The 98,151-nt window shown below is 40.4% G+C and carries 108 protein-coding genes, 2 pseudogenes and 1 riboswitch; of the genes and pseudogenes, 23 read left to right on the top strand and 87 right to left on the bottom strand.

Features of this window, described 5'->3' with window-relative positions:
• Positions 1-190: 190 nt before the first annotated feature.
• The 5 genes from QM374_RS04525 to QM374_RS04505 all read right to left on the bottom strand — a co-directional run bounded on the left by QM374_RS04525 (position 191) and on the right by QM374_RS04505 (position 3,225).
• On the bottom strand, positions 191-673 hold the full coding sequence (locus tag QM374_RS04525) for a GNAT family N-acetyltransferase (protein ID WP_414310998.1): 483 nt from the start codon (positions 671-673) through the stop codon (positions 191-193).
• On the bottom strand, positions 648-1,067 hold the full coding sequence (locus QM374_RS04520) for a chromosome partitioning protein ParB (protein WP_414310997.1): 420 nt from the start codon (positions 1,065-1,067) through the stop codon (positions 648-650). Before QM374_RS04520 ends, QM374_RS04525 begins: the two co-directional genes overlap by 26 nt.
• Before the next feature lie 27 nt (positions 1,068-1,094).
• Positions 1,095-1,745 (bottom strand): phosphatase PAP2 family protein, encoded by a 651-nt coding sequence (locus tag QM374_RS04515; RefSeq protein ID WP_049508945.1) that lies wholly within the window; start codon positions 1,743-1,745, stop codon positions 1,095-1,097.
• Positions 1,735-2,298: an ECF transporter S component gene (locus tag QM374_RS04510; protein ID WP_049508944.1), complete on the bottom strand. Its 564-nt coding sequence runs from the start codon at positions 2,296-2,298 to the stop codon at positions 1,735-1,737. The genes QM374_RS04515 and QM374_RS04510 overlap by 11 nt, the downstream gene beginning before the upstream one ends.
• Before the next feature lie 156 nt (positions 2,299-2,454).
• Positions 2,455-2,673, bottom strand: a riboswitch (FMN riboswitch).
• Positions 2,674-2,721: 48 nt separating this feature from the next.
• Positions 2,722-3,225, bottom strand: coding sequence for a tRNA (cytidine(34)-2'-O)-methyltransferase (locus QM374_RS04505; RefSeq protein WP_414310996.1), 504 nt, complete (start codon positions 3,223-3,225; stop codon positions 2,722-2,724).
• Positions 3,226-3,618: 393 nt separating this feature from the next.
• Here QM374_RS04505 and trkA point away from each other — a divergent pair, with 393 nt between their 5' ends.
• From trkA to QM374_RS04460, 9 genes are all read left to right on the top strand, one after another.
• Positions 3,619-4,968 (top strand): Trk system potassium transporter TrkA, encoded by a 1,350-nt coding sequence (gene trkA, locus QM374_RS04500; protein WP_281335142.1) that lies wholly within the window; start codon positions 3,619-3,621, stop codon positions 4,966-4,968.
• 3 nt (positions 4,969-4,971) lie between these two features.
• Positions 4,972-6,411 carry a TrkH family potassium uptake protein gene (locus QM374_RS04495; protein ID WP_414310995.1) on the top strand — a complete coding sequence of 480 codons (1,440 nt, stop codon included), beginning with the start codon at positions 4,972-4,974 and terminating at the stop codon, positions 6,409-6,411.
• A 163-nt stretch (positions 6,412-6,574) separates the two neighbouring features.
• The gene (locus tag QM374_RS04490; protein ID WP_414310994.1) at positions 6,575-7,207 is read left to right on the top strand and encodes a hypothetical protein; all 633 of its coding nucleotides are present in this window, start codon (positions 6,575-6,577) and stop codon (positions 7,205-7,207) included.
• 60 nt (positions 7,208-7,267) lie between these two features.
• The gene (locus QM374_RS04485) at positions 7,268-7,960 is read left to right on the top strand and encodes a lysostaphin resistance A-like protein (RefSeq protein ID WP_414310993.1); all 693 of its coding nucleotides are present in this window, start codon (positions 7,268-7,270) and stop codon (positions 7,958-7,960) included.
• A gap of 355 nt (positions 7,961-8,315) precedes the next feature.
• The gene (arcA, locus tag QM374_RS04480; protein ID WP_414310992.1) at positions 8,316-9,545 is read left to right on the top strand and encodes an arginine deiminase; all 1,230 of its coding nucleotides are present in this window, start codon (positions 8,316-8,318) and stop codon (positions 9,543-9,545) included.
• A gap of 67 nt (positions 9,546-9,612) precedes the next feature.
• Complete coding sequence (argF, locus tag QM374_RS04475; RefSeq protein ID WP_248034733.1) at positions 9,613-10,626, top strand: ornithine carbamoyltransferase; 1,014 nt, start codon at positions 9,613-9,615, stop codon at positions 10,624-10,626.
• A gap of 258 nt (positions 10,627-10,884) precedes the next feature.
• On the top strand, positions 10,885-11,832 hold the full coding sequence (gene arcC / locus QM374_RS04470; RefSeq protein WP_414310991.1) for a carbamate kinase: 948 nt from the start codon (positions 10,885-10,887) through the stop codon (positions 11,830-11,832).
• 93 nt (positions 11,833-11,925) lie between these two features.
• Entirely contained in the window at positions 11,926-13,434 is a 1,509-nt protein-coding gene (locus tag QM374_RS04465; RefSeq protein ID WP_414310990.1) for a YfcC family protein, read from the top strand.
• An 18-nt stretch (positions 13,435-13,452) separates the two neighbouring features.
• Positions 13,453-14,781, top strand: coding sequence for a dipeptidase (locus tag QM374_RS04460; RefSeq protein ID WP_414310989.1), 1,329 nt, complete (start codon positions 13,453-13,455; stop codon positions 14,779-14,781).
• Positions 14,782-15,288: 507 nt separating this feature from the next.
• On the opposite strand, the gene QM374_RS04455 is transcribed toward QM374_RS04460, so the two are convergent.
• Positions 15,289-16,833 carry a peptide chain release factor 3 gene (locus QM374_RS04455; protein WP_414310988.1) on the bottom strand — a complete coding sequence of 515 codons (1,545 nt, stop codon included), beginning with the start codon at positions 16,831-16,833 and terminating at the stop codon, positions 15,289-15,291.
• 212 nt (positions 16,834-17,045) lie between these two features.
• On the opposite strand from QM374_RS04455, the gene gatC reads away from it, so the two are divergent.
• The 6 genes from gatC to nusB all read left to right on the top strand — a co-directional run bounded on the left by gatC (position 17,046) and on the right by nusB (position 21,776).
• Positions 17,046-17,348: an Asp-tRNA(Asn)/Glu-tRNA(Gln) amidotransferase subunit GatC gene (gatC, locus tag QM374_RS04450; RefSeq protein WP_060955336.1), complete on the top strand. Its 303-nt coding sequence runs from the start codon at positions 17,046-17,048 to the stop codon at positions 17,346-17,348.
• Entirely contained in the window at positions 17,348-18,814 is a 1,467-nt protein-coding gene (gene gatA / locus QM374_RS04445) for an Asp-tRNA(Asn)/Glu-tRNA(Gln) amidotransferase subunit GatA (protein ID WP_153225075.1), read from the top strand. The genes gatC and gatA overlap by 1 nt, the downstream gene beginning before the upstream one ends.
• Positions 18,814-20,256, top strand: a complete 1,443-nt coding sequence (gatB, locus tag QM374_RS04440; RefSeq protein ID WP_153225076.1) for an Asp-tRNA(Asn)/Glu-tRNA(Gln) amidotransferase subunit GatB — start codon at positions 18,814-18,816, stop codon at positions 20,254-20,256. Before gatA ends, gatB begins: the two co-directional genes overlap by 1 nt.
• A gap of 126 nt (positions 20,257-20,382) precedes the next feature.
• A complete protein-coding gene (gene efp, locus QM374_RS04435; protein ID WP_000568646.1) occupies positions 20,383-20,943 on the top strand; it encodes an elongation factor P in 561 nt (186 codons plus the stop codon).
• Between the two features lie 28 nt (positions 20,944-20,971).
• Entirely contained in the window at positions 20,972-21,361 is a 390-nt protein-coding gene (locus QM374_RS04430; protein ID WP_000510582.1) for an Asp23/Gls24 family envelope stress response protein, read from the top strand.
• Positions 21,354-21,776: a transcription antitermination factor NusB gene (gene nusB, locus QM374_RS04425; RefSeq protein WP_000203647.1), complete on the top strand. Its 423-nt coding sequence runs from the start codon at positions 21,354-21,356 to the stop codon at positions 21,774-21,776. The genes QM374_RS04430 and nusB overlap by 8 nt, the downstream gene beginning before the upstream one ends.
• Positions 21,777-21,830: 54 nt before the next feature.
• Here the strand turns inward: nusB and QM374_RS04420 are convergent.
• From QM374_RS04420 to QM374_RS04350, 15 genes and pseudogenes are all read right to left on the bottom strand, one after another.
• Positions 21,831-22,546: pseudogene (locus QM374_RS04420) on the bottom strand (lysostaphin resistance A-like protein).
• Between the two features lie 368 nt (positions 22,547-22,914).
• The gene (locus QM374_RS04415) at positions 22,915-23,682 is read right to left on the bottom strand and encodes an acetyl-CoA carboxylase carboxyl transferase subunit alpha (RefSeq protein ID WP_414310987.1); all 768 of its coding nucleotides are present in this window, start codon (positions 23,680-23,682) and stop codon (positions 22,915-22,917) included.
• Entirely contained in the window at positions 23,682-24,545 is an 864-nt protein-coding gene (accD, locus tag QM374_RS04410) for an acetyl-CoA carboxylase, carboxyltransferase subunit beta (protein WP_049503080.1), read from the bottom strand. The genes QM374_RS04415 and accD overlap by 1 nt, the downstream gene beginning before the upstream one ends.
• Before the next feature lie 185 nt (positions 24,546-24,730).
• Entirely contained in the window at positions 24,731-26,098 is a 1,368-nt protein-coding gene (accC, locus tag QM374_RS04405; protein ID WP_414310986.1) for an acetyl-CoA carboxylase biotin carboxylase subunit, read from the bottom strand.
• Positions 26,099-26,109: 11 nt separating this feature from the next.
• Complete coding sequence (gene fabZ, locus QM374_RS04400) at positions 26,110-26,532, bottom strand: 3-hydroxyacyl-ACP dehydratase FabZ (protein WP_000565515.1); 423 nt, start codon at positions 26,530-26,532, stop codon at positions 26,110-26,112.
• Complete coding sequence (accB, locus tag QM374_RS04395; RefSeq protein ID WP_414310985.1) at positions 26,529-26,969, bottom strand: acetyl-CoA carboxylase biotin carboxyl carrier protein; 441 nt, start codon at positions 26,967-26,969, stop codon at positions 26,529-26,531. The genes fabZ and accB overlap by 4 nt, the downstream gene beginning before the upstream one ends.
• Positions 26,970-26,971: 2 nt before the next feature.
• Positions 26,972-28,207 carry a beta-ketoacyl-ACP synthase II gene (gene fabF / locus QM374_RS04390; RefSeq protein ID WP_414310984.1) on the bottom strand — a complete coding sequence of 412 codons (1,236 nt, stop codon included), beginning with the start codon at positions 28,205-28,207 and terminating at the stop codon, positions 26,972-26,974.
• Between the two features lie 22 nt (positions 28,208-28,229).
• Positions 28,230-28,964: a 3-oxoacyl-[acyl-carrier-protein] reductase gene (gene fabG / locus QM374_RS04385; protein ID WP_414310983.1), complete on the bottom strand. Its 735-nt coding sequence runs from the start codon at positions 28,962-28,964 to the stop codon at positions 28,230-28,232.
• Positions 28,965-28,996: 32 nt separating this feature from the next.
• Complete coding sequence (gene fabD / locus QM374_RS04380) at positions 28,997-29,917, bottom strand: ACP S-malonyltransferase (protein WP_414310982.1); 921 nt, start codon at positions 29,915-29,917, stop codon at positions 28,997-28,999.
• Positions 29,910-30,884, bottom strand: a complete 975-nt coding sequence (fabK, locus tag QM374_RS04375; protein WP_045763680.1) for an enoyl-[acyl-carrier-protein] reductase FabK — start codon at positions 30,882-30,884, stop codon at positions 29,910-29,912. Before fabK ends, fabD begins: the two co-directional genes overlap by 8 nt.
• Before the next feature lie 221 nt (positions 30,885-31,105).
• Entirely contained in the window at positions 31,106-31,330 is a 225-nt protein-coding gene (locus QM374_RS04370; protein WP_000257838.1) for an acyl carrier protein, read from the bottom strand.
• Positions 31,331-31,388: 58 nt separating this feature from the next.
• Complete coding sequence (locus QM374_RS04365) at positions 31,389-32,363, bottom strand: beta-ketoacyl-ACP synthase III (protein WP_414310981.1); 975 nt, start codon at positions 32,361-32,363, stop codon at positions 31,389-31,391.
• A complete protein-coding gene (locus tag QM374_RS04360) occupies positions 32,363-32,797 on the bottom strand; it encodes a MarR family winged helix-turn-helix transcriptional regulator (RefSeq protein ID WP_075232026.1) in 435 nt (144 codons plus the stop codon). The genes QM374_RS04365 and QM374_RS04360 overlap by 1 nt, the downstream gene beginning before the upstream one ends.
• A gap of 91 nt (positions 32,798-32,888) precedes the next feature.
• On the bottom strand, positions 32,889-33,674 hold the full coding sequence (locus tag QM374_RS04355) for an enoyl-CoA hydratase (RefSeq protein WP_414310980.1): 786 nt from the start codon (positions 33,672-33,674) through the stop codon (positions 32,889-32,891).
• A gap of 110 nt (positions 33,675-33,784) precedes the next feature.
• Positions 33,785-34,297, bottom strand: coding sequence for a hypothetical protein (locus QM374_RS04350; protein ID WP_414310979.1), 513 nt, complete (start codon positions 34,295-34,297; stop codon positions 33,785-33,787).
• Between the two features lie 206 nt (positions 34,298-34,503).
• Between QM374_RS04350 and QM374_RS04345 the strand changes: the two genes are divergently transcribed.
• The 3 genes from QM374_RS04345 to serS all read left to right on the top strand — a co-directional run bounded on the left by QM374_RS04345 (position 34,504) and on the right by serS (position 37,730).
• Complete coding sequence (locus tag QM374_RS04345; RefSeq protein WP_414310978.1) at positions 34,504-35,868, top strand: aspartate kinase; 1,365 nt, start codon at positions 34,504-34,506, stop codon at positions 35,866-35,868.
• 2 nt (positions 35,869-35,870) lie between these two features.
• A complete protein-coding gene (locus QM374_RS04340) occupies positions 35,871-36,242 on the top strand; it encodes a DUF956 family protein (protein WP_371559048.1) in 372 nt (123 codons plus the stop codon).
• A 213-nt stretch (positions 36,243-36,455) separates the two neighbouring features.
• Positions 36,456-37,730, top strand: a complete 1,275-nt coding sequence (serS, locus tag QM374_RS04335) for a serine--tRNA ligase (protein WP_371559049.1) — start codon at positions 36,456-36,458, stop codon at positions 37,728-37,730.
• 97 nt (positions 37,731-37,827) lie between these two features.
• Here the strand turns inward: serS and groL are convergent, their stop codons facing one another.
• The 16 genes from groL to QM374_RS04255 all read right to left on the bottom strand — a co-directional run bounded on the left by groL (position 37,828) and on the right by QM374_RS04255 (position 50,081).
• Positions 37,828-39,447, bottom strand: a complete 1,620-nt coding sequence (groL, locus tag QM374_RS04330; protein ID WP_061862700.1) for a chaperonin GroEL — start codon at positions 39,445-39,447, stop codon at positions 37,828-37,830.
• A 15-nt stretch (positions 39,448-39,462) separates the two neighbouring features.
• The gene (groES, locus tag QM374_RS04325; RefSeq protein WP_301559770.1) at positions 39,463-39,747 is read right to left on the bottom strand and encodes a co-chaperone GroES; all 285 of its coding nucleotides are present in this window, start codon (positions 39,745-39,747) and stop codon (positions 39,463-39,465) included.
• Between the two features lie 135 nt (positions 39,748-39,882).
• Positions 39,883-40,176: a DUF202 domain-containing protein gene (locus QM374_RS04320; RefSeq protein ID WP_414310977.1), complete on the bottom strand. Its 294-nt coding sequence runs from the start codon at positions 40,174-40,176 to the stop codon at positions 39,883-39,885.
• 102 nt (positions 40,177-40,278) lie between these two features.
• Positions 40,279-41,133 carry a PTS system mannose/fructose/sorbose family transporter subunit IID gene (locus QM374_RS04315; protein ID WP_414310976.1) on the bottom strand — a complete coding sequence of 285 codons (855 nt, stop codon included), beginning with the start codon at positions 41,131-41,133 and terminating at the stop codon, positions 40,279-40,281.
• Positions 41,117-41,959, bottom strand: a complete 843-nt coding sequence (locus tag QM374_RS04310) for a PTS mannose/fructose/sorbose/N-acetylgalactosamine transporter subunit IIC (protein WP_006151610.1) — start codon at positions 41,957-41,959, stop codon at positions 41,117-41,119. Before QM374_RS04310 ends, QM374_RS04315 begins: the two co-directional genes overlap by 17 nt.
• A 56-nt stretch (positions 41,960-42,015) precedes the next feature.
• Complete coding sequence (locus QM374_RS04305; RefSeq protein ID WP_070460178.1) at positions 42,016-42,510, bottom strand: PTS system mannose/fructose/N-acetylgalactosamine-transporter subunit IIB; 495 nt, start codon at positions 42,508-42,510, stop codon at positions 42,016-42,018.
• A gap of 14 nt (positions 42,511-42,524) precedes the next feature.
• A complete protein-coding gene (locus tag QM374_RS04300) occupies positions 42,525-42,962 on the bottom strand; it encodes a PTS sugar transporter subunit IIA (protein WP_371620534.1) in 438 nt (145 codons plus the stop codon).
• Positions 42,963-43,102: 140 nt separating this feature from the next.
• On the bottom strand, positions 43,103-44,401 hold the full coding sequence (locus tag QM374_RS04295; RefSeq protein ID WP_414310975.1) for an ABC transporter substrate-binding protein: 1,299 nt from the start codon (positions 44,399-44,401) through the stop codon (positions 43,103-43,105).
• Entirely contained in the window at positions 44,398-45,081 is a 684-nt protein-coding gene (locus QM374_RS04290; RefSeq protein ID WP_006147185.1) for a response regulator transcription factor, read from the bottom strand. The genes QM374_RS04295 and QM374_RS04290 overlap by 4 nt, the downstream gene beginning before the upstream one ends.
• A gap of 6 nt (positions 45,082-45,087) precedes the next feature.
• Positions 45,088-46,404 carry a sensor histidine kinase gene (locus tag QM374_RS04285; protein WP_001224944.1) on the bottom strand — a complete coding sequence of 439 codons (1,317 nt, stop codon included), beginning with the start codon at positions 46,402-46,404 and terminating at the stop codon, positions 45,088-45,090.
• Entirely contained in the window at positions 46,404-47,387 is a 984-nt protein-coding gene (locus QM374_RS04280) for a substrate-binding domain-containing protein (protein ID WP_414310974.1), read from the bottom strand. Before QM374_RS04280 ends, QM374_RS04285 begins: the two co-directional genes overlap by 1 nt.
• A 188-nt stretch (positions 47,388-47,575) precedes the next feature.
• Positions 47,576-47,971: a single-stranded DNA-binding protein gene (locus QM374_RS04275; RefSeq protein WP_414310973.1), complete on the bottom strand. Its 396-nt coding sequence runs from the start codon at positions 47,969-47,971 to the stop codon at positions 47,576-47,578.
• Between the two features lie 74 nt (positions 47,972-48,045).
• Positions 48,046-48,807: an SDR family NAD(P)-dependent oxidoreductase gene (locus tag QM374_RS04270; RefSeq protein WP_414310972.1), complete on the bottom strand. Its 762-nt coding sequence runs from the start codon at positions 48,805-48,807 to the stop codon at positions 48,046-48,048.
• A 29-nt stretch (positions 48,808-48,836) separates the two neighbouring features.
• The gene (ytpR, locus tag QM374_RS04265) at positions 48,837-49,463 is read right to left on the bottom strand and encodes a YtpR family tRNA-binding protein (RefSeq protein WP_414310971.1); all 627 of its coding nucleotides are present in this window, start codon (positions 49,461-49,463) and stop codon (positions 48,837-48,839) included.
• A 13-nt stretch (positions 49,464-49,476) separates the two neighbouring features.
• Positions 49,477-49,794 (bottom strand): thioredoxin family protein, encoded by a 318-nt coding sequence (locus QM374_RS04260; RefSeq protein WP_301559778.1) that lies wholly within the window; start codon positions 49,792-49,794, stop codon positions 49,477-49,479.
• Complete coding sequence (locus QM374_RS04255) at positions 49,791-50,081, bottom strand: DUF4651 domain-containing protein (RefSeq protein WP_414310970.1); 291 nt, start codon at positions 50,079-50,081, stop codon at positions 49,791-49,793. Before QM374_RS04255 ends, QM374_RS04260 begins: the two co-directional genes overlap by 4 nt.
• Positions 50,082-50,244: 163 nt before the next feature.
• Between QM374_RS04255 and QM374_RS04250 the strand changes: the two genes are divergently transcribed.
• Positions 50,245-50,550, top strand: a complete 306-nt coding sequence (locus QM374_RS04250; RefSeq protein WP_414310969.1) for a DUF898 family protein — start codon at positions 50,245-50,247, stop codon at positions 50,548-50,550.
• Between the two features lie 36 nt (positions 50,551-50,586).
• Here QM374_RS04250 and QM374_RS04245 read toward each other — a convergent pair whose 3' ends face one another.
• From QM374_RS04245 to QM374_RS04130, 24 genes and pseudogenes are all read right to left on the bottom strand, one after another.
• Positions 50,587-50,841 (bottom strand): DUF1912 family protein, encoded by a 255-nt coding sequence (locus QM374_RS04245; protein WP_049527031.1) that lies wholly within the window; start codon positions 50,839-50,841, stop codon positions 50,587-50,589.
• Positions 50,842-50,850: 9 nt separating this feature from the next.
• Positions 50,851-52,185 carry a DUF438 domain-containing protein gene (locus tag QM374_RS04240; RefSeq protein ID WP_414310968.1) on the bottom strand — a complete coding sequence of 445 codons (1,335 nt, stop codon included), beginning with the start codon at positions 52,183-52,185 and terminating at the stop codon, positions 50,851-50,853.
• Positions 52,185-52,418 carry a DUF1858 domain-containing protein gene (locus QM374_RS04235; RefSeq protein ID WP_000368732.1) on the bottom strand — a complete coding sequence of 78 codons (234 nt, stop codon included), beginning with the start codon at positions 52,416-52,418 and terminating at the stop codon, positions 52,185-52,187. Before QM374_RS04235 ends, QM374_RS04240 begins: the two co-directional genes overlap by 1 nt.
• Positions 52,419-52,739: 321 nt before the next feature.
• Positions 52,740-52,922 (bottom strand): hypothetical protein, encoded by a 183-nt coding sequence (locus QM374_RS04230; RefSeq protein WP_414310967.1) that lies wholly within the window; start codon positions 52,920-52,922, stop codon positions 52,740-52,742.
• Position 52,923: 1 nt separating this feature from the next.
• The gene (locus tag QM374_RS04225; RefSeq protein ID WP_414310966.1) at positions 52,924-53,703 is read right to left on the bottom strand and encodes a hypothetical protein; all 780 of its coding nucleotides are present in this window, start codon (positions 53,701-53,703) and stop codon (positions 52,924-52,926) included.
• 128 nt (positions 53,704-53,831) lie between these two features.
• Entirely contained in the window at positions 53,832-54,182 is a 351-nt protein-coding gene (rbfA, locus tag QM374_RS04220) for a 30S ribosome-binding factor RbfA (RefSeq protein WP_001273596.1), read from the bottom strand.
• 251 nt (positions 54,183-54,433) lie between these two features.
• Complete coding sequence (gene infB, locus QM374_RS04215; protein WP_414310965.1) at positions 54,434-57,187, bottom strand: translation initiation factor IF-2; 2,754 nt, start codon at positions 57,185-57,187, stop codon at positions 54,434-54,436.
• A 16-nt stretch (positions 57,188-57,203) separates the two neighbouring features.
• On the bottom strand, positions 57,204-57,503 hold the full coding sequence (locus QM374_RS04210) for a YlxQ-related RNA-binding protein (protein ID WP_001041383.1): 300 nt from the start codon (positions 57,501-57,503) through the stop codon (positions 57,204-57,206).
• Positions 57,496-57,789, bottom strand: a complete 294-nt coding sequence (rnpM, locus tag QM374_RS04205; RefSeq protein WP_000857562.1) for an RNase P modulator RnpM — start codon at positions 57,787-57,789, stop codon at positions 57,496-57,498. The genes QM374_RS04210 and rnpM overlap by 8 nt, the downstream gene beginning before the upstream one ends.
• A gap of 22 nt (positions 57,790-57,811) precedes the next feature.
• The gene (gene nusA, locus QM374_RS04200) at positions 57,812-58,948 is read right to left on the bottom strand and encodes a transcription termination factor NusA (protein ID WP_000032287.1); all 1,137 of its coding nucleotides are present in this window, start codon (positions 58,946-58,948) and stop codon (positions 57,812-57,814) included.
• A 42-nt stretch (positions 58,949-58,990) separates the two neighbouring features.
• Complete coding sequence (gene rimP / locus QM374_RS04195; RefSeq protein WP_049549658.1) at positions 58,991-59,470, bottom strand: ribosome maturation factor RimP; 480 nt, start codon at positions 59,468-59,470, stop codon at positions 58,991-58,993.
• Between the two features lie 126 nt (positions 59,471-59,596).
• Positions 59,597-60,232, bottom strand: a complete 636-nt coding sequence (gene trmB, locus QM374_RS04190; RefSeq protein WP_049549659.1) for a tRNA (guanosine(46)-N7)-methyltransferase TrmB — start codon at positions 60,230-60,232, stop codon at positions 59,597-59,599.
• The gene (ccrZ, locus tag QM374_RS04185) at positions 60,229-61,023 is read right to left on the bottom strand and encodes a cell cycle regulator CcrZ (protein WP_000362994.1); all 795 of its coding nucleotides are present in this window, start codon (positions 61,021-61,023) and stop codon (positions 60,229-60,231) included. Before ccrZ ends, trmB begins: the two co-directional genes overlap by 4 nt.
• A gap of 161 nt (positions 61,024-61,184) precedes the next feature.
• Positions 61,185-61,795 (bottom strand): annotated as a pseudogene (locus QM374_RS04180) (lysostaphin resistance A-like protein).
• Between the two features lie 30 nt (positions 61,796-61,825).
• Complete coding sequence (gene blpZ, locus QM374_RS04175) at positions 61,826-62,074, bottom strand: immunity protein BlpZ (RefSeq protein WP_414310964.1); 249 nt, start codon at positions 62,072-62,074, stop codon at positions 61,826-61,828.
• A gap of 41 nt (positions 62,075-62,115) precedes the next feature.
• Entirely contained in the window at positions 62,116-62,805 is a 690-nt protein-coding gene (locus QM374_RS04170; protein ID WP_414310963.1) for a lysostaphin resistance A-like protein, read from the bottom strand.
• A 225-nt stretch (positions 62,806-63,030) separates the two neighbouring features.
• Positions 63,031-63,342: a role in replication gene (locus QM374_RS04165; RefSeq protein ID WP_414310962.1), complete on the bottom strand. Its 312-nt coding sequence runs from the start codon at positions 63,340-63,342 to the stop codon at positions 63,031-63,033.
• A gap of 355 nt (positions 63,343-63,697) precedes the next feature.
• Positions 63,698-63,871: a hypothetical protein gene (locus QM374_RS04160; RefSeq protein ID WP_414310961.1), complete on the bottom strand. Its 174-nt coding sequence runs from the start codon at positions 63,869-63,871 to the stop codon at positions 63,698-63,700.
• A 184-nt stretch (positions 63,872-64,055) separates the two neighbouring features.
• Positions 64,056-64,460 carry an immunity protein gene (locus QM374_RS04155; RefSeq protein ID WP_414310960.1) on the bottom strand — a complete coding sequence of 135 codons (405 nt, stop codon included), beginning with the start codon at positions 64,458-64,460 and terminating at the stop codon, positions 64,056-64,058.
• The gene (locus QM374_RS04150) at positions 64,457-64,609 is read right to left on the bottom strand and encodes a hypothetical protein (RefSeq protein WP_148131794.1); all 153 of its coding nucleotides are present in this window, start codon (positions 64,607-64,609) and stop codon (positions 64,457-64,459) included. Before QM374_RS04150 ends, QM374_RS04155 begins: the two co-directional genes overlap by 4 nt.
• Positions 64,610-64,808: 199 nt before the next feature.
• Entirely contained in the window at positions 64,809-65,165 is a 357-nt protein-coding gene (locus tag QM374_RS04145) for a hypothetical protein (RefSeq protein WP_414310959.1), read from the bottom strand.
• Between the two features lie 101 nt (positions 65,166-65,266).
• Positions 65,267-66,616 carry a sensor histidine kinase gene (locus QM374_RS04140; protein WP_414310958.1) on the bottom strand — a complete coding sequence of 450 codons (1,350 nt, stop codon included), beginning with the start codon at positions 66,614-66,616 and terminating at the stop codon, positions 65,267-65,269.
• 13 nt (positions 66,617-66,629) lie between these two features.
• Positions 66,630-67,367 (bottom strand): response regulator transcription factor, encoded by a 738-nt coding sequence (locus QM374_RS04135; protein WP_414310957.1) that lies wholly within the window; start codon positions 67,365-67,367, stop codon positions 66,630-66,632.
• Positions 67,368-67,371: 4 nt separating this feature from the next.
• Positions 67,372-67,710, bottom strand: coding sequence for a LytTR family DNA-binding domain-containing protein (locus QM374_RS04130; protein ID WP_248034717.1), 339 nt, complete (start codon positions 67,708-67,710; stop codon positions 67,372-67,374).
• Between the two features lie 278 nt (positions 67,711-67,988).
• On the opposite strand from QM374_RS04130, the gene QM374_RS04125 reads away from it, so the two are divergent.
• The gene (locus tag QM374_RS04125) at positions 67,989-68,318 is read left to right on the top strand and encodes a hypothetical protein (protein WP_049549671.1); all 330 of its coding nucleotides are present in this window, start codon (positions 67,989-67,991) and stop codon (positions 68,316-68,318) included.
• A 177-nt stretch (positions 68,319-68,495) separates the two neighbouring features.
• Here the strand turns inward: QM374_RS04125 and QM374_RS04120 are convergent, their stop codons facing one another.
• Both QM374_RS04120 and QM374_RS04115 read right to left on the bottom strand, forming a co-directional pair.
• A complete protein-coding gene (locus tag QM374_RS04120; protein ID WP_414310956.1) occupies positions 68,496-69,545 on the bottom strand; it encodes an ABC transporter permease in 1,050 nt (349 codons plus the stop codon).
• Entirely contained in the window at positions 69,542-70,273 is a 732-nt protein-coding gene (locus tag QM374_RS04115) for an ABC transporter ATP-binding protein (RefSeq protein ID WP_414310955.1), read from the bottom strand. The genes QM374_RS04120 and QM374_RS04115 overlap by 4 nt, the downstream gene beginning before the upstream one ends.
• A gap of 67 nt (positions 70,274-70,340) precedes the next feature.
• Here QM374_RS04115 and QM374_RS04110 point away from each other — a divergent pair, with 67 nt between their 5' ends.
• The 3 genes from QM374_RS04110 to QM374_RS04100 all read left to right on the top strand — a co-directional run bounded on the left by QM374_RS04110 (position 70,341) and on the right by QM374_RS04100 (position 71,787).
• Positions 70,341-70,751 (top strand): HIT family protein, encoded by a 411-nt coding sequence (locus tag QM374_RS04110; RefSeq protein WP_414310954.1) that lies wholly within the window; start codon positions 70,341-70,343, stop codon positions 70,749-70,751.
• Positions 70,752-70,760: 9 nt separating this feature from the next.
• Entirely contained in the window at positions 70,761-71,048 is a 288-nt protein-coding gene (locus tag QM374_RS04105) for a hypothetical protein (RefSeq protein WP_414310953.1), read from the top strand.
• Positions 71,049-71,127: 79 nt separating this feature from the next.
• Entirely contained in the window at positions 71,128-71,787 is a 660-nt protein-coding gene (locus tag QM374_RS04100; protein WP_414310952.1) for a hypothetical protein, read from the top strand.
• 201 nt (positions 71,788-71,988) lie between these two features.
• Here QM374_RS04100 and dnaJ read toward each other — a convergent pair whose 3' ends face one another.
• From dnaJ to QM374_RS03980, 24 genes are all read right to left on the bottom strand, one after another.
• Complete coding sequence (gene dnaJ, locus QM374_RS04095) at positions 71,989-73,125, bottom strand: molecular chaperone DnaJ (RefSeq protein ID WP_060955286.1); 1,137 nt, start codon at positions 73,123-73,125, stop codon at positions 71,989-71,991.
• 199 nt (positions 73,126-73,324) lie between these two features.
• Entirely contained in the window at positions 73,325-73,957 is a 633-nt protein-coding gene (locus tag QM374_RS04090; RefSeq protein WP_414310951.1) for a DJ-1/PfpI family protein, read from the bottom strand.
• A 208-nt stretch (positions 73,958-74,165) separates the two neighbouring features.
• On the bottom strand, positions 74,166-75,989 hold the full coding sequence (gene dnaK, locus QM374_RS04085; protein ID WP_016466797.1) for a molecular chaperone DnaK: 1,824 nt from the start codon (positions 75,987-75,989) through the stop codon (positions 74,166-74,168).
• Positions 75,990-76,308: 319 nt separating this feature from the next.
• Positions 76,309-76,824, bottom strand: a complete 516-nt coding sequence (grpE, locus tag QM374_RS04080; RefSeq protein WP_045763635.1) for a nucleotide exchange factor GrpE — start codon at positions 76,822-76,824, stop codon at positions 76,309-76,311.
• A gap of 26 nt (positions 76,825-76,850) precedes the next feature.
• The gene (gene hrcA / locus QM374_RS04075) at positions 76,851-77,885 is read right to left on the bottom strand and encodes a heat-inducible transcriptional repressor HrcA (RefSeq protein WP_000255788.1); all 1,035 of its coding nucleotides are present in this window, start codon (positions 77,883-77,885) and stop codon (positions 76,851-76,853) included.
• A 166-nt stretch (positions 77,886-78,051) separates the two neighbouring features.
• A complete protein-coding gene (locus QM374_RS04070; RefSeq protein WP_414310950.1) occupies positions 78,052-78,558 on the bottom strand; it encodes a DUF2812 domain-containing protein in 507 nt (168 codons plus the stop codon).
• 34 nt (positions 78,559-78,592) lie between these two features.
• Complete coding sequence (locus tag QM374_RS04065; protein ID WP_414310949.1) at positions 78,593-79,168, bottom strand: DUF2812 domain-containing protein; 576 nt, start codon at positions 79,166-79,168, stop codon at positions 78,593-78,595.
• The gene (locus QM374_RS04060; RefSeq protein WP_045763631.1) at positions 79,168-79,488 is read right to left on the bottom strand and encodes a PadR family transcriptional regulator; all 321 of its coding nucleotides are present in this window, start codon (positions 79,486-79,488) and stop codon (positions 79,168-79,170) included. The genes QM374_RS04065 and QM374_RS04060 overlap by 1 nt, the downstream gene beginning before the upstream one ends.
• Before the next feature lie 119 nt (positions 79,489-79,607).
• Positions 79,608-80,954, bottom strand: a complete 1,347-nt coding sequence (gene glnA / locus QM374_RS04055; protein WP_045763630.1) for a type I glutamate--ammonia ligase — start codon at positions 80,952-80,954, stop codon at positions 79,608-79,610.
• Between the two features lie 35 nt (positions 80,955-80,989).
• Entirely contained in the window at positions 80,990-81,346 is a 357-nt protein-coding gene (gene glnR, locus QM374_RS04050) for a transcriptional repressor GlnR (RefSeq protein ID WP_000659543.1), read from the bottom strand.
• Between the two features lie 75 nt (positions 81,347-81,421).
• Complete coding sequence (locus tag QM374_RS04045; RefSeq protein WP_414267385.1) at positions 81,422-81,949, bottom strand: FUSC family protein; 528 nt, start codon at positions 81,947-81,949, stop codon at positions 81,422-81,424.
• A gap of 129 nt (positions 81,950-82,078) precedes the next feature.
• Positions 82,079-83,059, bottom strand: coding sequence for a phospho-N-acetylmuramoyl-pentapeptide-transferase (mraY, locus tag QM374_RS04040; RefSeq protein ID WP_414310948.1), 981 nt, complete (start codon positions 83,057-83,059; stop codon positions 82,079-82,081).
• Position 83,060: 1 nt separating this feature from the next.
• A complete protein-coding gene (gene pbp2X / locus QM374_RS04035; RefSeq protein ID WP_414310947.1) occupies positions 83,061-85,316 on the bottom strand; it encodes a penicillin-binding protein PBP2X in 2,256 nt (751 codons plus the stop codon).
• 3 nt (positions 85,317-85,319) lie between these two features.
• Positions 85,320-85,637 (bottom strand): cell division protein FtsL, encoded by a 318-nt coding sequence (ftsL, locus tag QM374_RS04030; RefSeq protein ID WP_075231548.1) that lies wholly within the window; start codon positions 85,635-85,637, stop codon positions 85,320-85,322.
• A gap of 9 nt (positions 85,638-85,646) precedes the next feature.
• The gene (gene rsmH, locus QM374_RS04025; RefSeq protein ID WP_414310946.1) at positions 85,647-86,597 is read right to left on the bottom strand and encodes a 16S rRNA (cytosine(1402)-N(4))-methyltransferase RsmH; all 951 of its coding nucleotides are present in this window, start codon (positions 86,595-86,597) and stop codon (positions 85,647-85,649) included.
• A 71-nt stretch (positions 86,598-86,668) separates the two neighbouring features.
• Positions 86,669-88,492, bottom strand: a complete 1,824-nt coding sequence (gene uvrC / locus QM374_RS04020) for an excinuclease ABC subunit UvrC (protein WP_414310945.1) — start codon at positions 88,490-88,492, stop codon at positions 86,669-86,671.
• A 70-nt stretch (positions 88,493-88,562) separates the two neighbouring features.
• On the bottom strand, positions 88,563-89,264 hold the full coding sequence (locus QM374_RS04015; RefSeq protein WP_414273303.1) for a M57 family metalloprotease: 702 nt from the start codon (positions 89,262-89,264) through the stop codon (positions 88,563-88,565).
• A 78-nt stretch (positions 89,265-89,342) separates the two neighbouring features.
• Positions 89,343-90,509: an aminoacyltransferase gene (locus QM374_RS04010; protein WP_414274061.1), complete on the bottom strand. Its 1,167-nt coding sequence runs from the start codon at positions 90,507-90,509 to the stop codon at positions 89,343-89,345.
• A gap of 4 nt (positions 90,510-90,513) precedes the next feature.
• Positions 90,514-91,743, bottom strand: a complete 1,230-nt coding sequence (locus QM374_RS04005; protein ID WP_371561425.1) for an aminoacyltransferase — start codon at positions 91,741-91,743, stop codon at positions 90,514-90,516.
• Between the two features lie 208 nt (positions 91,744-91,951).
• Positions 91,952-92,731 (bottom strand): alpha/beta hydrolase, encoded by a 780-nt coding sequence (locus tag QM374_RS04000; RefSeq protein WP_414310944.1) that lies wholly within the window; start codon positions 92,729-92,731, stop codon positions 91,952-91,954.
• A gap of 65 nt (positions 92,732-92,796) precedes the next feature.
• The gene (locus QM374_RS03995; RefSeq protein WP_414310943.1) at positions 92,797-94,458 is read right to left on the bottom strand and encodes a ribonuclease J; all 1,662 of its coding nucleotides are present in this window, start codon (positions 94,456-94,458) and stop codon (positions 92,797-92,799) included.
• A gap of 947 nt (positions 94,459-95,405) precedes the next feature.
• Positions 95,406-96,098, bottom strand: a complete 693-nt coding sequence (locus tag QM374_RS03990; protein ID WP_414310942.1) for a phosphoglycerate mutase — start codon at positions 96,096-96,098, stop codon at positions 95,406-95,408.
• A gap of 132 nt (positions 96,099-96,230) precedes the next feature.
• Positions 96,231-96,599: a hypothetical protein gene (locus QM374_RS03985; RefSeq protein WP_075230640.1), complete on the bottom strand. Its 369-nt coding sequence runs from the start codon at positions 96,597-96,599 to the stop codon at positions 96,231-96,233.
• A 530-nt stretch (positions 96,600-97,129) separates the two neighbouring features.
• A partial coding sequence (locus QM374_RS03980; protein WP_414286122.1) for an Ig-like domain-containing protein occupies positions 97,130-98,151 on the bottom strand: 1,022 nt, incomplete at its 5' end.

Genomic DNA, 98,151 nt, shown 5'->3' with positions numbered 1-98,151 from the left:
GCGATGAAATCAAGCATTAGTAAAACCAGTGGAATTTACCCTGACACGGAATTCCACTGGTTTTTAGGATTTTTATCAGACTAACTTCCACTTGGATTAGCAGTGGAACTTAGTTTGGGAATTTAGCTCTTTCTGTTACAATTTTTTGGTAAAATCAATCTTTAGAATCTTCTATCACGATGGAGTGAATTCATTCAATCAAAGTCAGTACAAAACTCACTCCATTTTCAGTAGTACCACTTTTCATAAATCCAAGAGACTCAAAGCATCTTCTAGAAATCCGATTGAAAGTGTAGATTTCTTGAACTTTCAATTGTTCCCAACCCTTTTGCCGAGCTAGATCAATCAAAGTCTTCAATACCTTGCGTCCAAGTCCCTGATGTTGATAAGTTGGATTGCCAATCACAATAGGAAGATTCTCCTGAGATAAGGTTACATCCCCAATTGGAAGCCACTCTCCCTTTTCTCGAAACTCAATCCAGAACAAATCCCCGTGTCTTTCTAAATAGGAATACATGGCATTTAATTTTTCCGGACTATAAGGTATTCTAATACCGTCTACAAGTTCCACCAAATCCACATCTTGATACCAGGCCAAAGCTGCATCATGATGATCTGCTAAAAAATAGGGAACTAGACGCAAGGAATTATCTATCTGAATGATTTTTGTCATCATTTTCTAATCCTAATACTAGCTCCGCTGCTTGGTTAAATCCATCACACCAGTTATACCATTTTGCTTCATACTCATCTTGAGGTAAGATATGATCTTTTAAATCCAGAACAGAGCATATCCTTCTTTTCTCACAAGCTTGCGCATAGAGATGATATAGTTCATCACCACCATCTTTATCCCACTCAGCAGAAATCGTATTCTGGCCTATCAATAAAGCCTGATAGGCCCTGTGATGCCCATCTGTAATCAACAAATAATCTCCAAATGCAAGAACACTGATTGGATTGATATTGTGCTTTTCTACCGATTGATAAAGCATCTGGATATCTTGTAATTTCTTTTCTGATAAGTATAGTTGACTCGGATGAAGATCTTTTATGTTGACTTTCATTTCTTTCTCCTCAATGAGGGACAATGCCTACTTCTGCTTTCCTTTGAAGCGCCATTGAAAACGCAGTTTATCATAGAAAGGAAACTCCATAAACAAAACTCCTAGGCCTACACAAAGGCTGGCAATCACATCTGATGGGTAGTGAACTCCCAGATAAATTCTTGATACCAATACACTGACGATGTATAAACTTAGCAAGATTTGAACGATTTTTCTCCAGACTGTATTCTTAATCCGTTGGCTCAAAATCACAATCAAAGTTCCAACCATAATCGTTACTGCCAGAGAATGTCCGCTTGGAAAAGAAAAACCTTTTTCTTCTACCAAGTGTAGAATTTCTGGTCGTGGTCGTTGGTAAATATTTTTAAAAGTTACGATTAAGATTCCAGCTAAAGTCAAATTCCCCAGCATGAGATAACTTTCCATCTTCCATTGCTTACGATAAAATATAAAAGCTACAATTAAAACCCAGCTAATAATGACTGGGATATCAATTAAGTGCGTAATTGCCCGAAAAAGAAGCGTTAAGGTCTCAGGTAAATCACCTCTAATGGCAGTCTGAATCGGCTGATCAAAACTGACCAGCATTTCTGGATAAAATTTGACAATATAGCCAATAATCATAAAAAGTAAAAGGGCAAAAGAGCCCTTCATCATAAATGTTTGTTTATCTTTCATAGTATTTTAAAGTTGGTTTCAAAAGGACAAACAACAACCAGAAAGAGATGGCAAAGATAATACCTTCAATCAGATTAAAAGGCAAAACCATAGTCATCAGGTAGTTGCTCAATCCTAAGATTTTCTCAATATCAAAATTAGCAAACTTAGCGTACAAAGGAACAGCATAAACATAGTTTAGAACTAGCATAGCTAGAGTCAAACCAAGCGTACCAGCTAGTGAAGCTAGGACGAAACGCATGGTTGTTCGCTCTTTTTTCCAAATCAAACCAAAAGCAAGTACAAAGACTCCCAAGGCAACAATATTCATCGGTAAACCAATATAGGTACTAACCCCTTGATTGTTCAGAAGGATTTTCAACAAGGACCGAAGGAAAAGCACTCCAAAAGCTGCTGGTAAATCCAAGATTACCAAGCCCACAAGGACCGGTAAAATACTGAACTCAATTCTCAAGAATGATGCCGCTGGCAAAAGCGGAAAGTCAAAGTACATCAACACAAATGAAAGTGCTGATAAAATTGCAATGGTCGAAAGTCGACGTGTGTTTGTCATAACAGGTTCCTCCAATTTTCTATAAAATCAGAAGAAGTTGGAAAGGATTCCTCTATCTATCCTTTATTTTTATATTCCAAAAGTTCCCCCTCACTCTTTTTAGCAAGCGGTTGCAATTTACCTATAAAAAATCAATTAGAATAGACAAAGCCATTCTTTCGTCTTCTCCCATCCAGACTATACTGTCGGTTGTGGAATCTCACCACATCAGCTTGCGCTCGCGGACTTATTTGGCTAAGATATTTTAGATTTATCTAGGCGTCGTAGTCGAAGATAATACTTAAAGTATATCGAGACAAGACAACGACGAGAAAGCTAAAATAGCTAGTCAAATTTACCGCCGGTCGGGAATTTCACCCTGCCCTGAAGACCCCTTTATGATAACAAAAAAAGCTTGCAAGCGCAAGCATTTTATCTAAGTGTTTATTTCAACTTATCTGTTTCGTAGGTGTGAATCAATTCGAGGCCCGCAAAGTTTTGTTGACGAAGTGCCTCATAAACAATCATACAAACTGTATTTGAAACATTGAGACTACGAACATGCTCATCATTCATGGGAATGCGGAGAGCTTTTTCTGGATGCTCACGCATAAATTCCTCAGGCAATCCCTTATCTTCTCTCCCAAAAAGAAAATAATGATCTCCTTCTGTCGTGAAATCTGCATCTGAATAGACTTTTTCTGCAAACTTGGAAATCAAGTAGAGCTGACCATCCATTTTTTCCATAAAATCAGCCAAACTATCATAAAAATGAATCTCAAGTTTGTCCCAATAATCTAGACCTGCTCTCTTCATCTTACGGTCATCGATAGGAAAGCCCATCGGTTTAATAATATGAAGGGGCGCATTCGTTGCTGCGCAGGTACGAGCAATATTACCCGTATTTTGTGGAATTTGGGGTTCAAATAATACAATGTGATTTGCCATGCCTTGTTTCCTCTCACTAGTGCAAAAAAATAGCCACACTGCCCGGAGTCTAGCTCAGCAAACAGCGTGGTTAAGGCATCGTTAACTTACCTCACAACAGGTTTGAAGTAAATCAGCGAAACTACTGTTTTAGTATATCACTTTCAGCTTGATTGTCAATAGAAATGACTTGATTTTTTCAATTTTTTTACAAACATATTTACATTAGTTAAAAATGCTTCTATATTCATTAGAATTAGACGAAAATAGCTGATTTATATCTTAAATTTTTAATAAGTAAGATTATCAATAGGACAATTTTCCACCCTAATAATGAAAAGAGTCGGTTGCCGAGTGCATTTTATTCTAAAAAAGAGTATGATAGATACATATTGAAAAAGTAGGTTATATAACATGAAGATTATTCTTGTCGGAGGGGGGAAAGTTGGTTCTGCCCTTTGTCGTTCACTTGTCGCTGACAATCATGATGTTGTCTTAATTGAACAGAACGAAACCGTTCTTAATTACATGACAAGCCGTTTTGATATTATTGGAATTGCAGGTAATGGGGCTGACTTTGCCATGCTAGAAGCTGCCAATGTTCAAGACTGCGATATTTTCATTGCTATGACTCAATATGACGAGGTCAATATGGTCTCTGCTGTCTTAGCTAAAAAGATGGGGGCTAAAGAAACCATCGTCCGTGTCCGCAATCCTGAGTATTCCAACCCTTACTTTAAAGAAAAAAATATTCTCGGATTTTCTCTCATTGTCAATCCAGAACTCCTAGCGGCTCGTGCTATTGCTAACATCATCGACTTCCCAAACGCTCTTTCTGTTGAACGTTTTGCAGGTGGTTTGGTTAGTTTGATGGAATTTGTTGTCCGTAAGGATAGCAATATCTGTCAGATGTCTATCGCAGACTTCCGGAAAAAGTTTGGCAATGTGATTGTCTGTGCTATTGAGAGAGATCATAAGCTCATGATTCCAAGTGGAGACATGGTCCTCCAAGACAAGGATCGGATTTTTGTTACTGGCAATCGTGTAGACATGATGCTTTTTCATAACTATGTCAAATCTCGTGTCGTTAAGAGTTTACTCATTATCGGTGCCGGCAAAATCGCCTACTACCTTGTTGGTATTTTGAAAGATAGCCGTATTGATACCAAGGTCATTGAACTCAATCCAGATCGCGCAGCATTTTTCAGTCAAAAATATCCAAAACTCTACATTGTACAAGGGGATGGGACTGCAAAAGATATTCTCCTAGAAGAAAGTGCCCAACACTACGATGCTGTCGCAACCCTTACTGGAGTTGACGAAGAAAACATTATTACATCTATGTTCTTGGATAGTGTTGGTGTTCAGAAAAACATCACTAAGGTCAATCGAACTAGTCTCCTAGAGATTATCCATGCACCTGAGTTTTCTAGTATCATCACACCAAAAACTATCGCTGTTGATACGATTATGCACTTTATCCATGGTCGTGCCAATGCCCAGTATTCAGACCTTCAAGCGATGCACCACCTAGCAAATGGACAGGTTGAGACTCTTCAATTCCTTATCAAGGAAGCTAACAAGATGACTGGTAAACCTTTGTCTCAATTGAAACTCAAAAAAGATATTTTAATTGCTGCTATTATCCGCAATGGAAAAACAATCTTCCCAACTGGTGAAGATAGCCTTCAAGTCGGTGATAAGTTAGTTGTCATCACACTACTATCAAATATCACCAAGATCTATGATCTGTTAGAGAGGTAAGCTATGAACAGAAGTATGGTACGATTTCTTCTTGCAAAGCTACTCTTGATCGAGGCTGGTCTACTCTTAGTTCCAGTTAGCATTGCTATTTATTATCAAGAATCGAGTCAAGTTTTTACAGCTCTTTTCTCTACCATCGGAATCCTTGTTGTTCTAGGTCTTCTGGGAATTATCAGTAAGCCCCAAAAACAGCGAATCTATGCAAAAGAAGGGGTCTTAATTGTAGCTCTCTGTTGGATTCTCTGGTCATTCTTTGGTGCCCTTCCATTTGTCTTTTCAGGACAAATTCCCAATATGATAGACGCCTTCTTTGAGATTAGTTCTGGCTTCACAACAACGGGAGCAACCATTTTAAATGATGTTTCTGTCTTAAGCCGTTCCCTTCTATTTTGGAGGAGTTTTACTCACCTTATCGGAGGGATGGGGGTGCTGGTTTTTGCCCTAGCTATCATGGACAATGCAAAAAACAGTCACTTAGAGGTTATGAAGGCAGAGGTTCCTGGACCAGTATTTGGTAAGGTTGTATCTAAACTAAAAAATACAGCTCAAATCCTTTATATCCTCTACCTGGCTATGTTTGCCCTCTTTGTGGTTATTTATTACCTTGCTGGGATGCCACTTTACGATAGTTTTGTCATCGCTATGGGTACTGCTGGTACAGGTGGCTTTACTGTTTATAATGATGGAATTGCCCACTATCACAGTTCTCTCATTACCTATCTGACAAGTATCGGGGTTTTGATGTTTGGTGTCAATTTCAACCTCTACTACTACCTCATGCTCCGTCGTATCAAGGAATTCTTTTTTGATGAAGAACTCCGAGCCTATCTCTTGATTGTAGCCATATCAACTGGCTTAATCACGCTTAACACACTCCACCTCTACAGCGGAGTTTCACAAAGCTTTGAGATGGCCTTCTTCCAAGTATCTAACATCATTACCACTACCGGTTTTGGATATGGGGATATCACGAACTGGCCTTTGTTTTCTCAATACATCTTGCTAATGCTGATGGCAATCGGTGGTTCTGCTGGCTCCACTGCAGGTGGTCTCAAGGTTATTCGCGGAGTCATCCTATCTAAAATTGCTAAAAATCAAGTCTTGTCTACCATATCACCTCACCGTGTGTTAACCCTTCAGGTTAATCAAACGGTTATTGATAAGGATACTCAGCACAAGATTCTGAAGTACTTTGTGGTTTACATCATGATTCTACTCAGTTTGATTTTCATCGTCAGTTTAGATACCAATAATTTAATGGTGGTCACGAGTGCTGTTTTCAGTTGCTTTAATAATATCGGTCCTATTTTAGGAACAACTGCAAGTTTCTCAATTTTTAGTCCATTTTCAAAACTTCTACTATCCTTTGCAATGATTGCAGGACGTCTTGAAATTTATCCAATCATACTACTCTTTATGAAGCGAACCTGGTCTAAACGTTAGAACAATCAACTGTACACCCTATCTCCTCTCTTCAAGGAACCCTTGAAGGGGGGTTTTTTAGTTTCAAAAGACAAGACAGCTCTAAAAATCGACAATTGGGAATTTAAGGATTTTTCTCTCCTATATTTTAGCTATAATAAGAAAAAAATATAGGGGATACTTTATGGAAAAAGTCATAAAATCAATTCGACTACTCTTGTTCTTTGCCTTTATCCAACTGGCACTTTGTAGTTGTATCTTTTGGTCTGGAACCTCTCTGGCCCTCAAACAATCCTGTTTTTATTTTCTACTGGCTTTATTGGGCTTATCTGGGTCTTGTGCCTTTATGCATTATTTATCTAGTCACAACCTGAAAAGAGATAGACTGATTGATAGGAGTCGCTTTATCTTTTTATTTTATAGTATGATGATTGTGGTCAATCTCTGTGGAGTTGGGCTGGTTCTATCAGATACTATCGTTACTGTCAACTTACTTCAAAAAGAAGCCGTGGAACTCATCCTACCCTCCTTCTTTTTTCTCTTTGGAGTTGATCTCGTCACCTTTCTCCCCTTGAAAAAATGGAGAAGGTTACAAAGAAATCCCAGTAGCAAGGAAGTGAGATTTTCCATCATCATCATTTCCATTTTAATCTTCCTACGTAATCCAATCACCATTTTATCGATTGCTTTTTATATTGGTCTTGGTGCTCTATTTCTCAGTTTTTTATTCCCAAAAAATTTGAGACAGGAGGTATCATTCTACGGTCATTTGATTCGGGATATTCTATTTGTCGTCTGTACTTTCCTCTTATGGTAACAAATAGAATCCTCTCAGCAATTGTGTTATAATTAGATAAAAATTTTAGGAGACATATCAATGAACTTTTTTAAAGATTTTCGTAAACGACTCGCGTGGTTTGGGATTTTGTTAGTAGCCATCGTTCTCTCTCAAATCCCGATGCAAACTCTAGCTCTGTTAGCAATAAGTCAGATTGATCCTATATGGTCATCACTTATCGTAGCTCTTATTTCGATTCTTGTGCTTGCTATCTTTTTATACGGAGCCCATAAGAGCAAGTTACTAGTATTTAAGCCTAAACTCTTAACGATTAATGATCTTCCTCGTATTGTTTTGAGTTATTTGACAATCTTTGTTGGAAATCTTGTAGGTGGCATCTGGTTACAACTCATAAAACAAACAACAACTTCTAATCAGCAAGTAATTAACAACCTTATTTCTGAAAGCTCTCTGATTAGCAGTTTCTTCCTCATCGTTTTAATCGCACCTATTTGTGAAGAAATCATCTGTCGCGGGATTATTCCTACCAAACTCTTCCAAGGCTACGAAAAGTTTGGCTATGTTATTGGTTGGTTGATCTTCCTCCTTGCGCACAGACCTTCTAATCTCCCTTCCTTCTTGATTTATGGCTGGATGTCTGCTGTCCTCACTTGGACTGCTTATCGTACCAGACGTTTGGAAATGTCTATCTCGGTCCATATGCTACTTAATAGTATCAGCTTCATCTTACTGGCACTCTTCATAATTTTTATGAAGAATTTCGGTATCTAATACCCAACTATTCTTCCCTTAGGCTAGATCAATCGTCCTAGTCTAAGGGAGTTTTTTATTTCAACAAACTTTCCACCTCAGAAAATCCACTTTTTTCTACTATCTCAAAAATTTTTTTAAAAAATTTTAAAAATATTTTTATGCATAAATTTTATAGAATATAAAAATAAGTTAACTTAACATGTATATTTGTGAATATTCTTATAAAAAAATGTAAGAAATCCTTTGAAATAGCCATTTTAAAGCATTTTAGGCCTTATCATATCCCTTGTAATGCATATTAAATTGTGATACTATTAGCTTGTAAGCGATACCAATATCATTTGGTACACACGAGAAAAAAAGGAGGATACACATGTCTTCACATCCAATTCATGTTTTCTCAGAAATTGGGAAACTGAAAAAAGTTATGTTGCACCGTCCGGGTCAAGAATTAGAAAACTTGATGCCAGATCACCTTGAGAGGTTGCTCTTTGATGACATCCCATTTTTAGCAGATGCCCAAAGTGAACACGACGCCTTTGCTCAAGCACTCCGTGACGAAGGAATCGAAGTGCTCTATCTTGAACAATTGGCTGCTGAATCATTAACTTCTCCAGAAATACGCGACCAGTTCATCGAAGAATATCTCAACGAAGCAAATATTCGTGGTCGACAAACTAAAAATGCCATCCGAAAACTGCTTCATGATATTGATGACAACCTTGAACTGATCAAAAAAACAATGGCAGGTGTTCAAAAAGTTGAATTACCTAACATCCCTGAAGAAGGCAAAGGATTAACAGACTTGGTTGAATCTGACTATCCGTTTGCCATCGACCCAATGCCAAACCTTTACTTCACTCGCGACCCATTTGCGACTATCGGGAATGCAGTATCACTTAATCACATGTACGCCGATACACGTAATCGTGAAACACTTTATGGTAAGTACATCTTTAAGTATCATCCAATCTATGGTGGTAAGGTAGAGCTCATCTATAACCGTGAAGAAACTACTCGGATTGAAGGTGGAGATGAACTTGTTCTTTCAAAAGATGTCCTAGCAGTTGGGATCTCTCAACGGACTGATGCCGCTTCTATCGAAAAACTTTTGGTTAATATCTTCAAAAAGAATGTTGGCTTCAAGAAAGTTTTGGCTTTTGAATTTTCAAACAGCCGTAAGTTCATGCACTTGGATACTGTCTTCACCATGGTAGACTATGACAAATTTACAATCCACCCAGAAATCCAAGGCAATCTTCGCGTCTATTCCGTCACTTACGAAAATGAAGAACTCAAGATTGTTGAAGAAAAAGGAGATTTGGCAGAGCTCCTTGCTCAAAACCTTGGTTTAGAAAAAGTTACACTCATCCCTTGTGGTGATGGGAATATCGTTGCAGCTGCTCGTGAACAATGGAATGATGGCTCTAACACACTCGCTATCGCACCAGGTGTCGTAGTCGTTTATGAACGCAACACTGTGACCAATAAGAAACTTGAAGAATATGGACTTCGTCTCATTAAAATTCGCGGCAGGGAGTTGGTACGCGGTCGTGGTGGACCTCGTTGTATGTCAATGCCGTTTGAACGCGAAGACATTTAGATTCTTCCTATTTCTGCCTAGCATCTGCTAGCAGAATCATGCTTGTTAGAAAAGGATATATAGAATGATACATTCAGTATTTCAAGGAAGAAGTTTTCTAGCTGAAAAAGATTTTACCCGTGCAGAGCTCGAATATTTGATTGGACTTTCAGCTCACTTGAAGGATCTTAAAAAACGAAACATCGAACACCGCTATCTAGCTGGTAAAAATATTGCTCTTTTATTTGAAAAAACTTCTACACGTACACGCGCAGCCTTCACCACTGCAGCAATCGATCTTGGTGCACATCCAGAATACCTGGGGGCAAACGATATTCAACTAGGTAAAAAAGAAACTACGGAAGATACCGCAAAAGTTTTGGGACGTATGTTTGATGGTATTGAATTCCGTGGTTTTAGTCAAGATATGGTTGAAGAATTAGCAGAATTCTCTGGTGTTCCTGTTTGGAATGGCTTGACGGATAAATGGCACCCAACTCAAATGCTTGCAGACTACTTGACAGTACTAGAAAATTTCGGACATCTTGAAGGTTTGACATTGGTTTACTGTGGTGACGGTCGTAACAATGTTGCCAATAGCCTTCTAGTAACAGGAGCGATCCTTGGTGTGAACGTTCATGTCTTTTCACCAAAAGAACTCTTCCCAGATCAAGCAGTTGTTGCACTGGCTGAGGGATATGCCAAAGAAAGTGGGGCTCACATCCTCATCACAGAAGATGCTGATCAAGCTGTAAAAGGGGCTGATGTCCTTTACACTGATGTTTGGGTATCTATGGGCGAAGAAGATAAGTTTGCAGAACGTGTCGCTTTGCTAAAACCTTACCAAGTCAATATGGATCTTGTTAAGAAAGCAGGCAATGAAAACTTAATCTTCCTCCACTGCTTACCAGCCTTTCATGATACAAACACAATCTATGGCAGACAAGTAGCTGAGAAATTTGGTGTAAAAGAAATGGAAGTAACTGATGAGGTCTTCCATAGCAAATATGCTCGTCAGTTTGATCAAGCAGAAAATCGTATGCACACCATTAAAGCCGTTATGGCTGCTACACTAGGAAATCTCTACATTCCTAAAGTGTGATACAAACTATAAGAAACAGCTTAGGGGCTGAGACTAGTGTTTTAGTCCGGTCCCTTTTTGTAATAGTTACGAGCTCTGAGTTGGAATTCACCACTAGTCACCATTCAAGCAAAAACCTCATAACAAGTAACTGCCTTCCAGTTATTCGCATTTCGAAATTCCAACTCAACTCGTCCCTACAAAATCTTTCTTCTCAACTTCCAAATCCAAGCCTTTAACCAAAATTGGCTTTTGTTCATCCAAAAGAAAGGAGCGCTCATGTCTCATCGTAAAATCGTTGTCGCTCTTGGAGGAAATGCCATTCTTTCCACAGATCCATCTGCTCAAGCTCAAGAAGCTGCTCTGGCAGAAACAGCACGCCATCTGGTAAAACTCATCCAAAATGGTGATGAATTGATTATCACCCATGGCAATGGACCGCAAGTTGGTAACCTTCTCCTCCAACACCTAGCAGCGAATTCCGAAAAAAATCCTGCCTTTCCTCTCGATTCACTTGTTGCTATGACTGAGGGTAGCATCGGTTTTTGGCTCCAGAATGCTCTGGAAAATGCTTTACAGGATATTCATCTTGATAAAACTGTCGTTTCTGTTGTCACACAAGTTGTCGTGGACAAGGATGACCCTGCCTTTCTCAATCCAAGTAAACCCATTGGTCCATTCTACTCAGAAGAAGAGGCTAAAGCAGAAAGCGAAAAAACTGGAGCTAACTTTAAAGAAGATGCAGGACGTGGCTGGCGTAAGGTAGTGGCTTCTCCAAAACCTGTTTATATCAAAGAAATCGATAGTATACGCGCACTCTTAGATAAGGGACAAATTGTCATCGCAGCAGGCGGTGGAGGTATTCCTGTAATCAAAAATGAGAACGGTTACTTATCAGGAGTAGAAGCTGTCATCGATAAGGATTTTGCATCGCAATGCTTGGCAGAGCTAGTCGAAGCAGATCTCTTCATCATTTTAACTGGCGTCGATTATGCCTATATCAACTATAACAAACCAAATCAAGAAAAATTGGAGCAGGTAACTGTTAACCAGCTTCAAGAATACATCAAAGAGGGGCAATTTGCTCCTGGTAGTATGCTACCAAAAATCCAAGCTGCTATTGATTTTGTGACCAATCGTCCAGCAGGAAAAGCCGTCATCACTTCCCTCAGCAATTTGGGAGCCTTGATTGAATCTGATAGCGGAACAATCATCGTGAAAGAATAATAATTTAGTCATACCTTTCAAGAAAGTTTAGTCAGCACTCGTGCCACATCATTCGTTTTTATACTGTGTGACATAGTTTAGGAGGAAAAACAAATGAGTGAAAATAAAAAAAGGTTTCAAATGCCCTCATCATACACTGTTTTGATTATCATCATTACCATCATGGCAGTTTTAACCTGGATCATTCCAGCAGGTAAGTATGATACCAATGAAGCAGGTAACCTCATCGCAGGTACCTATCAAACTGTTGACTCAAATCCTCAAGGGATTTACGATGTCCTCATGGCACCAATTCGTGCCATGCTCGGTCACGAACCAACTAGCGCAGCCATCGATGTTGCCTTCTTTATCCTTATGGTCGGAGGCTTCCTTGGTGTCGTAAACGCTACTGGTACACTCGATGTAGGGATTGCCTCCATCGTTAAAAAATACAAGGGCCGCGAAAAAATGTTGATTCTCATCCTCATGCCCCTCTTCGCACTTGGAGGAACTACCTATGGTATGGGAGAAGAAACCATGGCCTTCTACCCCCTTCTTATTCCTGTAATGATGGCAGTTGGTTTTGACAGTATCACTGCCGTAGCCATCATCTTACTAGGTTCTCAAGTTGGTTGTTTGGCATCTACATTGAATCCATTTGCTACTGTTATCGCTTCTGATACTGCGGGAATCTCTTCTATGGATGGGGTTATTCTCCGTGTTATCTTCTGGTTTGTAATGACAGGTATCAGCACTTACTTTGTCTATCGTTATGCAGAAAAGATTCAAAAAGATCCTACTAAATCGCTCGTTTACGCTCAACGCGAAGAAGATATCAAACACTTTAATGTTTCAGAAAACGATGATGCACCATCTACCTTGAGCAAGAAACAAAAACATGTCCTCGCTTTATTTGTATTAACCTTTATCATTATGATTGCAAGTTTCATCCCTTGGGTTGATTTGCATGTTACTGTATTTGAAGACTTCAAGAATTGGTTAATCGGCCTTCCTGTAATTGGAGGAGTTATCGGTTCATCTGCTCTACCATTTGGTAGCTGGTACTTCCCTGAAGGCGCTATGCTCTTTGCCGTTATGGGGATTTTGATCGGTGTTGTCTATGGTCTCAAAGAAAGCAAGATTGTCTCAACCTTCCTAACTGGTGCTGCAGATTTGCTTTCAGTTGCCTTGATTTGTGCGGTTGCTCGTGGTATCCAAGTTATCATGAACGATGGTATGATTACTGCAACCATCCTACACTGGGGTGAAATCGGCCTTCAAGGTCTCTCTCCTCAAGTCTTTATCGTATTGACCTATATCTTCTACCTACCTATGTCCTTCCTCATTCCTTCTTCATCTGGTCTTGCTAGTGCAACCATGGGGATCATGGCTCCTCTTGGAGAGTTCGTCAATGTTAAAGCAAGCCTTATCGTCACTGCCTACCAATCTGCATCTGGTGTCCTTAACCTTGTGACTCCTACTTCAGGTATTGTTATGGGTGCTCTTGCTCTTGGTCGTGTCAGCCTTGGAACTTGGTGGAAATTTGTTGGAAAACTCGTCATCGTCATTGTCGTTGCAAGTATTCTACTTCTTATCTTGGGTACCCTAGTGCCATTCTTATAGTCAAAAGGGGAAATACGGATGAAATCCTATATTACAGAATCAATCAAAGAGGATTTTCTTCAAAGTTTGAAAATAATCATCTCTTATCCTTCTGTTCTCAATGAAGGTGAAAATGGCACTCCCTTTGGTCAAGCCATTCAAGATGTCCTGAAAAAAACTCTGGACTTGTGTCAAGAACTTGGTTTTAAAACCTATCTGGATCCTCAAGGATATTATGGTTATGCAGAAGTTGGTGAGGGGGATCTCCTTGCCATCCTCTGCCACCTAGATGTCGTTCCTGCAGGCGATTTGACAGACTGGGAAACTCCTCCATTTGAAGCTAATATCAGAGATGGACGGATTTATGGTCGGGGTGCGCAGGATGATAAAGGACCTTCTCTTGCAGCCCTTTACGCAGTCAAAAGCTTGCTTGACCAAGGAATTCAATTCAAAAAACGGGTTCGGTTCATATTTGGCACTGATGAAGAAACACTTTGGCGTTGTATGGCAAGATATAATGCCATTGAAGAACAGGCCAGCATGGGATTTGCTCCTGACTCATCATTCCCATTAACCTATGCAGAAAAAGGGCTCCTTCAGGTCAAACTTCATGGACCTGGATCAGAACAAGTCGCCTTAGATATAGGTGGAGCCTTTAATGTCGTACCTGATAAGGCAACTTATCAAGGACCACTTATGGAACAACTCCAAGAAGGTCTAGTAGCTGCTTGTTATGATTATCAACAAAATGATCAGTCCCTTACTGTTCTAGGACTATCTAAGCATGCCAAGGATGCCAGCCAGGGGATTAATGCAGTCATTCGACTAGCCACCGTCCTTGATTCCATTCAATCCCATCCTGCACTGACATTTCTTGCCAAAGAAGTTGGTCAAGATGGTCAAGGAAAAGGAATCTTTGGTGATATCAGCGACCAGCCTTCTGGACATTTATCCTTTAATGTGGCCGCCTTAACCATTACTCCCGAAAGTTCTGAGATTCGAATTGATATCCGAATCCCAGTCCTTGCAAACAAGGATGCCCTTGTTCAGCAGCTGATAGAGTGTGCAAAATCTTACCAACTTAGCTACCATGAATTTGACTACCTAGCACCACTTTACGTTGCAAGAGATAGTATGCTCGTCACTACACTCATGCAGATTTATGAAGAAAAAACTGGTGACAAGAGTCCCGCTCTATCATCTGGCGGCGCAACCTTTGCACGTACAATGCCAAACTGTGTCGCTTTTGGTGCCCTATTCCCAGGAAGAGAGCAAACAGAACACCAAGCAAATGAATATGCTATCTTAGATGATCTCTATCATGCTATGGATATCTATGCTGAAGCTGTTTACCGATTAGCGACCTAAAAGACCTCCTAAACTCCGTCCCACATTGGGGCGGAGTTTTAGGAAAATTCTAAATAGCAAGCTACAACAAAAGCCAAGGAAGGGATTTTCTTGGCTTTTTGCAATAGTTTTAAGGTAAGTTACCAACTCAGATACTCTTTTTCACTACGACACTGAGTTTGGCAAATCGATTCTATTTGGCAAACGAAGTTAGTAAGGCAGTTAGCTAGGCCACTTTCTACACGTTACGACACTGAGTTTTACAAATCGATTTTATTTGCCAAACGTAGTTAGTGAGACAGCCAGCTAGACCACTCCTAAATGTTACGACACGAAGAGGCAAAAATGACTATTTTTTGTCGATGAGTTAGTAAAGCAGGTAGCTAGTTCGCTTCCTTTCTGTTACGACGTAAAGTTTTACGAATCGATAATATTCGTAAAACTTTACTAGTGGAGCGCCTAGCCAAGTTCCATAGAAACTTGGCGTTAGTTACTTAGATTGTTACACAATCAAGTAACTTTGGCGATCTACATCTTCTCTTCCAACTCTACGTCTGGATACTTGTCCGCAAACCAGCGGAGGGCAAAGTCATTTTCAAAGAGGAAGACTGGCTGGTCAAAACGGTCTTTAGCCAAGATGTTTCGGCTTGAAGACATGCGCTCGTCTAAATCTTCTGGTTTGATCCAGCGAACCGTCTTTTTACCCATTGGACTCATAACCACTTCGGCATTGTACTCACCTTCCATACGGTGCTTAAAGACTTCAAACTGGAGTTGTCCGACAGCGCCTAGCATGTACTCACCTGTTTGGTAATTCTGATAAAGCTGAATGGCACCTTCTTGCACCAATTGCTCAATCCCCTTGTGGAAGGATTTTTGCTTCATGACATTCTTTGCAGAAACTTTCATGAAAATTTCAGGAGTAAAGGTTGGCAAGGGTTCAAATTCAAACTTGTTCTTTCCAACTGTCAAAGTGTCCCCAACCTGATAAGTACCTGTATCGTAAACCCCGATGATATCTCCTGCCACGGCATTGGTCACATTTTCACGACTTTCTGCCATAAACTGAGTCACATTCGACAGTTTAGCACCCTTACCAGTACGAGGTAGGTTGACACTCATACCACGTTCAAATTCACCTGATACGATACGGACAAAGGCAATACGGTCACGGTGTCGAGGGTCCATGTTGGCTTGAATTTTAAAGACAAATCCTGAGAAATCCTTGTCATAAGGATCCACAATTTCTCCGTCTGTTTTCTTGTGTCCATGAGGTTCTGGAGCAAACTTGAGGAAGGTTTCAAGGAAGGTCTGCACACCAAAGTTTGTCAAAGCTGAACCGAAGAATACCGGAGTCAAATCACCTGCAAGAATGGCTTCCTCTGAGAATTCATTTCCTGCTTCATTCAAAAGCTCAATATCATCTTTAACTTGTTCATAGAATGGGTTGCTGCCGAAAAGCTTGTCTCCATCTTCTAGGCTAGCAAAACGCTCATCCCCCTTGTAAAGTTCCAAGCGTTGGTTATAAAGATCATACAAGCCCTCAAAGGCTTTCCCCATCCCGATTGGCCAGTTCATCGGATAGCTAGCAATGCCCAAGACTTCTTCCAATTCTTGCAAGAGGTCCAGCGGCTCACGTCCATCACGGTCCAGCTTGTTCATAAAGGTAAAGACTGGAATGCCACGATGTTTCACAACCTCAAATAATTTCTTGGTTTGGGCCTCGATACCCTTGGCAGAGTCCACAACCATGACAGCCGCATCCACCGCCATCAAGGTACGGTAAGTATCTTCTGAGAAGTCCTCATGCCCTGGTGTATCTAGGATATTGACACGTTTGCCATCGTAGTCAAATTGCATGACAGATGAAGTTACAGAAATCCCACGTTGTTTCTCGATATCCATCCAGTCAGACTTAGCAAAGTTTCCTGTCTTCTTCCCTTTGACAGTTCCGGCTTCCCGAATCTCTCCCCCAAAGTAAAGTAATTGCTCAGTGATAGTTGTTTTACCAGCGTCCGGGTGGGAGATGATGGCAAAGGTACGACGTTTCTTAATTTCTTCTTGAATATTCATAAGTTCTCTTTCTTTGATTCTCTATTTTTCTTGTTTCAATAGCTAAGAATGATTTCTACATTGGATTTTACCATTCCTTTCAACACTCCATTATATCGAATTTTAGCATTTTTTTCAATTTCTATTTCTTTTCACTTATCCCTCCCTTATTTATAGGAAAATATGGTAAAATAGAACAGATAAATAATCATCATTTCACGAAAGGATGCAAGATGAAAATTACGCAAGAAGAGGTAACACACGTTGCCAATCTTTCAAAATTAAAATTCTCAGAAGAAGAAACTGCTGAGTTTGCGACAACCTTGTCTAAGATTGTTGATATGGTCGAATTGCTCGGCGAAGTCGACACTACTGGTGTTGAACCAACGACTACCATGGCAGATCGCAAGACCGTTCTTCGCCCAGACATAGCCGAAGAAGGAACTGACCGTGATCGCTTATTTAAAAATGTACCTGAAAAAGACAATTACTATATCAAGGTACCAGCTATCCTGGATGATGGAGGAGATGCCTAATGACTTTTAACAATAAAACCATTGAAGAGTTGCACAACCTCCTTGTATCTAAGGAAATTTCTGCAACCGAACTAACGCAAGCAACGCTTGAAGATATCAAGGCGCGTGAAGCGGCTATTAATGCCTTTGTCACTATCGCTGAAGATCAAGCTCTTGCTCAAGCTAAAGCTATTGACGAAACTGGAATTGACGCTGACAATGTCCTTTCAGGAATTCCGCTAGCAGTTAAGGATAACATCTCTACAGACGGCATCCTAACAACTGCAGCTTCAAAAATGCTCTACAACTACGAACCAATCTTTGATGCGACAGCTGTTGCCAATGCAAAATCTAAGGGCATGATCGTTGTTGGGAAAACCAACATGGACGAGTTTGCCATGGGTGGTTCTGGTGAAACATCTTACTACGGTGCAACTAAAAATGCCTGGGACCACAACAAGGTTCCTGGTGGATCATCTAGTGGTTCTGCTGCAGCTGTAGCTTCAGGGCAAGTTCGCTTGTCACTTGGTTCTGATACTGGTGGTTCCATCCGCCAACCTGCTGCCTTCAACGGGATTGTTGGTCTCAAACCAACCTACGGAACAGTTTCTCGTTTCGGTCTCATTGCCTTTGGTAGCTCATTAGACCAGATTGGACCTTTCGCACCAACTGTTAAGGAAAATGCCCTCTTGCTCAACGCTATTGCCAGCGAAGATGCCAAAGACTCTACTTCTGCTCCTGTCCGTATTGCCGACTTTACTTCAAAAATCGGTCAAGACATCAAGGGCATGAAAATCGCTTTGCCTAAAGAATACCTCGGTGAAGGAATTGATCCAGAGGTTAAAGAAACCATCCTTAATGCTGCTAAACACTTTGAAAAACTGGGTGCTATCGTTGAAGAAGTTAGCCTTCCTCACTCAAAATACGGTGTTGCCGTTTACTACATCATCGCTTCATCAGAAGCTTCATCAAACTTGCAACGTTTTGACGGTATTCGTTACGGCTACCGCGCAGAGGATGCAAGCAACCTTGATGAAATCTATGTAAACAGCCGTAGTCAAGGTTTCGGTGAAGAAGTGAAACGCCGCATCATGCTAGGTACTTTCAGCCTTTCATCAGGTTACTACGATGCCTACTATAAGAAGGCTGGTCAGGTCCGTACCCTCATCATCCAAGATTTCGAAAAAGTCTTCGCGGATTACGACTTGATTTTAGGTCCAACTGCTCCAAGCGTTGCTTATGACTTGGATTCTCTCAACCATGATCCAGTTGCTATGTACTTGGCTGACCTCTTGACCATCCCAGTCAACTTGGCTGGTCTCCCAGGAATTTCGATTCCTGCTGGATTCTCTCAAGGACTACCTGTCGGTCTACAATTGATTGGTCCTAAATACTCAGAAGAAACCATTTACCAAGCTGCTGCTGCTTTTGAAGCAACAACAGACTACCACAAACAACAACCCGTGATTTTTGGAGGTGACAACTAATGAACTTTGAAACAGTCATCGGACTTGAAGTCCACGTAGAGCTCAACACCAATTCAAAAATCTTCTCACCTACTTCTGCCCACTTTGGAAATGACCAAAATGCCAACACTAACGTGATTGACTGGTCTTTCCCAGGAGTACTGCCAGTTCTCAATAAAGGTGTTGTCGATGCTGGTATTAAAGCGGCTCTTGCCCTTAACATGGACATCCACAAGAAGATGCACTTTGACCGCAAGAACTACTTCTACCCTGATAATCCCAAAGCCTACCAAATTTCTCAGTTTGATGAACCAATCGGCTACAACGGTTGGATTGAAGTGGAGCTAGAAGACGGTACAACTAAGAAAATCGGTATCGAGCGTGCCCACCTAGAAGAAGACGCTGGTAAAAACACCCACGGTACTGATGGCTACTCTTATGTAGACCTCAACCGCCAAGGGGTGCCCTTGATTGAGATTGTATCTGAAGCCGACATGCGTTCGCCAGAAGAAGCCTATGCTTACCTAACTGCCCTCAAGGAAGTTATCCAGTACGCTGGTATTTCTGACGTTAAGATGGAAGAAGGGTCTATGCGTGTGGATGCCAACATCTCCCTTCGTCCTTACGGTCAAGAAAAATTCGGTACCAAGACTGAGTTGAAAAACCTCAACTCCTTCTCAAACGTTCGCAAGGGTCTTGAATACGAAGTCCAACGCCAGGCTGAAATCCTTCGCTCAGGCGGTCAAATTCGCCAAGAAACACGCCGTTACGATGAAGCGAATAAAGCAACCATCCTCATGCGTGTCAAAGAAGGTGCTGCAGACTACCGCTACTTCCCAGAACCAGACCTACCACTCTTTGAAATTTCTGACGAGTGGATTGAAGAAATGCGTACGGAGTTACCAGAGTTTCCAAAAGAGCGCCGTGCACGCTATGTCTCTGACCTCGGCTTGTCAGACTACGATGCTAGCCAGTTGACAGCTAATAAAGTTACTTCTGACTTCTTTGAGAAAGCTGTTGCCCTCGGTGGTGATACTAAACAAGTTTCTAACTGGCTCCAAGGTGAAGTCGCTCAATTCTTGAACGCCGAAGGTAAGACACTGGAACAAATCGAATTGACACCAGAAAACTTGGTTGAAATGATTGCCATTATCGAAGACGGTACTATTTCGTCTAAGATTGCCAAGAAAGTCTTTGTTCACCTAGCTAAAAATGGTGGTGGCGCTCGTGAATACGTGGAAAAAGCTGGTTTAGTTCAAATCTCAGATCCTGATGTTTTGATTCCAATTATTCATCAAGTCTTTGCGGATAATGAAGCCGCTGTTGCCGACTTCAAGTCAGGAAAACGTAACGCCGACAAGGCCTTCACAGGATTCCTCATGAAAGCAACCAAGGGTCAAGCCAACCCACAAGTCGCCCTTAAACTACTTGCCCAAGAATTGGCTAAGTTGAAAGAAGATTAAGCGGAAGGAAAGCAGCCAGAAGGTTAATGTTACCCTTCTGGTATCTTTCAAAACCATTTTGGCTTTATTTTCAGACCATTTTATGGTAGAATGAAGAGTAATAATATTTATTAAAGAGGTAAAAATATGATTGAAGCAAGTAAACTAAAGGCTGGTATGACTTTTGAAACAGCTGAAGGAAAATTGATCCGCGTTTTGGAAGCTAGCCACCACAAACCAGGTAAAGGAAACACTATCATGCGTATGAAATTGCGTGATGTCCGCACTGGTTCAACTTTTGAAACAAGCTACCGCCCAGAAGAAAAATTTGAGCAAGCGATCATCGAAACAGTTCCAGCTCAATACTTGTACAAAATGGACGACACAGCTTACTTCATGAACACAGAAACTTACGACCAATACGAAATTCCTGTTGTAAATGTTGAAAACGAATTGCTTTACATCCTTGAAAACTCAGATGTAAAAATTCAATTCTACGGAACTGAAGTAATCGGTGTAACTGTACCAACTACTGTTGAATTGACAGTTGCTGAAACACAACCATCTATCAAAGGTGCTACTGTTACAGGTTCTGGTAAACCAGCAACAATGGAAACTGGTCTTGTCGTGAACGTTCCAGATTTCATCGAAGCAGGTCAAAAATTGATTATCAACACTGCAGAAGGAACTTACGTTTCTCGCGCCTAATCTCTAGAAACTAGAAAGAGGTCATTCTATGGGAATTGAAGAACAACTTGGCGAAATCGTCATCGCCCCACGTGTACTAGAAAAAATCATTGCTATTGCAACTGCGAAAGTTGAAGGCGTACACTCTTTTTCAAACAAATCAGTATCTGACACCCTTTCAAAACTTTCTCTTGGTCGTGGCGTATATCTAAAAGAAGCAAACGATGAGCTCACAGCTGATATCTACCTCTACCTAGAGTACGGTGTCAAAGTTCCTAAGGTTGCTATGGCTATCCAGAAAGCTGTTAAGGATGCTGTCCGTAACATGGCTGATGTTGAAATCTCTGCTGTCAACATTCACGTTTCAGGTATCGTTCCAGATAAAACACCAAAACCAGAATTGAAAGACTTATTCGACGAGGACTTCCTCAATGACTAGTCCATTATTAGAATCTAGACGTGAACTACGTAAGTGTGCTTTCCAAGCCTTGATGAGTCTTGAATATGGTTCAGATCTAGAAACTGCTTGTCGCTTTGCCTACACACATGATCGCGAAGATACAGACGTACAACTTCCTAACTTCCTTGTAGAGCTCGTTTCTGGTGTCCAAGCTAAGAAGGATGATCTGGACAAACAAATCACTCAACATTTGAAAACTGGTTGGACCATCGATCGTCTGACTTTGGTAGAAAAGAATTTACTACGCCTAGGAGTTTTTGAAATCACTTCATTTGATACTCCTCAGCTCGTGGCTGTTAACGAAGCTATTGAACTTGCTAAGAGCTTTTCAGATCAAAAGTCAGCCCGTTTCATCAATGGACTCCTCAGTCAATTTGTGACAGAAGAAGATTAAATAATATAGAAAAAGTGTTTGACTCCGATCAAACACTTTTTTCTTTGCCTTCCACTATCTAAAAAAGTGGTAATAGACATAATTATAAACAAATATCCAGATGGGCTTGGCATAAATGAGAAAGTTGAAAAAACTATGGCAAAGGATTGTGAGCTTTAGATTCTTTGTCCAACGGTAGATCAGGGCATAGAAGAGACCGCCTAAACTATAAAACATCAAACTGATAGGATCACGATGCGATAATACCAAGTGACTGAGCCCAAAGATAAGAGCTGATAAGATAACATCCAGATAATACTTGGAATTTGAAAAGAAGGTATTCCTCTCAGAACTATCTCCTCCAATATAGGTGCGACGACTACTATTAAACTAAAACTGAGAACAGTTGATAGAAAAGTTGGTTGCCCATTGGAGTATAAAGTCGAAAGAAGGTCTTGAAAGATATACTTGTTATCAATTAAGTGATGAAACTGTAATTGAAAAGCATCCACTAATTGACGATAAAAATAAGTAGCCACTAGACCAGCTACAAGGAAAAAGAATCTTGACTTCTTTGAACCCTTTTTTTCGAAAATATAGAGCATCTCTTTCTTTTTGAGCCAGTAGATAAATAATAGCAAAAGAGCTATTACTTCAACTGTTAAAAAGATAGAATAGTCATTTATCCTCCATCCTAAAAACTTAGTCAGATGAAGACTACTAAATTCTAGTAGATAAACCGATAGGAATACCAATAATATATAGGTTCCCAAATGCCCTAGTTTTTTCATACTCACTCCTAAAAAATTAAAATTACCTTGATGTAGGAAAAAATAACACCCTCTTATTCAGTTTATCAGTTACATACTGACCTAGCACAGCATAAAATCTATAAAAACTTATGCTAATTCAAACCACGTCAGCTTCACCTTGCCGTACTCAAGTACAGCCTTCGGCTAGCTTCCTAGTTTGCTCTTTGATTTTCATTGAGTATTAATCTATTCTCTGTAGCACTTATAGATTATCATTCCTTATTATATAATATACATCTTTTTTTAACGACTCTCAGTTCCATTTCCTCAACTGTCAATTCTTAATCATGAAATGTATTTTATAGAATCCAAAAAGCTAGAACTATATCTTAGTCCTAGCTTACTTTTTAGTATTTTCTAAAGCGTTGGTAACGTTCTTCAATGAGTTGGTCTAGCGAAAGTTTACCAAGTGTGTCTAGCTCCGCTTGAAGTTGTTCTTTCACTTGCTTGATCAGATCTTTACTTGATAGACCCACCTCAGAGATGACCTTATCAACAACTTGCATATCCAACAACTCATACGAGGTGATTTTCATCAACTCAGCTGCTTCCATGGCACGCGTGCCATCTTTCCACAAGATAGAAGCAAAGCCTTCGGGACTGAGAACTGCATAGATAGAGTTTTCTAGCATCCAAACACGGTCAGCTACTGCTAGAGCTAGAGCTCCACCAGAGCCCCCTTCACCGATAATAATGGCGATTATGGGCACTTTTAGGTCGCTCATTTCAAAGAGATTGCGAGCAATGGCTTCACCTTGACCCCGTTCTTCTGCGCCTACACCAGGATAGGCACCAGCAGTATTGATAAAGGTTACAATTGGACGACCAAACTTTTCTGCTTGCTTCATCAAACGAAGGGCTTTTCGATAACCTTCAGGATGAGGTTGACCAAAGTTACGGTTAAGATTATCTTGTAAACTTTTACCTTTTTGGATTCCAACAACAGTCACTGCTTGGTCTCCCAACCAACCGATACCACCAATAATAGCACCATCATCACGGAAGGAGCGATCCCCATGCAGCTCAATAAAATCATCAAAAATTCCTGTTGCGAAGTCCAAGGCTGTTAGGCGAGTTTGTTCACGAGCTTCTCTAACGATTTTCGCAATATTCATCAACTCTCCCTCCTGTGTAGTCTTACTAATCGAGCAATCGTATCTGGCAATTCTCGTCGTTTAATAATTGCATCTACAAAACCATGTTCCAGTAAAAACTCTGCTTTCTGGAAGTCTTCTGGTAGGTCTTCTCTTACTGTATTTTCAATCACACGGCGTCCAGCAAAACCTACCAAACTTTGGGGTTCTGCCAAGATGATATCCCCTTCCATAGCGAAGGAAGCTGTTACTCCTCCAGTCGTCGGGTCAGTAAGGATTGTCAGATAAAAGAGACCTGCATTGGAATGACGTTTGACTGCGGCAGAGATTTTGGCCATCTGCATCAAGCTCATGATTCCTTCCTGCATTCGTGCTCCACCAGAAGCTGTAAACAATACGACAGGTAATTTTTCAGCGGTCGCATATTCGAACAAGCGAGTAATTTTTTCACCAACAACTGTCCCCATTGACGCCATAATAAAGTTAGAATCCATGATGCCAAGGGCAACCTTCTCTCCCTTAATCAAAGCTGTTCCTGTTACAACAGCCTCATCAAGACCTGTCTTTTCACGCATCAAAGTCAATTTTTTACGATAGCCTGGAAAATTCAAAGGATCCTGAGTCTCAATCCCTTTAAACATTTCCAAAAACGTCCCCATATCAATGGTTAAAGCTAAACGCTCTTGAGCTGAAATACGGAAGGTATAGCCACAGTGAGGGCATATACGCTCACTCCCCAAGTCCTTTTGGTAAATCGTATATTTGCAACCTGGACATTGGGAGAAGAGCTCATCTGGAACCTCTGGCTTGATCTGAGGTTGATTTACAGTCGAACGATTGGGATTGATTCGAATATATTTATCTTTTTTACTAAATAGAGCCATACATCCCCCTTTTCAGTCTTATACTATTTTATACTCAATGAAAATCAAAGAGCAAACTAGGAAGCTAGCCGCAGGTTGCTCAAAGCACAGCTTTGAGGTTGTAGATAAGACTGATGAAATCAGTCACATATATAATCCAAAGCGAAGCTGACGCGGTTTGAATTTAATTTTCGAAGAGTATTACATTATTCTTTTTCTTGATAGTATGGTAAGAAAGTTTCCATCAAGAATGAAGTATCGTAGTCCCCTGCTATCACGCGACGATCTGAAATTAGATCCAGTTGGAAATCAGCATTGGTGACAACCCCTTCAATTTCGAGTTCATAAAGAGCTCGTTGCATTTTCATGAGAGCATCAAAACGATTTTCGCCATGAACAATAATTTTAGCAATCATACTATCATAGTATGGCGGAATGGTATAACCTGGATAAACTGCAGAATCAACACGCAAGCCTACACCACCACTTGGGAGATAAAGATTGGTAATCTTACCAGGACTTGGTGCAAAATTAAAGGCTGGATTTTCTGCGTTGATACGGCACTCAATAGCATGTCCTTTTAGAACAATATCTTCTTGCTTCAAGGTCAAAGGTTGACCTGCTGCGATACGGATTTGTTCCTTGACAATATCCACACCAGATACAAATTCGGTTACTGGATGTTCTACTTGGACACGCGTATTCATCTCCATAAAGTAGAATTTACCAGTCGCTTCATCTAGCAGGAATTCAATGGTTCCAGCGTTTTCGTAGCCTACAGACTCCGCTGCACGTACTGCCGCTGCACCAATTTCATTACGAAGGGTTTTCCCTATAGCAATCGAAGGACTTTCTTCTAAAACCTTTTGGTTATTCCGTTGAAGCGAACAGTCACGTTCACCAAGGTGAATAACATGTCCCATTTGGTCAGCAAGAATCTGTACTTCAATGTGGCGAGCAGGGTAGATCACACGCTCAAGGTACATAGCCCCATTACCAAAGTTGGCTTTGGCTTCACTAGAGGCTGTTTCAAAGGCTGACACGAGATCTTCTGCTTTTTCAACCTTACGAATCCCTTTTCCACCACCTCCAGCTGAAGCTTTCAGCATAACTGGATAACCAATTTTTTCGGCAATAGTGAGGGCCTCTTCTGCAGTATGGACTTCTCCATCTGATCCTGGAATGACAGGCACGTTTGCCTTAATCATTTGAGCACGGGCGTTAATTTTATCTCCCATGATATCCATTACACGAGCTGATGGTCCGATAAATTTGATACCAACTTCTTCACACATGGTTGCAAACTTGGAATTTTCACTTAAGAAACCAAATCCAGGGTGAATAGCTTCAGCTTCAGTCAATACCGCAGCTGATAGGATGGCATTGATGTTCAGATAAGATTCTGTAGCCTTCCCAGGGCCGATACAGATAGCCTCATCAGCCAAAAGCGTGTGGAGTGCTTCCTTGTCAGCAGTCGAATAGACAGCGACTGTTACAATTCCTAATTCTCGTGCCGCACGAATAATACGAACAGCGATTTCACCACGATTGGCAATTAAAATCTTACGAAACATGGAAAACCTCCCTAGTTTCCAATAGCAAAGGTCAGAGTGCCGCTTGCTGCAAGCTTACCATCTACTTCTGCCTTCGCTTCTACTACGGCGATTGTGCCACGACGTTTGACAAAAGTTGCTGTCATGACAAGCTGATCACCAGGAACAACTTGTTTTTTAAATTTAACTTTGTCCATACCAGCATAGAAGACAAGCTTCCCTTTGTTCTCAGGTTTTGATAATTCCAAAACACCTGCTGTTTGTGCCAAAGCTTCCATAATGAGGACTCCAGGCATAACTGGGTATTGAGGAAAATGACCATTGAAGAAAGGTTCGTTAATCGTTACATTTTTAATAGCAACGATTGTATCTTCGCTAACTTCTAAGACACGATCTACTAAGAGCATGGGATAGCGGTGTGGCAAAGCTTCTTTAATTCCTTGAATATCAATCATTTGATACGTACCAAGCCTTTCCCGAACTCAACCATTTCTTCATTTTCAACTAAAATTTCTGTTACAACACCATCTTTAGGTGCTGGAATTTCATTCATAATCTTCATGGCTTCGATGATGACCAAGGTTTGGCCTTTTTTAACAGTATCACCGACTGAAACAAAATTAGATTTGTCTGGTCCGGCAGCCAAGTAAGCAACTCCGACAAGTGGACTTTCTACAAGGTCCCCCTCAGCTACAGATTCACTAGCACTTGATTCTGAAACCACTTCTACAGTTGCTGGAACCACAGCTTGAGGTGCTGGACTTGCTTCTGCAACAAGTTTCGCTTCATTCTTACTGAAGACCAACTCATCCGTTCCATTCTTATAAGAAAATTCTTTCAAGCTTGACTGGTCAAATTGCGCCATCAGGTCTTTGATTTCATTTAAATTCATCTTTACTTATTCTCCCAACGTTTGAAAGCAAGAACTGCATTATGCCCACCAAATCCAAAGGTATTTGAGATAGCATAAGGAATTTCACGTTCCAATCCTTGTCCATAAATAACGTTTGCTTCAATGTAGTCTGATAATTCTGTTGTCCCAGCTGTCATTGGAACATAGTTGTTACGGATGGCTTCAATTGTTGCAATTGCTTCAACTGCACCAGCTGCACCGAGCAAGTGTCCAGTAAATGACTTGGTTGAAGATACAGGTACTTCCTTACCAAGAACTGCTACGATTGCTCCACTTTCTCCTTTTTCATTAGCAGGAGTTGATGTACCATGAGCATTGACATAAGCTACTTGATCTGGTGTGATCTCTGCTTCTTCCAAGGCAAGTTTGATGGCTTTAATAGCTCCTTGACCTTCTGGATGTGGTGAAGTCATATGGTGGGCATCACAGGTATTCCCGTAACCAACAACTTCAGACAAGATAGTTGCTCCCCGTTTTTGAGCATGCTCTAAACTTTCAAGAACCAACATCCCTGCCCCTTCTCCCATGACAAAACCATTACGGTCTTTGTCAAATGGAATAGAGGCACGACTTGGATCCTCTGTTGTTGAAAGAGCTGTCAAGGCTTGGAAGCCTGCAATGGCAAATGGAGTGATAGAAGCCTCAGAACCACCAACTAGCATAACATCTTGGTAACCAAACTTGATGGAACGAAAGGCATCCCCGATTGCATCATTTGAAGAAGCACAAGCAGTATTGATAGATTTACAAATACCATTAGCGCCAAAGCGCATAGCAATATTTCCTGAGCCCATATTTGCTAAAGCTTTTGGAAGGGTCATCGGTTTCACACGTTTTGGACCTTTTTCATGAAGGCGAACCACTTGATCTTCGATTTCCTTGATTCCACCGATACCTGAAGCAACGATAACACCAAAGCGATCCTTATCTAAAGTCTCTACATCAAGACCTGCATGATTAACGGCTTCTTGGGCTGCATATAGCGCATACAAAGAATAGTCATCAAAACGGTGGGTATCTTTTTTTACAAAATATTTGTCAAAAGGAAAATCCTGGATTTCTGCCGCATTATGAACGTCAAAAGCACTGTGATCAAATTTGGTGATTTCACCAATTCCAATCTTTCCATTTTTAAGACTGTTCCAAAATTCTTCTGGTGTGTTCCCGATTGGAGATGTCAATCCATAACCTGTTACTACTACACGATTTAGTTTCATTTTCATACCTCTATTTTAACTCTTATTGCATGGTTAGTCCACCATCAATTGCAATGACCTGTCCCGTTAGATAATCCTGACTTGCAAGAAAGGCTGTGAACTCTGCGACTTGCTCAGCTTTGCCAAATTGTTTCATCGGAATTTGTGCCAACATGGCATCTTTGACCTTATCAGATAGAACAGCAGTCATATCTGATTCAATCATTCCTGGAGCAATGGCATTGACGCGAACATTGCGATTGGCAACCTCACGTGCTACTGATTTGGTAAATCCAATCAGACCAGCCTTAGAAGCAGCGTAGTTGGCTTGACCAATATTTCCCATCAGACCGACAACACTAGACATATTGATGATAGCACCTTCGCGAGCTTTTATCATCGGTTTCAAGACTGATTGTGTCATATTGAAAGCCCCTGTCAGATTGACTTTCAAGACCTTCTCAAAATCTTCTTCTGTCATCTTGAGCATGAGAGTATCTTGAGTAATTCCAGCATTATTTACTAAGATATCAACTGACCCCAACTCTTCAATGGCTTGGTCTACCATACGTTTTGCATCCGCAAAATCAGAAACGTCACCAGAAATAGCAAGGACCTTCACCCCGTACGGTTTAAATTCGGCAAGAAGCTCCTCGGAGATTTCACCACGACTATTCAAGACAACATTGGCTCCCAAGCTGGCAAATTTATGAGCAATGGCAAGACCAATTCCTCGACTTGAGCCTGTAATAAAGACATTTTTCTGTTCTAGTTTCATTTTTCTCCTTTCAGAACTTCTACCATTTTGGTCTAACTTTCTAAGAGTGCTTGTAAGCTTGCTTGATCTTCCACATTAGAAAGTTGAGCTGTTTTATCAATCTTTTTGACGAATCCTGACAAAACTTTACCAGGTCCAATCTCGATAAAACGAGTGACACCCGCTTCTTGCATGACTGCAATACTTTCATAAAAACGGACAGGTTCCTTAACTTGACGAGTCAAGAGTTCTGCAATTCGTTCTTTTTCCATAACCTTTGCTTCTGTATTACCAACAAGTGGACAAGCAAAGTCATTAAACTCAACATCTTCTAGGGCTTGAGCTAATTTTTGACTAGCAGATTCCAATAAAGCTGTATGGAAAGGTCCAGAAACATTGAGCGGAATCAAACGTTTTGCTCCCGCTTCTTGCAAGAGTTCAACTGCACGATCCACTGCAGCCACCTCCCCACCAATAACAATTTGACTCGGCGTATTGTAGTTAGCTGGAGTTACAACACCAAGTTGAGAAGCTTCTTGACAAGCTTTTTCAATCACTTCAACTGGTGTATTGAGGACAGCTACCATTTTCCCTGATCCTGCAGGTGCCGCTTCTTCCATAAAAGCTCCACGCTTAGCAACAAGAGCCACTGCATCTTCAAAATCCAAGGCACCACTAGCTACTAGGGCAGAATATTCTCCAAGAGACAAACCTGCCACCATATCAGGCTGGTAACCTTTCTCCCTTAAAAGACGGTAAATAGCAACGGACGTAGCTAAAATAGCTGGTTGCGTATAACGAGTCTGATTTAACTTTGTTTCATCATTATCAATCAAATCACGGAGATCATAACCCAAGACTTGGCTAGCTTGATCGATTGTTTCCTTGACGATAGCATATTGGTCATAGAGCTCGCGACCCATTCCTAGGTATTGAGCTCCTTGACCTGCAAATAGAAAGGCTGTTTTAGTCATTTCTTGTAACTCCTGCCCAACGAGCAGCTTCTGCTTGAATCTTTTCAGCTGCACCATAATAAATATCTTTTAAGATTTCTTCAACAGTTTCTTCTTTAGATACCAAACCTGCAATCTGGCCGGCCATCACTGAACCGCCATCCACATCCCCATGGACAACTGCTTTAGCTAAGGCTCCTGCGCCCATCTGCTCAAAAATTTCTAAATCTGGATTTTCTTGTTTAAAGGCATCTTTTTCAGCTTGCTCGAAATCACGAGTCAATTTGTTTTTAATGGCACGAACTGCGTGTCCAAAATGTTGTGCCGAAATCGTTGTATCAATATCACGAGCTTTTAAAATTTTAGCTTTATAGTTTGGATGGGCATTTGATTCTTTAGCAACTACAAAACGAGTTCCTACTTGCACAGCCTCTGCACCAAGCATAAAGCCAGCAGCAGCTCCTTCACCGTCTGCAATACCACCAGCAGCGATAACAGGAATAGAAACAGCAGCTGCAACTTGACGAACCAAGGTCATAGTTGTTAGTTTACCAATGTGTCCACCTGCTTCCATACCTTCTGCAATAACAGCGTCTGCACCGATTTTTTCCATGCGTTTAGCCAAAGCAACACTAGGAACAACAGGAATAACGGTGATTCCCGCTTCATGGAATCGCTCCATATATTTACTTGGGTTTCCTGCGCCAGTTGTGACTACCTTAACCCCTTCTTCAATGACGAGGTCAACAATATCATCAACAAATGGAGACAGAAGCATAATGTTGACACCAAAAGGCTTGTCTGTTAAAGATTTAATCTTATCGATATTGGCCTTAACCACTTCTTTAGGAGCATTTCCTCCACCGATGATACCTAGACCACCTGCTTTTGAAACAGCTCCAGCAAGGTCACCATCTGCAACCCAGGCCATTCCACCTTGGAAGATAGGATATTTAATATTCAATAATTCTGTAATACGTGTTTTCATAGTGCCTCCATATGTCTTGCTTACGTAATAGTTCGACCGCATTATACTTTGACTGTCAAACTATTACCTGAACAAGAGGGAGCGGGTTTCCCTACTCCTTCTCCGTTTATTTAATACTCAATGAAAATCAAAGAGCAAACTAGGAAGCTAGCCGAAGGCTGTACTCGAGTACGGCAAGGCGAAGCTGACGTGGTTTGAATTTGATTTTTGAAGAGTATAAATTATTTTGTTTGCTCTTCAACATAAGCAACCAAGTCACCAACTGTTTTCAAGTCATCTTCTGCTTCGATTTGGATATCAAAAGCATCTTCGATTTCTGAGATTACTTGGAACAAGTCCAATGAATCTGCGTCCAAATCATCAAAAGTTGATTCAAGTGTTACTTCTGATGCGTCTTTTCCAAGTTCTTCAACGATAATTTCTTGTACTTTTTCAAATACTGCCATGATAGGACTCCTTTAAAATAAATAGTTTTTTATAACAATGTGTTCACCACATGATTACCTAAATTGTAAGGATGAGCGTGCCCCAGGTCAAGCCTCCACCGAAGCCTGATAGCAGAACAGTTTGGCTACCATCTAAATGGATAAGACCTTGTTCCACACACTCTGAAAGTAAAATCGGGATACTTGCTGCACTGGTATTGCCATATTCCATCATATTGGCTGGAAGTTTGTCTCGGTCGACACCGATTTTTCTAGCCATTTTATCCAAAATACGGTCATTAGCCTGATGAAGTAGCAGATAATCCAAGTCTGTCGCCTCTATAGGAGATTCATCAATAGTCTGCTTGATAGACTTGGCTACATCCCGAATGGCAAAATCAAAGACTGCGCGTCCATCCATCTTCAAAAATGAATCTGCACTTTCTTGATCTGAAAATGGAGAATGCAAGCCTGAATGTCCATAGGTTAGACACTCGCTGCGACTCCCATCACTATTGAGACTCTCAGCCAAGAAATGCTCTTGCTCGCTAGCTTCTAGCAAAACACCACCAGCACCATCTCCAAACAAAACAGCTGTTGATCGGTCCGACCAATCGACTGCTTTAGAGAGGGTTTCACTGCCAATCACCAAGCCTTTTTGAAAGCGACCAGAAGCGATAAACTTTTCAGCAGTTGAAAGAGCAAATACAAATCCACTACAAGCAGCTGTTAAGTCAAAAGCAAATGCCTTATTAGCACCAATATTAGCTTGGACACGAGCAGCCGTAGAGGGCATCATCGAATCTGGAGTGATAGTGGCTAGGATGATAAAATCCAACTCCTCTCCTGTGATTCCAGCTTTTGTCATCAGTTTCTTAGCAACCTCTGTAGCCAAATCACTAGTAGATTCTGTTCTTGAAATATGCCTTTGTCGTATTCCCGTCCGACTTGAAATCCACTCATCATTGGTATCCATAATCTGAGCTAAATCATGATTTGTAACCACTTGCTCTGGCACATAATGAGCAACCTGGCTTATTTTCGCAAAAGCCATTATTTCAAATCCTCCAAAAATTGATAAAGATTGGTCAAACCTTTACTCATGACATCCATTTCCTCTGGGCTCATGCCTTCGATGATCCTTTCGACCATGGCCTTGTGAAAACGTCTATGGAGCCGATGTACCAAGCGACCTTTCTTTGTCAAATGCAGATGTACTACACGACGATCCTGATCTGATCGCAAGCGCTCGATATAACCTTTTCGTTCCAAGTTGTTCAAGCTAGTTGTCACGGTTCCTAGAGTTACCATCAACTCTTTGGACACTTGACTTGGAGTCACATCTGGAAACTTGCCAATCACATCGATCGTGTGCATTTCCTTGATTGAGATATCCTTGAAACGACTACCTCTCAAACTCACTTCCTCAATCACAAGGACGTTATTAAAAATAGATGTTAAATAGTCATTGATCCGTTGGTAGTCCAATTTTCTTCCCTCCCTCATCAAAAAAGTTTAACTATCAAAACATTTGACAAAAAAAGTATATCAAACTTCAAAGAATTGCGCAAGTATTTTATTATTTCCCCATAAATTTTGGACGTCTTCTTTCAGAATGTGCACGAACACCTTCCTTAAAATCTTCAGTATAAGATAGAGTTTCCTGTAGCTTCAATTCCAATTTGGCATATTCATGCCACTGCTTAAACTCACTCTCCCAAACCAATTCCTTAATGACCGCATAAGAGTTAGAAGAGCCCCGTCTCAACTTCTTCAATAGTTGCTCTCTTGTCTTTTCTAATTGATCACTAGCACAAAGACGGTAGACAACTCCAGCTTCCAGTGCTTTTTCTGCTGTGAAAGCTTCACCCGTCATAGCTAATTGCGTTGCCCGAATCGCACCCAGTGATCGTGTCAGCAAGAATAAACCACCCGCGTCTGGAGCCAAGCCCACACCTACAAAGGCCTGAATAAATTTAGCCCTGTCAGAAGCAATACAGAAATCAACTGCCAAAGCCATATTAGCCGCTGCCCCAGCAACTGCTCCATCCACCTCCATAATGACTGGTTTAGGAATTTGTTTAATCTTATAGGAAATCGTATTTACCAACTCCGCGATTTGTGTGAGGGAGGAAATATCATCCTTTTCAACAGCACGTTTCATTTCTACTAGATCGCCCCCAACAGAGAAGACTTTGCCGGCAGCATTAATGAGAACAAACGAAACCGAAGCATCTTTTTCAGCCAATTCCAATGCTTCTAGAATTTCTTGACACATAGGAATATGAAAACCATTGGCCACCTCAGGACGATTCAGAGTTATCATCGCTAGATTGTCTTGAACTTGATAGAGAATATGATCCATAGCCACTCCTTTTACATTACAACGATGTTTAAATTATTTTATTTTCAAATTATATCTTTTTCCAGCTTATTAGACAAGAGAAAAATCGACCGAAAGTGTATCGGCCGATTTTAAAAACTTAGTTTGGTCTCTAAAAATACAGGAAAACCAGTACTTGTATCATCCATGAAGTCATAAATGACTTCAAGCATCCGCCCTCCTTCTCTTTGATAGAGTTGTTCTTGATTGGAGCCTTTATGGTAGAATTCTCCTGAAACCATGTAAAAAACACGATTTGGATCTTCAAGGTAGGCAAAAAGATTTCCTGTAAAAGGAGCTTCCTTATCCCCGTCCTTGGTGACCAGACTTGTAGCTAAGAGTTTCGTGATTCCTCTAAATTGTCCACTTTCATCTGTTCGACAATAAAACTTGATTCTAACTTCATAGTTAGGATTGACGATAATCTTTTCAGAGAGAATTCGATAGGTCCTTGCCTTACTATCTGACAAGCCGATAGATAAGATAATTTTAGCCCTCTCAACTGAAATTTGACGTTCCTGAGCATATTCTATCGCTAATTCTTCTCCGGTCAAACGACCACTGGGAAGAGGTTGAGAACTTGCTCCGATATTTGTAGGAATCATCACGAAGGTAAGGACTAGTAGTATTAAACAAAACACTCTTTTAATCATCTTTCCCAACTCCTTTCATCAGAAGAGTCTTTCCCCCTACACCTTTATTATAAGCTTTCCTGATGAGACATTCAAACAATTATATAGGAAATTTTCCAGATTGAAAAAAGCCCCTCTTTCTGCTATAATCGTATAAAATACTTACTTTAGGAGTTCTTATGAAGGTTGTTAAATTTGGTGGAAGCTCGCTTGCCTCTGCTAGTCAGTTAGAAAAAGTTTTAAATATTGTCAAAAGTGACCCAGAACGTCGTTTTGTGGTTGTATCTGCCCCTGGTAAACGTAATTCTGAAGATACTAAGGTTACAGATGCCTTGATTAAATACTACCGCGACTATGTAGCTGGAAATGACATTAGCAAAAGCCAAAACTGGATTATTGATCGCTATGCTGCTATGGTTAGCGAATTAGGTCTTAAACCAGCCGTTTTAGATAAAATTTCAAAAAGCATCCGTGCTCTTGCAACTCTTCCAATTGAAGATAATAAGTTTCTCTATGATACCTTTCTAGCAGCTGGAGAAAATAACAATGCCAAGTTGATTGCAGCCTACTTTAACCAAAATGGCTTGGAAGCGCGTTATGTTCATCCTAGAGAAGCTGGTATCGTTGTGACAAGCGAACCTGGAAATGCACGTATCATCCCATCAAGTTACGATAAAATCGAGGAATTGACAAATTCAACTGAAGTCCTCGTTATTCCTGGTTTCTTTGGCGTAACTAAGGAAGATCACATCTGTACCTTCTCCCGTGGGGGATCCGATATTACTGGTTCTATCATCGCCGCAGGTGTTAAGGCTGACCTCTATGAAAACTTTACTGATGTAGATGGAATCTTTGCTGCCCATCCTGGTATCATCCACAAGCCACACTCTATTCCTGAGTTAACCTACCGTGAGATGCGTGAATTGGCCTATGCTGGATTCTCTGTACTACACGATGAAGCACTTCTACCAGCCTACCGTGGGAAAATTCCTCTTGTCATTAAAAATACCAACAATCCAGACCACCCAGGTACTCGCATTGTGCTACAACATAGCAGCGACAAATTCCCAGTTGTTGGGATCGCTGGTGATTCTGGCTTTGTCAGCATCAATATGTCCAAGTATCTGATGAACCGCGAAATCGGTTTTGGTCGTAAAGTTCTTCAGATTCTTGAGGACCTTAATATTGGTTGGGAACACATGCCAACTGGTATCGATGACCTGTCTATCATCTTACGTTCACGAGAATTGACTCCGATCAAGGAAGAAGAAATCCTTCGTCAATTAGTACAAAAAGCAGAGGTAGACCACGCTGAAATCGAACACGACCTCTCTATCATTATGATTGTTGGGGAAAAAATGAAGCGTCATATCGGGGTAACTGCTACAGCCACTCGTGCCTTATCTGAGAACAACATCAACATCCAAATGATGTCACAAGGCTCTAGTGAAGTTTCTATCATGTTTGTTGTCCATAAAGACCAAGAAAAAGCCGCCCTTAAAGCTCTCTACCAAGCATTTTTCGGTGAAAATAAGGAAGACTAAACATGGCACAATCCCTCAACAAGGTCGTCGACTTGCAAACAACTGGAACTTCCTATCTCTCCATTACAGGAAAGGTTGGAAAATTTCTGGTTGGAGATCATGCGCTAGAATTTTACGCAGATCGTAATGTCGAGGACTATATTCAAATCCCATGGTCCAGCGTTAACCAAATCGGAGCCAATGTTTCAGGCCGCAAGGTTAGTCGTCATTTTGAAATCTTTACAGATCAAGGAAAATTTCTCTTTGCCTCAAAAGACTCTGGAAAAATTCTTAAAATAGCTCGTGAAAAACTGGGAAATGACAAGGTAGTCAAACTGCCTACCTTAGTCCAAATCATTGGTCGAAAAATTAAAAATCTATTTGCAAAAAAATAAAAAGTTTAGTATAATCATAGAAACGGATAAGTAGGTTACTTCCTTCTTTCAGAAAGTCTGCGGGTGCTGCGAGCAGATAGAAGATTTAATTGAAATTCTACCGTTGTTTTAAATCAAATACAGAATCAAGTGCACACCTGTGAAGTTGGATGGAACCGTGGCCCTGCCACTCCAACGCTTTGTCAGGTGTGCTTTTTTCATAAAGGAGTTTATATGTTAGATATCAAACGTATTCGTACAGACTTTGATGCTGTCGCAGAAAAACTAGCTACACGTGGTGTAGATGCTGCTATCTTGAATGAGATGAAAGAAATTGATGCCAAACGTCGTGACATCTTGGTTAAGGTTGAAACCCTCAAAGCTGAACGTAACACAGTTTCTGCTGAGATTGCACAAGCTAAACGTAACAAGGAAAATGCAGACGACAAGATTGCTGCCATGCAAACCCTATCTGCCGAGGTAAAAGCTCTTGATGCTGAATTGGCAGAAATCGATGCTAAATTGACAGAATTTACCACAACTCTTCCAAACATCCCAGCTGATAGCGTGCCTATCGGTGCAGACGAAGACGATAACGTAGAAGTTCGCCGTTGGGGAACTCCTCGCGAGTTCGACTTTGAACCAAAAGCTCACTGGGATTTAGGTGAAGATCTTGGTATTCTTGACTGGGAACGTGGTGGAAAGGTAACTGGAGCGCGCTTCCTCTTCTATAAAGGACTTGGGGCTCGTTTGGAACGTGCTATCTACAACTTCATGTTGGATGAGCATGGAAAAGAAGGTTACACTGAAGTCATCACACCTTACATGGTTAACCATGATTCTATGTTCGGTACAGGACAATATCCAAAATTCAAAGAAGATACATTTGAATTGAAAGATACGAACTACGTCCTCATTCCGACAGCTGAAGTTCCTCTGACCAACTACTACCGTGATGAAATTCTTGATGGAAAAGACTTGCCAATCTACTTTACTGCTATGAGCCCATCATTCCGTTCTGAAGCTGGTTCAGCTGGTCGTGATACTCGTGGTTTGATTCGTTTGCACCAATTCCACAAGGTAGAAATGGTGAAATTTTCCAAACCTGAAGAGTCATACGAAGAACTAGAAAAGATGACAGCCAACGCTGAAAACATCCTTCAAAAACTCAACCTTCCATATCGCGTAGTTGCTCTTTCTACAGGAGACATGGGCTTCTCAGCTGCTAAGACTTATGACTTGGAAGTATGGATCCCTGCGCAAAATACCTACCGTGAAATCTCAAGCTGTTCAAATACAGAAGATTTCCAAGCTCGTCGTGCCCAAATCCGTTACCGTGATGAAGCCGATGGTAAGGTTAAACTTCTTCATACTTTGAATGGTTCTGGACTTGCTGTTGGACGTACAGTCGCTGCTATCCTTGAAAACTATCAAAACGAAGATGGTTCTGTGACCATTCCAGAAGTTCTTCGTCCATACATGGATGGAGCTGAAGTTATCAAACCATAATTAAATAAATGTAAAAAGAGGAGGCTGAGCTTCCTCTTTTTGAGTAATTCAAAAGAAACAGGTAGAAAATTCTCATTTCTACCTGTTTTTTAATTTCTTAGTAGCCACCCATCATAGATGGATCCATAGCTGGCGCTGGTGCAGCGGGTTCTGGTTTGTTAGCTACGACTGCTTCTGTCGTTAGAATCAAACTTGCTACTGAAGCTGCGTTCTGAAGGGCTGAACGACTAACCTTAACAGGATCGATAATTCCTGCTTCAATCATGTTGACCCATTCACCTGTTGCAGCATTGAAGCCTGTTCCAAGCTCTGCATTTTTCAAACGATCAATAACAATTGAACCTTCATAACCTGCATTGTAGGCAATTTGACGAACTGGCTCTTCTAAAGCACGAAGAACAATATTGCGACCTGTTGCTTCATCGCCTTCTAATTCCAAGGCAGCGACAGCTGAGATAACATTAACAAGGGCAGTACCACCACCTGCAACGATGCCTTCTTCAACAGCTGCACGAGTCGCGTTAAGAGCATCTTCGATACGGAGTTTCATTTCCTTCAACTCAGTTTCAGTTGCAGCACCAACCTTGATAACAGCTACTCCACCTGACAATTTAGCCAAGCGTTCTTGAAGTTTTTCACGGTCGAATTCTGAAGTTGTTGTTTCAATTTGTGACTTGATGACAGCCACACGGTTAGCGATGGCTTCAGGATTTCCTGCACCTTCGACAATAACTGTGCTATCTTTATCAACAGACACTTTAGCTGCTTGACCTAAAGCTTCGATGGTAGCATCTTTCAACTCAAGACCAAGGTCTTCGGTAATAACAGTTCCACCTGTCAAAATCGCAATATCTTCCAACATCGCTTTACGACGGTCACCGAAACCAGGAGCCTTAACAGCAACTACGTTGAAAGTTCCACGAATCTTGTTCAAGACAAGAGTTGGTAGAGCTTCTCCATCAACATCGTCTGCAATAATCAAGAGCGGACGGCTACTTTGAAGAATGCTTTCTAGAAGTGGCAAGATTTCTTGGATATTTGAAATTTTCTTGTCAGTAATTAAAATATATGGATTTTCAAGGTCTGCAACCATTTTTTCATTATCAGTAACCATGTACTGAGATAGATAACCACGGTCAAACTGCATTCCTTCTACAACTTCAAGCTCTGTTTCCATACCACGTGATTCTTCAATAGTGATAACACCATCTTTACCAACTTTTTCCATGGCTTCAGAGATGTACTCACCAACTTTTTCAGAACGAGATGATACAGCAGCGACCTGCGCAATCGCTTCTTTGTTAGCAACAGGAATGGCATTGTTCTTCAAGGCTTCCACAGCAGTTGCAACCGCTGCTTCAATCCCTCGGCGGATACCAATTGGGTTTGCACCAGCAGTAACGTTTTTGATTCCTTCTCGAACGATTGCTTGGGTCAAGACAGTTGCAGTAGTTGTTCCGTCACCAGCGATATCATTGGTTTTAGAAGCCACTTCTGACACCAATTTGGCACCCATATTTTCAAAATGGTCTTCTAGTTCGATTTCTTTAGCGATGGTTACACCGTCATTGGTAATCAATGGTGAGCCGAATGATTTTTCAAGAACGACGTTACGGCCTTTAGGCCCCAAGGTTACTTTAACTGTATCAGCTAGGATATCAACACCACGTACCATAGCTGAACGTGCATCAGATGAAAATTTAATCTCTTTTGACATACTTACTTCCTCCTCTTATTCTTCAACGATTGCTAAGATGTTAGCTTCACCAACGATGACATATTTTTCGTCACCATCTTTGACCTCGATACCTGCATGAGCTTCAACCAAAACCTGATCTCCAACTTTTACACTTGGGGCAACTAGTTCACCACTCAAGGTGCGAACACCTTGTCCAGTAGCCACTACTGTAGCTGTTTTTGTTTTTTCTTGGGCTGATCCTGCAAGGACAAAGCCTCCGACTGTTTGTTCTTTCTCTTCAATTTTCAAGACCACACGGTCCCCTAATGGTTTCAACATCTGTTTTCCTCCATAACATAATCATATTGTTAGCACTCTTTACGAACGAGTGCTAAACCATAGTTCTATTGTATCACTTAGTCAGAAATAGTCAAGAAAAAAACACCTCAAAATGAATGAGATGTTCCTTAAAGATCACTTTAGAATTATTAACTTTCGATTAAAATCATCGACGACTTTTTGGAGATTGATCCGTCCTCGATAGATACCATATCCAAAAACCACCATTCCCAATATTCCAACCAAGGCAAGTAAAATTCCGAAAATTAAGATTGGGAGGAAGCTTTTATGAAAGAGATAAATCAAGACCATACCTATACTGGCAATGATAAAGAGTAAGCTAAACCAACGGCCAAGATTTTCAAGCATGTGGCGTTGATACTTAATTTCTATTTCATATCCATTAACAAGTTCTTGTTTTGTAACCATGAGGATTCTCCTGACAAAAATTGAGAATGAAGGGCAAGAGAAGGAGGTTAGTCTACTTCATTCTCAAAATTTTCTACTAGTAAATATGTGCTTTTCTTGAGCTTAGTAATTAAGATGTGGGTCAAAGATACCTAGAGCAACACCGACCAAAGCGACAACAACTAGAAGCAACATAACTTTGTTTGGTGAAACTTTTTTCTTAGACATTAACCACCAGCAAATAGTGATGAAAGTTGCTGTCAAGAGACCTGGATAAACACCATCAATCTTTTCTTGGATATTTAAGAAGACTTTTCCTTCAGAATTCTCGAATTGAAGGGCTGTTGTAACAGATACCCAAGTTGCTGCTACCGCACCGATAACCATACCGCCGACAACGCTGATTGCTTTACGAAGTGCTTGTCCTTTTGGTCCTACTAGGAATTCAACGGCTTTATCCCCTAATTGATACCCTTTGAAGAAGGCAAAGCGCATACCAAAGTATACTAAGAGGTTCCATACGACGATGTAGAAGATAGCACCAGAGACGTTACCACCTTTAGAAAGACCAAGTGCAATCCCTAAAAGGACTGGAATCAAGGTACCAACGACTAAAGAGTCACCAATACCAGCGATTGGGCCCATTAAACCGGCACGCATTCCATTGATAGTTTCACCATCTACAGCATCTCCGTTTGCACGCGCTTCTTCCAAACCAGCCGTAATCCCTACAACGAGAGAGCCAAGTTGTGGTTCAGTATTGAAGAAGGCAGTATAGGTTTGCATAGCATCCTTTTGTTCTTCTTTTGTATCATACATTTCTTCTACGATTGGAAGCATAGAAGTCAAGTACCCAAAGGTTTGCATGTGTTCTTGAGAGAAACAAGTCAAATGGCCATAATACCAATGATGAAATGCTTTTGCTAATGTTTTCTTTGAAATTTTCTTTCTATCAGCCATTTTAAATATCCTCCTCATCATCGTCTACGTACACCACTCCAGCCGGAGCTGCTTTCATAGATTTGATTACTTCAAGTTCATAGTAGATTACTGCAAAGATCAATGAAACAACCGCACTCGCTACCAAGTTCAAGCCGAGAGATTTAGCCAAGGTAAATCCAACAAAGAATGGAATGAAGTCAGTTGCTTTTGTAACAATTTGTTTCAACAAGATAGCAATACCGACACATGGGAGAAGGGCTCCAACTGTAAAGAGGGCTTTCATCCAGAAACCATCCATAGGAAGGTAAAGTTTCATCAAATCAACCATGTTTTCACCATATTTGGTGATAATCATAGTTGGAAGGAAAGAGAAGAGGAAGTGAGAGATCCAAGGATAAACCCAGTCAACTGCGTAGAGTTTTTTGAAGTTTCCTTCTTCAACGGCTTTCCAACCAATGTGTTGCCAAAGCAAGTTCATTGTAGCTGTACCGTAGAAAAGAACAGTACCGATTGTCCCAACGGCTGCACCGATTGGGGCTGCAGCTGCTGCAATTCCAGCTTCGTCTGTGATGTGATTTGCATGCACAAACAAGATAGCAAGAGGAACACCGATATAAGAGATTGCACGAACATCAGCAGATACGGTTCCACCAGGTGTTACCAAGGCGATATAAACGACTTGAAGGGCAACCCCGACCATAATACCGGTTGTCACATCTCCAAGAATTAAACCTGAGATCAACCCACCGATCAAGGGACGACCGAGTGTATAGTTCCCGATACTGGAACCTCCCATACCAGGCATTGAAGACAAGCTGGCGAAAACTGCAAGCAAGATTGCTTGAATCCATGAAATTGTCATAACAAACGCTCCTTTTGTTTGTAAATTTATTTACCTAACTAATAAAACTGTTAGGTTTAAAAACCAAATTTAGATTTGAAATCATCCCAGTAACCAATTGAAACATCCGGCAACAATTGGAATTTCACCTTATATCCTGCTGCTTGAATAGCCTGAAAGGCTTCTGCTTCTTCCTGGGTGATGGATTGGTTATTGCCCAATTTCACTGCACCAGGTCTATCATTTGCAGGGCCAACGATGATTTCTCTGACATCACCTGGGACAAAACCTTGATCCACCAAAATTTCCTTCATATCGATTGGGTTTTTGGTAATCAAGAAGTACCGACTGTCAGATTCCGTTACTTTTGCTGACTTTTCTTTAAAGGCTTCTTTTGTCCATACAAAGGTTTTCTTGTCTGATGCGCCTTTGTAAGCTTGGATCAAAACCTTGTTTGATGCTGCTGCATCGTTTACGGCAATCAAACCATCACATGGTTTTTCTTTTGCCCAGCGTGTGACTGTTTGACCGTGAATCATGCGGTCATCAATCCGTACAAATGTTACTACCATAAGGTACCTCCCTATTAAATATCGTCATCATCTTCTTCAGCACTAGTGGCTGAAACTTCAAAAGGTTGTAGTGCAGATTGTGCTTCTGATAAGATAGTTGCTGACAAATCGTCTCCATCCAACACATCCTTCATCACAACTGCTGTCAGGGCCATGGTCAGGTTCATCCCACCAAGAATCAAAGCTCCATCTAGCTTTCCAGCTTCTTCTAGGACAGTGGCTGCCGTGGTTAATGGACTACCACCTACAATGTCTGCCAAGACCAGCACAGAATCATCTGCTGTCAATTCTGAAATGCTCTCTCTAAAATCAACTGCAAATTCATCGACTGATTTTCCTTCTTTAAGTCCAACTGCGATGACCTGATTCATCTTGTCACCAGCAAACATAGCTAGCGATGTTTTTAGTCCTTCTGCCAATCCACCATGACTGACTAAAATGAGATATTTCATTTTGCTACACCTCCTTTATTTGACTCTATTGTAGAATATTTGGAAGCGCTTTTACATTGTCAAATGTCACATGATAAACATGACATTTAGCAACAAAAAAATGACATCTGTCACTTGACACAATGTCATCTTATTTTTCTTTAAACTCCTACCTGAAGACTACTTTCAATTTCCCTCTGAATTTGAGGCAAGCGGTTCTCGACATCTTGATCGCGCAAAGCATTGCCAATCAAGTAGTCCAGCTTTTCCAACATTTCTTTTGAGACATTCTTGGGACTACTTTCAACAGCTTGTTCCATGATACGATTCAAGGTCTGATTGGTCAAGGAATCCGTGCCAAAATCATCTACCTGTAGAAGATCTTTACTAGATTGACTTTGGACCACCTGTGGCATAACGGAAATCCCTTGAGATTGAGCAAAGAGGAGTTGTTGAATTTCTGGATCTTCTGTCAACAATTGCATCAATTCCCAAGCTAACTTGGAATGAGGAGTCCGAGCAGACATGGCAAAAGAAGTCGTCGTAACCAAAGTCGCCTTGGTAGTTTTTGACTTAGCAGGCATAGGGATACAGGTCCAGGTGAAGTTTGAATATTTTGAAACATGGTAAGGATAAGGTTTATAGGTTCTATATTGAGCCAAAGTCATGGGATAAAAAGCGACTTTCCCCTGGTCAAAATCTTTGGAACTCACCTTATAGTTCTTATTCAACTCTTCCAATTTTTGTAAAAAAGTCAATGATTCTTTGACTTCTGAAGCCGTAAGCTTGAGCATCCCTCCTTGAAAAAGACTACCCCCATTTGCTGCCAAAGCTTCTTTCCATGTATATTCTGTACTCCCAAACTGATCCAATTGACCATCTCCATTGGTATCTTTGGTTAGTTTTTTACAAATTGTATAGAACTCTTCCAAGCTCCAACCTTCCTTGGGAACCTCAATGCCTTCTTTATCCAGCAAATCTTTATTGACACACATCAAAATAGGATTACTTTCATAAGGTAATGCATAGGATTGCCCCTGATAGACACCTGATTCAAATGCAACAGGATAAAAAGCAGCTTGGTCTTCTTGATTCATATAGCCATTTAACTTTTCTAGAACGCCACGCGCCGCCAATAAAGACAGATCTTGCTCAGAGACCATAAACACATCCGGCGTCTTTCCTGAAACAATCTTTTCTGAGAGCCAGTCTGAATAATCCGACTGTGGAATCCCATTTTCATATTCCACACGGACATTAGGATGGGACTTTTCAAATTTTTGAATCGCAAGATCCAAAGCATGGGAGCGTTGACTGGTCGGAACATCCCAACTAGATCCTGCATAAACTCCTATATGGAGCACGATCGGTTGTTGTTTCCACCAATAAAAACCAGTACTCACAGAGACCACAAAAAGGAGAACGATTCCCCAACAAAGATGCTTTCGGTTTAATTTCATTCCGTATTTCCTTTTGAAAAATCGCGTCTAGTCACTCCTGTTTGAACTGACCAAATTGCTAATTGCGTTCGATCTCTTAGGTTTAATTTCGCCAAAATCGTTGATAAGTAATTGCGCACAGTTCCTTCTGACAAGAAAAGTTTGGCAGCAATTTCTTTGTTTGACTCGCCATAGCCGACTTCTTGAATAATTCGCCATTCTGTCGTGCTCAAATCCTTGACGTTGTCCTCATCCACAGCAATAGAGAAATTCGATTTGGCCATTTGAGAGAAGATCTGAAAGACCTTACTTGCGATATTGGGATTGATCATAGCTCCACCTTGATGCACCACCTTAATAGCCTCATAGAGCTCTTCTGTAGAGGCTCCCTTTAAGAGATATCCTGAAGCACCATACTTGAGTGCACTATAGATAAATTCATCATCGTCAAAAGTTGTTAAAATAATAATTTTGATATCCGGATAGTGTTCTTTTACTTCTTTTGTAGCCAAAACCCCATCCATGCCTGGCATCCGAATATCCATCAGGATCAGATCAGGATGCGTCTGTGGAATACTGGACAAGACATGATTCCCATCTTCCACTGTAGCTACTACTTCGATGTCGGAGTGAGCCGACAAAATAATTTTCAAAGATTCTCGAATCAAGGCTTGGTCATCTGCCACCATTACTTTAATCACCATATCTTATCTCCCTTCTTTATATTTTGGTAAACTGACACGTGTGAAAAATCCATCGCGACTTTCAAATTGAAGCTGGCCTCCTAGAATTGAAATACGCTCCATCATCTGTTTGAGTCCATAACCATAAGTTAAGGTTTCAAACCCAACTCCATTATCTTGCAAAGCGATCAAATAATTCTCTTTATCCTCAAAAAAATGGAGTTTTAGTTGGCTGGCGTGACCGTGGCGAACCGCATTGGTCATAGACTCTTGTATGACACGAAAGATCGTATCTTCAATCATGACATCCATATCGACATCTACCCATTCATAGTTTAGATCAACTTGTAAGTTGGAAAGAATTTGATACTCGCGGATGGTCTTTTCTAAAGCATCTTTGAGAGTTCGTCCCTCAAGGGCTCCCGGACGAAGACGATTAAGAGAACCTCTCACATCTTGGATTCCTTCACGAACCACTTCTGATACGTTTTTCACCTGCTCTTTTGCCCGATTTGGATCGATATCAATCAAGACCCCAACAGCATCTAAACCTGCTGAGATGCCTGTTAGTGCGTGCCCCAAAGTATCATGAATCTCACGAGCAATCCGCTTACGCTCCCGATCCTCTGCAATCTTCTCAGACAAGGCCATATAATTGTTCAACTCCGTATTAACCTTGGACACCATAGCCAATTCTTCCTCTACTTCGTGGTTTTCCGCAAGGACGTTCATAATATAAAACAAAAGTGAAATAATGAAGAGTACCATATTCGAGGCATAAAGGGAATTCTTTAAGAAAAAGGCCAGAATGCGGATAGATTCAGGATAAAAATGAATATAGACATCTAAGGACGGAATCGGGAAGAAAAGCGAAAAGACATCTGAATTTGTCACAAGGAGCATCAAGAAACTCACTAGGATAAAGGCAAACCAATACTTCCGATCTCTCTTGGTATTCAACTCTTTGGAACCATAGAAGATATCCGCAAAAACCAAGAGAATGAGCCCGTTATAAGCTACATTTTGAACCCACATCAGAAGCAGCATCAGGAGAATCTCCAGAATATTCCTCTTATCAAAAATAGACCATCGACTCGTTTGAGGCAGATATCGACTCATCGATATCAAAGCAATCCCAGCAAACAAAACTGCAGACAACCAAAAAGTCGTAGATGGAGCAAAGGGAATACGCTCTAGACGCTCTAATAATAGAGAGGCTTGGCGTTGAGCTATGATATAGTTGGTTGCTTGAAGATAGATGATACTGTTTAGCATAACAGCGATAAAATTGACGACCATAAGAATGGCCAAACTGTATCGAACACCTCTAAACTTTCTCATTACTGCCACCCATTCACATCAAACTGATCAATGTTTTCCTTTGTCATCATTTCAACTGGAATGCTCACCTCTTTGGTATAGCTCTTCCCTTCAGCAATATCTTGAATGACCTCCATCACGCGGTCTCCCATCTTCAAAGGAGACTGAGCAACGGTCCCCACAACATCATCCGTCGAGTGCAACAAAGATTTCATATCTGGTGAACCATCTATTCCATAAATCGCAATGGGGTAAGTTATTCTTTGCTCCTTAATTGCAGCCAGAGCTCCTATAGCTGAGCGATCATTTAAGGCAACTAAGGTATCAATTTCAACCCCTGATTGTAAAAAATTCTGGACAGCCGGCATGGCGATTCCCGTTTGCCCCTTGGTTTCCAGTTCCGATACAATCTGATAAGAACTGTGCCCCTCAATAGTGTCTTTAAACCCCTGAATCCGCGTATCTGCTGAAACAGTCCCCTTATGTTCCAAAAGGAGGACCCGAGCACTAGAAGAACGTTTCATCAACTCTTTAGCAATCAATACTCCCGCTTGGTAGTTATCGGATACAATACTTGCATCTGGCTTAAAATTCTTCAGTTGGGTATCGACCGCAATGATTTTAATTCCTTGTTTTCTAGCTTTTTCAAGAGCAGTTAAAATTGACTGGCTATCCCCCTTGACCGGATTGATCACTATCATATCAACTTTTTGAGCACAAAAATCATCAATCTGTTGGCTCTGTCTTTCTTCGTCCAATTCTGGATCTCGGACGTAAACAAGAGCTCCTCTTTCATCGGCAATTCGACTAATTTCCGAATGAATACTTTTATAGAACCCATTGTTCATGGTCATATAGGTGACACCAATTTTAGTCTGATTCTTGATGCCACTTGTTTGACAACGGCCGAAAAGCCATAAGAGAACACAGACCACTGGAATCAGCAGTAATAGACGCTTTATCAGCCATTTCAACAATTCTATTTTCTCTTTATTTTTCTTCAAATTTCATTCCTTTTCTGAAAATTTTGAATATATATTACTTTATTCTACTACTTTTTCAAAAAAAGTGCTTGATTTTATTGTACAAGTGCATTTATTTGACCTATTTAAGAATTAATTTCCGAACAATACTACAAAAATAATAGAAAAAGCTGGTCTATAGGCGAACCAGCTCTTCTATTTGATTGATATTAAAATGGAAGTTCCTCTTCTTCCAAGACCAAATCTGCTAAGTCTTGTCCTGCATTATTTTCACGCATAGCACGTTGGGCGCGACTTTCTAAGAGTTGGAAACCTGTACAGAGAACTTCTGTTACATAGTTGGTCTGGCCATTTTTCTCAAACTTACGGATACGAAGTTCCCCATCCACAGAAATGAGACTACCCTTGCTTCCATAACTCGCCAAGGTTTCAGCAAGCTTGCCCCAGACTACAATATTGATGAAGTCTGCTTCACGTTCTCCGTTTTGGTCTTTATAACGACGGTTCACTGCGATAGTTGCTCGTGCGACGGACTTGTCATTGTTGGTTTTGTGCAATTCTGGTGTTGCCACGATTCTTCCAATAAGAATAATTTTATTATACATTTTTTCATCCTCCTACTTATCTATTCGAAGGTAAAAGAAAAAAGTTACAAAATTTGTAACTTTTTTAAATAATGTTAATCTCTGTGAATCATAAATCCAGTGGCTTGTTGATTGGCCATAATGGTCATATCTGTGATTTGCACACGACGTGGTTGACTACTCACATAAACTACAGCATCTGCGATATCTTGTGCCTGCAAGGCTTCAAGTCCCTGATAGACCGTTGCAGCCCGTGCCTCATCTCCATGGAAACGGACTTTTGAAAAATCAGTCTCTACAATACCAGGCTGAATAGTTGTCACCTTGATATCAGTCGCAATGGTATCAATCCGTAGTCCATCTGAAAATGTTTTGACTGCAGCCTTGGTTGCTGAATAGACTGCTGCACCAGCGTAGGCGTAAATACCTGCGGTTGAACCCATATTAATGATATGGCCTTGATTTGCAGTCACCATAGAAGGCAAGAGACAACGAGTGACTGCCATCAAGCCCTTGACATTGGTATCCAGCATGGTCAGCATATCCAACTCTTCATAGTCCTGATAGGGAGCTAAGCCTAAAGCAAGTCCAGCGTTATTGACCAATATATCAATCTGACCCACAGTTTCTAAAATTTCTGAACAAACAGTCTTAACCATTGTCATATCGGTCACATCAAGGGGAAAGGTCCAGACTTTTTGATTTGGAAAAGCTTCTGCAAACTCAGTTTTGAGAGATTCAAGTCTTTCTGTTCGACGCCCTGTGAGAACAATATTCTCACCTTTTTCTAGATAGGCACGCGCGATTGCTTCCCCAATACCTGATGTTGCACCTGTGATCACAACATTTTTTGCCATCTTACTTTCTCCTATCTAACTGAACAAATTTAAGCTGTCCAGTGTTTAGACGGATCGAATGGAGTTCCAACAACTTGGTCTTCGGACAATTCAATGACACCACGCTTTTGTGGAGCATTTGGCAAATGCAATTCACGAGGACTGCACATCATCCCAAAACTCTTTTCACCACGAAGTTCCCCTGGGAAAATGAGATTCCCTTTTGGCATCATAGCTCCTGGAAGAGCTACAATGGTTTTCAAACCAAGACGCGCATTTGGAGCACCTGCCACGATTTGCACTGTCTTATCATTTCCAACAGCAACTTGACAGATGTTCAAGTGATCACTATCTGGATGTGCTACCATCTCGACAATTTCACCAACGACAAATTTCGGTTCCTTGTCATTGATAATCTCTTCGGTAAAATCTTGAGCTTGCAATTCTTGGTTCAAACGAGCTACTTGGTCGTCTGTCAAGAATACTTGGCCACGTTCCTCAATTTCGAATAAGCTAGAAACTTCAAAAATATTCCAAGCAACAGTTTCACCTGTTTCCTTTAGGAAAACACGCGCCACATTGCCTTTACGTTCAACATCTAGTTTAGCATCGCCACTGTTTTTCACGATGACCATAAGGACATCACCGACATGTTCTTTGTTATATGTAAAAATCATTCTTTCTTTTCTCCTATTTTAATCCTGCTAAAAAGTCGTTAATTTGTGCCTTGGTTTTACGGTCACGATTGACAAAGCGTCCAATCTCCTTGTCCTTGTCTAAAACAACAAGACTTGGAATTCCGTAAACATCCCAAAGTTTAGCTAGTTCCATGTACTCATCACGGTCTACTCGTATAAAGGTAAACTCTGGATTTGATTCTTCAATCTCTGGCAAAGCAGGGTAGATATAACGACAATCGCCACACCAATCCGCAACAAAAAGGAAGACTTTCTTGCCATCCTGCTCTACTAGATTAGCTAGTTCTTCCAAACTATGAGGATTTATCATAAGACTTCCTCCTCATAGATGAGATCTTCATCTTCATAGACAAAGGTATAGTGACGACCATCTTCAAAAATGACACCACCAACGAGACGCTCTAAGCTACTTTCGTAGACTTGGACATAGAGAGTCGCAATTTCACCCATCTCTGAAAAGGAGTCACGCAAAATAGCGGTCAACTCTTCCTGCGTTTTCATGAGTTTGTGGTCATCGGCTACTTTCTTAGCTCCGAAAGCAAGTGCTCCGAGGCCTACTAATGCCAAACCTGTTTTAATGATATTTTTCGTTTTCATGCTAACATTGTAACACAAAAAGATAAGTAGGACAAATCGTGAATGCTATTTTCGTTTGAACTATAGTGCCTTATTTCAAGAAATATTGACTCCTATCTCCTCCTATGCTACAATACCACAAAATAACGATTTACTTATCCATAAAATTCTAAGGAGACTCTATATGAACAAAGAAAGTTATTTTGACGGTGGATTACTCAGCTTTATCGGGCACTCGATTGTCGCTTTTTTCATCATTGCCTTAACTCTAGGAATTGCCACACCTTGGGCCGTTTGTTTTATGCAAGATTGGAAAGTCCGACATACTGTCATCGATGGTCAACGCTTATATTTTGATGGAACTGGCGCCCAGTTATTTGGAAATTGGATCAAATGGTTCTTACTGACGATTATCACTCTTGGAATCTATTCATTTTGGTTAAAAATAAAAACAGAACAATGGATTACCAAGCATACCCATCATATGTAAAAAGTGCGGTTTATAGACCACACTTTTTTATAGCTCTTAATAATGTCTCTCACCAAATAAACCTTCCGGCAAATCATGGAAATCCTTGCCTGCCTTGAAATTTTCAAATTTGCCTAGCAAGAACTGGTAGGCATCCAAGCGACTTTCATAGCGAATCATGGCATCTTTAGCACGCTCATCTTGATCTTCTTCATAGACCTTTTGGCTTTCCTTGAGCGCCATATCATTAATCATGATTTGGGTATTAACCCAAGCTTCAAATTCTTTCATAAATTCTTGTTCGTAACTCATTTTTTCTCCTTATTCTAATCCACGGAAATAGTCTGTATCAATCTCACGGTAAGGCTGGATATCCTGAACATACTCCAAGACTCCTTGAAATTCTCCATTTTCATCGTGTACCGCAGCGTATATGATATGGACAAACTTACCTCGTGACTCGGACTTGAACCACATCTCATACTTGTCCTTGACCCCGTCACGAAGACCTTTCATAATGGTCTTTACCTTATCAAGGTACTTGGGTGGGTGACAAAGCTCAACATTGCGCCCGACTTGAGACGGTGTCCGCTTGAAAATCATCTCATCTGCTGGCGTATTGTCATTGTAATACTGGAAAATATCATCCTTATTGACAAAGGTAATCTCCATAGGCAGGTGATTGAGAATAAGATTAGCCTGCTCGACTGAGAGATAGCCATTTCCAAAAGCCTGTTGGCTATGGCGGTCCAGCACTGTTTCCTTTTCCTTAGGTGTGAAGGTGATGGTAAACTGACCTTCTGGCGTATCGATAACCTTCTGAACTTGGCCTTCTACAGTTTCTGGCTGACTTGGTTCTTCTACACTTTTCTTCTCACCAAAGCTTTTACGTTCAGGTACCCATTTCTCAGATGGTCGGATGATAGCATAGCCATAAGCATCACTTTCCTCGGCAATCTGAATCCAGTCATCCTGGGTAAAGGATTCGAGCAGAATCATGAGGAGGATAGATTCTTCCTTGAAAATCATACTCTCAAATTCTGTCGCAAAAGCCTCAAAAGCTTCCTTTACAGTGGAAATCGGAACTTCTGGCAATGACTTGGTTGACGCTAAAGCTGTTTGATAGAGTTCCCTGACTTGGTCATCCACTCCCCACATGACTTTTGGTGGTGAGTCATGTCCGTAACGCTCCATGATTGGAAAAAAGAGTTCTTCCTTACGCTGATAATGACGGTCAAACTGACCTACAAGGCCCATCTGCCGAACCAAACCCTTACGCATCTCCGCAAGCATTTCCTCGTCTTCCATAGATTCATATGTATCTAACAATCTACGAACACGAATCAAGGCCGCACGGAGGGCTAGATTTTCATCCTTAAAGACACGCACGGGATGACCTGGATGCTCTGTATCTTCAACTTCGACACCCCTAACAGCATTTTTAAAGAGATTGGCATGGACATCACAGAGCTCCATGACGTCTTCAAAGGTCACACCTGAGTCCGAGTTCATCAACTCGTGCTCCATGAGAGAAATCTCGATAGCTGATACACCTGTAAAGATTGCATCAAAGCGTTCCTGAACGGATTCAGGTGAGGCTCCATTATGCAATTCTAATAAAATATCCCGTAGGACATGAATTCGTTCATCTGCCATTAGTCTAATCCAATCACTTCGTAACCATTTGCTTCAAGTGTGCGTACAATCTTATCCATAGGAGTTCCCTCGAGCTTAGACCCCTGTTTGAGCGATACTTTTCGTCCGACTGTATTTCTCATCAAAGGATTTGCAAGAGGTTTAAAACCAAGTTCTACTAGGATATCTAAAACTTCTGGATGCTTGTCCACCACTTCCGCAACAGGAATAGATACATCAATGATATTGTCCATCATAACCTCCATCATTTTCTCTAACAGTTTTTTCTTTTTTATTATACCACAAGGGCAAAGATTAAAAAACTAGCAGTAGAAGACTTGCTAGTTTATTTCGTATCACTTCATTATTTCTAATTATATAGACTCTTCCTAGTAAAACCTCAAAGTCTTATCCTTACCATGATCATCAGAGAAGTTTGAAAAACCAGTCTATGATTTTGAAAAGAATCTTATAGAACAGTAATTGGAAGGCGAAAGAGACTAAAAACCAGAGAATTTTTATCAGACCAACAATTGGTGTTATAAAAAGAAGAGTGAAGAGCTTCCAAAAAGATTTCATTCTATATCCTCTGGCTTCATCAACCAAGTAGCTGTATCCATAAGCTTATCTACGAGAACTAATTTCCCCAAACTAACTACTGTGTTTTCATCTTTTTTTATGGTTTCTGCAACTTTTAAAGCTTGCCTTGTAAGAAGATAATTACCGTAGGTTTTGGCCAACACTTTTATGATCCCCATGTCAATCTCCTTCTATGATTTCCACTTCTTTTCGGATAGTTTCTATATCTTCTTGGTATTGATTTTCATCATAATTAACCAATTTAGATAATTCCTTCTGCAAACTCTCACCCATAGGTTTCATGGTTGCAAAGGTTAAGCCACCTGATATGACTCCACCTAAAATTGGAATAAATTTCCCCATTCCTTTAGCTAAGCTACCTTTTGTCAGGTTAATTCCAAAAATTTTCAAAACCTTTTTTAAAATTGGATACCAAAGTGTCTTCGTTAGTGCTTTCTGGGGAACTGTTTTCATCACTTGCTTAGCAATTGCAACACCACCAGCACGAAGCAAAGCAGCTGTTCCATTCACCCCAAGCATCACTCCCAGATAGAGCAAAAGGGTATTTTGAGCATCTTCGCTCAACTCATCACGAGAAGCCCAGAGATCATCATAGCCGTAAATATAGCCTAACTCTTGAGCTAGTTTTAATGAAAATGCGTAAAACTGGGCTACATCTGCTGGTATAGTAACCGCCATAGCAAGCCCACCAGGTAATCCAGCTAAAACAGAGGTCCCACTTGCTAACAAGACATTATCTCTAATACATGCGTTTGCTACTCGATCTAAAACTTCCTGAGACAACAAGGCTGTTGGTCCCTGTTCCAATAATATAGGGACATCCCTTGGATCCAATTCATTAGAAAATTTATCAACTAAAAATTTTGATCGATCAACTTTAACAACTGGCAGTTTCACAACTTGTTGCAATACTTGCATAGCAATATCTTGTTCAGCCATTTCTATCTCCCTGTAATTTTTTTATTATATAATATCATACCATATAAAGCGACAATTATAAAGCGTTTTCGTATCATATTTTATCTTTCATTTTTCCACACAAAAAAGAGGGTTGCCCCTCTTTCTGCTTAATTTTTATCCAGATTGCGTAGCATCTCGTCAATCTTGTTTCCATATTCGATGGATTCGTCTTTGACGAAAGTTAAGTCTGGAATTTTGTACAATTTCAAATTGCGACCAAGTTCACGTTTGATGGTGCCAGTTGCTTTTTCAAGCCCGACTTGAGCTTTCTGATTATCTGAGGCAAGATTACTCAAAATAGTGTAGTAAACCTTAGCCATAGATAAATCACCTAGCATCTGAACATCAGTGATAGTCACACCTTGGACACGCGGATCACGGACTTTCTTTTGCAAAATCTCATTGACTTCGCGCTTGATTTCCATGCCCACACGGTCCGTACGGAAATGATTTGCCATGCTTTTTCCTTTCTCTCAATTGAACCAAAAGCTAGGCCAGCAGACCTAGCTATTTTTAAACTTATTGATTTTCAATTCAAATTGAAACGAAGTTCAATTTGAACTTATCTGCTTCTTTCGCCGTGGTGAAAGTGATTGGACTGATAATTCAGTTCAATCACTGGGGATTTTTGAGACTCTAGGCTCAAAAATAAGCAATGAAACCATCGGTTTGCTTGCGTCCCTCACCACCTAAGAAAGGAGCAAAAATCTTATCTCTTGATTTCTTCCATGATGTAGGCTTCAATCACATCATCCATCTTGATATCATTGTAGCCGTCAATCATGAGACCACCTTCACGGCCATTTGTTACTTCTTTGACGTCATCTTTATAGTGTTTCAAGCTAGCTAGGGCACCATCGTAAATAACGACACCGTCACGGATGACACGGACTTTAGAGTCACGGGTAACTTTACCGCTGGTAACCATAAATCCACCGATTGTTCCCACTTTAGATACCTTGAAGGTTTCGCGGATGATCGCTTCACCGATAACTTTTTCTTTAAATTCTGGGTCAAGCATCCCTTTCATGGCTTCTTCCATCTCTTCGATAACCTTGTAGATGATACTGTGGAGACGGATTTCTACATCGTCAGCTTCTGCTTGTTGACGAGCTTGTGGTGTAGGACGTACGTTGAAACCAACGATAAAGGCATTTGAAGCTTCGGCAAGAGTCACGTCAGATTCATTGATAGCACCTACTGCTGAGTGAACAATAGTTACTTTAACGCCTTCCACATCAATCTTTTGAAGTGATGCAGAGAGAGCTTCAACAGAACCTTGTACGTCGGCTTTGATGATGACGTTAACAGACTTGAGTTCTCCTGCTTTAAGGGTATCAAAGAGGTTTTCAAGGCTGACACGTTGAGTAGCTTGACGTTGCTTCATAAGGGCACGTTTAGCACGTTCTTCACCAGCTGCACGGGCAGATTTTTCATCTTCGTAAACGGCAAAGTGGTCACCTGCCATTGGCGCTTCGTTCAAACCTGTGATCGATACTGGTGTTGATGGGCCTGCAACCTTCACACGACGTCCGAGGTCGTTGGTCATAGCACGGACACGTCCAAAAGTATTTCCGACAACGATTGGATCTTGGACATTCAAAGTACCTTGTTGAACAAGGAGGGTTGCGACCGCACCTTTTCCTTTATCCAAACGAGCTTCGATAACAGTACCGATGGCACGAACTGTTGGATCAGCTTTGAGCTCTTGAATTTCAGCCACAAGTAGAACAGTTTCCAAGAGTTCATCGATATTTTGGTTGAACTTGGCTGAGATTTCTACGAACTCAGAATCTCCACCCCAAGCTGTTGACATAACACCATGTTCAGCCAATTCACCGATCACACGTTCTGGGTTAGCACCTGGTTTATCGATTTTGTTGATAGCTACGATGATTGGAACATTAGCCGCTTTTGAGTGGTTGATGGCTTCGATAGTCTGAGGCATTACCCCGTCATCTGCCGCTACGACCAAGATGGTAATATCGGTAACAGAAGCACCACGCGCACGCATAGAAGTAAAGGCCGCGTGTCCTGGTGTATCAAGGAAGGTAATCTTCTTACCATTTTCTTCGATCTGATAAGCACCGATATGCTGAGTGATACCACCGGCTTCTCCCGTAGCAACACGAGAATTACGAAGGGTATCCAAAAGGGTTGTTTTACCATGGTCAACGTGTCCCATGATCGTTACAACTGGTGGACGTTCTACGAGTTCATCTTCATTGAGATAACCCTCTTCAGCAAAGAAACGTTCAATATCAGCATTGTCCACTTCAACTTTCTGTTTAGCTTCAATACCGTAATCTACCATGAGGAGTTCGATTGTTTCACCGTCCAAGGACTGATTTTGTGTCGCCATCACACCCATCATGAAGAGTTTCTTAACAATCTCAGCTGGTTCGCGTTTGATACGTTTTGCGATTTCCGCAACGGTCATACCATCTGTATATTCAAATTCTGTTGGCAATTCATGGAACTTACGCTCTGTAACAGGTTTTGGTGCCTGATTACGGTTGTTTTGCTTATTGCCTTTTTTATTCTTTTTGTTATTGTTCCAGTTACTATTTCTTTGATTTCTCACTTGATTTTGACTACTTCGATTCTTTTGTTGTTTTCTAGGACCATCTTCTTCGTGATCGTAATCATCACGATCTTTGTCTGGTCGGGCTTGTTTCTTACGACGTGTATCCACTACAGGTTCTTTAGCTGCAGGAGCTACTTCAACCACTGGTTGAACTGGCTGCGCTTGTTCAGCTAACTTAGCAGCTTCTTCAAAGATTTCCTCAGGTTCCTTGCGTTTGTTTGCTTGAGCCAAGGCTTCTTTGGCAGCTTGAGACTGCTTGAAACGTTCCTCACTTGAACGAGCATATTCTGCATTTTGCTCTGCTTTTAGAGCAGCTGCACGGGCTTTGAAGTCAATGCGTGGGCCTACTTGATTTGGACGTTTGTCCTCTTGCTGACGACGATCATTCCCACGATTTTGCTGACCTTGTTGTTTTTTACCTTGATCATTGAATCGACGGTTATCGCGATTGCCTTGACCTTGTTTGCCACCGTTACGGTTATCATTTTTTTGACGATTCCCATTTTGTTGATGGTCACGGTTATTACCCTTATTTTGCTTGCGTCGTTCAGCCTGCTCTTTTGCACGTGCTTCACGCTCAGCCTTAAAGTTTCGACTCTGCGGTTTTGCTGGTGCCACTTTTTCTTCTTTAGGGGCAACAGTTGCTGCTGGTTTTGCCTCTTCCTTAGTGACAACTGGCTTTGGAGCCACAGGTTTCGATTCTACCTTTGGAGCAGGAGCAGGTTTAAAACTTGCTACGATTTTTGAAGCAGCTGCTTCCTCCACACTTGATGAGTGGCTTTTTACATCCAAGCCCAACTCTTTTGCACGCGCTACAACTTCTTTACTTTCTTTTCCAAGTTCTTTTGCGATTTCGTACAATCTTTTCTTAGACAAATCATGTCCTCCTCTTCTATTCCATAAGAGACCTCATTTTCTTTGTAAATCCAGCATCTGTCACAGCCAAAACTTTTCTTGATTTTCCGACTGCTATGCTTAATTCCAGTGTTGAAAACACGGTAATAACTTCTACTTGATAATAATGACTTTTATCCTGAATCTTCTTGGCCAGGTTGGGACCAGCATCATGGGCGAGAAATACCAGCTTTACTTTCTGGTCTTGAATGGCCTTGACCACCATTTCTTCACCCGAGATGATTTTCCCTGCTCTCTGAGCAAGACCCAAGAGATTGGCAATTTTTTGCTTATTCAAGTCCTAACTCTCTTCTTTTCACTTTGTGATCAACATAGGCAATCAACTCGTCATAAAAGCTTTCTTCAACTTCCATACTAAAGCTACGGTTAAAGACTTTTTTCTTTTTGGCCTCAAGGGCTTCTGCATTGTCTAGCTTGATATAAGCACCACGACCATTAGCCTTGCCTGTCGGGTCGATAAAGACCTGTCCCTCTTTGTTCTTGACAATACGGAGCAAGTCACGCTTATCAATCACTTCATTGGACACAACAGACTTACGCAAAGGGATTTTTCTAGTTTTCATCCTTCCCTCCTCTGATCAGCTTTTATTCTTCGACCAATTCGTCTGTTTCTACCTGGTCAGCTTGTTCTGCTGCTTCCATGGCTTCAAACTCACTTGCAGACTTGATATCGATACGGTAGCCAGTCAAGTGAGCTGCCAAACGAACGTTTTGTCCACGACGACCAATCGCAAGAGAAAGCTTGTTATCTGGCACAACGACCAAGGCACGTTTGCTGTCGTTTTCATCAAAGATAACTTGGTCAACTTCTGCAGGAGCGATAGCGTTGTAGATAAATTCAGCTGGATCTGCTACCCATTCGATAACGTCGATGTTTTCCTCGATTGGGACCATACGATCGCTCTTAGCATCGTAGCGAGCTGGGTGGAATTTGCTAGTAATTTTCTTAATGTTAGCACCACCACGTCCGACGATTGTCCCGATCGCATCCACGTTTGGATTGTGACTACGAACAGCAACCTTGGTACGGTCACCTGCTTCACGAGCTACGCTCATGATCTCAACAGTTCCGTCATAAACTTCTGGAATTTCTTGTTCCATCAAGCGTTTGATCATTTCTGGATGGCTACGGCTTACAAAGACATTCACTCCACGAGGATTGTCTTCAACCTTGTAGACATAAACTTCAATACGATCGTGGGAAGCAAAGACTTCTCCAGGGATTTGGTCTTGTTTTGACAATTGAGCTTCGATGCTGCCAAGGTTGACATAGATAAAGCGATTATCGAAGCGCTCCACTGTACCTGACATGATTTCTTGCTCATGCTCTTTGTAAGTATTGTAGGTAATGGCACGTGTTTGCTTGCGCATTTTTTCCATGATGGTTTGTTTGGCAGATTGAGCTGCTACACGACCAAACTCACCTGGTGCTTCTTCAAATTTAATCTTGTCCCCAAGCTCGTAAGCTGAGTTAATGGCAAGAGCATCTTTTAAGCTGATTTCCAAACGGCTATCAAATACTTCATCAACTACTTCACGAACAGTATAAACTGTAAAGTCACCTGTCTTTTCGTTGAAATCAATGGCTACGCTGTCTGATTGACCATAGCGTCTGCGATAGGCTGAACGAAGTGATTCCACCACTGCATCAATGATGTCTTCTTTTTTGATTCCCTTGTCTTCTTCCAAAATGCGGAAGGCCTCTAGCATTTCTTTACTCATCTTCTATTCACTTTTGAATCTTCAAAAGCTTCCTTTCTTTTACTATAATTTTACTGCTAAACGTGCTTTTGACACCAAACTGTATGGGATTTGGACCGTTTTCTTACGTGTCTTGTCCATATATTCCATAGTCAACTCATCCTCTTCAAAGGTTAGCAAGGTTCCTTCAAAGACCTTTTGCTTATCGATGGCTTGGTAAAGTCCAACATGGATGTATTTCCCAACCGCTCCAGCGACTGCTTCCTTGGTTTTCAAAGGACGTTCCAAGCCTGGGCTGGTGATTTCTAGGAAATATTGTTCTGGGAAGGGATCTGGCTTGATAGTATCTAGGACAGGACTGATAATCTCTGTCAAGTCCGCTGTGTCGTTCAAGGTAATTCCCTCTGGTTTATCTACAAAAATACTAAGAATCATGTCACTGCCAATCTTTCCGTACTCGATATCCACGAGTTCAAAGGGAGCTTCAATGACAGGTTCTACGACTTCTCTGACTAATTCTACGATAGTTGCGATTGCGTCCACCTCCTCATAAGCAAGAGGCGAAGATATTTCCCCGCCTCACTTTCTCATATTCTTACTTACAGTATAGCACTTTTGACTACTTATGTAAAGTATAAGCACTCAGAAGGCTTGATTTTAAGCTTTTTCTTAAAATTCTGCCTCAACTCGATAGATGACCTGACCCTTACTTGAGAATTTTTCTTCATATTCTGTCATGACATTGCCTTCAAAGTCGCTGGCGTGCAAATCCAACCAAACGCCATTGAGCTTCATGCCGTATTGAGAAAAACTCACTAGGCTATATTCAAATAAGCCACGGTTATCTGTCTTGAAATGAATCTCACCGTGTTCAGGCAAGATACGCTTGAAGGTATCCAAGAAACTCTTATAGGTTAGACGACGCTTTTCATGGCGCTTTTTAGGCCACGGATCTGAAAAGTTTAGGTACAAGCGATCAATCTCACCATCTTCAAAGTAGTCGGTCAAATCAGAACCATCAACCCACAACAACTTAATATTGGGTACAGAGATTTCCAAAACCTTGTCCAAGGCATAACTCAAAACAGACTTTTGAATATCAATCCCGATATAGTTGATATTAGGGTTTTGCTTGGCCATACCTGTCACAAAAGCACCCTTACCACTACCAACCTCAACATGGATAGGATTGTCATTTCCAAAGAGGTCTCGCCATTTTCCTTTGGCTTCTAAAGGATTTAAGACAACATACTGAGGATTAGCCTCTAGTAATTCTGTTGCCCCTTTACGATTTCTAACTCTCATCTCTTCTTTCCATACTTGTCACGGAAGATGCGCAAGGCATAAATCTCCCGATTGACATTTTCTAGATCTTCATTTGTATAATATTTGGCAATCTGGCTCAAGAAGGATAACTGAGCATACCAAAATAGTTTGTTGATGACTGTTTGGTTGTATTTGTAACCGTAATAAGTCAACCACTCTTTCCACTGATAGTCTGGAATATAGTGACATAGCATATGCGCTACATCAAACATGCGATCCGTTAAGCGAACGGAATCCCAATCCACTAAATAAACAAGACCGCTCTCTGTCTCAATCCAATTACTATGTCGTACATCTCCATGAACGATCGTTGCATAATCTTCCCTAAAGTTTGGCAAACTTCCTCGCAAATCCTCTACTACCATTCTTAGATATTGATTGTTCTTCAAGGATTCTGGAGCATCTTTTAACCAAGCCTGAAGCAAGTCAAAAGGTGTTTCTAAAGAATAGCCCAAACGAGTCAATTGCGTCATCAAAGGACGCGAACGATGCAAGCGGCTCAAAATATTGATAATCTGCTTGCGATTCATATCATAAGGGGTCAAAATTTTACCATTCAACCATTCTTGGGCACACATATCACGCCCATCCGATAAACGGCGAGTCCATAATAATTGAGGAGCGATTTGTTCCTTGGCTAAACCAGGTAGGATTGGAGAGGTGTTCATTTTAATAAAGACGCGCTTCCCATCAGGGTAGCTTCCCATATAAGCTTTTCCGCTTTTCCCAGGTATAGGGGTCAGCGTTAGCTCAATATCACCCAAGTCCATTTCTTTCCTCCGTATAAAGTTTCCTTACTATTCTACTAGTTTTTAGCTTATTCGTCAACCAGTCCAGACCTGATTCTCAAATAAAAGCCTCTGGGGTGGTTTGGGTTATCATTATAGAAAGAAAAAGGTAAGCACAATCTCCTACTTACCTTTCATGATTTTTATAAATAAAATAAGAGTGGCCAACTGTTGTAAAACATATGGACTAGAGTAGAAACCCATAGGTTTTGGCTCTTTTTATAAGCAAAGCCCAGCAACAAGCCCCCAAGTAGATAAAAAATAAACGAAGGGACATTAGAAGGTCCATGCATGAAAGAAAAAAGAGAGGAAGTTAGAACAAGTCCTAACCAAGAATTTTCAAATATAGCCCCCTGAAGAAGTCCCCTGAAAATGAGTTCCTCCTGGATTGGTCCAAAAACTGAGGTAGTCAAAATCAAAGACAGAGAAATTCCTTTGCTGACTTCCTCCAAGTGTTGAACTCCTGCTCCAGAAGAAACAGCGAAGAAATGAATATAAACTAGCGTCTCAAGCACACTTAGAAGAAAGATTGCAATGAAAAGTAAAGGTTGTTTCTTGCTTAACATCCCAAAAGAAATCATTTCAAACTTTCTAGCATAAGCAACACTCAGCGCGGTTACAAGAAGACTTACAATAATCAATGCAGATTCATTTTGAAAAAAATCCCCATGGTTAATCGTATAAGGAACTGCAATTACGATTATTAGTACTAAAAATCCAAAAAAAAGGCATGAAATTTATTAAAAAACTCCATAAAACTATCCTCCTCACCAAACAGACTTTCCTACACATCATCCTTTAGTTCTAGCCTTTCCAAAACAAACCATTTTAATAACCAAAATCCGACCACATAGCCAGCCCCTAAGAATATAGCTATAAAAGCTAGCATGGGATTCAGAAAATAAAAGACCACCACAGATACAAAGGTTAGCACAAAAACGTTAAAGGCAATAGTGTCAGAAGCCAAGACTAGAATATAAGGTGTCAACCAGTCTAAGGTTTTTGAATCTAGGAAAAATAAGTGTTTATACATGATAACCTCCTCTATGGCTGAAAAGCAAGCCTTTTGGTTTTTTACCCCAAGACCCTATGTAGAAAAGTGAGCAAAAATGGTAAGTTTGCGATGATATTATTAACAATATGAATCGTGTAAGAAGGATAGATAGTCTTGGTATATCGTGTCAAACCACCAAATATACATCCAACTGCTGTATAAACCAGGATGTCTAGTAGACTTGGCAAACTAGAAAAGTGAGGCAAGGCAAATAGGACTGACGGAAATAGAATATCCAGTCCCCATCTTGAATTCTTAAAGAAGGCATGTTGAAGCAGTCCCCTACATACCAATTCTTCCATCAGAGGCCCTAGTACGATTAAGGTTAGGTAAACTCCGAACTCTGCAAAATTGGTCTCACTATAAGCAATAAACAAATTCCAACCTTCGTTTGTCCCCTGAACATGTTTAGCTGTCAGATAGTTAAAGCTTATAAGAACGACAGCTGCTAACATCGTCAGAACAGAATAACTCAACCACTTTTTCCTAGGGATACGAAAGAGATAAGCATGGCCCGACCTAACCAAGAACCACATCATCAAACCGATAAAGAGAAGACTGATGATGTTTCGAATCCAGATAAGATTTCCTACCCAAGACGAGAACTCCCAATAATTTCTCCAAAATTGGGTTGTCCAAAACAATCCGAAAAACAGAAACAAATAAGAAAGAATGGCACTTGTTTTGAAAAGAATAGAATATTTTTTCACAGAAACTCCCTAATGGCTTTGCTATCGTAACTATCAACAATTATCATTTAATCCTCCAGCATTCAGTCTCTGTAGTTCTCACTAAACCTTTGACAGGCTAATACTTCTCCACCGTAGTCTAATTTTGTTACTGTTCGAAACTGTACCTAGCTAGTCACTCGTTTTCCGTCTAGTCGTAGCCAAGTCTTTTCAATAGAACAATCATCCTTTTCCCACACGATCATTTTATAAAACTTGATAGTCTCGATGAAAAGTTGTGGCAGATACCACTCTATGATTTGTGAGGTCAAGATAATCTCCTGGATAGCCAAGGACATACATACTATAACCAGCAAAACCTCCTCCTGCCGTTCCGACTAGGCCAATTTTGAGATTGGTTGCAAGAGAAGACTGAAGCCCTGCCATTAAAATTCGGACATGATTGTCTAGCCATACTATGTAATTCTTTTGAAAGGCGTCTTCTACCCAACTTGGTTTAGGAGTATCTTTACCAATTTCCCAAACTTCTACTATTTGATTTTTATATTTTGCTTGCATCTTTTTAATCTTTCTTTTAAGATTCTCACAGGGTTTTTATGTTCTTCTTGCCTGGTCTATGTTTTAGCAGACTATAGATCGTAACAGGGGTACTTACCAGTACAAGGACATGTCTCCAGAGCTCTGTTGAAATCATGAGTACTCTTATACAAAGAACAAGAGATAGCAATATTATTACAACTCGAGCAAATAAATCTAACAATTCGACATACTTTTTCATATGATTCCTCCTTTTAGAATCATCAAAATAAGGATGCAAGAATTTTGCATTTTACAGATGATCCTTAGCAGATATTATTTTAAAATCATCCATCTTATTTTGATGATCTATTCCAGACCTATAAAACTTCTATGTTCAAGATTCAAAGTGGCTTTTTCTCCATTTTTTATTGGACTGAACGAAGATATAAACCGAAGCAAAGTATGCTAGTGCATCCATTACATAATACCACTCATTTCCCCTAAGCGGATAAAGACAAGTTTGCATGATTACATACAAGATGACAATCGTAATTATTTTTTTCGCCATAAGAATCACTCCTTTATTTCAGTTTAGCATTGGTATCCTTGTGATTTTTCACTTTTAGTATAGCACTACTTTTTTAGGCTTTGCATCCAAATCTTAAACGGTCATCAAAAACTCTTAAATTGCAAGAACTTTTCTTAAAAAGACCAGCAGTCTGAAAACACTGCCTGTAAGTTCTTTTTTTATCTTACTTTTTATAATACTTCAAGCCCCAAATGAGCAGCAGCATGATGAATAAGCAGAGAACAGAAGCAATATAACCAATCAGTTGTTGATAGGATTCTGCCGCCGTCATACCTCTATACAAACCGATAATAGACATAAAACCTGTCAATCCGATGAACATGAGTTGATTGGTTCTAGGATTGACCAACTCATCATCTTCAAACTTTCTCACTCTCATTTCTCTAGTGAGGTAAACAATCACCAAAATAGAAGCCAAGTTGATAATCACTAGAAGCAATTGGAAAACCAAGGAAAAATGTAAAAACTGACGAGATAGAAATAAATAAGTAGAGATCAGTACAGGTAACTGACCTAGGAACAATCTAGCTAGGAAGATGTTTCGTTTTTTTGAAAGAAAAGTTTTCATTTCTTTACTCCTTTCTTTTTAATGATAGCAAAATAGATCATAACTGCAATCAGATAGGCTATGGTATAAAATAAATGATACCAATTACTCTCCCCAAGCGGAGACATGATTAGATACAAGATGAAAATGACAAGTATTTTTTGCTTCATAAGATTTCCTCCTAAATGTGTGCTTTATTTCAGTTGAGCTATATCCTTTACACTGCTAGTATAGCACTCCTTTTGAACTTAATTCCTCAAAATCATGAATGGTCATTAAAACCTCCTAAATTGTAGAAAAAATGAAAAAAGCAAGCAGTGAAAATATGCTTGCCCTAATAAAACCTAACAAATCAAAATGTACTTAACTTTACTTCCCTTTTTTCTGATACATTCTCATGATAGCTAGGACGAGAAAGGCTATCCAGCTTGATAAAACTAGAAGGGTGAGGCCTGTATGTAAGATTTCAGGTGTCCTCTCTATTCGGCTGATGAGACGGACTAAGGAAACCACTGCCATCTGAATGAGGAGCAAGGATTCTGCCCTAACCAATGATGTCTGCTGATTTTCAACTGCATGTAAAAAGGCTGGCAGCAAGACACAGGTTGCAACAATTATTATCAGATTAGCTCCTGTACCTTCTCCCTCATTGACTAGAGAAAACATGAGAAGATTTGATAGGATGATCAGTACAGAACAAGCTATAAAATAAGATTTCTGGTTCATTTGTTTTTCCTCGAATATTATAAAAAATCAGGCTGGATAAGGACAAATCGTTGCAATGTTTTTCAACCTAAAATGCCTAGGTCCTCTTGTTCACACATTCTCTAATCAGAACTTGACAGCAAATGAACCGCCAAAACCTGACGAAAGACTTGATCTTGACAGGTGGTATTGAGACTGGCATTGGGATAACTTTCCACAATCTTCATGACAGTATAAAGACCAACACCTCGATCCTCCCCTTTAGAACTAACTCCAAAAGAGAAGATTTCAGAAACATCTATACCCTCTTCTTTGATGGAATTTTCAATGATGAAGGTTTCCTGTGCTCCATTTTTTATAAAGGCGATTGAGACACGAGGCTGACTGGCCTCTGCACTAGCTTCAATGGCATTGTCACAAAGGATAGACACAATAGTCAGAAAATCAAGCAGACTCATACTCTCGACTTGAATCTCCTCAGGAACTTCGACATTAAAGACAATATCCTTTTCTCTGGCTTTTAGAAATTTTCCTGCTAGGAGACTTTTAAGGGCACGATCCCGAATATTCACCAATCTGCCAAGGTCATATTTATTGTCCTGCAATTTTTGGCTAGAGTCCTTTAAGACGGAGTCGTAGACCTCTTTTATCTGCTCCATATCCTCCTCTTCAATGCCCAGACGTAAGCTGGTCAAGAGGTTGGTGTAGTCATGGCGAAAACTCCGCACTTCCTTGTAAAGCTCCTCTATATGCCGACTATAGCGTTCCATATCTCTATAGCGCAAGTCCTGTTCTTGGTTCAGTCTCTCATGGAGTTTGTCCTTCAAATAAGCATCCAGCTTCTTGATAATCCCCATAAAAAAGAGTAGATAAAATACTAGAATGAAATGGCGAATAGTCGTTGATTGAATATCTTGTACATATTCTAAATAAGACAAACTTTGCATCACTAGATAGTAGGCTCCCATTATCCAGTTAATCTTAGTCAGGGACTTTTGAAAATCTTTATCTAGAATCTCCCTTCTCAAGCTAGTAAAATCATAATCTAACCATTTCAAAAAGACTAAGACTATGGAGCAAACGAATATCATAATCAACAAAAAGAGAGGATTTCCATCTCCATCTACAATCCCTTGCCCCAAAAATGGAAGTACAAAATAGGAAACTCCTCTGTAAAAGAGATTCACCAATATTATTGGAAAGAGGCCATAAAAGAAAAGGAGTTTTTTAGGAAGCCCTCTTAACAATAAGAAAGATAAGCCTATGCCGAACAAGGGTTCTATAAAATATGACAGATAGTCACTCACAACTAAAAATTGAAAAGTTGCAAAAATGGCCGCTAGAAGAAATTTCAAAAGAAAAGCCTTAAAAATCCTCTCAAAAGTGAGACCAATTCCATCTACCTTAAAGAATATGACAATTTTTAATCCATTAGTAACAAGCGTGTACAACAATATCCAAGCAATATTCATAAACTCTCCTAGCTCAGTGTAAGTTATTAATAGCCTCAGACACTTCCCTGACCTTATAACGTACGATTAGACAGCTTCCATCATTGGGAAAGAATAGGAGTTTCTCTTTCTTATCCAAACGAACCACATTGGTTGGATTGATGAGAAAGGAGCGATGGCACTGCAAGAGACGTGGCTCCTGCTTGAGAACCTCCTCTAAACTAGCCGTAAATTCCAGCCTGTCCGTCTTGGTATAGAGAATAACACGATGGGGTCTTGGAGACGTTTCGAGATAGTAAACCTCTTTAAAAGGATACTGGAATTGAGCAAATTTTGATTTAAAGTAAAAGCAATCGTCCGCCAGACTTTTACTATCTTGACTATTGGCATAGAGGAGGGCTGTCTCGATACGAGATTCAAACTCCTCTGCCGACAAGGCCTTATCAATGTAGTCCAAAGCTGAAACTTGGTAGCGAAAAGACAGGGGCATAAACTCTGAGTGAGTCGTCACAAAGACAATCAGGGCATAAGGATCCCGATCCCGAATCTTTCTAGCCACTTCCAGACCCTTCATCTCTTCGTTTCGAATCTCAATGTCCAAAAAGAAAAGCTGATGCGCCCCCTTCTCATGCACCTCTGCCAGCAGTTGGTTTGGCTTGCCAAAAACTTCAAAAGAACTGGGAATGATACTCTGTTTTTTCAAAAGTTTTTCAATCGTCGTTTCAATTCTTGCTTGTTGGGAAAAATCATCTTCTAAAACAAAAATTCTCATCTTCTTACTCTCCTTCTTTCAACCATTTTTGGCGAATTTCTCTATAACGACGTCTGGAATACTGAACAGCATATCGACCTTCTTCTCCAAGAAAAAGAGTCTTTGATTGGAGTTCCATGGATTTTACTCGTTCAAGGTTGACCAGACAATTCCGATGACATCTCGTTAAGGTTTCCCCATATTGTTTCTCAAGCTTGCTTAAATTTTGAAACAGATCAAAGCTAGCTTCTTTAGTAAAAATCTGCACGGTATGGGCTTTACTTGGATGCGTTTGGATATAGTAGATATCCTTTATGTTTAATTTAAAAATTTCTTTCTCTTTTTGGATGATGATATAGTTCATGGATAAAACCTCCTGTAGAGAGGATATCATAAGTCTAGCAACTAATTTTCACCAAATCCTAAACGGTCCTCAAAAATTCCTAAAGTGTTGAATTTTTTACTAAATAACCATGATAACCTTACAACTATTTTATCATAAAATCCCGCTATTACCATTCAGGAAATTTCAATAACAATTAAAGATTTGTAGGTAAAAAAAGAGTAAAAAGTGATAGGCTAGGATTATAGAAAGACAAAGGCTTAAAACAACTTTAAAACCATCACAAAGGAGGAATTCTCATGACAGAAACAGACCCAATCAAAAGAGCTCAGACACTGATAACTGAGTTAAACAAAGCCTACCAAGTCTGCAAACAGGCAACAACTGACGATGTCCGTTTCCAGGAGCAACTGGACAATATCCTCTGCTTTCTCTCTAAAGCTGAGACAGTGGATAATCGATTCTTGATTGAGCTGGAAAAATTTTACCAAACTTCCAGTCTTCTCATGGGCCTCAGTGCTCTCAATCCAGATGCCCCTACCCGTGCCGCTTGGAGAGCCTATGACCGCTTCCACTTTGACCAAGTCAAAACCAAGTTGAGTCTCTACGGGCCAACCCTTATCTTGTAGTAACTAAAAAGAAGCTGAGACAGATTGAACTCAACTTCTTTTTTAGTATCATATAAGCAATGTTATACTCAATGAAAATCAAAGAGCAAACTAGGAAGCTAGCCGCAGGTTGCTCAAAGCACTGCTTTGAGGTTGCAGATGGATGCTGACCTAGTTTGAAGAGATTTTCGAAGAGTATTAGTCCTGCATCTGACGTTTCACCTGATAAGGGAGATACAAAATTTGTAAGACCAGTCCAGCTCCAAGGAGGGCTAGAAGGGCTAGTTTTTCTTGGAGGGTGATCAACCCAACTACCAGTTGAACCAATAAAACAAAACCAGTCAATCCTCGGACAACCGCCTGTAACCCTTTTTCCTTTTGCCCCTTGTCTAGCGGGAAAAGTTGAGTCAAATATTGGTAATCAAAGGCATGATAGAGGGCCAGCAACTGGAAGAGTAGGAGATAGTTAAATAAAACTACCACTGCTGTCGCTATCCAAGCTTGCTCGATAAAGATCAACGCCAGCAAAGATAGGAAGAGGAGACGAAGACTGAGGGCAAAAAGATCTCCATTTCGCAAATAAGAACGAAGATAGAGGTTCTGCCAGATCTTGCTCGGCACCTTCTGAACTGCTTTTAGGATAAAGTCTAGATAAGCTCGTCGCTTGACGCTGTTTGAAATTCCCTTAACTTGGGTAAAGAGGGCAAAGAAACGAAGCAAGAACTGCTTGCGTTTACTTTCTTGGGCAATCACATAGTCCCAGTCCAGATGATTTGCACTAAAAAACTTGCCAGTCTTTTTCTGAAATAGGAAATATTTCCCGACTCCCAAAAGAAGAACATAGAACCCAAAAACACCTAAGCCCAAGCCCATGGCTAAAAATAGAGGGGCAAAAAGAAGCAAAAAGAGAGTCTGTACACTGACCCAAAAGATGAAGGAGACCAGACTTTGCTTCTGGATGTGTTCTCTCACTTCTTCTTCAGCTACTAAGAGAAAGAGCTTATCAGGCGCTTCCACATAGGTCGCGATTCCACCCCAAAGCATGAGTAAAACAGAGACAATCCCAATTAAACATAGGATTGGTAAGTGATTCTCAGGAAAATGCTGGAGCAGTTGACTATACTGATAGGCTAGAAAACCTACCAAGACCAGTAAAAACAAGACAAAGTGGTCATTGAGCACATAGCGCAGATAACCGACACACTCTTTACGAAAAGCCTGCTTTCGCTTTAGAAACAAGTCTTTCATCGGTCCTCCTCTTTGGTCAAAGCCAAATAGATATCATTGAGACTTGCTTGAGGCATAGCAAAAGCTTGTCTCAACTCTTCAAGATCCCCTTTAGCTCTCACTTGTCCTTTGTGAAGAATGACAAAAGAATCACACATTTTTTCAGCAGAGTCAAGAACGTGGGTACTCATGAGAATCGATTTCCCCTTTTTCTTTTCTTCGTCTAAAAGCTGAATCAAGTCAGAAATCGCCAAAGGATCAAGACCAAGGAAAGGTTCATCGACGATAAAGAGACTAGGATCCACGACAAAGGCACAGATAATCATGACCTTCTGCTTCATCCCTTTTGAAAAATGAACTGGGAACCAGTCTAATTTCTGATCCAAACGGAACATTTTTAAAAGCGGTTCTACACGTTCAAAAGCTAGATTTTGCTCAATACCATAGGCCATGGCAACCGTCTCGATATGTTCTCTGAGAGTCAATTCCTCGTACAAACTAGGAGTTTCAGGAATATAACCAATCTGCTGTCGATATTCACGAGGATTGGCACCTAAGGTTAGCCCGTCGATGTTGATTTCTCCACTATAAGGTGTCAACAAACCGATAATTTCATTGATGGTCGTCGATTTCCCAGCACCATTGAGACCGATCAAACCGACCAACTGCCCACTCTGGACTGTAAAGGACACATCTTTCAAGACAGGAACATGAACATAGCCCCCAGTCAGGTTTTTAATTTCTAACATATTTTCTCCAAATCTGGTATAATGTAGCTATATTATATCAAAATTCAATACAGTAGAGGTAGATTTTATGTCAGATTGCATTTTTTGTAAAATTATCGCAGGGGAGATTCCCGCATCAAAGGTTTACGAAGATGATCAAGTTCTTGCCTTCCTTGATATCTCACAAGTGACCCCTGGTCACACCTTGGTCGTACCCAAAGAACACCATCGCAATCTTTTAGAAATGGATGCTACAAGCGCTAGCCAACTGTTCGCACAAGTACCAAAGATCGCTCAAAAAGTCATGGCAGCTACTAAAGCTGAAGGTATGAATATCATCGCCAACTGCGAGGAAGTAGCTGGACAAACTGTTTTCCATACCCATGTCCACCTTGTTCCTCGTTACAGTGCAGATGACGACCTCAAGATTGACTTTATCGCACACGAACCAGACTTCGACAAACTTGCCCAAGTCGCTGAAACTATCAAAAATGCTTAAGGAGTCACTATGAAACTATCAAACTTACTACTTTTTGCAGGCTCTGCAGTTGGTTCCTACCTCCTCGTTAAAAATCGTGAAGCTATCACTGAAGAAGTTTTAGATACTACTGATCGCGTTGAAGCCATTAAGGATGACTTGGATATCATCCAAGATAGCCTGCAAATTATCGACCAACAAAAAGAACTCATCAAGGAATATCAAAAAGATTTGACCTATAAGTTTAAAGTCCTAGAAAAAGACCTTCAAGCAAGACTTAGTGTGATAAAAGAATTACAAGAAACTGAAGAAAACTAAGGAGAGGAAAACTCCAACTTTCCTTATTTCCCTTTTAAATTCATTTTGGGTTAGCAGATCTTAGTAGACCAGGGAGGGCATGAAAATGAAACAGTTGTTTAAAGTTCTGACGCGTATCATCCTGATCATTTGTAGTGGCCTCTGCCTTCTTGCAGCCCTAGCATTTCTAATACTGGCCAATCTGTTCAAGGCCTCACCGAGTGACATCAGAAAAGGAAATGAAGCCTTAAAACAAATCTTTATCTCCCTTGACCTACCTCCTGAAAAAGTAGAATCAGATGGACACTATGAATTCGAGGGTGGAGGCTTAGATTTTTATGTGACATTCTCTGATGAAGTTATCAATAGCCACCCCGTCCTAAAAGAAAGTCCTAACCTGACTAAAAACCGACTCAAAGTCTATGTCCTAAACACAGGAGATATTTCCTACCATTCAGTAGAAGACAACTTATTCAATCATGGTTTATTCCAATTTTTAGAGGAGGAAAGCAGGAAATATTTCCAAGAAATCGGAAAGAAATCAAATCCTTCTTACTTTATTCTCTCTTGGCAGGATTCGGAAAGCATGAAAAAGGGAATCGCATTCTATGAAAAAGCTTTGACCTTGGTGGATATTCAGGATAATTCGGCAATTAAGCACATTGATACCGTCACCGTGAAACCTGGTAAGGAAGCGGAACTCAGGCAACTCATCCAGGATATGGATGAGGCTGGCTTACTCACTCAAAGATATCAATAACAGACTAGTCTGAGAATGATTTCTCCCATGCTAATACTCTTCGAAAATCAAATTCAAACCACGTCAGCTCTATCTGCAACCTCAAAGCAGTGCTTTGAGCAACCTGCGGCTAGCTTCCTAGTTTGCTCTTTGATTTTCATTGAGTATAACATTCTAACGATTGCACGAAAAAGAGCCCGAAGGCTCTTTTTACTTTATGCTTTATTCTCCTTCAAAGGCATCCTTAATATGGTCAAAGAAGCCTTTTTTCTTTGGATTTACTTTCAAATCACCTGCAGCTGCGAATTCTTTCAAGGCTGCTTTTTGGCGGTCATTCAAACCTGTTGGGGTAACAACATTGACAGTAACGTATTGGTCACCAAGGGCACCACCACGAAGGCTAGGCGCACCTTTACCACGTAGGCGGAATCGTTTACCAGTCTGAGTTCCTTCTGGAATGACTAATTCTACATCACCATGAACTGTAGGGATGTCTACTGTATCACCAAGTGCTGCTTGAACAAAATTAAGGTTCAAATTGTAGAAGATAGTAGTTCCTTCACGTTCAAACTTATCACTTGCTTCCACCGAAACTACTACATACAAGTCACCATAAGGACCACCATTAAAGCCAGCTTCACCTTGACCAGCTAGGCGGATTTGTTGACCTGTTTCCACACCAGCAGGGATTTTTACGTGTACGCTATGGGCTTGTTTTTCATGACCAGTTCCATGACAGGTTGTACATGGATCTTTGATTTCTTGACCACGGCCATGACAGACATCACAGGTTACCTGGCGACGCATCATACCAAGAGGTGTTTGGGTATCAACATTGATCACACCTGAACCATGACAGCGTCCACAAGTAACTGGACTTGTTCCAGGTTTGGCACCAGACCCATTACAAGTACGACAGCTTGCTTCACGATTGTATTTGACTTCCTTTTCTGTACCAAAAATAGCTTCTTCAAAAGTCAAATGAACGCGATACTGGAGGTCGTCACCTTGACGAGGGGCGTTTGGATTACGTGATGCACCGCCACCACCAAAGAAGCTTGAGAAGATATCTTCAAATCCGCCAAAACCACCTGCTCCATCGAAACCACCGAAACCGCCAGCACCACCAAAACCACCATTGGCACCCGCAGCACCGTATTGGTCATAGGCAGCACGTTTCTGTTCATCGCTCAAAGTTTCATAAGCTTCTTGAACTTCCTTGTACTTGTCCTCAGCTCCAGGATCCTTGTTGATATCTGGATGATATTTTTTAGATAATTTCCGATAGGCTCTCTTGATCTCATCTTGAGATGCATTTTTCGAAACGCCCAAACGGTCGTAAAATTCAGTATTGTTCATTTAAGATACCAAGACCGTAAAATTCGACTGAAAAATAGGAAATCTGACGCAGGAGCGATGCTCCTAGACAGATTTATCTTTTTTCCGAGAATTTAGGTCGGGTTCATTTCCTTTCTTTCATATTGAGTAAGAAACTTCAGAGCTCGGCTACAATTCCCCGAACGCTCTTTGTTCCTTTCTATAATTTATAAGTAAATCTTTAGAGGCTGTTTTCTATACTCTGCTTCACTTGATCAAACTCTTGGTCCGATAGAGTAAATATCAAATCCTCTTCAGAGTACTCGTTTTTTTCTTTAAAATAGTTGTCCGTATTCTCTGCCAACCCTAAACTTAGAATCACTTTCCTTGCAAACTCTTGATGTGCGAATCCTATAGCCGTAATGATCTGTTTATCTTGCACAAGGACTTTCGGTTGGAAATTCTCACGAGGAAGAAATTCAAAATAGTCAAAGAAATTTTGCCAAATGCCACCTGTAAATTTCGTATCTTGCAATAAACCCGCTTTCGCCAATAAAAGAGGCGCTGAAGAAATGGCGGCAATTAGGATATCTTGCTCACCAAGGTTCCTCAAGAACGAAATCAATTTCTCATCGCGTAGAGCAGGACCTATGTTTACCATTCCTGGCAAAATGATACAAGAATAATCTTCTATACGAATCTGATCTAGTGTTTTCGTCGGTTGACAGGGCAAACCATCCTCAGAGACCACTATCGAATGATCTGAAGCGACATAATCAATCGTGACGTCAAAAGACAGAGCTAAAGTACTTGTTAAAGCGGTTATCTCATAGAGAGAAAAATTAGGATAAATGATACAAAGTACTTTTTTCATACGTAACATCCTCTATTTTACCGAAAAACAGAGGCTGGGTTACAACCTCTGGATTTCTTCTTATCATTACGACGTTCAAAAACAAAGTCGATTATACTTTGTTTTTGAACTAGTAAGGCTGAATTGATTTTCGGATTAAAGGAATCCTAAAATCTCGGAACCTTTCTTTATTTCAAGAGGTTCCGCTAAAACAATCCACTGGATTGTTTTACTTCTCCGTAAACTCTCCGTCTACGACGTCATCGCCTGCATTTCCTGTTGCTTGTGCGCCTTCTGCTCCTGCTTGAGCTTGTTGCGCTGCTGCGGCTTGTTCGTAGAGTTTAACCGCAAGGCCTTGAGCTTTTTCGTTCAATGCTTCAAGTTTTGCTTTCATTTCGTCCAAGTTGTTATCTTCTTGGGCTTTCTTAAGATCATCAAGGGCAGCTTGGGCAGCGTCACGTTCTGCGTCGAAGCCTTTGCCTTCAGTTTCCTTGATAGTCTTTTCAGTCGCAAAGATAGCTTGGTCTACTTCGTTACGAAGGTCTACTTCTTCTTTACGTTTCTTATCTGCTTCAGCGTTAGCTTCTGCATCTTTCATCATGCGATCGATTTCTTCGTCTGTCAAACCTGAGTTAGATTGGATAACGATTGTTTGTTCTTTTTGAGTTCCAAGGTCTTTGGCCTTAACAGATACGATACCGTTCTTATCGATGTCAAATGTTACTTCGATTTGTGGGATACCACGAGGTGCAGCTGGGATATCTGTCAATTGGAAGCGTCCAAGAGTCTTGTTATCTGCTGCCATTGGGCGTTCCCCTTGAAGAACGTGGATATCAACGGCTGGTTGGTTATCTGCTGCAGTTGAGAAGACTTGTGATTTAGATGTTGGAATAGTAGTGTTGCGGTCGATGAGTTTTGTAAATACTCCACCCATTGTTTCGATACCAAGTGACAATGGAGTTACGTCAAGAAGAACAACGTCTTTGACGTCACCAGTGATGACACCACCTTGGATAGCAGCACCCATAGCAACAACTTCATCAGGGTTCACTGATTTGTTTGGTTCTTTACCAGTTTCAGCCTTAACAGCTTCTACAACGGCAGGGATACGAGTTGAACCACCGACAAGGATGACTTCGTCGATATCTGACAAGCTCAAACCTGCATCTGAAAGAGCTTGACGAACTGGAACTTTTGTACGTTCTACAAGGTCACGAGTCAAATCGTCAAATTTCGCACGAGTCAAAGTCATTTCCAAGTGAAGAGGTCCAGCTTCACCAGCAGTGATGAATGGCAAGCTGATTTGTGTTGAAGTTACACCAGAAAGGTCTTTCTTAGCTTTTTCAGCCGCGTCTTTCAAACGTTGAAGGGCCATCTTGTCTGTTGACAAATCAATGCCGTTTTCTTTCTTGAATTCTGCTACCAAGTGGTCGATGATTTTTTGGTCAAAGTCGTCACCACCGAGTTTGTTATCCCCTGCAGTTGCCAATACATCGAAGACACCGTCACCCAATTCAAGGATAGATACGTCAAATGTACCACCACCAAGGTCGAATACCAAGATTTTTTCTTCTTTGTCAGTCTTGTCCAAACCGTAAGCAAGAGCTGCTGCAGTTGGTTCGTTGACGATACGTTCTACTTCAAGACCAGCGATTTTACCAGCGTCTTTAGTTGCTTGACGTTGAGCATCGTTAAAGTAAGCTGGAACTGTGATAACTGCTTTAGTTACTTTTTCACCAAGGTATTCTTCAGCATAACCTTTCAAGTATTGAAGAATCATAGCTGAGATTTCTTGTGGAGTGTATTCTTTACCGTTAGCAGAAACTTTTTCAGAAGTACCCATCTTAGATTTGATAGAAATCACTGTATCTGGGTTTGTTACTGCTTGACGTTTCGCAGCGTCACCAACGATGATTTCACCGTTTTTGAAAGAAACTACAGATGGAGTTGTGCGGTTACCTTCTGGGTTTGCGATGATTTTTGATTCAGTTCCTTCAAGAACTGCTACTGCTGAGTTTGTTGTACCTAAGTCAATACCGATAATTTTAGACATGTGTCTTTCTCCTTAAATTTATCTTCTTTTTTTCTTTTTGATATTTTCCCTTAAGTGGTGGGGACGTGAGCAACTCCCTTCGGGATTTCATCACTTATTTTTGAGCCTACTGTCTCAAAAATCCCCTGTTTCAGTAGCACAAGCTACTGAAACTTTCACCACGGCGGAAAATATCTGCTTTGCAAGCCTCCAGCTTGCCTCTTATCTTTCTTTCATAGTTTAGTGTCGTTTCGGACAAGGTTTCTATTATGTTACGACACGAGGAGTCGAAATCGATATTATTTCGACGACGAGTTGCTTAAGCTACCGTCAGAATTGCCTAGTTATAAACCACTACCATAGCCGGTCTTAGGATACGGTCATGGAGTTTGTAGCCTTTTTGGAAGACTTGTGCGATGGTATCTGCTGGATGTTCGTCATCTGCTGGAACTGTTTGAATGGCCATGTGGTAGTTATGGTCAAATTCACCATCTGCTGGAATTTCTTCAATTCCTTCTTCTTTCAGAGCATGTACCAAACTTTCTTGGACCATTTCCAATCCCTTCTTCACATCATCTGTCAAACCTTCGACGGCAAGGGCACGTTCGAGGTTATCCAGTGATGGCAAGATTGCTTTTGCCAAATCTTGGCTGCGATAGCGTTGCAAGAGTTGACGTTCTTCATTGGCACGGCGCTGAATGTTTTGCATTTCTGCATGAGCTCGAAGATATTTGTTTTCAAATTCTTCGGCACGTTCATTTGCCAAGTCCAATTCAGACTTCTCAGGAGTTGTTTCTTCAGCTGTTTCCACAACTTCCTCTTCTTTTACTTCTTCATTTTTAATATCTTGGGCCATTTTCGCCTCCTTTAATGATTTCAATCTTAATTCACTTCATAGTGATTGCTGCTGAGATAGCGGTAAAAATCCGTCAACTTCATAGTCAAAACTCGATTAACTACATTGAGTTGATTGACCAATTGTTGATAATCCAGATTAACGGGACCTATAATCGCAAGGATTCCAAATCCACGATAGGGAATCAGGAACTTACTGCTAATCACTGCTAAGTCAGCTAAACAGGATTCTTGGCTATCCGCAACTCGGACACTTTGCATCTGGTCGCCAATCAGATTTTCTCGAATTTCCAAAGCCACCTTTTGTGGTTGATCAAAGAATTGATAAGCTGCTAGATTCGCAAAATTCAAGAGATTGACTTTGCCAGAAACCACGATATTTTCATTGAACATTTCTTTGAAGATATGTTCGACGAGATCCATAACATTATCCGTTGTTGTGAAGTAACGTTGGATAATCTGCGGAATCTCTGTCCGAATCTTATAGTGAATATCCAAAACAGTCTGATCCAGGAAACGTTCTTGAATCATGGTCTTGAGGCGATTCAAATCCTCCTGCAAGAAATTTCTCGGAATCAAAAACTGACTGGTAACTGTTCTAGACTCATCAAGCGTAAAAACTGCCAGAGCTGTATGTTGCCCGAGGACAACAATATCAAAAGCTGTTAGCTTCTGCCTACTTGGTTCTACATCCAGTGCTACAACCGTACAACCACTCAAGTCTGCCAAGATTTTCGTTGCCTCTTGAAGAATATCCTCAAGCTTGAAGAATTCTTGATCAAAGGCTTTTACAATCTCATAAACTTGATTTTCAGCTAAACGGTCAAAGGATAGGGAGTGTTTGACATAGTATTGAAATCCAGCCACACTCGGCATCCGACCACTGGAAGTATGAGCCTTTTCAAGTAAACCTTGCTTTTCTAGAGCTGCCATATCATTTCGAATAGTAGCACTACTAGAGTTGATAGACTCTTGCAAGGCCTTAGATCCAACAGGTTCGTGCGTTTTGGTAAAGATGTCAATAATCAGATTTAAAATATTCTGCTGACGTTCTGTAACCATCTCGCTACTCCTCTCTGATAGATCGTTTTAGCACTCGATACATCCAAGTGCTAACTTATGATTCTATTATACACCCTTAGAAAAGAATGTCAAGACAAAAACTCAAAAAATTAGCACTCTTTTATCAAGAGTGCTAAAAATCGGTCTAAGGACCTAGAAACTAATGTCAATCAACCAGATATTTTCGTCTAAGTCTGTAAAAACTATAAATTAGATAAGAAATCATGAGAGCATATAGGGCAAAAATAACGAAAAAAGACTGAGAGAGACTTTCGCGAAACAGACTCATACAAACAACAAGACCACCAGAGATAGAAACTGTAGCTGTACGAAGTCCAGATTTCACACCATCCCATCTAAGACGATTGTCCATGAAAAATTGATCGTTCGGAACTAAATTATCAGTTACCTTTCGAAAAACAGAATAAGGACATCGTTCCACAAATTCCCATCCTCTATCCTTAATACTTTGTAAATCGACCTCATTTTTTCTAAGATAGCTAGTATTCCATACACAGTAAACCACATCATCTGGTCGGCATTGTTCAAAATAGAAAAAACCAAAACGATTCGATTTAAATTTCCAACCTTTCAAATGCATCTCATGCAAATAATCTTCCACCTTATCCAAATCAAAAATGGTAAACATTCGAAATTGTACTTTGCTATTCATTGTCTGACCTCCAAATTAGAAAACAAGCATGGTTTTATTTATCAGATAATTCTTTCCACTTTTGAAACAATCTCCAAAAAATATAAGAAATCTGAAACGCAAAAACTATCAATAAAGTACAGTCTATACAAACAATCAAAAACATTCCCCAACTGAAAGAACCTCTTCCACTGAGTAACTTTGAGAAAACCGGTAGTAGCGCTGAAAAGAGAAGCAAGATAGGAAGCATCCGCATTGTTAAAATCTTCTTGACCATTGCTAACTTCCCAGCTGCATCATTATAAATTTCAAACTCGGCATCCGACTCAACTCCAGAATAAAGCTTTCTAAAGTAGGAAAAACCATTAAAGTCTGTAATATGCTCCCAGCCACAATCTTTAAACAGTTGTAAATAGGAAGCTCTCTCTGACTTTTTCATAGGATAAAAATCCAACTGATAAACCACCTGCTCCGGTTGGCACCTTTCAAAACTATACTTAACCGCAACTACTAAGTTAGAGTAACTTACTTCCTTAAGTTTCCAGCCCTCAGCATGCATTTCTCTGAGATAGAGAGCCTCTCTATCATAATCCGCAATGGTACAAATCCTATAAACAACTTTCTTTTCCATCAAAGCTCCTCCCGACTGTTTCTGTAGAGCCGTTCAATACGTTTCAACTCAATGTCTAAAACTTTTCTTCCTAAGTCTGTTATCTGATAGATTTTTCGTTTTTCCTCTTCTCGGACAAAGGAAATCAAACCATCCTTTTCCATCTTTGACAGGGTTCCATACATAGTTCCAGGACTAATCGAAACCTGCGAATCTGTCATTTCTTTGACCTTTTGCGTAATACCATAGCCATGGTTCTCCTTTTGCAGACAGAACAGAATATAAAATCCCGTTTCAGTCATGGGAAGGTAGACACGCCTAATCTTATCTGTTAATTCCATTTAACCAGACCTCCTATTTAGTTCGATATATCGCACTTCGTTATACAAAATATATCACACTTCGATACAAAATGCAAGAAAAAAAGATCGTCCTCACGGACAATCTTTCTGATTTATCATTAGTAAAGATCTAGGTAGTTGTCAATTTCCCATTGTGAGACAAAGGTTGCATAGCTTGCCCACTCGATACGTTTAGCTTCAAGGAAGCTAGTATAGATGTGCTCACCTAGAGCTGCTTTAACCACTTCGTCTTCTGTCAAAGCTTTCAAAGCATTGTGAAGCGTTGATGGAAGGTCAGTAATTCCAGCTTCCTTACGCTCTTCTGCAGTCATGATGTAGATATTTTCTTCGATTGGTGCCGGCGCTTCGATTTTGTTTTCGATACCGTTCAAACCAACTTCCAAAAGAACAGCCATAGCAATATAAGGGTTTGCCATTGGATCCACGGAGCGCAACTCCAAACGTGTTCCCATTCCGCGTGATGCTGGTACGCGGACAAGTGGTGAACGATTGCGACCTGCCCAAGCGATGTAAACAGGGGCTTCGTAGCCTGGAACCAAACGTTTGTATGAGTTAACGGTTGGGTTCATGATAGCTGTATAGTTGTAAGCATGTTTGATCAAACCACCAAGGAAGTAGTAAGCAGTTTCTGACAACTGCATGCCTTTTGGATCATTTGGATCAAAGAAGGCATTGTTTCCCTCAGCATCGAACAAAGACATATTGCAGTGCATACCTGAACCAGCGATACCAAATTTTGGTTTAGCCATAAAGGTTGCATACAAACCATGTTTACGTGCAATTGTTTTTACAACAAGTTTAAAGATTTGAATCTTATCACAAGCACGAAGAACTTCATCGTACTTAAAGTCAATCTCATGTTGACCTACAGCAACTTCGTGGTGACTTGCTTCTACCTCAAATCCCATTTTGGTCAAGACGTTAACAATCTCACGACGAGTGTTATCGGCAAGGTCAGTAGGTGCCAAATCAAAGTAACCACCCTTGTCATTTACCTCAAGAGTTGGGTCTCCATTTTCATCAAGCTTAAATAGGAAGAATTCTGGCTCTGGTCCAAGGTTGAAAGACTTGAATCCAACTTCTTCCATGTGACGAAGAGCACGTTTGAGGTTTCCACGAGGATCTCCAGCAAATGGTTCCCCTTCTGTTGTATAGACATCACAGATCAATCCTGCGACACTACCGTTCTCATCTCCCCAAGGAAAGACTGTCCAAGTGTCCAAGTCAGGGTAGAGGTACATATCAGATTCGTTGATACGAACAAACCCTTCAATAGAAGATCCATCAAACATAGCCTTATTTGACAAGACCTTGTCTAGTTGTTCATCTGTAGCAGGAATTTCGACGTTTTTCATAGTTCCCAAAATATCTGAAAACATGAGACGGATAAAGGTTACATTTTTTTCCTTAACTTCACGACGAATATCTGCAGCTGTGATTGGCATGGTTTTTCTCCTTATATATGACGACTTGCGGTTGCCTAACCGCGACCAAAAGGTGATTGTTGAGAAGCGAAGCGACTTTGCTGGAGAACTTCATTCCGAAGCGCTCTACGCACTTCAGTTTGACTCACTGGTTTTTTAGACTTCGCCTCACGTTCAGCATATTTTTTCTTGATGGCAGCAATGTTCAGACCTTCAGAGATATAATCTTTAATCTCAAGTAATCGATCCATGTCATTCAAAGAATACATACGGCGATTGCCCTCGTTGCGATCAGGCTTAATCAATTCCTGGTCTTCATAATAACGAATTTGGCGCGCCGAAAGATCGGTCAGTTTCATAACACTACCAATTGGAAAAACTGCCATATTGCGACGAAATTCTTTTTCCTTCATGTACACTTCCTTCTTTCTGTCTATTATAGTCTAAAAAAATTCAATCGTCAATCAATAATGTTATATCTTGTGACATTATTTTGTTTTTTTCAATAAAATACTCCGTAAACGATCAATATCGTAATTTACAAGAATTGCTACAAAAACACCCATAAATGTTTCAAAAACTCGGGCAAATACGTACAAAACCGTCTCGCCGCTTGGAATTGATAAGGTAATAATCAACATAGCCGCAACTCCACCGATAACACCTGCTTTATTGTTCATAGCAACATTTGTCATAATGGTTAACATGGTGCAAATTGGAACAACTAGGAGGGTTACCCAGAAGGCACCGTGAAAAAGATTATTTAAGAGAAAGAAAATCAGGGCATAAAAACCACCGATACTATTTCCGAGAATACGAGAAGTACCAAAATGAACACTCTTGTCAAAGTCTTCTCTTAAACTAAAAACTGCAGTCAAGGCTCCAATCTGAAGTCCTTTCCAACCAAAAAAACCAAAAATCATGAGAACTAAAAAAACAGCGATCCCTGTCTTGAAAGTTCGCATTCCTAACTTAAACTTGGATTTGTCAAATCTATACTTTTTAAAATAACTCATCATTTCAACTTTCTATTTCCATTTTACCATAAATTTACCTATTTTTGAGAAGGGGAAACAGTAAACTGAAGGAAATAAAAAAGAGAAGGAACTTAATCCTTCTCTATCTGATGATTCCACATTCTCTTTTTAGAACAAATACATGAAAACTAAAGTCAAGAGACTAGCGAGCAAGCCCACTCCCCAGAAGAAGAAGTCGACCTTCCACTCACTCCAAGCTTGGCCTTTCCCAGAAAAGCCCCCCAACTCAAAATGATGGTGAACTGGTGTCATACGGAAGATACGTTTTCCTCCAGTCAACTTAAAGTAGGTGACTTGCATCATAACAGATGTTGTTTCAAAAACATATACAATCCCAATCAAGAGCAAGGTCCATTCTTGGTGCAGTGCCATGGAAATAGCAGCCAACATCCCTCCAAGGGCTAGGCTACCTACATCTCCCATGAAGACCTTAGCAGGCTTGTGGTTAAAGACAAAGAAGCCAAGAAGACCACCAATCATTGCTACAATCACTAGTAAGATATCGAGCTGATTTTGCACATAGGCAATCACTCCATAGGCAGATAGACTAACCACCACAGAAATACTTGCCAAGCCATCGATTCCGTCAGTCAGGTTAACTGCGTTTGAAAAACCAACTAACCAGAAGAGGGCAAAGAAAATATACAGAACACCTAAATGCAAGGGATAACCAAATACATTTAAGATATCTCCACCTCTTTCATAGAAGAAATAGAAGATCACTCCTCCAACTAACTGGAGCAAGAGTTTTTGTTTAGGATTAAGTCCTTCATTAATTTTGCGGAAAACCTTGAGGAAATCGTCCAAGAAACCGACCAAACCATATAAGACCAGGATAAAGAGGATCATTCCGACATTATTGGTTAATTGATTAGTCACGAGAGCAAGGACCAGACTAACTAAAACTCCCGCTAGGAGAAAGACGAGTCCTCCCATTGTTGGTGTCCCAGCTTTTGCTTGGTGTTGTTTGACATCCTCATGCATCTGTTGACCGGTAATCTGTGCTTTATGGTAAAAACGGATAAAGGCTGGAATTCCTATGACTGTTAGAATAAAGGCAATCACTCCAGCAAAGATAGAAATAAGCATTCTAATCTCCTAATGTTATTTTTATTTTCTGTATGTTTTTTAAAGCTGTATTGGCACGAACACTTTGTTTCGTAACAGTTTGTCCAGAGCCTTCATATTCTACCTCGAGATTGAGCCATTTTGCAAAGGTTTCAACATTCTTCTTAGACCAACCATACAAGTCAGGCATCTCCTCTACCTTGTCAGAGAGTAGTAGAACTTTTTCATTAGCATCTAGATTGGTTCCTTCTGATACTGAACTTTCTTTAATTTTTGTTCCGGAACCGATAACAATTGGTTGAACAAGGTTACGTCGTAGCTCTTCAGCCAAATCTCCAGCACTATAATCCTTAGTCGCAGGCATTGCATAGTTAGTTGTTGATGTTACCTGATCCAAGTTCTTAGCTGTAGATTGAAGATTGAGAGATTCCTTCATGGCAGAAGCTCGTTCAAGAATAGGATTAGCAAATTCTCCAAACCAAGGGTTAGAAAAGTGTTCTGGCTGTTGAACTGTTACGTAAAGAATAAAATCAGGATTTTCAGAAGGATGCATGGTTACTACAGAAAAGATATAATTGGTTTTCCCAACTAAATATCCTCCGTTTTGCTCATCGGCAATTTGAGCTGTTCCAGATTTGACAGAAACAGTCTGACCAGGAACAGTAACGATTGGTTTACCGGTAAGTTTATTGTACATTGTACCATAAACAGGATCTGTACCAACCAAAATCATATTTTCTCGAGTCAGACTAGCCGCTTCTTTAGAAACAGGATTCCCTACAACCTCCCTCTGCGATTTACGAACAGTCTGATCATTTGGATCATAGAGGGCACTAATAAACTTCGGCTCTAGCATGACCCCATCATTAGCGATTGCTGTAAAGGCACGAAGCATCTGGGTCTGAGTAACAGAAATCCCTTGACCAAAAGAACTCATGGCAATACTAACGATATTGTCTTCAGGCAATTGTCCGGCATATTCATCACTCATCCCAAAACGAGTAGGAACACCAAATTTGAAACGACTGAGATAGTCTAACCAAGTGGCATCCCCCATTTTTTGCTGGAGCAAGGTCATACCGACATTACTCGAGTGATCAAAACCTTGTGAGTATGTCATTATACTTCCAGCTGATAAGCCATCATTCACATCCCAGTCCTTAATAGTTGCATCTGCTATTTTTAATTCGCTACTATTAAAGTATTCTCCACCAGGGAAGGTGTTGTTATCTATAGCTGCTGCTAAGGTCATGACCTTCATGGTTGAACCTGGTTCATAGTTACTTTGGTAAAGGATATCACGCCAGACAAAGTCCTCTGTAATCCCTTCTTTGGTATCAGCATCAAAGGTCGGTCTTTGAGTCGTGGCCAGAATTTCTCCTGTCTTGGCACTAACCAAGGTCGCAGTCATATACTTGCCTTTTAGTTTTCCTTGGAAGGCATCCATTTGACTTTCCATAAAGGACTGCAAAGGACTAGATAGGGTCGTATAGACGTCTTTCCCGTTTACGGTCTGTTGGGTGACTTGTTCTGTACCAGGAACAATATTACCTAGACGGTCTTTTTCGTATGTAATAATACCATCTGTCCCTGCCAATAAACTATTTAAGGAACTCTCGATACCAGATGTCCCAATTAGACTTTTCGTGCCATCTTCATTTTCACGTAACTGGGCTAAACCAATAAAGGATGAGGCAAATTTCCCATTTGGATAACTTCGATTTGGACTAGTCGTAAAATTAATACCCTCAACCTTAGCAGATTCTAAGTCCTGTTTAATGGACATCATATTAGCATAGGTAATCCCATTCCCTTTAGCACCAAAAGAAACCTGTTTGAGATTTGGTTGAGAGAGTTGATTTTTGACGTAAGTCTCCTCCATATCCAAGTACTTATGGAAAATTTCGGCTACCTTATTGTACTGAGATTCTTCTACATATAGAACATCTCCATTAGCTGATTTATAGTCCTTATCAATGACAGCATAAACATTATAGGACGTTGCATCCTCAGCAATCGGCGTTCCATTACGATCATAAATGGTCCCCCTCTTAGCAGGAACTGTTCGAGTTGTTTGGTGAACCTTACTGGCTTCTTTGACCAGGTCAACACCAAACTTCTTCCCCGTACCAATAATCACCGCAAAGTTAACCAAAAAAACAGCAAAGAGAAAGACGGCTAAGAGACTAAGGCTCTTCCCAACTCGTCTGCGGTTTTCTAGAGGAGTTCTGCGATTCTTAATGGCAAAGTGTACTATTTTTTCTTTCCATGTTTTCATATATTACTCCGCCGATCGGATATTTCCATTGTTTAATTGCAAGTCTTGCGAATCCGCGACACCCGCCAGACGTTCTGAGCGAATCAATTCATTGACCTCTTGCTTGGCATCGTCTAGCTCCGTCTTTTTCTCCTCAATCTGTCTGTTGACAGTTGTCAAATCACTTTGAACTTGCAGGAGCTTGGTTTGCATATAGACCACACTGATGGCTAAGACAAGGGCTGTAATGGCAATCGAAAGGTAAAAAGCCTTCTCAACACGTGAAAATCTCTTGATACGAGCTTGCAGTAATTGGCTCGTTGTTTCTCTTTTTTCTACCATTTTATCCCCTTACTTATGAATTTTTCGAGCTACTCGTAACTTGGCTGAGTGGGAACGATTATTGGCCTCCAACTCCTCCTTGCTTGGTAGAATCGGTTTGCGAGAGACTAATTCCATCTTGGGCTTGAGATCATCTGGAATGAAGGGCAAGCCTTTTGGAACTTCAACCGTTGAAGCTTCCTTAAACAACTGCTTGGTCAAGCGGTCTTCTAGCGAATGGAAGGTAATCACTGAGATTCTACCATCTAGAGCCAACATATCCATAGCCTGCTGAATGGACTCATCTGCTGCTCCCAGCTCATCATTGACTTCAATTCGAATAGCCTGGAAAATCTGCTTGGCAGGATGGCCCTTCTTCTTGAGTTCCTTGGCAGGTTTGGCCGACTTAATAATTTCTGCCAACTCAGTCGTTGTCTCGATTGGCTTGACTTCCCGTGCTTGTTCAATCTTTCGAGCAATCTGCTTGGAAAACTTGTCTTCTCCATATTTGAAAAAGATTCGCACCAAATCATGATAATCATAGTGATTGACAACCTCATAAGCTGTCAAGCTAGCTTCCTGATTCATCCGCATATCCAGTGGCGCATCCTTCTTATAAGAAAAACCACGTTCACGCTGATCCAATTGCGGGCTCGAAACACCTAAGTCATAACAAATGCCATCAATTTCTTCTACACCCGCTTCCTGCAAACGTGCTTGCAAATGACGGAAGTTGTCCTTGATGAAGGTAACCATTCCTTTTTCTATATAAGGCGCCAGACGTTTTTGGGCATTGTCAATGGCATTCTGGTCCTGATCAAAGGCATAGAGATGCCCCTTTTCACTTAATTTACTTAATAAATACTCGCTATGGCCTGCTCCACCCAAGGTCGCATCAACGTAAATACCGTCAGGTTTTACATCAAGCATATCAATGGTTTCATGGAGCATGACCGTTACATGATGAAATTCTTTAGTCATATCTTATCTATTTTACCACAATTCTGACTAGCTTGCACTCGCTAAAGCAAAAACCTTTTCTTACTACTTTATCACTTGTATTCAGCAGGCGACTCTGCTACCTGAGCTAGTTCTACGCGTTCTTGGGGATTCAAGTTTTGGTGAACAGCCTCTGCTACTGCTCTTGGTATACCAACTGCGACAATCTCATCCACGCTGGCTTCCTTGATTTTTGTCAGAGATTTGAAATATTTCATCAAGTTCTGCTTGCGTTTTGGACCCAGACCTTCAATTCCATCCAATTGAGAGGAGAAGGAATTTTTAGAGCGCAGTTGACGGTGGAAGGTGATCGCAAAGCGATGGACCTCATCTTGGATTCGTTGTAGGAGAAAAAATTCCTGAGAATTGCGAGACAGCTCTACCACCTCAAGCGGATCTCCAAAGAGCAATTCATGGGTTTGGTGCTTATCGTTTTTTTGCAGACCTGCAATGGGAATATCTAACCCCAACTCTTCTTGAATAACCTGCTTAGCGATATTAACCTGACCTTGTCCCCCATCAATGACGATCAAATCTGGCGGTGTCAAGCCATCACGTTGAACTCGACCATAGCGTCTGCGGATAACCTCTCGCATACTTGCATAGTCATCTGGTCCAACAACTGTTTTTATCTTGTACTTGCGGTAATCCTTCTTGCTCGGTTTCCCGTTAACAAAAACAACCATGGCAGAAACTGGACTAGTCCCCATGATATTGGAGTTATCAAAGGACTCGATACGGACAGGTGTCGGAATTTGTAAAAGTCGCCCAAGATTTTCAATAGCCCCTTGAGTCTTTTCAACTGATTTCTCTAACAGATTAAACTTCTGCTCCAAGCTTACACGCGCATTTTTGATAGCGAGATTGACCAGTTGTTTTTTCTCCCCACGTTGGGGCTTTAGAACCTTGGTATCTACCAAAGCCTTAACAGCCTCTTCATCAATATCCTGAGGAATCAAAATTTCATTAGGAACCAGGTGAGATTTTTCTTGATAGAATTGTCCTACATAGGTCAAGAAGTCCTCATCCGGATCATTGTAGTAAGGGAAGAGATTGACATCGCGCTCAATGAGCTTACCTTGGCGGACAAAGAATACCTGAACGCACATCCAACCCTTATCTACATAGTAGCCGAAGACATCACGATTTTGGAGATCCTTGGCCATAACTCGTTGCTTGGTCCGAAGGGTCCCAATAGCCTGAATCAGATCTCGATATTCAGCTGCACGTTCAAATTCCATACTCTGAGCTGCCACATTCATCTTTTCCTTGAGGTCATCGATGATTTTGTCATCCTGACCCTTTAGAAAATCAGAGACTTCTTGAGCCATGGCTTTGAAATAAGCCTCGTCTTTCTTACAAATGGTGTGAGCCACGCACTGGCCGATATGGTAATAAAAACAGACCTTAGACGGTGGATTAGTACACTTACGAAAAGGAAAAATCCGATCCAGAAGTCGCTTGATTTCATTGGCCGCCCCCACATCAGGATAGGGTCCAAAATAGAGACCTCCGTCTTTTTTGACCTGACGGGTGATAATCAAGCGAGGATAGCGCTCATTGGTAATTTTGATGAAAGGATAGGACTTATCGTCCTTGAGCATAATATTGTACTTGGGCTTGTTTTCCTTAATCAGGTTAATCTCCAAAAGGAGGGCTTCAATATTAGACTCCGTGACAATAAACTCAAAATCTACAATCTCAGACACCAAGGATTCTGTCTTGGTATCATGACTTCCACGGAAATAAGACCGTACACGATTACGTAGATTTTTAGCCTTTCCTACATAGATAATCGTACCGTTTTTATCTTTGTGAATGTAGCAACCAGGGCTGGTCGGCAAGAGCTCTAGTTTTGATTTAATCAAGTTATTCATAGTTCCATTATAGCAAAAAGCCCCCTTCATTGCTTACATCAAGGAGCTCTATTTTTCGTTTGAAAATCACTTATTCTCCAGACTCATAAAGTTCTTGAACTGCTTGAACATCTTGAGCCTGAATACCATAATAAGAACCTGCTGGCTGCATGACTGACACTTCATTAGTATGTTCCAAGCCAATGGCATGACCTAGCTCATGCTCTGCTGTATGCAAGATACGATCATAGGTATAGCCATAGTTTGGATTGGATAGATAATAATGATTCAACCGCACCGTTACAGACAAGAATTGCCCTGTTAAGAGATTGGTCTGACTTTCCGCCTCTCCTGCCACAGGAGTGGCTCCGTCATTCATCTCGGTAGCCAAGATATCTGCCTTGCTGGACTCGGTGACAAGTTCAAAGTTAAAAGCACCAGTTTGATTCCAATTCTGGATTGCTTCTACATAAGCCTCTTGAAAGCGTGAATCCATCTGCGGATCCAAGTAAATACGAGCAGAGGCCTGTGGCCACCTTCCTTCAGAATGTTGGTGACTATCCGTCTGGCTTAACTTAGGAAGTTGCCCTGTTTTTTCCCATTGGTCAATACTTTGTTGACCAATCTTTACCGACCGTTCTGCTTGCTTTAGCGCTCCTTGAAAATCCCCGTTCAGATACCAGAGAAGTCCAAAAGCAAGAGTGCATAAAAGCAAAACAATCCAAACCAGGCGCCAAAACAAACGCCAAACAAAAGAAAAGAAAGCCCCTATTAAACGAAAAAGCCAGCGCATGTCTCTCCACCTTTCTAGCAAATAAACTTTATTTTACTAAAACAAGCTAAAAGAAAACTAAATACTGGCTTTTTCATCTTAACGTCCTAATATTTTTTTGAATAACTGAATAGCTTTGTATTTTAAAGGCGATGGATGATAACGGAAAGTACCTGCTTTTCGTACAATATAGCCATTAAAATTTTGTTTAAAACGCAAAACGCCATCACTACCATCAAAAATCCCTTGAATCCCTAGGAAGTTGTATTGATGGATGTTTCGTTGCATTGTCTGCTTCATCGCATGATATTGAAGTAAAAATGGAGCTGAGAACTTCTGATACTCTGCGTACGACCCCCCAAACAAGTAGGTTGCCTCTGTATTTGTGTAGATTATCAAAGCACAAGCTAGAACAACATTGCCAGATTCACTATCCAAGCTAGTTAGAAAATCTTTTTTCTTTTGCAAGGCTTGGTATTGCTGATGAAATTGTTTCGACTTCTTGTCAAGACTAGCCATCTTCACATTTAAAGCATCTATAGACTGTTGCGGATTAACTTCAGCAATTAGGAAATCCGCCTTATCTCCAAACATATCATACAATTTAAAGTAATAATCTAAATTCTTATCCTCAAAACCTTGTCTTTTACCTGTTTCTTCAATAATTTTTTTGAACGTTGGAATTTCTTCCCGTTCTGCATTTCGAATAAGAATATTAAAATCAAAGGCTGACTGAATGTTGCGAATACTATTTTTATTAAAGGATTTCAATAAGGAAACAGCATCATAATCTTGCAAATCTTTGATGTAATGCCAGCTGACTTCTCCATTAGGATAACCTGTTGTCAATCCATCAAATTGATAACCTAAATTAGTCAAATCTTGAATAATACTTTTTTTCTCAGCATCTATTGGATCACCTTCACTATCAAAAGTTTGATAGGTCTCATAAGGTTTCACAAGCAACTCTAATGCACCATTTTGTTTAGCATATTCTTTTAATCCCTCATAAAAAACTGGAAGGGCACCTTTTTGGGTATAAATAGGCCCAGAATTCAACTCCATATGAAGACCGCCTAACATAGGCAAGCTATAGATCAGAGCTGCAACTTGAATTTCTCCTTCTTGTTTCAAAGAAAGATAAACAACTCGAGCTCCTCGCTTTTCTAACAAATCTCCCATCTGGACAGACTGCATGAAGGAGCAGCTAGGAACTGTTTCCGAATAACGTTGAAACTCTTCTTTAGTGAGTGTAATCAGTTTCATAAACTTACTTTCTATGATGTTTTTTTCTTAATTTTTTTCGAAGGCAATAAAAATAGTTGGCCAATTGATACAAAAAACTTACCGGTAGAGTAAACTCTCCTATATATTCTTGAACAACAGGACTAAAGTTGGATTTAAAATCTGTTAACCCATCATCTAAAGTACCTTCAATCCCCCCCATATTAGCCCAATTTTTACCATCATTTAAAGCATCCTCAAACACTTTTGGATAAAGCACATATTGGGGGTAGAATTTTTTAAATCTATCATCCATTCCAGCATAAAGCATTTCTAGTGTATCGCCGAACGAAACAGAGAGAACCCCCGCTATAACTATTTCTTCCGGATATTTTTGAACAAGTTCTTGAAATTCTATAATGTATTTTTCAACAGATTTTTTCTGTTGTTGTAATTTCGTTAGACGCTTCTTTTGATATTCGTCTGTTTCAGCCAAATCTTTTTTTATCTGGTGTAACTGCTCTCTATACTCTGTTAGACGTTCAGGAATATTAATCTTTGCTAAGTGTAAATACGAATCATCTCCATATATTTCCATTAACTTTTGAAAATATTCCTGATTTCGCAGAGAAACATTCTTACGACGTTCCGTTAAAGCTATAATCGTTTCAAAATTTGAAATATCCGATAAGCTACCACGAAATGTAATAACACCTCTCTTAACAGCATCCTTCATTAACCTCTTAGTATGCTTTGGAAAATCAGAATCTAAACCTTTTTTTAGTATTCTATTAGCTTGGTAACGTGGTTGAATAGTTTCAGACATAGCTATAGTCCTACCAGACCATTGACAGTTTGCATCTTTTAAATTTTGAATAGCTTCTATAGATATACTATTCTCAGAAAATTCTTTAGAAGATTTGTCAATAGGATATTGTTTTAAGATCAGAGACGGATCAAACTTAATAAAAACAGACCGCTTACTAGCCCCAAATTGTTTTAAGCTTCTCATCACAAATGTTACCAACTCTTTATCTTGATAATCCATGATTGGTCCTCTTGGGATATACATCATAGTATATCCAAGTGGCAATTTTTTTATGAGTATACTTGCAACAGCTACTAATTCTCCATTTTTATAAAAACCTAAACGCTCATTCCCCCAATTATCTTTTATCTTTGCCCAAGAACTACTCTGTAATAGACTAACTTGTGGATGTTGACTAACAAAAGTATCATGTTCTTGAGACGAAATCCCTACTTTAAATTCAAACACTTTAACTCCTCCCATTATATCTTCATATAAATTATTATTTTTTCTATAAAAACACCAAGAAATGGCATCTCACTTTTTTAAGAGATCATCTCCACCAAGTTTCTACTACCATTTTACTACTTTCAATTAAAAAGTCTAGTGAGAACAAACTTTCATTTTCATTTTTAATCTTAAAGGGACAGTCTATATTATTTTATCGACAAAAAAACTAGCTCAATCTTTCTTCCAAAACAAAATCAATTGGTAGGGTTGCCAAAAACCGTTCCAATTGTTTTTCCCAGTAATACCACTCGTGGTTGCCTGGGCTATGACTATAAGAAATATCAAAACCAAGTTTCTTGAGATTCTTCACCGCGAGGTTATTGGCAGCATACAAGAAATCTTGTTCACCACACCAAGCCCAGAGTTTGGTCTTCTTGTCTGACTTGTTAGCAAGGCTTTCAAGTGAGTAAGGACTAGTTGCCCAGTTATCAAGCTTACCAAAAACACCTCGCCAGTAGGCAAGCGACCCAAGATTTTGACTTTCTGGAGAAAACTCTTCGAAACTAAGAGCACCAGAAAGACTAGCTGCATGTGAAAAACGATTGGTTGATAGGGCCAATTTGAAGGAACCATAGCCTCCCATTGATAGACCAGCGATAAAAGTCTTTTCACGCTTGCTAGACATGTTAGGGAGGAAGCGTTTGAGCACTTTAGGCAGTTCTTCTGCTAAAGCTGTATAGTAGTTATAGCCATACTGAGTATCTGTGTACCAGCCATTACTTGTATTTGGCATGACAACAATTAGATTAGTCCCTCGTACCAAGCGCTCTACATTGGTCCGTTTGAGCCAGCTATTATGATTTCCTGACATCCCATGTAAGAGATAGAGGACAGGAATATCCGTAGAATCTGGTTCCTCAACCCGAGACGCGTCTGGGTAGAGAACATTCACTCCCCACTCCATATCTAAAACTTCTGAGTAATACTCAATCTTCATTACTGCCATAACTTGCTCCTTATTCATTTAAGATAAGAAAAAGCCGAAACTCGACTTTCTCTTGCTATTTGATCCTATTTTGCTTCCATAACTACTGGTAAGATAGCTGGACGACGTTTGGTTTGGTCAAAGAGGAACTTGGCCAAATGATCACGTACCTTACCTTTGAGCTCTGCCCAGTCAAAATCTTCACCTTGTAGATAGTCTTCTACTGTTTGATTGACTAGCTCTGTACTTTCACGCAAGATATCACGACTCTTCTTGAGATAGACAAATCCACGCGTGTGCACTCGAGCTTTAGCGATGATTTTTTTCTCACGACGGTTAACAGTGATAGCCACGATGAAAATACCATCTTCTGACAAGACTTTACGGTCACGAAGGACGACATTGCCGACATCTCCGATGGCATTCCCATCAATCAAGACATCTCCTGCAGTAACAGCACCAGATGGGACAAAATCTCCATGCTCATAAGACATGGTTGTTCCCTTTTTAGGGATAAAAATACGTTCTGGCAACATACCAACTGCCATAGCAGCCTTAGCATGGGCATCCAACTCACGGTATTCTCCTTGGATTGGGAAGAGATATTTAGGTTGCAAGAGATTGATCATCAATTGCAAATCACGCGCATTCCCATGCCCTGACACACGCAAGCTATGAGTAATTGGCTTGACAACTCCACCTGCTTGGTAAACCATATTTTCTACACGTGCCATAACCGCTTCCTTGGCGATTGATGGTGTTGTAACGATATAGACCAGGTCACCTTCTTTGATTTCAACATAACGGTGACGACCAATAGACATCTTGCGTAGGCCGTTAATGGGTTCCCCCATACGTCCAGTTTCAAGGATAATTAATTCGTGATCTTCAAAACGAGACATATCTTTTGGTTTAATCAAAAGATTTTCACTTGCTAGAGACAATTTTTTCAAGCGAATCGCTGTACGGACGATATTTTCAATGTCAAATCCTGTCAAGACAACACGACGCCCTGTCTCCGCAGCTGCATCAAAAACTTGCTGGATACGAGAAAGGTTACTTGCAACTGCAGCAACGATGATACGTCCATCCCAGTCAGAGATAGTTTGCGTGATTTCTACACCAACTTCATTTTCACTAGCTACTTGGATATTGCTATCTGCATTTGCTGAGTCACTAAGCAAAGCCAAGACCCCTTCGCGACCAATCTCTGCCAAACGCCCAAAGTCAGTGGCGTAAGATTCACTAGCCGTTTGGTCAAACTTGAAATCCCCTGTATAAACGATGTTTCCTTCAGACGTTTTTAAGACCACACCCAAACTTTCTGGGATAGAGTGAGTTGTACGGAAGAAGGACACTACCGTTCCGCCAAAATCAATTTCTGTATTTTCGTCAATGACATGGAAATCATCAAATTTCTTGACGCTGTCATTTCCCTTAACAAATAGTTTAGCCAGTTCGATGGTCAACTCTGAGCCAAATACAGGAACCTTAGCTTCTGTCAAGAGATATGGAAGGGCTCCAATCGCATCCGCATGCCCGTGTGTTAAGAAAACCCCAGCAATACGGTCACTATTTTCAAACAAATAGTCCATGTTGGGAATAACGACATCGACACCCAACTGTTCATTTTCAGGGTATTTCAAACCTGCATCTAATACAAAAATCGAGTCGTTAATTTCTGCGATGTACATGTTCTTACCATTTTCACGTACACCCCCAAGTGTTGTTAATTTAATAGTATTCATTTTTCCTCCGAATAGTCACTTCAACTTGTTTGTAGAGCTTTAAAAGCTCTCTTTTTCTGAAAGTCCAATTCACTTTCAGCCGAATCTTTTCCATTCATTATACCATTTTTTTACTAATTTTCAAAATGAATCTTACAGATAATCGCACTTTAACTACCTCTTTCCTATCATTCTTACAGATACTGGAGGAGAGTTTGCTGGTAAAAAACAGGAATGACCTGCACCCTAAATGTTAGATTTTTCTTGGCTGCTGGTCAGCATTATATGGATTTTATAATAAATGAGCACTTATCCCCTTTCTACTTCAGCAAATCAAAAACAAGTGAACGGCATGTTAACAGAGACTTTCAAAATTGACCAATCTGAGTATACTATCTCTCATAGCTACCAAGGATAGGAATAGCACTATGATTTTTATCATCAATTTTTTAATAACAAGTATTTTTATAAATAAAAAGGACACGATGATTCCCTTCTTTAGTGCTTGGAAATGGGATCTCGTTCTAAGGCTATGAGAAAATGTTTAAGCCTCTGAACCGAGTGTGACATGAGATTGTAAACAATATTGATTATTATAGTGGATTAAAATAAGATATGAACAAAGAAATTAGGAAAGTCAAATAAATTTCTATAAATGTTTTAGAATCCGTAGCCTACTATTCTAGATTCAATCCACTATACTTAAATACTCAATGAAAATCAAAGAGCAAACTAGGAAGCTAGCCGCAGGTTGCTCAAAACACCGTTTTGAGGTTGTGGATATAACTGACGAAGTCAGTAACACATATACGGTAAGGCGACGCTGACGTGGTTTGAAGAGATTTTCGAAGAGTATAAAATCAAACTAAAAGGACTCAGCCCTGTGCAAGACAGAACTAAATCCTTCGCTTGAATTATTTGTGTAACTTTTTGAAATCGATATAAATCAATCCTAGACTTACAATTTTTTATTTTCCAAGGTAGTATTCAGAAACTACGTTCAATTTTTCGTCGAATTCGAATACCAATGGTGGGAAGTTAGGGATTTCCACGTCCATGATTTCGTCATCTGACAAACCTTTGATGTGTTTTACAAGGGCACGGATTGAGTTACCGTGAGCTCCTACGAATACGTTTTTACCATCTTTAAGTGCTGGAGCGATTTTGTCTTCCCAGAATGGAAGGGCACGTTCCAAAGTCACTTTCAAGTTTTCAGCATCTGGGATAACTGAGTCGTCAAGTGAAGCGTAACGACGGTCAGTATGTGCTGAGTATTCGTCATCATGAGGCATTGCAGGAGGCAATACATCGTATGAACGACGCCAGATGTGAACTTGCTCATCACCAAATTGTTCAGCTGCTTCAGCTTTGTTTTTACCAGTCAAACCACCGTAGTGACGTTCGTTCAAGCGCCATGATTTTTCAACTGGAACCCACAATTGGTCAGATGCTTCAAGAGCCAAGTTAGTTGTTTTGATTGCTCGTTTCAATACTGAAGTGTAAGCTTGGTCAAATTCGATACCAGCTTCTTTGATCAATTTACCAGCGTCAATCGCTTGTTGTGTTCCTTTTTCAGACAAATCAACATCAGCCCAACCAGTGAAAAGGTTAGCTTTGTTCCATTCAGACTCACCGTGGCGAGCAAAAACCAATTTTACCATTTGATGGATACTCCTTTTATTTTCCGAGGTTTCCCTCGTTTATCTATTCTATTTTACACAATTTTTCACAAAAAAGCTAGTCAAAATCGATTTAAAAGAGAAGAGGTGAACGCCCCTTCTCTCAATAAACAGCTATTCTTGAACTTGAAATTGTTTCAAGCTTGTTAAAAAAAGGGCACCACCGATGACAATGACGATGCCACCAATCCAGCCTAAAAATGGAATCAAGCCTACTACAGAACCTACGATTAACAAAATAGATGGCGCCATTGATATGCGCTTATCATCCTTATAATAGATTAGAGAGAGAATTCCAAGAATGAGAGTTGCGATTTTTACTAAGGTAAAAACAATGAAGATAATCGCTAAAATTACTCCTGCAAAATCTTCATTCGCAAAAATAGATGCAACCATTAATATTACGACTGGCAAAATTGCCAAGAGCGAGCCTGCAATAGTCCCAATAATTCCAGCAATTTGCGCTAGTGTTTTTGTCTTCATAAATGTCTCCTTCAAATTTTAATAATTGTTATTCTACCATATTTTAGGTTAAATTCAAAGCTTTTCCAAGTAGACCACAATATCATCAGTGGCACTTTATTTTCCTTAAGTTATATAGTAAATTGAAATAAAGTATGAACAATTCGATTAGGAAAGTCAAACTAATTTCTAGAAATATTTATAGCAGTCGTAATGTACTATTCTAGATTCACTCTGCTATAATACCTTATTTCAAAAATACCAAATAAGGTGTGAATTTTTCATGCTCTTTTATAGATCAATAAGTGTTAAAAATAAGACAATAACCTCAGAATAGCTACTATCTTGTCTCATGTTTTTCTTCAAGCCTTGATAGATTTGGCAAATGGTATAAAAGACTTTGATTATAAACAATGACATAAGAAAAACGAGCATCTCCAACTATGGAAATGCTCGTTGTTTTTATATTTAGAAGTGAGTTTTTACCCAGCTTCTTTTCTAGCAATCTCATAGAATCAAGATTCTAAGATTTGCTTTATCCGAGTAATGGTTTACTCTTCTTCCTTACGTTTTTTAGAGATAAGGAGTCCTCCTGTCACTGCTGCAAGAAGTGCTAGTCCAAGTGAAGCGTTAGATTGTTTAGTACCAGTGTTTGGCAATTCTTTCGCTCCTGCTTTCTTAGCTGGTGCTTGAGCAGATGACTCTTTAGTTGCTTCCTTAACAACTTTATTAGCTGCAATTGTTGCCACTGATCCGTCCGCAAAGGTTACAACTACTGATCCGTCATTGTTCACCTTAACATCTGTCGCAGTTGGGTTAGCTTTCTTAACTTCTTCAGCTACTTTAGCTTTTTCGGCATCTGTCAAGTTGCTTGGATCTACTACTGGAGTAAGGGCTGGTGCTTTAGCTCCGTTTGCTTCAGACACTTTACCATCGTTCACAACTGGGACTGCTGGCGCTACTGTTGCGTCTGTTGCGCCTGACTTGTTACCTGCTGCGTCTGTCGCTGTTACAGAAACTTTGTCGCCTGCCTTCAATCCAGCTACTGGAATGTTGAACTTGCCATCTTTGTCAGCTGTTGCGGTTGCTTTAGTGCCATCTGGAAGAGTGACTTCTACGGTTGAACCTGCTTCTGCTGTACCTGTAACTGCTTTATCTCCAGCTTTAACTGGGTTCACACTTGGTGCGTCTGGTGCTTTGGTATCATCAGCTTTCGCTACTGTTGCTGTAGTTGGTGCTGATGTGTTGTTTGAAGCATCTTTTGCTGTCACAGAGACGGTTTGACCTTCTTCCAAGCCACTTACTGGAACACTGAAGTTGCCATCTTTGTCAGCTGTTGCGGTTGCTTTAGTGCCATCTGGAAGAGTGACTTCTACGGTTGAACCTGCTTCTGCTGTACCTGTAACTGCTTTATCTCCTGCTTTAACTGGGTTCACACTTGGTGCATCTGGTGCTTTGGTATCATCAGCTTTCGCTACTGTTGCTGTAGTTGGTGCTGATGTGTTGTTTGAAGCATCTTTTGCTGTCACAGAGACGGTTTGACCTTCTTCCAAGCCACTTACTGGAACACTGA

The sequence above is a fragment of the Streptococcus infantis genome, assembly GCF_047465525.1.
GTDB lineage: Bacteria > Bacillota > Bacilli > Lactobacillales > Streptococcaceae > Streptococcus > Streptococcus infantis_R.
Note: the sequence above shows the minus strand (reverse complement) of the source record. Positions and strands in the feature narration are given on the sequence as shown.

Bases quoted from the DNA above. Each gene is read 5' to 3' on its own strand.
- QM374_RS04525 (WP_414310998.1), bottom strand. From the start codon at position 673: ATGACAAAAATCATTCAGATAGATAATTCCTTGCGTCTAGTTCCCTAT.
- QM374_RS04520 (WP_414310997.1), bottom strand. From the start codon at position 1,067: ATGAAAGTCAACATAAAAGATCTTCATCCGAGTCAACTATACTTATCA.
- QM374_RS04515 (WP_049508945.1), bottom strand. From the start codon at position 1,745: ATGAAAGATAAACAAACATTTATGATGAAGGGCTCTTTTGCCCTTTTA.
- QM374_RS04510 (WP_049508944.1), bottom strand. From the start codon at position 2,298: ATGACAAACACACGTCGACTTTCGACCATTGCAATTTTATCAGCACTT.
- QM374_RS04505 (WP_414310996.1), bottom strand. From the start codon at position 3,225: ATGGCAAATCACATTGTATTATTTGAACCCCAAATTCCACAAAATACG.
- trkA (WP_281335142.1), top strand. From the start codon at position 3,619: ATGAAGATTATTCTTGTCGGAGGGGGGAAAGTTGGTTCTGCCCTTTGT.
- QM374_RS04495 (WP_414310995.1), top strand. From the start codon at position 4,972: ATGAACAGAAGTATGGTACGATTTCTTCTTGCAAAGCTACTCTTGATC.
- QM374_RS04490 (WP_414310994.1), top strand. From the start codon at position 6,575: ATGGAAAAAGTCATAAAATCAATTCGACTACTCTTGTTCTTTGCCTTT.
- QM374_RS04485 (WP_414310993.1), top strand. From the start codon at position 7,268: ATGAACTTTTTTAAAGATTTTCGTAAACGACTCGCGTGGTTTGGGATT.
- arcA (WP_414310992.1), top strand. From the start codon at position 8,316: ATGTCTTCACATCCAATTCATGTTTTCTCAGAAATTGGGAAACTGAAA.
- arcC (WP_414310991.1), top strand. From the start codon at position 10,885: ATGTCTCATCGTAAAATCGTTGTCGCTCTTGGAGGAAATGCCATTCTT.
- QM374_RS04465 (WP_414310990.1), top strand. From the start codon at position 11,926: ATGAGTGAAAATAAAAAAAGGTTTCAAATGCCCTCATCATACACTGTT.
- QM374_RS04460 (WP_414310989.1), top strand. From the start codon at position 13,453: ATGAAATCCTATATTACAGAATCAATCAAAGAGGATTTTCTTCAAAGT.
- QM374_RS04455 (WP_414310988.1), bottom strand. From the start codon at position 16,833: ATGAATATTCAAGAAGAAATTAAGAAACGTCGTACCTTTGCCATCATC.
- gatC (WP_060955336.1), top strand. From the start codon at position 17,046: ATGAAAATTACGCAAGAAGAGGTAACACACGTTGCCAATCTTTCAAAA.
- gatA (WP_153225075.1), top strand. From the start codon at position 17,348: ATGACTTTTAACAATAAAACCATTGAAGAGTTGCACAACCTCCTTGTA.
- gatB (WP_153225076.1), top strand. From the start codon at position 18,814: ATGAACTTTGAAACAGTCATCGGACTTGAAGTCCACGTAGAGCTCAAC.
- efp (WP_000568646.1), top strand. From the start codon at position 20,383: ATGATTGAAGCAAGTAAACTAAAGGCTGGTATGACTTTTGAAACAGCT.
- QM374_RS04430 (WP_000510582.1), top strand. From the start codon at position 20,972: ATGGGAATTGAAGAACAACTTGGCGAAATCGTCATCGCCCCACGTGTA.
- nusB (WP_000203647.1), top strand. From the start codon at position 21,354: ATGACTAGTCCATTATTAGAATCTAGACGTGAACTACGTAAGTGTGCT.
- QM374_RS04415 (WP_414310987.1), bottom strand. From the start codon at position 23,682: ATGAATATTGCGAAAATCGTTAGAGAAGCTCGTGAACAAACTCGCCTA.
- accD (WP_049503080.1), bottom strand. From the start codon at position 24,545: ATGGCTCTATTTAGTAAAAAAGATAAATATATTCGAATCAATCCCAAT.
- accC (WP_414310986.1), bottom strand. From the start codon at position 26,098: ATGTTTCGTAAGATTTTAATTGCCAATCGTGGTGAAATCGCTGTTCGT.
- fabZ (WP_000565515.1), bottom strand. From the start codon at position 26,532: ATGATTGATATTCAAGGAATTAAAGAAGCTTTGCCACACCGCTATCCC.
- accB (WP_414310985.1), bottom strand. From the start codon at position 26,969: ATGAATTTAAATGAAATCAAAGACCTGATGGCGCAATTTGACCAGTCA.
- fabF (WP_414310984.1), bottom strand. From the start codon at position 28,207: ATGAAACTAAATCGTGTAGTAGTAACAGGTTATGGATTGACATCTCCA.
- fabG (WP_414310983.1), bottom strand. From the start codon at position 28,964: ATGAAACTAGAACAGAAAAATGTCTTTATTACAGGCTCAAGTCGAGGA.
- fabD (WP_414310982.1), bottom strand. From the start codon at position 29,917: ATGACTAAAACAGCCTTTCTATTTGCAGGTCAAGGAGCTCAATACCTA.
- fabK (WP_045763680.1), bottom strand. From the start codon at position 30,884: ATGAAAACACGTATTACAGAATTATTGAATATTAAATATCCTATCTTC.
- QM374_RS04370 (WP_000257838.1), bottom strand. From the start codon at position 31,330: ATGGCAGTATTTGAAAAAGTACAAGAAATTATCGTTGAAGAACTTGGA.
- QM374_RS04365 (WP_414310981.1), bottom strand. From the start codon at position 32,363: ATGGCTTTTGCGAAAATAAGCCAGGTTGCTCATTATGTGCCAGAGCAA.
- QM374_RS04355 (WP_414310980.1), bottom strand. From the start codon at position 33,674: ATGGATCATATTCTCTATCAAGTTCAAGACAATCTAGCGATGATAACT.
- QM374_RS04350 (WP_414310979.1), bottom strand. From the start codon at position 34,297: ATGATTCCTACAAATATCGGAGCAAGTTCTCAACCTCTTCCCAGTGGT.
- QM374_RS04345 (WP_414310978.1), top strand. From the start codon at position 34,504: ATGAAGGTTGTTAAATTTGGTGGAAGCTCGCTTGCCTCTGCTAGTCAG.
- QM374_RS04340 (WP_371559048.1), top strand. From the start codon at position 35,871: ATGGCACAATCCCTCAACAAGGTCGTCGACTTGCAAACAACTGGAACT.
- serS (WP_371559049.1), top strand. From the start codon at position 36,456: ATGTTAGATATCAAACGTATTCGTACAGACTTTGATGCTGTCGCAGAA.
- groL (WP_061862700.1), bottom strand. From the start codon at position 39,447: ATGTCAAAAGAGATTAAATTTTCATCTGATGCACGTTCAGCTATGGTA.
- groES (WP_301559770.1), bottom strand. From the start codon at position 39,747: ATGTTGAAACCATTAGGGGACCGTGTGGTCTTGAAAATTGAAGAGAAA.
- QM374_RS04320 (WP_414310977.1), bottom strand. From the start codon at position 40,176: ATGGTTACAAAACAAGAACTTGTTAATGGATATGAAATAGAAATTAAG.
- QM374_RS04315 (WP_414310976.1), bottom strand. From the start codon at position 41,133: ATGAGGAGGATATTTAAAATGGCTGATAGAAAGAAAATTTCAAAGAAA.
- QM374_RS04310 (WP_006151610.1), bottom strand. From the start codon at position 41,959: ATGACAATTTCATGGATTCAAGCAATCTTGCTTGCAGTTTTCGCCAGC.
- QM374_RS04305 (WP_070460178.1), bottom strand. From the start codon at position 42,510: ATGGTAGTAACATTTGTACGGATTGATGACCGCATGATTCACGGTCAA.
- QM374_RS04300 (WP_371620534.1), bottom strand. From the start codon at position 42,962: ATGAAATATCTCATTTTAGTCAGTCATGGTGGATTGGCAGAAGGACTA.
- QM374_RS04295 (WP_414310975.1), bottom strand. From the start codon at position 44,401: ATGAAATTAAACCGAAAGCATCTTTGTTGGGGAATCGTTCTCCTTTTT.
- QM374_RS04285 (WP_001224944.1), bottom strand. From the start codon at position 46,404: ATGAGAAAGTTTAGAGGTGTTCGATACAGTTTGGCCATTCTTATGGTC.
- QM374_RS04275 (WP_414310973.1), bottom strand. From the start codon at position 47,971: ATGTATAATAAAATTATTCTTATTGGAAGAATCGTGGCAACACCAGAA.
- QM374_RS04270 (WP_414310972.1), bottom strand. From the start codon at position 48,807: ATGGCAAAAAATGTTGTGATCACAGGTGCAACATCAGGTATTGGGGAA.
- ytpR (WP_414310971.1), bottom strand. From the start codon at position 49,463: ATGATTTTTACATATAACAAAGAACATGTCGGTGATGTCCTTATGGTC.
- QM374_RS04260 (WP_301559778.1), bottom strand. From the start codon at position 49,794: ATGATAAATCCTCATAGTTTGGAAGAACTAGCTAATCTAGTAGAGCAG.
- QM374_RS04255 (WP_414310970.1), bottom strand. From the start codon at position 50,081: ATGAAAACGAAAAATATCATTAAAACAGGTTTGGCATTAGTAGGCCTC.
- QM374_RS04250 (WP_414310969.1), top strand. From the start codon at position 50,245: ATGAACAAAGAAAGTTATTTTGACGGTGGATTACTCAGCTTTATCGGG.
- QM374_RS04245 (WP_049527031.1), bottom strand. From the start codon at position 50,841: ATGAGTTACGAACAAGAATTTATGAAAGAATTTGAAGCTTGGGTTAAT.
- QM374_RS04240 (WP_414310968.1), bottom strand. From the start codon at position 52,185: ATGGCAGATGAACGAATTCATGTCCTACGGGATATTTTATTAGAATTG.
- QM374_RS04235 (WP_000368732.1), bottom strand. From the start codon at position 52,418: ATGGACAATATCATTGATGTATCTATTCCTGTTGCGGAAGTGGTGGAC.
- QM374_RS04230 (WP_414310967.1), bottom strand. From the start codon at position 52,922: ATGGGGATCATAAAAGTGTTGGCCAAAACCTACGGTAATTATCTTCTT.
- QM374_RS04225 (WP_414310966.1), bottom strand. From the start codon at position 53,703: ATGGCTGAACAAGATATTGCTATGCAAGTATTGCAACAAGTTGTGAAA.
- rbfA (WP_001273596.1), bottom strand. From the start codon at position 54,182: ATGGCAAATCATTTCCGTACGGACCGTGTGGGCATGGAAATCAAGCGC.
- rnpM (WP_000857562.1), bottom strand. From the start codon at position 57,789: ATGAAAACTAGAAAAATCCCTTTGCGTAAGTCTGTTGTGTCCAATGAA.
- nusA (WP_000032287.1), bottom strand. From the start codon at position 58,948: ATGAGTAAAGAAATGCTAGAGGCCTTCCGCATTTTGGAAGAAGACAAG.
- trmB (WP_049549659.1), bottom strand. From the start codon at position 60,232: ATGAGAGTTAGAAATCGTAAAGGGGCAACAGAATTACTAGAGGCTAAT.
- ccrZ (WP_000362994.1), bottom strand. From the start codon at position 61,023: ATGGACTTGGGTGATATTGAGCTAACGCTGACCCCTATACCTGGGAAA.
- blpZ (WP_414310964.1), bottom strand. From the start codon at position 62,074: ATGTATAAACACTTATTTTTCCTAGATTCAAAAACCTTAGACTGGTTG.
- QM374_RS04165 (WP_414310962.1), bottom strand. From the start codon at position 63,342: ATGCAAGCAAAATATAAAAATCAAATAGTAGAAGTTTGGGAAATTGGT.
- QM374_RS04160 (WP_414310961.1), bottom strand. From the start codon at position 63,871: ATGGCGAAAAAAATAATTACGATTGTCATCTTGTATGTAATCATGCAA.
- QM374_RS04155 (WP_414310960.1), bottom strand. From the start codon at position 64,460: ATGAAAACTTTTCTTTCAAAAAAACGAAACATCTTCCTAGCTAGATTG.
- QM374_RS04150 (WP_148131794.1), bottom strand. From the start codon at position 64,609: ATGAAGCAAAAAATACTTGTCATTTTCATCTTGTATCTAATCATGTCT.
- QM374_RS04145 (WP_414310959.1), bottom strand. From the start codon at position 65,165: ATGAACCAGAAATCTTATTTTATAGCTTGTTCTGTACTGATCATCCTA.
- QM374_RS04140 (WP_414310958.1), bottom strand. From the start codon at position 66,616: ATGAATATTGCTTGGATATTGTTGTACACGCTTGTTACTAATGGATTA.
- QM374_RS04135 (WP_414310957.1), bottom strand. From the start codon at position 67,367: ATGAGAATTTTTGTTTTAGAAGATGATTTTTCCCAACAAGCAAGAATT.
- QM374_RS04130 (WP_248034717.1), bottom strand. From the start codon at position 67,710: ATGAACTATATCATCATCCAAAAAGAGAAAGAAATTTTTAAATTAAAC.
- QM374_RS04125 (WP_049549671.1), top strand. From the start codon at position 67,989: ATGACAGAAACAGACCCAATCAAAAGAGCTCAGACACTGATAACTGAG.
- QM374_RS04120 (WP_414310956.1), bottom strand. From the start codon at position 69,545: ATGAAAGACTTGTTTCTAAAGCGAAAGCAGGCTTTTCGTAAAGAGTGT.
- QM374_RS04115 (WP_414310955.1), bottom strand. From the start codon at position 70,273: ATGTTAGAAATTAAAAACCTGACTGGGGGCTATGTTCATGTTCCTGTC.
- QM374_RS04110 (WP_414310954.1), top strand. From the start codon at position 70,341: ATGTCAGATTGCATTTTTTGTAAAATTATCGCAGGGGAGATTCCCGCA.
- QM374_RS04105 (WP_414310953.1), top strand. From the start codon at position 70,761: ATGAAACTATCAAACTTACTACTTTTTGCAGGCTCTGCAGTTGGTTCC.
- QM374_RS04100 (WP_414310952.1), top strand. From the start codon at position 71,128: ATGAAAATGAAACAGTTGTTTAAAGTTCTGACGCGTATCATCCTGATC.
- dnaJ (WP_060955286.1), bottom strand. From the start codon at position 73,125: ATGAACAATACTGAATTTTACGACCGTTTGGGCGTTTCGAAAAATGCA.
- QM374_RS04090 (WP_414310951.1), bottom strand. From the start codon at position 73,957: ATGAAAAAAGTACTTTGTATCATTTATCCTAATTTTTCTCTCTATGAG.
- dnaK (WP_016466797.1), bottom strand. From the start codon at position 75,989: ATGTCTAAAATTATCGGTATTGACTTAGGTACAACAAACTCAGCAGTA.
- grpE (WP_045763635.1), bottom strand. From the start codon at position 76,824: ATGGCCCAAGATATTAAAAATGAAGAAGTAAAAGAAGAGGAAGTTGTG.
- hrcA (WP_000255788.1), bottom strand. From the start codon at position 77,885: ATGGTTACAGAACGTCAGCAGAATATTTTAAATCTGATTATTGACATC.
- QM374_RS04070 (WP_414310950.1), bottom strand. From the start codon at position 78,558: ATGAATAGCAAAGTACAATTTCGAATGTTTACCATTTTTGATTTGGAT.
- QM374_RS04065 (WP_414310949.1), bottom strand. From the start codon at position 79,168: ATGGAAAAGAAAGTTGTTTATAGGATTTGTACCATTGCGGATTATGAT.
- QM374_RS04060 (WP_045763631.1), bottom strand. From the start codon at position 79,488: ATGGAATTAACAGATAAGATTAGGCGTGTCTACCTTCCCATGACTGAA.
- glnA (WP_045763630.1), bottom strand. From the start codon at position 80,954: ATGCCAATCACAGCTGCAGATATTCGTCGTGAAGTTAAGGAAAAAAAT.
- glnR (WP_000659543.1), bottom strand. From the start codon at position 81,346: ATGAAGGAAAAAGAATTTCGTCGCAATATGGCAGTTTTTCCAATTGGT.
- QM374_RS04045 (WP_414267385.1), bottom strand. From the start codon at position 81,949: ATGAGTTATTTTAAAAAGTATAGATTTGACAAATCCAAGTTTAAGTTA.
- mraY (WP_414310948.1), bottom strand. From the start codon at position 83,059: ATGCTTATTTCTATCTTTGCTGGAGTGATTGCCTTTATTCTAACAGTC.
- pbp2X (WP_414310947.1), bottom strand. From the start codon at position 85,316: ATGAAAACATGGAAAGAAAAAATAGTACACTTTGCCATTAAGAATCGC.
- ftsL (WP_075231548.1), bottom strand. From the start codon at position 85,637: ATGGTAGAAAAAAGAGAAACAACGAGCCAATTACTGCAAGCTCGTATC.
- rsmH (WP_414310946.1), bottom strand. From the start codon at position 86,597: ATGACTAAAGAATTTCATCATGTAACGGTCATGCTCCATGAAACCATT.
- uvrC (WP_414310945.1), bottom strand. From the start codon at position 88,492: ATGAATAACTTGATTAAATCAAAACTAGAGCTCTTGCCGACCAGCCCT.
- QM374_RS04015 (WP_414273303.1), bottom strand. From the start codon at position 89,264: ATGCGCTGGCTTTTTCGTTTAATAGGGGCTTTCTTTTCTTTTGTTTGG.
- QM374_RS04010 (WP_414274061.1), bottom strand. From the start codon at position 90,509: ATGAAACTGATTACACTCACTAAAGAAGAGTTTCAACGTTATTCGGAA.
- QM374_RS04000 (WP_414310944.1), bottom strand. From the start codon at position 92,731: ATGGCAGTAATGAAGATTGAGTATTACTCAGAAGTTTTAGATATGGAG.
- QM374_RS03995 (WP_414310943.1), bottom strand. From the start codon at position 94,458: ATGAATACTATTAAATTAACAACACTTGGGGGTGTACGTGAAAATGGT.
- QM374_RS03990 (WP_414310942.1), bottom strand. From the start codon at position 96,098: ATGGTAAAATTGGTTTTTGCTCGCCACGGTGAGTCTGAATGGAACAAA.
- QM374_RS03985 (WP_075230640.1), bottom strand. From the start codon at position 96,599: ATGAAGACAAAAACACTAGCGCAAATTGCTGGAATTATTGGGACTATT.